The organism is Pseudoduganella sp. OTU4001 (genome assembly GCF_038440195.1).
Lineage (GTDB): Bacteria > Pseudomonadota > Gammaproteobacteria > Burkholderiales > Burkholderiaceae_D > Rugamonas.
This window is the reverse complement of sequence record NZ_JASATG010000013.1, coordinates 55353-138303: the sequence shown is the minus strand read 5'-3', so window position 1 is coordinate 138303 and position 82951 is coordinate 55353. Positions and strand designations below refer to the sequence as shown.

At 63.2% G+C, this 82951-nt stretch carries 80 protein-coding genes and 2 pseudogenes (1 of these 82 running past the window's edge); 43 read left to right on the top strand and 39 right to left on the bottom strand.

Going from position 1 to position 82951, the window contains the following annotated elements:
• The 5 genes from AAHE99_RS14270 to AAHE99_RS14250 form a co-directional block, all read left to right on the top strand.
• Positions 1-193: hypothetical protein (locus tag AAHE99_RS14270; protein WP_342118016.1), on the top strand; the 193-nt coding region annotated here is incomplete at its 5' end.
• A complete protein-coding gene (locus tag AAHE99_RS14265) occupies positions 190-633 on the top strand; it encodes a MotA/TolQ/ExbB proton channel family protein (RefSeq protein ID WP_342118015.1) in 444 nt (147 codons plus the stop codon). The genes AAHE99_RS14270 and AAHE99_RS14265, both read left to right, overlap by 4 nt.
• Positions 630-953, top strand: coding sequence for a hypothetical protein (locus tag AAHE99_RS14260; protein WP_342118014.1), 324 nt, complete (start codon positions 630-632; stop codon positions 951-953). The genes AAHE99_RS14265 and AAHE99_RS14260 overlap by 4 nt, the downstream gene beginning before the upstream one ends.
• Positions 953-3037, top strand: a complete 2085-nt coding sequence (locus AAHE99_RS14255; RefSeq protein ID WP_342118013.1) for a TonB-dependent receptor — start codon at positions 953-955, stop codon at positions 3035-3037. Before AAHE99_RS14260 ends, AAHE99_RS14255 begins: the two co-directional genes overlap by 1 nt.
• A complete protein-coding gene (locus AAHE99_RS14250) occupies positions 3025-4446 on the top strand; it encodes a PepSY domain-containing protein (RefSeq protein ID WP_342118012.1) in 1422 nt (473 codons plus the stop codon). Before AAHE99_RS14255 ends, AAHE99_RS14250 begins: the two co-directional genes overlap by 13 nt.
• A 65-nt stretch (positions 4447-4511) precedes the next feature.
• Here the strand turns inward: AAHE99_RS14250 and AAHE99_RS14245 are convergent, their stop codons facing one another.
• Complete coding sequence (locus AAHE99_RS14245) at positions 4512-4850, bottom strand: type II toxin-antitoxin system RelE/ParE family toxin (RefSeq protein ID WP_342118011.1); 339 nt, start codon at positions 4848-4850, stop codon at positions 4512-4514.
• A 213-nt stretch (positions 4851-5063) separates the two neighbouring features.
• Between AAHE99_RS14245 and AAHE99_RS14240 the strand changes: the two genes are divergently transcribed.
• The 5 genes from AAHE99_RS14240 (at position 5064) to AAHE99_RS14220 (ending at position 8595) form a co-directional block, all read left to right on the top strand.
• A complete protein-coding gene (locus AAHE99_RS14240) occupies positions 5064-5375 on the top strand; it encodes a HigA family addiction module antitoxin (protein ID WP_342118010.1) in 312 nt (103 codons plus the stop codon).
• An 86-nt stretch (positions 5376-5461) separates the two neighbouring features.
• On the top strand, positions 5462-6106 hold the full coding sequence (locus AAHE99_RS14235) for a TetR/AcrR family transcriptional regulator (protein WP_342118009.1): 645 nt from the start codon (positions 5462-5464) through the stop codon (positions 6104-6106).
• Between the two features lie 149 nt (positions 6107-6255).
• Positions 6256-6909, top strand: coding sequence for a protein-L-isoaspartate O-methyltransferase family protein (locus tag AAHE99_RS14230; protein WP_342118008.1), 654 nt, complete (start codon positions 6256-6258; stop codon positions 6907-6909).
• Positions 6910-6919: 10 nt separating this feature from the next.
• Positions 6920-7243 (top strand): rhodanese-like domain-containing protein, encoded by a 324-nt coding sequence (locus tag AAHE99_RS14225; RefSeq protein ID WP_342118007.1) that lies wholly within the window; start codon positions 6920-6922, stop codon positions 7241-7243.
• 44 nt (positions 7244-7287) lie between these two features.
• Positions 7288-8595 carry a TolC family outer membrane protein gene (locus AAHE99_RS14220; RefSeq protein ID WP_342118006.1) on the top strand — a complete coding sequence of 436 codons (1308 nt, stop codon included), beginning with the start codon at positions 7288-7290 and terminating at the stop codon, positions 8593-8595.
• Positions 8596-8625: 30 nt separating this feature from the next.
• Here the strand turns inward: AAHE99_RS14220 and AAHE99_RS14215 are convergent, their stop codons facing one another.
• From AAHE99_RS14215 to AAHE99_RS14200, 4 genes are read right to left on the bottom strand one after another with little or no spacing between them, the layout of a single operon-like run.
• Positions 8626-9237 carry a dihydrofolate reductase family protein gene (locus AAHE99_RS14215; RefSeq protein ID WP_342118005.1) on the bottom strand — a complete coding sequence of 204 codons (612 nt, stop codon included), beginning with the start codon at positions 9235-9237 and terminating at the stop codon, positions 8626-8628.
• A 10-nt stretch (positions 9238-9247) separates the two neighbouring features.
• Entirely contained in the window at positions 9248-9658 is a 411-nt protein-coding gene (gloA, locus tag AAHE99_RS14210) for a lactoylglutathione lyase (RefSeq protein ID WP_342118004.1), read from the bottom strand.
• Positions 9659-9670: 12 nt separating this feature from the next.
• Positions 9671-10981, bottom strand: a complete 1311-nt coding sequence (locus AAHE99_RS14205; RefSeq protein WP_446728925.1) for a PQQ-dependent sugar dehydrogenase — start codon at positions 10979-10981, stop codon at positions 9671-9673.
• Positions 10982-10989: 8 nt separating this feature from the next.
• Positions 10990-11265: a hypothetical protein gene (locus AAHE99_RS14200; RefSeq protein ID WP_342118003.1), complete on the bottom strand. Its 276-nt coding sequence runs from the start codon at positions 11263-11265 to the stop codon at positions 10990-10992.
• Between the two features lie 97 nt (positions 11266-11362).
• On the opposite strand from AAHE99_RS14200, the gene AAHE99_RS14195 reads away from it, so the two are divergent.
• Positions 11363-12226 (top strand): DUF3667 domain-containing protein, encoded by an 864-nt coding sequence (locus tag AAHE99_RS14195; RefSeq protein ID WP_342118002.1) that lies wholly within the window; start codon positions 11363-11365, stop codon positions 12224-12226.
• Here the strand turns inward: AAHE99_RS14195 and AAHE99_RS14190 are convergent.
• The 5 genes from AAHE99_RS14190 to AAHE99_RS14170 all read right to left on the bottom strand — a co-directional run bounded on the left by AAHE99_RS14190 (position 12223) and on the right by AAHE99_RS14170 (position 15108).
• A complete protein-coding gene (locus tag AAHE99_RS14190) occupies positions 12223-13182 on the bottom strand; it encodes an alpha/beta hydrolase (RefSeq protein WP_342118001.1) in 960 nt (319 codons plus the stop codon). The two genes, AAHE99_RS14195 and AAHE99_RS14190, sit on opposite strands and share 4 nt — an antisense overlap.
• On the bottom strand, positions 13179-13418 hold the full coding sequence (locus AAHE99_RS14185) for a hypothetical protein (protein ID WP_342118000.1): 240 nt from the start codon (positions 13416-13418) through the stop codon (positions 13179-13181). Before AAHE99_RS14185 ends, AAHE99_RS14190 begins: the two co-directional genes overlap by 4 nt.
• 64 nt (positions 13419-13482) lie before the next feature.
• Positions 13483-14193: a substrate-binding periplasmic protein gene (locus AAHE99_RS14180; protein WP_342117999.1), complete on the bottom strand. Its 711-nt coding sequence runs from the start codon at positions 14191-14193 to the stop codon at positions 13483-13485.
• Between the two features lie 32 nt (positions 14194-14225).
• Entirely contained in the window at positions 14226-14669 is a 444-nt protein-coding gene (locus AAHE99_RS14175) for a hypothetical protein (protein ID WP_342117998.1), read from the bottom strand.
• Between the two features lie 64 nt (positions 14670-14733).
• The gene (locus tag AAHE99_RS14170; RefSeq protein WP_342117997.1) at positions 14734-15108 is read right to left on the bottom strand and encodes a VOC family protein; all 375 of its coding nucleotides are present in this window, start codon (positions 15106-15108) and stop codon (positions 14734-14736) included.
• A gap of 139 nt (positions 15109-15247) precedes the next feature.
• Between AAHE99_RS14170 and AAHE99_RS14165 the strand changes: the two genes are divergently transcribed.
• Together AAHE99_RS14165 and recN are read left to right on the top strand one after the other, a co-directional pair.
• Positions 15248-16147: an NAD kinase gene (locus tag AAHE99_RS14165; RefSeq protein WP_342117996.1), complete on the top strand. Its 900-nt coding sequence runs from the start codon at positions 15248-15250 to the stop codon at positions 16145-16147.
• Positions 16147-17793: a DNA repair protein RecN gene (recN, locus tag AAHE99_RS14160; RefSeq protein ID WP_342117995.1), complete on the top strand. Its 1647-nt coding sequence runs from the start codon at positions 16147-16149 to the stop codon at positions 17791-17793. Before AAHE99_RS14165 ends, recN begins: the two co-directional genes overlap by 1 nt.
• Here recN and AAHE99_RS14155 read toward each other — a convergent pair.
• Positions 17788-19530, bottom strand: a complete 1743-nt coding sequence (locus AAHE99_RS14155; RefSeq protein WP_342117994.1) for an ABC transporter ATP-binding protein/permease — start codon at positions 19528-19530, stop codon at positions 17788-17790. The two genes, recN and AAHE99_RS14155, sit on opposite strands and share 6 nt — an antisense overlap.
• Before the next feature lie 130 nt (positions 19531-19660).
• On the opposite strand from AAHE99_RS14155, the gene AAHE99_RS14150 reads away from it, so the two are divergent.
• From AAHE99_RS14150 to AAHE99_RS14115, 8 genes are all read left to right on the top strand, one after another.
• Positions 19661-20059 (top strand): VOC family protein, encoded by a 399-nt coding sequence (locus AAHE99_RS14150; protein WP_342117993.1) that lies wholly within the window; start codon positions 19661-19663, stop codon positions 20057-20059.
• A gap of 39 nt (positions 20060-20098) precedes the next feature.
• The gene (hemH, locus tag AAHE99_RS14145; protein ID WP_342117992.1) at positions 20099-21151 is read left to right on the top strand and encodes a ferrochelatase; all 1053 of its coding nucleotides are present in this window, start codon (positions 20099-20101) and stop codon (positions 21149-21151) included.
• 376 nt (positions 21152-21527) lie between these two features.
• Positions 21528-22079: a nucleotide exchange factor GrpE gene (gene grpE / locus AAHE99_RS14140; RefSeq protein WP_342117991.1), complete on the top strand. Its 552-nt coding sequence runs from the start codon at positions 21528-21530 to the stop codon at positions 22077-22079.
• Positions 22080-22153: 74 nt separating this feature from the next.
• Positions 22154-24097, top strand: coding sequence for a molecular chaperone DnaK (gene dnaK / locus AAHE99_RS14135; RefSeq protein ID WP_342117990.1), 1944 nt, complete (start codon positions 22154-22156; stop codon positions 24095-24097).
• Between the two features lie 85 nt (positions 24098-24182).
• Positions 24183-25310: a molecular chaperone DnaJ gene (dnaJ, locus tag AAHE99_RS14130; RefSeq protein ID WP_342117989.1), complete on the top strand. Its 1128-nt coding sequence runs from the start codon at positions 24183-24185 to the stop codon at positions 25308-25310.
• A gap of 12 nt (positions 25311-25322) precedes the next feature.
• Positions 25323-25979 (top strand): carbonic anhydrase, encoded by a 657-nt coding sequence (locus tag AAHE99_RS14125; RefSeq protein ID WP_342117988.1) that lies wholly within the window; start codon positions 25323-25325, stop codon positions 25977-25979.
• A 33-nt stretch (positions 25980-26012) separates the two neighbouring features.
• Positions 26013-26792: a tetratricopeptide repeat protein gene (locus AAHE99_RS14120; RefSeq protein ID WP_342117987.1), complete on the top strand. Its 780-nt coding sequence runs from the start codon at positions 26013-26015 to the stop codon at positions 26790-26792.
• A gap of 52 nt (positions 26793-26844) precedes the next feature.
• On the top strand, positions 26845-27915 hold the full coding sequence (locus AAHE99_RS14115) for a UdgX family uracil-DNA binding protein (RefSeq protein ID WP_342117986.1): 1071 nt from the start codon (positions 26845-26847) through the stop codon (positions 27913-27915).
• Here AAHE99_RS14115 and AAHE99_RS14110 read toward each other — a convergent pair.
• Both AAHE99_RS14110 and AAHE99_RS14105 read right to left on the bottom strand, forming a co-directional pair.
• A complete protein-coding gene (locus AAHE99_RS14110; RefSeq protein WP_342117985.1) occupies positions 27912-28712 on the bottom strand; it encodes an AEC family transporter in 801 nt (266 codons plus the stop codon). The two genes, AAHE99_RS14115 and AAHE99_RS14110, sit on opposite strands and share 4 nt — an antisense overlap.
• 92 nt (positions 28713-28804) lie before the next feature.
• The gene (locus AAHE99_RS14105) at positions 28805-29416 is read right to left on the bottom strand and encodes a DUF2238 domain-containing protein (protein WP_342117984.1); all 612 of its coding nucleotides are present in this window, start codon (positions 29414-29416) and stop codon (positions 28805-28807) included.
• A 48-nt stretch (positions 29417-29464) separates the two neighbouring features.
• On the opposite strand from AAHE99_RS14105, the gene AAHE99_RS14100 reads away from it, so the two are divergent.
• The 8 genes from AAHE99_RS14100 to AAHE99_RS14065 all read left to right on the top strand — a co-directional run bounded on the left by AAHE99_RS14100 (position 29465) and on the right by AAHE99_RS14065 (position 40183).
• Positions 29465-30058, top strand: a complete 594-nt coding sequence (locus AAHE99_RS14100; protein WP_342117983.1) for an ANTAR domain-containing response regulator — start codon at positions 29465-29467, stop codon at positions 30056-30058.
• A gap of 37 nt (positions 30059-30095) precedes the next feature.
• Positions 30096-31223: a CmpA/NrtA family ABC transporter substrate-binding protein gene (locus AAHE99_RS14095; protein ID WP_342117982.1), complete on the top strand. Its 1128-nt coding sequence runs from the start codon at positions 30096-30098 to the stop codon at positions 31221-31223.
• 10 nt (positions 31224-31233) lie between these two features.
• Positions 31234-31863 carry a methyl-accepting chemotaxis protein gene (locus tag AAHE99_RS14090; protein WP_342117981.1) on the top strand — a complete coding sequence of 210 codons (630 nt, stop codon included), beginning with the start codon at positions 31234-31236 and terminating at the stop codon, positions 31861-31863.
• 244 nt (positions 31864-32107) lie between these two features.
• On the top strand, positions 32108-33406 hold the full coding sequence (locus tag AAHE99_RS14085) for an MFS transporter (RefSeq protein WP_342117980.1): 1299 nt from the start codon (positions 32108-32110) through the stop codon (positions 33404-33406).
• The gene (nirB, locus tag AAHE99_RS14080) at positions 33403-35925 is read left to right on the top strand and encodes a nitrite reductase large subunit NirB (protein ID WP_342117979.1); all 2523 of its coding nucleotides are present in this window, start codon (positions 33403-33405) and stop codon (positions 35923-35925) included. Before AAHE99_RS14085 ends, nirB begins: the two co-directional genes overlap by 4 nt.
• A gap of 11 nt (positions 35926-35936) precedes the next feature.
• A complete protein-coding gene (gene nirD / locus AAHE99_RS14075; protein ID WP_342117978.1) occupies positions 35937-36287 on the top strand; it encodes a nitrite reductase small subunit NirD in 351 nt (116 codons plus the stop codon).
• The gene (locus AAHE99_RS14070; RefSeq protein WP_342117977.1) at positions 36284-37498 is read left to right on the top strand and encodes an NAD(P)/FAD-dependent oxidoreductase; all 1215 of its coding nucleotides are present in this window, start codon (positions 36284-36286) and stop codon (positions 37496-37498) included. Before nirD ends, AAHE99_RS14070 begins: the two co-directional genes overlap by 4 nt.
• Before the next feature lie 3 nt (positions 37499-37501).
• Positions 37502-40183: a molybdopterin-dependent oxidoreductase gene (locus AAHE99_RS14065; RefSeq protein ID WP_342117976.1), complete on the top strand. Its 2682-nt coding sequence runs from the start codon at positions 37502-37504 to the stop codon at positions 40181-40183.
• On the opposite strand, the gene gabD is transcribed toward AAHE99_RS14065, so the two are convergent.
• Positions 40180-41634 carry an NADP-dependent succinate-semialdehyde dehydrogenase gene (gene gabD / locus AAHE99_RS14060; RefSeq protein ID WP_342117975.1) on the bottom strand — a complete coding sequence of 485 codons (1455 nt, stop codon included), beginning with the start codon at positions 41632-41634 and terminating at the stop codon, positions 40180-40182. The genes AAHE99_RS14065 and gabD overlap by 4 nt on opposite strands.
• A 113-nt stretch (positions 41635-41747) precedes the next feature.
• On the opposite strand from gabD, the gene AAHE99_RS14055 reads away from it, so the two are divergent.
• From AAHE99_RS14055 to AAHE99_RS14040, 4 genes are read left to right on the top strand one after another with little or no spacing between them, the layout of a single operon-like run.
• A complete protein-coding gene (locus AAHE99_RS14055) occupies positions 41748-42503 on the top strand; it encodes a gamma-glutamyl-gamma-aminobutyrate hydrolase family protein (protein ID WP_342117974.1) in 756 nt (251 codons plus the stop codon).
• Positions 42504-42552: 49 nt separating this feature from the next.
• Positions 42553-43923 carry a glutamine synthetase family protein gene (locus tag AAHE99_RS14050; protein WP_342117973.1) on the top strand — a complete coding sequence of 457 codons (1371 nt, stop codon included), beginning with the start codon at positions 42553-42555 and terminating at the stop codon, positions 43921-43923.
• Between the two features lie 10 nt (positions 43924-43933).
• On the top strand, positions 43934-45316 hold the full coding sequence (locus tag AAHE99_RS14045) for an aspartate aminotransferase family protein (RefSeq protein ID WP_342117972.1): 1383 nt from the start codon (positions 43934-43936) through the stop codon (positions 45314-45316).
• Positions 45317-45319: 3 nt separating this feature from the next.
• Positions 45320-46819, top strand: coding sequence for an aldehyde dehydrogenase (locus tag AAHE99_RS14040; RefSeq protein WP_342117971.1), 1500 nt, complete (start codon positions 45320-45322; stop codon positions 46817-46819).
• A 4-nt stretch (positions 46820-46823) separates the two neighbouring features.
• Here the strand turns inward: AAHE99_RS14040 and AAHE99_RS14035 are convergent, their stop codons facing one another.
• From AAHE99_RS14035 to AAHE99_RS14000, 8 genes are all read right to left on the bottom strand, one after another.
• On the bottom strand, positions 46824-47363 hold the full coding sequence (locus AAHE99_RS14035) for a UPF0149 family protein (RefSeq protein ID WP_342117970.1): 540 nt from the start codon (positions 47361-47363) through the stop codon (positions 46824-46826).
• 3 nt (positions 47364-47366) lie between these two features.
• The gene (panB, locus tag AAHE99_RS14030; protein ID WP_342117969.1) at positions 47367-48209 is read right to left on the bottom strand and encodes a 3-methyl-2-oxobutanoate hydroxymethyltransferase; all 843 of its coding nucleotides are present in this window, start codon (positions 48207-48209) and stop codon (positions 47367-47369) included.
• A gap of 31 nt (positions 48210-48240) precedes the next feature.
• Entirely contained in the window at positions 48241-48588 is a 348-nt protein-coding gene (locus AAHE99_RS14025) for a DMT family protein (RefSeq protein WP_342117968.1), read from the bottom strand.
• Between the two features lie 147 nt (positions 48589-48735).
• A complete protein-coding gene (gene folK / locus AAHE99_RS14020; RefSeq protein ID WP_342117967.1) occupies positions 48736-49212 on the bottom strand; it encodes a 2-amino-4-hydroxy-6-hydroxymethyldihydropteridine diphosphokinase in 477 nt (158 codons plus the stop codon).
• Positions 49212-50717 (bottom strand): polynucleotide adenylyltransferase PcnB, encoded by a 1506-nt coding sequence (gene pcnB, locus AAHE99_RS14015; protein ID WP_342117966.1) that lies wholly within the window; start codon positions 50715-50717, stop codon positions 49212-49214. The genes folK and pcnB overlap by 1 nt, the downstream gene beginning before the upstream one ends.
• Entirely contained in the window at positions 50710-51381 is a 672-nt protein-coding gene (locus AAHE99_RS14010) for a histidinol-phosphatase (RefSeq protein ID WP_342118017.1), read from the bottom strand. Before AAHE99_RS14010 ends, pcnB begins: the two co-directional genes overlap by 8 nt.
• Positions 51381-52049: a DnaA regulatory inactivator Hda gene (hda, locus tag AAHE99_RS14005; protein WP_342117965.1), complete on the bottom strand. Its 669-nt coding sequence runs from the start codon at positions 52047-52049 to the stop codon at positions 51381-51383. Before hda ends, AAHE99_RS14010 begins: the two co-directional genes overlap by 1 nt.
• 51 nt (positions 52050-52100) lie before the next feature.
• Positions 52101-53186: an AI-2E family transporter gene (locus tag AAHE99_RS14000; protein ID WP_342117964.1), complete on the bottom strand. Its 1086-nt coding sequence runs from the start codon at positions 53184-53186 to the stop codon at positions 52101-52103.
• A 97-nt stretch (positions 53187-53283) separates the two neighbouring features.
• Between AAHE99_RS14000 and purM the strand changes: the two genes are divergently transcribed.
• Positions 53284-54327 (top strand): phosphoribosylformylglycinamidine cyclo-ligase, encoded by a 1044-nt coding sequence (gene purM, locus AAHE99_RS13995; protein ID WP_342117963.1) that lies wholly within the window; start codon positions 53284-53286, stop codon positions 54325-54327.
• A gap of 30 nt (positions 54328-54357) precedes the next feature.
• On the opposite strand, the gene AAHE99_RS13990 is transcribed toward purM, so the two are convergent.
• From AAHE99_RS13990 to AAHE99_RS13940, 12 genes and pseudogenes are all read right to left on the bottom strand, one after another.
• On the bottom strand, positions 54358-56331 hold the full coding sequence (locus AAHE99_RS13990) for a S9 family peptidase (protein WP_342117962.1): 1974 nt from the start codon (positions 56329-56331) through the stop codon (positions 54358-54360).
• Positions 56332-56457: 126 nt separating this feature from the next.
• A complete protein-coding gene (locus AAHE99_RS13985) occupies positions 56458-57012 on the bottom strand; it encodes a hypothetical protein (protein ID WP_342117961.1) in 555 nt (184 codons plus the stop codon).
• A gap of 58 nt (positions 57013-57070) precedes the next feature.
• Positions 57071-58288 carry a 6-phosphofructokinase gene (locus tag AAHE99_RS13980; RefSeq protein ID WP_342117960.1) on the bottom strand — a complete coding sequence of 406 codons (1218 nt, stop codon included), beginning with the start codon at positions 58286-58288 and terminating at the stop codon, positions 57071-57073.
• Between the two features lie 40 nt (positions 58289-58328).
• On the bottom strand, positions 58329-60320 hold the full coding sequence (locus tag AAHE99_RS13975; protein WP_342117959.1) for an alpha/beta hydrolase family protein: 1992 nt from the start codon (positions 60318-60320) through the stop codon (positions 58329-58331).
• Positions 60321-60324: 4 nt separating this feature from the next.
• On the bottom strand, positions 60325-62328 hold the full coding sequence (locus AAHE99_RS13970; RefSeq protein ID WP_342117958.1) for an alpha/beta hydrolase family protein: 2004 nt from the start codon (positions 62326-62328) through the stop codon (positions 60325-60327).
• Positions 62329-62406: 78 nt separating this feature from the next.
• Entirely contained in the window at positions 62407-64392 is a 1986-nt protein-coding gene (locus AAHE99_RS13965) for an alpha/beta hydrolase family protein (RefSeq protein ID WP_342117957.1), read from the bottom strand.
• Positions 64389-66383 carry a S9 family peptidase gene (locus AAHE99_RS13960; protein WP_342117956.1) on the bottom strand — a complete coding sequence of 665 codons (1995 nt, stop codon included), beginning with the start codon at positions 66381-66383 and terminating at the stop codon, positions 64389-64391. Before AAHE99_RS13960 ends, AAHE99_RS13965 begins: the two co-directional genes overlap by 4 nt.
• A 49-nt stretch (positions 66384-66432) precedes the next feature.
• On the bottom strand, positions 66433-68469 hold the full coding sequence (locus AAHE99_RS13955; RefSeq protein WP_342117955.1) for a sodium:solute symporter family protein: 2037 nt from the start codon (positions 68467-68469) through the stop codon (positions 66433-66435).
• Positions 68466-68678 (bottom strand): DUF4212 domain-containing protein, encoded by a 213-nt coding sequence (locus tag AAHE99_RS13950; protein ID WP_446728926.1) that lies wholly within the window; start codon positions 68676-68678, stop codon positions 68466-68468. The genes AAHE99_RS13955 and AAHE99_RS13950 overlap by 4 nt, the downstream gene beginning before the upstream one ends.
• Positions 68679-68709: 31 nt before the next feature.
• Positions 68710-69039: pseudogene (locus AAHE99_RS26810) on the bottom strand (sensor histidine kinase); the annotation flags it as partial.
• 264 nt (positions 69040-69303) lie between these two features.
• A pseudogene (locus tag AAHE99_RS26805) lies at positions 69304-70098 on the bottom strand (sensor histidine kinase N-terminal domain-containing protein); the annotation flags it as partial.
• Positions 70099-70220: 122 nt separating this feature from the next.
• Positions 70221-70904, bottom strand: coding sequence for a response regulator transcription factor (locus AAHE99_RS13940; protein ID WP_342117952.1), 684 nt, complete (start codon positions 70902-70904; stop codon positions 70221-70223).
• Between the two features lie 130 nt (positions 70905-71034).
• Here AAHE99_RS13940 and recA point away from each other — a divergent pair, with 130 nt between their 5' ends.
• The 8 genes from recA (at position 71035) to AAHE99_RS13900 (ending at position 77627) form a co-directional block, all read left to right on the top strand.
• Positions 71035-72105 (top strand): recombinase RecA, encoded by a 1071-nt coding sequence (gene recA, locus AAHE99_RS13935; RefSeq protein WP_342117951.1) that lies wholly within the window; start codon positions 71035-71037, stop codon positions 72103-72105.
• A gap of 115 nt (positions 72106-72220) precedes the next feature.
• On the top strand, positions 72221-72679 hold the full coding sequence (recX, locus tag AAHE99_RS13930; protein WP_342117950.1) for a recombination regulator RecX: 459 nt from the start codon (positions 72221-72223) through the stop codon (positions 72677-72679).
• 128 nt (positions 72680-72807) lie between these two features.
• A complete protein-coding gene (locus tag AAHE99_RS13925) occupies positions 72808-73374 on the top strand; it encodes a DUF2889 domain-containing protein (RefSeq protein ID WP_342117949.1) in 567 nt (188 codons plus the stop codon).
• 53 nt (positions 73375-73427) lie between these two features.
• On the top strand, positions 73428-74594 hold the full coding sequence (gene sucC / locus AAHE99_RS13920) for an ADP-forming succinate--CoA ligase subunit beta (protein WP_342117948.1): 1167 nt from the start codon (positions 73428-73430) through the stop codon (positions 74592-74594).
• Positions 74595-74607: 13 nt separating this feature from the next.
• Positions 74608-75489 carry a succinate--CoA ligase subunit alpha gene (gene sucD, locus AAHE99_RS13915; protein WP_342117947.1) on the top strand — a complete coding sequence of 294 codons (882 nt, stop codon included), beginning with the start codon at positions 74608-74610 and terminating at the stop codon, positions 75487-75489.
• Positions 75490-75588: 99 nt separating this feature from the next.
• Positions 75589-76221: an FHA domain-containing protein gene (locus tag AAHE99_RS13910; RefSeq protein ID WP_342117946.1), complete on the top strand. Its 633-nt coding sequence runs from the start codon at positions 75589-75591 to the stop codon at positions 76219-76221.
• A 187-nt stretch (positions 76222-76408) separates the two neighbouring features.
• A complete protein-coding gene (locus AAHE99_RS13905; RefSeq protein ID WP_342117945.1) occupies positions 76409-76903 on the top strand; it encodes a pilin in 495 nt (164 codons plus the stop codon).
• Positions 76904-77123: 220 nt separating this feature from the next.
• Positions 77124-77627, top strand: coding sequence for a pilin (locus tag AAHE99_RS13900; RefSeq protein ID WP_342117944.1), 504 nt, complete (start codon positions 77124-77126; stop codon positions 77625-77627).
• Positions 77628-77686: 59 nt separating this feature from the next.
• Here the strand turns inward: AAHE99_RS13900 and AAHE99_RS13895 are convergent, their stop codons facing one another.
• From AAHE99_RS13895 to moaC, 3 genes are read right to left on the bottom strand one after another with little or no spacing between them, the layout of a single operon-like run.
• Positions 77687-78385: a flagellar brake protein gene (locus tag AAHE99_RS13895; RefSeq protein ID WP_342117943.1), complete on the bottom strand. Its 699-nt coding sequence runs from the start codon at positions 78383-78385 to the stop codon at positions 77687-77689.
• A 55-nt stretch (positions 78386-78440) separates the two neighbouring features.
• Positions 78441-79655, bottom strand: coding sequence for an AGE family epimerase/isomerase (locus tag AAHE99_RS13890; protein WP_342117942.1), 1215 nt, complete (start codon positions 79653-79655; stop codon positions 78441-78443).
• On the bottom strand, positions 79655-80131 hold the full coding sequence (gene moaC / locus AAHE99_RS13885) for a cyclic pyranopterin monophosphate synthase MoaC (protein WP_342117941.1): 477 nt from the start codon (positions 80129-80131) through the stop codon (positions 79655-79657). Before moaC ends, AAHE99_RS13890 begins: the two co-directional genes overlap by 1 nt.
• Between moaC and AAHE99_RS13880 the strand changes: the two genes are divergently transcribed.
• Positions 80111-81727 (top strand): beta-barrel assembly-enhancing protease, encoded by a 1617-nt coding sequence (locus AAHE99_RS13880; RefSeq protein WP_446728924.1) that lies wholly within the window; start codon positions 80111-80113, stop codon positions 81725-81727. The two genes, moaC and AAHE99_RS13880, sit on opposite strands and share 21 nt — an antisense overlap.
• Here AAHE99_RS13880 and AAHE99_RS13875 read toward each other — a convergent pair.
• Positions 81724-82332, bottom strand: a complete 609-nt coding sequence (locus AAHE99_RS13875) for a DUF2946 family protein (RefSeq protein ID WP_342117939.1) — start codon at positions 82330-82332, stop codon at positions 81724-81726. The two genes, AAHE99_RS13880 and AAHE99_RS13875, sit on opposite strands and share 4 nt — an antisense overlap.
• A 3-nt stretch (positions 82333-82335) precedes the next feature.
• On the bottom strand, positions 82336-82951 hold the 3' portion of the coding sequence (locus AAHE99_RS13870) for a YheT family hydrolase (protein WP_342117938.1). The gene runs 338 nt beyond the window's last position; the window shows 616 of its 954 coding nt (coding positions 339-954); its start codon lies beyond the right edge, outside the window — the gene reads right to left on this strand; its stop codon occupies positions 82336-82338.

The window sequence follows — 82951 nt, the reverse complement described above, 5'->3', positions numbered from 1 at the left end:
GGCGCCAGCCCCAGCCCCAGCCCCCCAGGCAAACGCCTACGAGCTGCGCGACCAGACCCCGACCCAATCCCCTGCCGAGCGTGCGGCAAAGCTGCTCGCCACGCTGGCCGCCGCCGCAGCGCTGCTCGCGCTGTTCGTGCTCGGCCTGCGCACCGGCACCCACCCCCCAATCCCTGAAGGAGCATACAAATGATCGAAAACCTCTCATACGCCTGGCTGCACAACGGCGTCAGCCTCCTGCTCGCCCCAGCCCTGCTGGCGCTGCTGGCCGCCTGCGGCGTGGCAGCGCTTGAAGCAGGCATCGCCGTTGGCGAACGTTTCAACGGCCTCGCCAAACTCCGCGCCGCCGGCAATGCCGCGCAGGTGCAGGCCATTGCACGCCACCGCCTCGAGCGTGCCGACCTGCTGGCCCGCATCCCCCCGATGCTCGGCCTGATGGCCACCATCATCCCCCTCGGCCCCGGCCTCGCCGCCCTCGGCCAAGGCAACCCCGCCCAACTCGCCAGCGCCGTCACGGTCGCCTTCGACGCCACGGTCCTCGGCCTGGTGGCCGGCATTGCCGGCCTGGTGATCGGCAAACTGCGCCGCCGCTGGTACGAAGAAACGCTGGACGCCATGGAGCACGCAGCATGAGGGACCAAGCCCGCAAGCGCCTGCGCCTGTACCAGCACCTCGACTCCCGCTTCGACGACAGCGACGAAGACCCGCGTTCCAGCCTGGTCAACCTGGTGGACGTGATGCTGGTCTTCGCCTGCGGCCTGATCGCCGCTATCGCCAGCGGCCAGGGCGCGCTGGCCAAACACAAACCGGTAGAGAAGGGCAAGCAGATCGAACGCCCGGCCGCCGGCGTCACCCAGGCCGGCAGCGGTTACGACCGCGTTGGCGAAGTATTCCGAGATCCAAAAACTGGCCAGCTGGTGCTGGTCGAACCTGCAAAAACTGAAGCAAAATAATGAAAGCAAAAGTAAGCACCCTCGCGGCAGCCGCCGCCATCCTCTGTCACGCATCCGCTGTGGCAGCCGAAAGCGACATCGCTTTGCCAACCGTCACCGTCAACGGCAGCGCCAATGACAGCGGCCTTGGCCTGGCACGCCAGAACGCCACCGGCAGCCGCCTTGGCCTGAGCATCGAAGAAACCCCGGCCAGCATTGAAGCGCTGGACACCGACACCATCCGCGCCCGCGGCGACCTGCGCGTGAAAGACGCCATTACCCGCACCACCGGCCTGACCGACACCAGCTCGCCCGGCAACGGCATCAGCTACTCCGCGCGCGGCTTCAATGGCAACAGCTCTGTCGCCATGCTGGAGAACGGCCAGCGCCTGCTGGTCGGTTCCGGCACCGCCACCTACCCATCCGACCCTTGGGGCTACGAATACATTGAAGTGCTGCGCGGCCCAGGCTCCATCGTGTACGGCAGCGGCACCACCGGCGCCACCATCAACGCTGTGCGCAAGGCCCCGCAGCGCGCCGCGACGTTCGAAGCGCTGGCCGGATTCGGCGGCGGCCGCGCGCTGCGCGGCGGCATTGGCGGCACCGGCGCGCTGGGTGAAAAGGGCGCCTTCCGTATCGACGCATTCGCCGACCGCAGCGATGGCTTTATCGACCGGGGCGAAGCGCGCCGCGGCAAAATCCTCGGCAGCGCCGCGTTCGAACTGGCCCCTGCGCTGGACCTCAGCCTGCAGCTCGACCACAGCGAACAGAAACCGCAGCGCTACTTCGGCACGCCGCTGGTCAACGGCCGCATCGCAGGCGAACTGCGCGGCCAGAACTACAACGTCGGCGACGCCCTGATCAAATACGTCGACGACAAGGCAGTCGCACGCCTGGACTGGCGCGCATCGCCATCGCTGGCCATCAGCAACGAACTCGCCTACCTGAAGGCTCGCCGCAACTGGCATAACGTTGAAACCTACTCATACGACCCGGCGACAGGGCTGGTCAAACGCAGCAGCTACATCGCCATCCAGCACGACCAGGAACACGCCGGCAACCGTCTCGAAGCGCGCTGGAACGGCAGCGGCCACCGCGCTGTCGCAGGCTGGGAAGTGGCCACCATCAACTTCACCCACACCAACAACTCGCCGTATGGCGGCACCTCCAGCGTAGCGTTGACCGGCTTTGCACCAGGAGTTTTCAGCAGCCCGGACCCGTTCCGTCCCAACTTCAAAACCGACACGGTCACCAATGCGCTATACGTGGAAGATGCCTATGAACTGGCCGAGCATTGGCTGCTGCTGGCCGGCCTGCGCCACGACCGCTACCGCGTAACCCGTACCAGCCTGCTGGGCGCGGCGGGCTTCACCTCCACGCTCAATTCCAATGCCGCGCGCCTGGGCCTGACGTGGAAGCTGGCGCCGGGCACCTCGCTGTATGGCCAGGTGAGCACCGGCAGCGACCCGATTGGCAGCCTGCTGTCGATGAACGTGGCCAGCAGCCAGTACAAACTGACCACCTCGCGCCAGGTCGAGGCAGGGATCAAACAATCGCTGGCGCAGGGCAAAGCTGAATGGACGGCCGCGCTGTACCGCATTAGCAAGGACGACATCCTCACCCGCGACCCAGCCAACCCGGCGCAATCGATCCAGGGCGGTTCGCAGACCTCGCAAGGCGCCGAACTGACCGCGAGCGCCGAACTGGCGCACGGCTGGCGCCTCGACGCCAATGCCGCCTATACCGACGCCGCCTTCGACCAATTGCTCGAAGCAGGCAATGTGTCGCGCGCCGGCAAGCGTCCGTCCAACGTGCCGAAGATTTCCGCCAACGCGTGGCTGGGATACCGCAGCGAAGCATGGCGCGCGGGCGCCGGCCTGCGTTATGTCGGCAAGCGCTACATCGACAACAGCAATGTGCAGGCGCTGCCAGCCTACACCACGCTGGACGCGGCGCTGGGCTGGAACGTCAACCGCAAGCTGCAAGTCCAGCTCAACCTGCGCAACCTGGCCGACAAGCTGTATGCGACCACCTCGTATGGCAGTAGCCAGTACCTGCTGGGCGATCGCCGCCACGCTGAACTGACCGCGCAATGGCAATTCTGAAGCGCCAGCTGCACCTGTGGCACCGCTGGCTGGGCATTGCGCTCGGCCTGCTGGTGCTGCTGTGGTTCGGCTCAGGCATCGTGATGATGTATGTGCCGTATCCTTCGCTCACCGAGCAGGAACGCCAGGCCTGGCTCGCGCCGCTCGAAGCGGACACGGTGCGCGTCACCGCCTGGCAGGCTTGGCAAGCGACTGGCCTCCCAGGCGCGCCACAAACGGTGCGCTTGAACAGCGTCGCCGGCCGTCCGGCCTACCACTTCCAGCCAGAAGCCAAGGCAGACGGCCTGGTCTCCGTCTGGGCCGACAGCGGGACAGTGCTGCGCGTTGACGACGCGCTGGCCGCCACCCATGCTGCCTCCTTGCGCTCGATCGAGCGCATCGAGCTTGACCAGTGGACGTTTGGCAGCATCTCCGCGCACCGCCCGCTGCATCGCGTAACGGTCGATGACGACGCCGGCACCGTGCTCTACATCTCCGGCCGCACCGGCGAGCTGGTACGCGACACCACGCGCAGCGAGCGCGCCTGGAACTGGGCCGGCTCCGTCATCCACTGGCTGTACATCACGCCGCTGCGCGAAAAAAGTGAAACGTGGCGGCAGGTTGTGATGTGGACTTCCGGCGTGGCCTTTGCGCTTGCTGTCACCGGCATGGTGCTGGGTATCCAGCGCCTGCGGCTACGCCGCCGCTACAAGGGCGGCCGGCGCTCGCCGTACAAAGGCTGGCAAGCCTGGCACCACTGGCTGGGCCTGACCGCAGGCACGCTGACCATCACCTGGCTGTTCAGCGGCTGGCTGTCGGTCACCCCCTTCGGCTGGCTGCAATCGCCCGGCATCACCGCGCAAGACCGCCTGGCCTTTGCCGGCGGCCCGCTCACGCAGGCTGACCTGGAACTGTCCGTTGTGCCTGCATTGCACGCTACGCCCGGCGTGCTGGAACTGGAATGGCGCCGCGTCGCCGGCGCGTCTTACTTCGCCACCCTGGAACGACACGGCCGGCGCCTGCTGGAGGCAGGCACGGGCAAGTCCGCCGCATTGCCCGAGGCGCTCCTGCGGCAAGCCGCGCAGACCATGCGGCCCGGTGTTCCGCTGAAATCGGCCACCATGCTCGAAAGCGAGGACAGCTACTATTACAGCCACCACAACGAGCGCAGCTTCCCGGTATTGCGCGTCAGCTTCGACACCCCTGAAGGCGCCACCTTCTATATCGACCCACTGCGCGGCCAACTGGCCGGCTACGCCGACAGCAACCGGCAATGGCGCCGCTGGCTGTTCAACGGCCTGCACCAGTTCGACTTCATCCGCCTGCGCCCTGCCTGGGACCTGCTGTTGATCACCCTAAATCTGCTTGGCGCCTTGTTGTCAGCCACAGGCGCTTATCTGGGGTGGCGGCGGCTGGTTCGGCCAATCTAGTCCCATGCGGAGATTAGCCGAAACCAGCAGTTGGAGCATCACTGACACCGTGCCCCAACTAGCTCCTAGTAGCGCTTTGCGCCGCTAGGCCGGTGAACGTCTTCAATGTTCAGCTTTACTACCTTGCCTGTACTCTTGTCTGGACAGCTGAACGTGAGCCGGTAGTTCCCGTTAATCTGCATCTCGTATCGGTCGGTCTGACCGGCCAGTGGCTTCAGCTTCTTCAGAAGCGCCAAGCCACTCTGGATATCTGCAAAACTTCGGGCTGCTGCGAGATGAGCCAGGAGCAAGCGCAATACCTTGGCGAAATTTGGCTGAATGCCCGAGTGGTCCGCGCCACCCGAAGCCCAGAAGTCATGGAGCCCCTTGTGGTCAAAACTGCTGTTGTCACTATCATCAATCATAGATTTAATACCTTTCTGAATCGCATCCGTTGAAAATCAACAGAAATTGTTGACGCTCGTGCACTGGTAGGTATAAAATCCTTGTGTTCGCAATAGATTTTTACTTTCAGCTTCAACGGAACTACACATTGTATCAGAAGCAATGTTTCATGTCAATATTTTTTTGTCTATTGCGTTGCGCGTTGCGCAACGAGCGACAGTGAGGGAGATTATATGATCACAATGCACCCAGGTGAGTATTTAGCGGCTGTCTATATAGAGGCGCTGGCGTTGTCTCAAGCGGATTTGGCTAAGCTTTTGCAGGTGTCTAAGTCTGCTGTTTCGCGGCTGGTTGCTCAGGAGTCCGACCTATCGCCGGAGATGGCAGTCCGGCTTTCATACGTTTTCGACGTTCCGGCAGAAATGTGGATGGAAATGCAGACTCAGCATAGTTTGCGTCTTGCAAGAGAGAAGCTGAAATCGAAGGATTTCGTCAAAGCGCCAAAGTTGCAGCAGGAGATGGCGCACGTCGAGTCGGAAGTTTGAGCTGTAGCATTGCAACCTTGACGCGGAAGGTGGGGCGAACTAAGATTAATGACTCCTAAGTAAGTTACCCAATTGCAACTTTTATCATGCAAGCCCCGACTGATACCAAGCCCCGCTGGGAGCGGCGCAAGGATGCGCGTCCGCAGGAATTGCTGGCGGCCGCGCTGGAGCTGTTCGTCGATCGTGGATTTGCCGCCACCCGCCTGGAAGACGTGGCGCGCGCCGCCGGCGTCTCCAAGGGCACGCTTTACCTGTATTTCGAAAACAAGCAGGAACTGTTTAAAGCCGTGGTGCGCGAAACCATCGTGCAAACCATCGGCCAGGCTGAAAGCGACGCGGCCGCCGCCGACAGCATGCCTAGCTGCGAGCTGCTGCGCCAGATGCTGCGCCGCTGGTGGACCCAGGTGGGCGCCACCAAGGCCGCCGGCCTGACCAAGCTGATGATGGCCGAATCCGGCAATTTCCCCGAACTGGCCCAATTCTATAACGAGGAAGTCATCGAGCGCGGCAGTGCGCTGCTGGCCCGCATCCTCGAACGCGGCGTGGCGCGCGGCGAGTTCCGCCCGCTGGACCCGGCCATGATGACCAACGTCCTGATCGCCCCGGTAATGACCCTGATGATGTGGAAACACAGCTTCTTCCCCTGCGATAGCCACGGTGAAATCGATGCCGATGCCTTCATGGACGCCTTCCTCGGCCTGGTGCAGCAGGGCCTGGCCCCGCAAAAATGACCTCAAATTGCCGATTTCGGTCGTTCACCCCCCCAAATCTGCAGACTGTCGCAATTTTCCGCGATCCGTTGTCTTAATCGTTAATATGCCCACCTGACCAGTTCAACGATAAAATGACGGATTATTTATCCCTCACCGAGTCAACAAAGATGAATATCGAACAAGCCCGATTCAACATGATCGAACAGCAGATCCGCCCTTGGGATGTGCTGGATGGTGACATCCTCGATCTGTTGCTGGTCGTAAAACGCGAGAATTTCGTGCCAGAAGCCTACAAGAACCTGGCTTTTGTCGACACTTTCATTCCGCTGGCGGGTGGCGAGCAAATGCTGACCCCGAAGCTGGAAGCGCGCATCGTGCAGGATGCGCAGATCAAGAAACATGAAAACGTGCTGCTGGTTGGCGCGGGTACCGGCTACCTGGCCGCCCTGCTGGCCCACCGTGCACGCCACGTGACCGCCGTGGAAATCGCGCCTGAACTGAAGGCGCTGGCGGAAAAGAACCTGGCGGATAACGGCATTACCAATGTGACCGTGGAACTGGGCAATGGCGCCCAGGGCTGGTCCAATGGCGCGCCGTTCGACGTGATCGTGTTCTCCGGCTCGCTGCCGGTACTGCCGGAAGCAGTGCTGCAGCAAGTGAAGGTGGGCGGCCGTATCGTGGCCATCATCGGCAATTCGCCGGTGATGTCCGCGCACCGCATCACCCGCACCGGCGACCACGGCTACGACACCGTCAAACTGTTTGAGACCGATGTCAAACCGCTGGACCTGGCGGTGAAACCTTCGTCGTTCACTTTCTAAGGGAACGGCAATGCAGCACATTACCGCACCGGAACTGGCTGACTGGCTGAATGATGAAAGCCGTGGCAAGCCTTTCCTGCTGGACGTGCGCGAGAACTGGGAGTTCGAGACCTGCCATATCGCAGGCTCGACCCTGATGCCGATGCAGACCATCCCGGCCCGCATCGACGATCTCGACGAGGATGCGCAGATTGTCTGCATCTGCCACCACGGGGCGCGCAGCCTCAACGTGGCAGCGTTCCTCGAGCATCATGGTTTCAGCAAGGTAAGCAATCTGACAGGCGGGATTCACGCCTGGGCTGTGCAGGTAGACAGCTCAATGCCGAAGTACTAAGGCACGAAAACTAACCCTTTTTGACGACTCCAACGGAGATGCAAATGCAGAAATCCCTTCTCGCCGTGCTGGTATCCAGCGCCTTGTTTTCGCTGAATACGCAAGCGGCTGACCTGGTCCAGGTGTACAAACAGGCGCTCGCCAACGACGCCACCTACGCCAGCGCCCGCGCCGCGCTGTCGGCCGGCCAGGAACGCACCACCCAGGGACGCGCGCTGCTGCTGCCGACCGTTGGCCTGACTGGCCAGAACCTGAAGAATGACGGCGACGCGACCGACCGCACCCTGAACCTCAAGGGCGACCGCGAAAACTACAGCAGCGTGATGCAGCTGCAACTGACCCAGCCGCTGTTCCGCTGGGCCAACTGGGAAAGCTACCAGCAGGGCAAGCTGTCCACCGCCGCTGCGGAAGCGGTGTTCGCGCAAGAGCAGCAGAACGTGATCCTGCGTGTGTCGCAGGCTTACTTCGACGTGCTGACCGCACAGGACAACCTGACCGCGACCCAGGCGCAAAAGGCTGCCACTACCGAACAGCTGGCATCGGCCAAGCGCAATTTCGAAGTGGGCACCCAGACCATCACCGACACGCATGAAGCGCAAGCGGCGTACGACCTGGTGGTGGCGCAGGAATTCGCTGCCCAGAACGACCTGGAAGTGAAGCGCACCGCGCTGCAGCAGATCATCGGCCAGGCGCCTGGCGCGCTGGCGCCGCTGCGCACCGGCGTGACCATCGCCAGCCCGCAGCCGGCCACGCTGGAACCGTGGGTTGCGGCTGCCGAAGAGCAGAATTACGGCGTCGCAGGCGCCAAGCTGAATGTGGAAATCGCCAAGCGCGAAATCAGCAAGCAGCGCGCAGGCCATATGCCGACGCTGGACCTGGTGGCGCAGAAGACCCGCAACTCCACCTCCGGCCTCTCGCTGGTCAACAACAATGCCATCGGCGTGCAATGGAGTGTGCCGATCTTCAACGGTTTCGCCGTCACCAGCAAGGTGCGCGAGTCGATCGCGCTGGAAGACAAGGCCCGCAACGACCTGGAGGCTTCGCGCCGCCTGGCCGCACAAACGGCGCGCCAGGCTTTCCTGGGCGTGAACAGCGGCCTGGCGCAGGTCAAGGCGCTGGAAGCGGCGGAAGTGTCGTCCAAGTCGGCGCTGGAGTCGAACAAGCTGGGTTACCAGGTGGGCGTGCGTATCAATATCGACGTGCTGAACGCACAGCGCCAGCTGTACACCACGCAGAAGGACCTGTCGAAGGCGCGTTACGACACCATCATGAATGGCCTGCGCCTGAAGTCCGCTGCCGGTTCGCTGAAAGAGGCTGACCTGGAGCCGATCAACGCGCTGCTGCAGCACTAAAACCGGTAGACCGGTGTCTGACCCGCGGGGTCAGACACCGATTGTTCCAAGCCGGATTTCCCCATCGGGCACGTAAGTGCTCATCACCACCCCGGTCTTGCCATGTTCGGTGCGCACCAGGCGCAGCGCGCAGGGACAGGCGTTCTCCCCGAACAGGCGCTTGCCGCGTCCCAGCACCACGGGGAAAGTCAGCACATTGTATTCATCGATCAGGTCTGCCGCTTGCAGCGACTGGATCAAGTCGCCGCTGCCGATGATTTGCAGGTCCGGGCCGGGCTGCTGCTTCAGCGCAGCGAGCGCCGACACCACATCGCCTTCCAGCTGGAGCGAGTTATTCCAGCGCAGCGCTTGCGGCGTGCGCGACGCCACGTATTTGCGGGTGCTGTTGAAAATTTTCGCCACCGGGATCTCGTCCGGCTGGTTCGGCCAGTACGCGGCGAAGATGTCGTAGGTGCGGCGCCCCAGCACCAGTTCACGGCCTTTGGCGTCGAAGCCCCAGTCCGACAGGTCGAGTTCCTCATCCAGGTAGCCGAACATCCAGCCACCGAGCGCAAAGCCGCCGGAAGGATCCTCGTCCGGCCCACCGGGCGCTTGCATGATGCCGTCAAGCGATACAAACGTCGAAGCGATGAGCCGTCTCATGGAAGTTTCCTCAGCGCAGGCCAGCCCCCTGGCCGTCGAAGCTGCGCTCGATGAGTTCAATCTTATACCCATCCGGATCGGTCACGAAGGCGATCACCGTGCTGCCGCCCTTGACCGGACCCGGCTCGCGGGTGACGTTGCCGCCGTTGGCGCGCACCGCCTCGCAGGCCGAGTAGATGTCTTCGGCGGAGATCGCGATATGGCCGTAGGCATTGCCCATATCGTACTTGTCCACGCCGTAGTTGTACGTCAGCTCCAGCTCCGCATGCTCCGGGTTGTGCCCGTAGCCGAGGAAGGCCAGCGTGTACTTGTACTCTGGATTATCGCTGGTACGCAAAAGTTGCATGCCCAGCACCTTGGTGTAGAAGTCGATGGATCGCTGCAGGTCACCAACCCGCAGCATCGTGTGTAGGATACGCATGCGTCTATTTTATCAGCGTGCCGCCGGGCTCACACGCCACACCACATTCCCCACATCGTCCGCTACCAGTAGCGCGCCTACCTTGTCCACCGCCACGCCCACCGGGCGGCCGCGGGCCTTGCCATCGCGCGACAGGAAGCCGGCCAGGAAGTCGATCGGCGGGCCGGACGGCCGCCCATCGGCGAACGGCACGAACACCACCTTGTAGCCGCTGAACTCCTTGCGGTTCCACGAGCCATGCTGGCCGATGAAGGCGCCGCCCTGCCAGCTGGCGGGGAACAATTTGGCCTCGTAGAAGGCCAGACCCAGCGAGGCGGTATGCGAGCCAAGGCCGTAATCCGGCATCACCGCCTTCTGCACCATCTCGGGCCGCGGCGGCTTGGGCCGGGCGTCCACATGCTGGCCGAAGTAGCTGTAGGGCCAGCCGTAGAATGCGCCGTCCTTCACCGAGGTCAGGTAATCCGGCACCAGGTCGTCGCCCAGCTCATCGCGTTCGTTCACCACGGTCCACAGCACCTTGGTCTTGGGCTCCCAGGCCATGCCGTTCGGATTGCGCAAGCCGGTCGCGAACAGGCGCGACTTGCCGGTGGCGCGTTCGTATTCCCAGATTGCGGCGCGGCCTTCTTCCTTGTCCATGCCGTTCTCGCCCACATTGCTGTTGGAGCCCACCGTCACGTACAGGAAGCGGCCGTCCGGGCTGGCCGTGATGTTCTTGGTCCAGTGGTGGTTCAGCGGCCCGGCCGGCAGGTCCAGCACCTTGATGCCGGCGGCGCTGATCGAGGTCGCGCCTTCGGTGTAGGGGAAGCGCACCACCGCATCGGTATTGGCCACGTACAGGTCTTTATCGACCAGCACCATGCCGATCGGGGAGTTGAGGTCCTTGAGGAAGGTGCCGCGCGTTTTCGCCACGCCGCGCTCGTCGAGATCGCGCAGCAGGGTGATGCGGTTGGCGGACGGCGTGACCGAGCCGGCCTTCTTCATCATATGCTTCATGATGGCGCCCTTGATGCCCTTGCCGTCTTCCGGCTTGGGCGGCGCGGCGGATTCGGCCACCAGCACGTCGCCATTCGGCAGCACGTACACCCAGCGCGGGTGGTCCAGGTCGCGCGCGTAGGCGGTGACGTTGAAACCGGAAGCAGGCAGGGGCTTGTCGTCGCCTTGCCAGCGTTCGACCGGCGCCACCTTGGTGGTCGGGATCAGTTTCTTGTCCGGGTCGGGCAGCACCGGGTTCGGGCCCCAGCCCATTGGATAGGTTTGCGCCAGCGCGATGCTGACGCCAACGCAGGCCAGGGCGCCCAGTGTGGCGAAGATAACGGTACGCATGGCAGGCCTCAATCGCGCTTGGTACCGGGCAGGGGATGCGCCTGCGCGCCGTCGCCGCCGGACTGGCTGCCGGGCTGCGGCTTCTGCAAGCCCGGGGTGGCGCGGCGGTCGGTATCAACCAGGCCCTGTTCGACGTCTTCCGCCGCTTGGCGCATCACGCTACGGGTGCGCTGCTGGCTTTGCCCCTGCGGCGATTCGTCGCGTTCATGGGGCAGGCGCTTGCCTCCGCTTTTCTCCACGGGCGCCTGCGTGTTGACCTTGCGGTCCTTGCTGTTCGGTTCCATGGTGTGGTCCTCCTCGAGCCATGGTAGCGAAGGGGCGTGGCGGCGGTCGCCAGCTTGACCAGGTGCAATTTTGCTAAGAAGCCGGTAGCATGGCGGGATGAGTACAGCAAGCGACCACACCTGCCGCAACTGCGGCGCCACCACCACCGGCAACTACTGCCATATGTGCGGGCAGGAGACCCACCTGCACGGCCCCAGCTTCGGCGAATTCCTGCACGAATTCGTCGGCCACTACGTTGCGCTGGAGCAGCGACTGCGCGGCACGCTGATGCGGCTGCTGTTCCGCCCCGGCTTGCTGACCAATGAATACCTGGCCGGGCGCCGCCGGCGCTACGTCGAGCCGCTGCGGCTGTACCTGTCGCTCAGCATCATCTTTTTCGCGGTGCTGAAGTTTTCTGAAACGGATATCGTCACCGCCGATCCCCAGCCGGCAGCGCCGCAGGTCGCCGTACACCCGGCAGCGCCGCCAGCGGCGCCGCCAGCGCAGCAGGGCGAGTTGTTTGAGCAGATGCTGGCGCGCGAGGCGCCGGCGATCTTCCTGCCGTTTGACCGCTTCTTCAACAAGATGACGGACGCGGAGAAGAGCGCGGTTATCCAGGCGGGCTTCTACAAGTACGCGCCGTACGCCATGTTCCTGCTGATGCCGGTCTTCGCGCTATGGCTCAAGTTGCTGTACGCCGGCGCCGGGCGCACCTATGGCGAGCATCTGCTGTTCGCGCTGCATACCAACGCCTTTGCGTTCATCATGCTTGGCGTGTTCATGTTCCTGCCGCAGGGCTTCCTGAAGTTCCTGGCGTTTTGCTGGGTGGGAGGCTACCTGCCGTGGGCCATGAAGCGGGTCTACCAGAAGAGCCGCTGGGGCACGCTGTGGCGCTGGCTGCTGCTGGCGGTGCTGCATGGCGTTTCGCTGGCGGCAGCCGTCCTCGGCGTCTTCGTGGCGGGGATCATGTCGGCGCACTAAGGCGCTGTCGGTACGATGAAATCCGCAATGGCTTTGCTGACGCCCGGTGCCAGCGGGATGCCAGGTTCGGCATAGGTGGCGAGGTTCTGCCGCCGGTCGCTCGATGGAACGGCCTTGAGCACGTGATTGACGTCGGGCAGCATGACCAGCGTCGCGTGCGGGGCGGCTTGCTTGAGCAGGGCGCCATCCCGTTCGCTGATCTGAATGTCGCGTTGGCCTTGCAGGATCAGCACCGGCTGCCGGTAGCCGGCGAGCAAGCGCGCCGGGTCATACGAGAATGCGCTGGCCAGGAAGCCTTGTACTTGCGGCGCGAACAGGCCGAGCAGGGCTGGGTGCATGCCGGCGGTATCCACCCGGCGGCCTTGTTCCAGCGCGTCGATGGCGCCCATCGCCTGCTCCAGCAAGGGGGCGTTGGCGGGATTGGCTTTGAGCTGGTCGCGCAAGACTGTCCCCAGCGGCCGGCCGGCGGCGGCCACCAGCACCAGGCCGCAGATGCTGGGGACTTCCCGCGCGGCGGCCATCGCCACCAGGCCGCCTTCGCTGTGGCCGATCAGCCATACGCATTTGGCGCTGGTGTGCTTGCGCGCGGAATCGGTCCAGGCGCGGATGTCGGTGACGTAGTCTGCGATGGTGACCGCGTTGGCATCCTTCGTCGCAGCTGCGCTGGCGAACATGCCGCGTTTGTCGATGCGTATGGTCGCCACCCCGCGCGCCGCCAGTTCCTGTGCCAACAGCATGTAGGTCGATGCGCGCACGCCCAGTGGGTTGTTGCCATTTTGGTCGGTTGGGCCGGAGCCGGGAATGATCAGCGCGACCGGGCCGGCTGGTGTGGCCGGCGCAAGCAATGTGCCTTTCAGCGGACCGAGCGGACCGGCCGCATCGACCACGCTTTCCACCGGCGCCGCGCAGGCCAGGCTTGCGGCGAATAGCGGCGCCAGCGCAAGAAGGCGCATCATGCTCCGATCAGCGCGCGTACCGCGTCCGCCTCGTTCAGTACAGCCACCATCTCGGCGTCCGTGGCGTTACCGGAAGTCTTCACGATCTGGTCGAATCTTTGGGCCAAAGCATTGCTCCGCGCCGCCAGCTCGGGCGGAATGGTGGCGGAGGTCAATGCGGCTACCGATAGGCCCATGCGGTGGAAGGCGTAGATGAAGCGCCCAACGCGCTCATAGTCAGGAGTTTGGTTTTCCATGGGTTCTGAAAATCAAAAGGGCCCCATGGTAGCAGCCGGCGCAGGCGAAAAGATGCGCGAAATGTCACCGCGGTCGCAGGCGGGCCGCGAACCATAGTTTTTCGACCGCGCCGCGATGGCGTGCGAAGTAGCCGGGGTGGACGTGCAGGTAGATCGGCGTGACCGCAAATGCCATGGGAAGCATTTCAATGCGACCCTTGAACTCGCGCTCGATGATCGGTTGCGCTTCGCCCTCCAGCGCCACCACGGCCTGCACCCGTCCGCGCGCCAGTTTTTCCAGGTTCTGTTCGATCGTCTTGGCGCCCTCGTCAACCTTGACGCCGGTTTGCCGCAAGCGCTGCGCCACCGCCAGGCCGACCTGGATGCCGACCGGGCGTTCATCCATGCCGGCAAACGTGCTGCCATCCCACTGCACGCTGCCGCCCGCCTGGCGATAGATGGCGAAGCGCACCAGGCTCACTGCGCGCGTTTCATCCGCCACGCCATTGGCCATCGGGAACACGCCGTATTCCATACGCTCGGGTAGGAAGGCCGACAGAACGGCATCGACTTCACCGGACTTGAGCCGGTTAATGCAGCGCAGGCGCGGGGCGTAGGAATTTTCGATGACCATGCCACTCGCCTTGGCGGCCTGGCGCAGCAGCGCTTGCGCCTCGCCGCTGCCGTCCGGCATGGTATAGGGAGGGAAAGGATGGTCGAGTGTGCACAGGCGCAGCTTTACGGCGTGTGCGTTGGCGCTTGTAGCCAGCAGGAGAGCTAAAAGGACGGGATGCATGCGCATCCGGTAATCCTAGCATTTACTCTTGCTCAATAATCGAATTTGTTGCTGCCTTTTTCTTTGCCGGCGCGGCGCTGGCGCGCGGCTGCGTCGCGCTGGCTGCGCGCTTCGGTTTCAGCGCGCTGGCGCTGGCGCAGTTCTTCGGCGACTTGGGCGCGCACCGCGCGTTCGGCGTAGATGGCGTCGAGGCGGCGCTGCGCTTCGTAGCGCTCGCTCATGTTCACATAGTGGAGGGCTTGCTGGACCAGGGCCACCAGCCAGGCAATCGCCAGCGCCCACAACACGAACGTGTAGACGGATTGCCAGGAACCGAACGATCCCGCCAGCAGCGGCTGCACCTGCGCCAGCGCGCTTTGGCCGACAAACGCGAGGATGGCGGCCATGATGCCCAGCAGCACGGTGCCGATCAGCTGGCGCTTGGCATGCTGGCGCATGAGCTCAAGTTCGGATTGGACTTCGGAGACGGCTTCCATGATGCAGCTGGGGAATCTTTTAATACCTTCATTTTACCCCATATTGCCGCTCGGAAAGCTGCAATTAGCCCTGCGTCGGCTCCCACAGCTCGACCTTGTTGCCATCCGGGTCGATAAACCAGCCGAACCGGCCGTAATCGAAGGATTGCACGTCGCCCACCAAGGTGCCGCCGCCGTCGGCGACTTGCTTGAGCGCGCCATCCAGGTCGTCCACCACGAAATTGATCATGAACTCGCGCTTGGACGGGGCGAAGTAGGACGTGGTGCTTTTGAAAGGGCTGAAAACGGTGGCGCCGTTCTTTGGCATCAGGGCCGGGGCGAAGGAGGCGTAGTCCTTCGATTCATCCGGCAAGCCCAGGCAGGCCTGGTACCAGGACATGAGCGCCTGCGGGTCCTTGGATTTGAAGAAGATTCCGCCTACGCCGAGTGCTTTTGCCATTCTTATTCTCCTTGTTATATACTGTGAAAATATACAGTATTTATTAGCGTACCGGCCAGCGTCGCAATGCATGGCAAGAGCAAGCATTATGGGTTACTCTGCTGCGTGTTGCTACCCCCATATTTTGACCGAGATTGATATGTCCGCTACGCATCCGATGTACAACACGATTGCCCTGGTCGTCCGGCCAAATACCACCGGCATCGAGGAACCGGTGCGCGATGTCATCAACTTCCTCAAGGATGGCGGCTACAGTGTGGTGCTGGAGGCCGATACGGCGGAACACCTGGCCATTTCCGATATCCCTTCCATGAGCGTGCAGGGCATTGGCGAGCGCGCCGATGCGGTGGTGGTGATGGGGGGCGACGGTACCATGCTGGGCATTGCGCGCCAGCTGGCCTCCTACGACACGCCGCTGATCGGCATCAACCAGGGCCGTCTCGGCTTCATGACCGACATCCGCCAGGAAGACATGCTGCCCGTGCTGGGCCGCATCCTGGGCGGCACGCATAAGGCCGAGCGCCGCACCCTGCTGGAAGGGCGCGTGATCCGCGACGGCAAGGCGATCTTCTTCGGCACCGCCGTCAACGATGTGGTGGTCTCGCGCGGCGCCGGCGCCGGCATGGTGGAACTGAGCGTCGATGTCGACAACCAGTTCATGTACAACCAGCGTTCGGACGGCTTGATCATTTCCACCCCGACCGGTTCCACGGCGTACGCGCTGTCGGCCGGCGGCCCGCTGCTGCATCCAACGCTGGGCGGCATCGCCATGGTGCCGATTGCGCCGCACGCGCTGTCCAACCGTCCGATCGTGCTGCCCGACTCCAGCGAGATCGTGATCGAGATCAAGCGCGGCCGCGACATCACCGTTAACTTTGACATGCAAACCTTCGCCAGCGCGGCTATTGGCGACCAGATCCACATCCGCCTGTCGCCGCACACCATCACCTTCCTGCACCCGGAAGGCTGGAGCTACTACAACACCCTGCGCGAAAAGCTGCACTGGAACGAATACCCTTCTACTGACGGCAAAATCTGATGCTTCGAACCCTGTCCATCCGCGATTTCGTTATTGTTGATTCGATTGAACTGGAATTTTCCTCAGGCTTCACAGTCTTCACCGGCGAAACCGGTGCCGGCAAATCCATCCTGATTGATGCACTGACGCTGGCGCTGGGGGGCCGGGGCGATGGCAGCATGGTGCGCGAAGGCGCGGCCAAGGCCGATATCACCGCCGATTTCGCATTGACGCCGCAGGCCGAGGCCTGGCTGGAAGCCAATGAGTTCGAGGTGGAGGAGGGCGGCGCCTTGCTGCGCCGGGTGATCGACAACGCGGGCCGTTCGAAAGCCTTCATCAACGGCGTGGCCGCCACGGCAGGCCAGTTGCGCGAATTGGGCGACATGCTGGTGGACATCCACGGCCAGCACGCCCACCAGTCCCTGCTCAAGACCGATGCGCAGCGCGAGCTGCTGGACAACCAGTGCGGCGCCAATGTGCGCGAGGTGGCTGCCGCCTACAAGGCCTGGCGCGCGCTGTCGAAGCAGCTGGAAGAATACGAGGCCAATGCGGCCAACCTGCAGTTCGAACGCGAGCGCCTGGAATGGCAGGTGGCGGAGCTGGACAAGCTGGCGCCGAAAAAAGGCGAGTGGGCGGAAATCGGCAACGAGCACTCACGCTTGTCGCACGCCGCCAGCCTGCTGGAAGGCGCGCAGGAGGCGCTGGGCGTGCTGTCGGAGGCCGACGAGCATCCGGTGCTGTCGCAGGTCACGACCATTTGCTCGCGCCTGGGCAAGCTGGTATCGGTCGACGCCGAACTGCAGCCGGTAGTGGAAATGCTGGAATCGGCGCGCATCCAGTTGCAGGAGTCGGTGTCCGCGCTGAACAACTACATGGACCGCGTGGAGCTCGATCCCGAGCGCCTGCGCCAGGTGGACGCGCGCATGGAAGCGCTGCATTCGGCCTCGCGCAAGTTCCGCGTACAGGCGGATGACCTGCCGGAAGAACACGAGCGCCTGTCGGAAAAGCTGGCGCAGCTGGCCGATGCGGCCGACCTGGAAGGCCTGCGCAAGCAGGAGGAAAAGCTGAAAGACGCCTATCTCGCGCTAGCGGCGCAGCTTTCCGCGGCGCGCGCAACGGGAGCAGCGGCGCTGGGCGCCGCCGTCACGCAAGGCATGCAGGAATTGAGCATGTCGGGCGGCCGCTTCGAGATCGCGCTGCGTCCGTGCGAACCTTCCGCGTATGGCGTGGAACAGGTGGAATTCATGGTGGCCGGCCACGCCGGCGTTGCGCCACGCCCCCTGGCGAAAGTGGCATCCGGCGGCGAACTGGCGCGCATCTCGCTGGCGATCTCCGTCATCACATCGCACGCCACCACCGTGCCGACGCTGATCTTCGACGAAGTCGATAGCGGCATCGGCGGCGGCGTGGCGGAAGTTGTCGGCCGCCTGCTCAAGCGCCTGGGCCAGGAGCGCCAGGTGCTGTGCGTGACGCACTTGCCGCAAGTGGCCAGCCAGGGCAACCAGCACTTCCAGGTTGCCAAAGGCGCTGCCGAAAACGGCCGCACCGCCTCCCGCATCGAGGTGCTGGACCAGAAGGCGCGTATCGAAGAAGTGGCGCGCATGCTGGGCGGGCTCGAAATCACCGCCACCACCCGCAAGCACGCCCGCGAGCTGCTGGCGTCATAAGTCGTCGAAGCGGAATTCGCTGGCTTTGTAGACTTCCCATTTGCCTTCGCCGGTGAACTGCAGCACGTGGGTGTGGTGGCGCAGCACGGCGGCGCGGTGGGCGATGCTGATCAGGGTGGTGCCGCTCTCGCGCAGCCGCGCGTAGAGCGAGGCTTCGTTGGCGCTGTCGAGGGCGCTGGTCGCCTCATCGAGGATTACGATGTTCGGCTGGTGCACCAGCACGCGGGCGAAGGCCAGGCGCTGCTGTTCGCCGACCGACAGCAGCTTCTCCCAATCCTGCACCGCGTCCAGGCCACCCACGCGCTCAGCCAGGTGCGGCAAGTGCACCTGCTCCAGGATTTCCGATAGCCGCTCGTCGCTTAGCGCAGTCCGCTCGCTGGGGTAGATGATCTGGCTACGCAAGGTACCGTGTTGCAGGTAGGGCTGCTGCGGCAGGAAGAAAAAATCTTCCATCGGCGGGTGCCGGATCACGCCGCTGCCGGTGCGCCACAAACCCGCAATCGCCCGCAGGAGCGAGCTCTTGCCGCAGCCGCTTTCGCCCGTAATCAGTAGCGCGTCGCCGGGCAGCAGGTCCAGGCTCAGGTCCTTGATCAGCACGCGATCCGAGTGCGGTGGTGATAGCGTAATGGATTCGAGGGAGAGATGCTGGCCCGGGACGCGCTGGATGAACGAGGCGTCGTGCCCGGCATCGGCACTCGGCGCGGTAGGGGGCAGCACTTTTTCCGACAAGGATTGCAGGCGGCCAACACCTGCGACAAAGCGGCTCAGGCTTTCAAAGTTCTCGACAATCACACCGACCGCGGCGAGGACAGCGGCGAAGGCCCCGGCCGCCTGCGTGGCGCGGCCCACTTCAAGTTCGCCGGACAACACACTGTTGGCCAGGAGCACGCCCGGCAGCACCAAGGTGAGCTGGCTGAAGGAGCGCTGGAATAGGTTGAGTGAGCGCTGCTTGGCGATCAGCCGCGAAAAATTCTGGATCACCTTCTCCAGCCGCGAGTTGATGTGGGCCCGCTCCTGCGCTTCGCCACGATAGAAGGCAATCGACTCGGCATTCTCGCGCAGGCGCATCAGGCTGAAGCGGAAATCCGCCTCACGGCGCAGCTGCCAGAAATTCAGGTGGATCAGCGGTTTGCCGAACACGTACAGCGCGACAACGGTACCGGCCAGCGCGTACGCCGTCAGCACGTAGACCAGCACATGCGAAATCGACCACAGCACCGCGCTGAACGCCACCAGCTGCATGATCGAGCCGAGGAAGATCAGCAGGAAGTGGGTGGAGCGGCCGGTGAAAGTGTTGATGTCCTCGCTGATACGCTGGTCCGGGTTGTCGATTTCGCCGTCCGCGCCAAGTTCGTAATACTTGCGCGCTTTCAGGTAGCCGTCGAGAAAGCGGCCGGTCAGCCAGCGCCGCCACTGGTTGGCGAACAGGTCGCGCATGTAATAGTAGAAGGCATAGACCGGCACCGCGAACCCGATTACCACCAGGCAATCGCGTACCGATTTCCGGAAGCGCTCGCCATCCCGGGCGGCCAGGGCCGAGGTCATTTCGCCGGTCTGCTCGTTCAACATGACGGCCAGTTTGGTTTCGACCAGCATCAAGACGATCAGGAGCGACAGCAGGAACCAGGCCTTGTTCCGTTCCGCCCCCAGCCAATAGGGCTTCGCCACCTTGAGGAATTGCCTCCAGGCGCCAAGCGATAAGGGAGAAGGCCGGCGGCCTTTCGCGGGGGTATTCATTTCTCTACCATATTGCCTGACTTGTAGCTGTTCAGTGCGGAAACAGACATAAAATGCCCTGGCAATGTCGATTTCTGGCAGCGTTATTCGTCGTAGGTATGCAATACCCACCCCAATGAATGGAGACGCCATGAAAAACTCGGTCATTTTTAACCTGCCGGTCAAGAGCCTGGAAAAGTCCAGGGCTTTCTTTTCTGCGCTGGGTTTTACCTTTAATGAACAATACTGCGGCCCGGAGGCGGCTTTTATGAGCATTGCCGGCGACACGGTCCAGGCCATGCTGACCACTGAACCGTTTTTCAAGTCCCTGATCAACAAGCCGGTGGTGCAGGCGAAAGAGGCGAACGAAGTCGTGATCTGCCTGATGTGCGACAGCCGCGAGGAAGTCGACAGCCTGATCGCCAAGGCCCTTGCCGCCGGCGGCACCACCCCGCACCCGCCGGAAGACCACGGTTTCATGTACGACCAGGGATTCGAGGACCTGGACGGCCATCTTTGGAACCTGGTCTGGAGCGCGCCCCAGGAATGAATTTATAATGGTTGGCTCACGAATAAGAAAAGAGCCTCCATGCCGTTCGCTAAAGAACCACCAATGCCCCAGGGCGCCGTTACCAAAACCGCCGTGGTGCTGGTCAACCTCGGCACCCCCGACGCCCCAACGCGCGGCGCAGTACGCCGCTACCTGAAGGAATTCCTGTCCGACCCGCGCGTGGTCGAAATCCCGAAGGCGATCTGGTGGTTCATCCTGAATGGCATCATCCTGCCGTTCCGCTCCGGCCAGTCGGCGCAAAAGTACGCCTCGATCTGGACCAGCGACGGCTCGCCGCTGAAATTCCACACCCAGGCCCAGGCCAAGCTGCTGCGCGGCCTGCTGGGCGAGCGTGGCCACAACGACGTGACGGTGGCCATGGCCATGCGTTACGGCTCGCCATCGCTGCCGGAAGTGCTGGCCAAGCTCAAAGCCGACGGCCACGACCGCATCCTGATCCTGCCGGCCTACCCGCAATACTCCGGCACCACCACCGCCTCCGTCAGCGACGCCGTGTTCGACCACTATAAGAAAGTGCGCAACATTCCCGAGCTGCGCTTCGTGCGCGATTACCACGACCACGAAGGCTATGTGGACGCGCTGAAAAAGACCGTGCTGGCCTACTGGGAGACCCACGGCCGCGGCGAAAAGCTGGTGATGAGCTTCCACGGCGTGCCAAAACGCACCATCGACCTGGGCGACACCTACCAGGCCGAATGCCTGGAAACCGCCCGCCTGCTGGCCGAAAAGCTGCGCCTGGGCGAGGACCAGTACCTGGTCACCTTCCAGTCACGCTTCGGCAAGGCCGAGTGGCTGCAACCCTACACCGCCCCGACCGTGGCCCAGATGGCCAAGGACGGCGTGCGCAAGCTGGATGTGATTTGTCCCGGTTTCACCAGCGACTGCCTGGAAACCCTGGAAGAGATTGCGATGGAGGTGCGGCACGACTTCCTGTCCAACGGTGGCAAGGAATTCAACTACATCCCTTGCCTGAACAGCCACCCGGCCTGGATCCAGGCGCTGACGGAAATCGCCGAGCAGCACATGATCGGCTGGCCGACCATGTCGTCGATGCGCAAGCTGCGCAAATAAGTCCTTTGTTAGCACTTGTGGGTGACGAGTGCTAACCTGCTAAAATAGCTGGTTAGGGGATGAGTTCGCTGAAGACGATCACTGCCGTAGCAAGAAAGCTCCAGGCGATGACCGATGCTGTAATAAATGGCAACTTCATGATGCGCTCCGAGGGAACGCGGCGTCCAGGCGCCGCATAGATTCATCTTAGTCAAAACCCACGGTTAACGTATCTCCAAGTTTTGTAAGATTTGTAACTCTGCTGTTACAGACTCATCCCGCCGGCGTGCGCCGGGCCTTTGCACGGAGGGGCAAAATACCCCTTGAAATGATGTGGGTAAGCCCCATTTCTTGCCGGTGCAGTAGTTATTTCAATAGATTTGTAGGAGTCTTTTAGATGCAAGACCAGGAAAACCAGCCAAGCCAGAACCCAGAAGCAGTGGAACCGGTAGAAGCCCAAGCGACTCCAGCTGACGCAGCTCCAGCCATGTCCGACCTGGAAGCACAGCTGTCCGCGACCGAGGCGAAACTGGCCGAGATGCACGATGCATTCATGCGCGCCAAGGCCGAAGGCGAAAACATCCGCCGCCGCGCCCAGGAAGACGTTGCAAAAGCACACAAATTTGCTGTTGAGAGCTTTGCCGAAGCCATGGTGCCGGTCAAAGACAGCCTGGAAATGGCCCTGAAAGTCGAAAACCCGACCCTGGAATCGCTGAAAGAGGGCGTCGAAATGACCCTGAAGCAGCTGAATTCCGCCTTCGAGCGCAACCGCCTGGTGGAAGTGATGCCGGCGGCCGGCGATAAGCTGGACCCGAACAAACACCAGGCCGTGGCCATGGTGCCTGCCGAGCAGGAAGCGAACACCGTTGTAGCAGTGCTGCAAAAGGGTTACATGATTGCGGACCGCCTGCTGCGTCCCGCCATCGTGACGGCTGCCCAGCCAAAGTAAGGCACTTGAAATCGAAACAGATTTTCCACATATAAGAAGCATTCAAAACTTAGTATTTAAAGGAAGAACAAATCATGGGCAAGATTATCGGTATTGACCTGGGCACCACCAACTCCTGCGTCGCCATCATGGAAAACGGCGCGCCGAAGGTCATCGAGAATGCGGAAGGCGCGCGTACCACCCCTTCCATCATCGCCTACCAAGACGACGGCGAAATCCTGGTTGGCGCACCTGCCAAGCGCCAGGCTGTCACCAACCCAAAGAACACCCTGTTCGCGGTAAAGCGCCTGATCGGCCGTAAGTTCCAGGAGAAGGAAGTCCAGAAGGACATCTCCCTGATGCCTTACGAAATCATGAAGGCCGACAACGGCGACGCCTGGATCGGCGTACGCGACAAGAAGCTGGCTCCTCCTCAGATCTCCGCAGAAGTGCTGCGCAAGATGAAGAAGACCGCTGAAGACTACCTGGGCGAAGAAGTGACCGAAGCGGTCATCACCGTGCCTGCGTACTTCAACGACTCGCAGCGCCAGGCAACCAAGGACGCCGGCCGTATCGCTGGCCTGGAAGTCAAGCGCATCATCAACGAACCTACCGCAGCCGCACTGGCATTCGGCCTGGACAAGTCCGACAAGGGCGACCGCAAGATCGCCGTGTATGACCTGGGTGGCGGTACTTTCGACGTGTCCATCATCGAAATCGCTGACGTGGACGGCGAAAAGCAGTTCGAAGTGCTGTCGACCAACGGCGACACCTTCCTGGGCGGCGAAGACTTCGACCAGCGCGTGATCGACTACATCATCGACGAATTCAAGAAGATCAACGGCCTGGACCTGAAGAAGGATCCAATCGCCCTGCAGCGTATCAAGGCATCGGCCGAGCGCGCGAAGATCGAACTGTCGTCCTCGCAGCAGACTGAAATCAACGAGCCTTACATCGCCATGGCGAACGGCGCGCCAGTCCACCTGAACCTGAAGATCACCCGCGCCAAGCTGGAGTCCCTGGTTGAGGAGCTGATCAACGCCACCATCGAGCCATGCCGCACCGCGATCAAGGACGCCGGCGTGAAAGTGTCCGACATCGACGACATCATCCTGGTCGGCGGTATGACCCGTATGCCTAAGGTGCAGGAAAAGGTCAAAGAGTTCTTCGGCAAGGACCCACGTAAGGACGTGAACCCTGACGAAGCCGTGGCTGTTGGCGCCGCGATCCAGGGTGCAGTCCTGTCGGGCGACCGCAAAGACCTGCTGCTGCTGGACGTGACCCCGCTGTCCCTGGGTATCGAAACCCTGGGCGGTGTGATGACCAAGATGATCCACAAGAACACCACGATTCCTACCAAGTTCTCGCAAGTGTTCTCGACCGCCGACGACAACCAGCCGGCCGTGACCATCAAGGTATACCAGGGCGAGCGTGAAATCGCAGCGGGCAACAAGGGCCTGGGCGAATTCAACCTGGAAGGCATCCCACCAGCAGCACGCGGTGTGCCGCAGATTGAAGTGACCTTCGACATCGACGCCAACGGCATCCTGCACGTGGGCGCGAAAGACAAGGCCACCGGCAAGGAAAACAAGATCACCATCAAGGCGAACTCCGGCCTGTCCGAAGAGGAAATCCAGAAGATGGTGAAGGACGCGGAACTGAACGCGGAAGAAGACAAGAAGCTGAAGGAACTGGCTGAGTCCCGCAACCAGGCTGACGCGCTGGTGCACTCCACCCGCAAGTCCCTGACCGAATACGGCGACAAGCTGGAAGGCGGCGAAAAAGAGAAGATCGAAGCAGCGATCAACGACCTGGAAGCCACCCTGAAGGACGGCGACAAGGCAGCGATCGACGCCAAAGTGGCAGCACTGTCCGAAGCTTCGCAGAAGCTGGGCGAGAAGATGTATGCTGACATGCAGGCGCAGCAAGGTGCTGCCGGTGCCGCCGGTGCTGGTGCAGCAGGTGCGGGCGCCGAGTCCAAGCCAGCCCAGGACGACGTGGTCGACGCCGACTTCAAGGAAGTCAAAGACAGCAAGTAAGCTTCAAATCCGGTCTGAGTAATGACCTGCCGAGCGACGCATCCAGACGGGGCTCGCTCGGCTTTTTCGCATAAATTGGTACACCATGGCAAAGCGTGATTTTTACGAGATCCTCGGGGTCGCTAAGAACTCGTCCGAAGACGAAATCAAAAAAGCCTATCGCAAACTCGCGATGAAATACCATCCGGACCGCAATCCGGATAACAAAGAGGCTGAGGAAAAGTTCAAAGAGGTGAAAGAGGCCTACGAGATGCTGACCAATCCGGAAAAGCGCGAAGCGTACGACCGCTATGGTCACGCTGGCGTCGATCCGAATATGGGCGGCGGCGGAGGCGGCGGCTTCGGCGGCTTTGGCGATGCGTTCGGCGACATCTTCGGCGACATCTTCGGCGGCGGTGGCCGCGGCGGCCGTTCCTCCGGCCCGCAGGTTTATCGCGGCGCAGACCTGCGCTACAACCTGGAGATCACCCTGGAGCAAGCGGCCCACGGCTTCGACACCACGATCCGCGTGCCGAGCTGGGACAAGTGCGACACCTGCCACGGTTCCGGCGCCAAGCCGGGCACCTCGCCGGTGACTTGCTCCACGTGCGGCGGCCATGGCCAGGTCCGCATGCAGCAGGGCTTCTTCAGCATCCAGCAGACCTGCCCGAAGTGCCACGGCACCGGCAAGATCATCCCTGAGCCATGCCCATCGTGCTCCGGCGCGGGCCGCATCAAGCGTAACAAGACGCTGGAAGTGAAGATCCCGGTCGGTATCGATTCCGGCATGCGTATCCGCTCCACCGGCAACGGCGAGCCGGGCACCAATGGCGGACCGCCGGGCGACCTGTATGTGGAAATCCACATCAAGCCGCACAGCGTGTTCCAGCGCGAAGGCGACGACCTGCACTGCGAAATGCCGATCAGCTTTGCGAAAGCAGCGCTGGGCGGCGAGATCGAAGTGCCGACGCTGGATGGCAAAGTTTCCTTCACCGTGCCGGAAGGCACGCAGTCCGGCAAGACCTTCCGCCTCAAGGGCAAGGGCATCAAGGGCGTTCGTTCCGGTTATCCGGGCGACCTGTTCTGCCATGTCGCCGTTGAGACGCCGGTCAAGCTGACTGACAAGCAGAAAGAACTGCTGCGTGAATTCGAGCGCTCCACTACCGAAGGTGGTGCGAAGCATAGCCCCCAGACCAAGTCCTTCATGGACAAGGTCAAAGACTTCTTCGAATAAGAGACGAGTGATATGAGTGACGACGTAATGAAGCACCTGCTGGAAAACAACCGGCAGTGGGCGGAGAAAAAAGTAGCGCAGGACCCTGACTACTTCCGCAACCTGTCCATGGTTGGCCCGGAATACCTGTGGATCGGCTGTTCCGATTCGCGCGTACCGGCAAACGAACTGCTTGGCCTGCCGCCAGGCAAAGTGTTCGTTCACCGTAACATCGCCAATGTGGTGGTGCACTCCGACCTGAATTCCCTGTCGGTGCTGCAGTTCTCCATCGAGGTGCTGAAGGTGAAGCATGTGATCATCGTCGGCCACTATGGCTGCAAGGGTGTGCACACCGCGCTGACCGGCGGCCGCGTGGGCCTGGTCGACAACTGGCTGCGCCACGTGCAGGACGTCGCCCAGAAGCACGAGCGCTACCTGGGCTCCGCGCTGAACGACGTGAGCAAGCAGAGCGAGCGCCTGTGCGAACTGAACGTGGTGGAGCAGGTGGTCAACGTCTGCCAGACCACCATCGTGCAGGACGCGTGGGACCGCGGCCAGGAGCTGACCGTGCACGGCTTCGTGTACGGCCTGAAGGACGGCCTGCTGCACGACCTGGGCATGAACATCTCCTCGCCGGCCGACCTGCAGCCTTGCATCGACGCCCGCCTGGCGGAATACGCACAGCAGTAATATCCTGCCAAAAAAGCATGTACACTTCTGTGCATGCTGAAATTCATCTCCAATCTTCTCGCTTCCCTGGGCGCCTCGCGCGCCGGGGCGGCGGCACAGTTCCAGCCTACGCCGCAGCTCGCGGTGAAGGCTGGCGATGTGCTGGTACAGCCGGCGCCCAACGACCAGGGCTGGTCCGCGCTCAAAGTCTTTGCCGTCGACGGCGCCACCGCGCACTTCCTGACCTATGAACCGGTAGCCGCCAAGCCGCGCCTGTCGTCGCTCGACGAGGCGGTGGTGCGCCTGGCCCACGCGCAGCGTGCCGCCTCCACGCTGGCGGAAGGCTGGGAGCTGCTGGGCAACCAGCCCGCCACCGAGCGCGAGCTGCAAGGCTTGAAGTACATGGATTTCGAGCTGTACGTGCGCCTGACCGGCCAGGACGTCGACACCATCATGCGCACCGCCCGCGAGCACTTTGAGCGCGCCGGCGTGCATGCCACCGAAGGCCGCCGCATTGACGCCATCAACGAATACGGCAAGGCGATCGAACTTTATCCCGCCTTCACCGAAGCGCTCGACAAGCGCGCTTTCTCCTTCATGGAGCTTGGCCTGTACGAGAAGGCCCTGCGCGACCTGGACGAATCGCTCTACCTCAACGAGGATGGCATGGCAGCCTTCTTCAGCAAAGGCGAATGCCTGATGAAGCTGGGCCACCTGGACGAAGCGGCCGCCATCTTCACCGAAGGCCAGGAACGCTTCCCCGAGCACGCCAGCCAGTTCAACGAATTCCTCAAACGCACCCGCGCCTTCGCCCTCACCGGCCGCCCGGCCTGAGCGGCTCGCTGCATCGTGCGCCGCCTGGCGTCGGGCTTCGAACAATGGGCTGATGCACGATCCGCAAACGCCCGCCTCTCTGGATGAATGCCGCCGCTGTGAGCTGTGGCGCGATGCCACACAGCCTGTCGGTGGGCAGGGGGCTCGCCGCGCCAGGTTAATGTTGGTGGGTGAGCAGCCTGGCGACCAGGAGGATATTGCTGGCAAGCCCTTCGCCGGCCCTGCCGGTGAGTTGCTGGACGATGCGCTGGCGGCGGCCGGCATCGATCGCCGCCAGGTCTACATCACCAACGCCGTCAAGCATTTCAAGTTCGAGATGCGCGGCAAGCGCCGCATGCACAAGACGCCGGCGCAGAAAGAAGTCGCCGCTTGCCACTACTGGCTCGAAGCCGAACTGGAAAGCGTTGCCCCCGATGTGATTGTCGCCCTCGGCGCCACAGCGCTGAAGTCAATCCTGCAAAGCGGCAGCGTCGCGCTGAAGGACTACATGGGCGAGGCCGTCGAGCGCAACGGCCGCTGGCTCATCGCCACCTACCACCCGGCCTACGCCCTGCGGGTCCCCAGCAGCGAAGCGCGCGCCGCCGCGCGCCGGCCATCGTTGACGCGCTGCTGGAAGCCAAGCGTTTACTCTAAAGCGTTGCTAGGGTGGTCGCTACTTGATATTGTGGCAATCATGACGAACATCTTTTCCCCACCGCATCCGCGCCCTGGACGGCGCCTTTGGTATATCGCCCTCCTGGTCCTTGCAGTGGTGCCCGCGCTCGGGTGGTACGCGAGTATGGAGCGGCCATATGCGAATACGGCAGCACGCTTTTACGCCGAGCGCATGGCAAAGCATGTCGGTGCGTACATCATCAATCATCGCCGCTTGCCTGCAACGCTGACCGAGGCAGGTGCAAACGAGGCTCCCCCCGCCGGTGTGCGCAGCATTGCGTTCAACCCGCAGACGGCGCAGATTGAAGTGTCGCTGGACGAGCAAACGTCTGCCGGCCCGGCGTTTTACCTGGCGCCCAGCTGGAGCTCCGACGGCTACGTCAATTGGCGCTGCCTGCGCGGCAGCCACCCGCTGGAGCGTCTGGCACCCGGATGCGATAAAACGGCAACTACTCCCTTCAAGATTTAGCGGAGCAGAGGGATCGTTATCGCAGCCAGCAGGGTTTGCAGCGTGATCAGGGAAGCCATCAAGCGCGCATCTCCGCCCAGCTGGCGTGCCATGATGTAGGCGTTGGGAGCAGTGGGAAGCGCGCAGTAGAAACAGGCGGCCAGGGTGACGGCTTGCGATACGCCGAGCAGTGCGCAGACTTGCGTCGCCACCAGCGGCAGCACCAGCAGCTTCAGCCCAGAGGTAAAGGCCAGCGCGGCGGGGCGCAGGCCCTCCAGCGAGAAAACCAGGCCGCTGCCGACGCACAGCAGGCCGAGGGCAAGCGCTGATTTGCCGAGGATGTCGAGCGTGTTCATGAGCGGCAGCGGCAAGGCCAGTCCACTCACGCTCGCCGCGATGCCGGCCAATGTCGCGAGGATGATGGGATTGGTGGCCAGCGTGCGCGCCACGCGGCCCGGCGCGACTCGGCTGCCGCTCCACCACGACAGCGCCAGGATCGACACCACGTTCACCACCGGCAGGCAAAGCGCCAGAGCCAGCATCACCAGCGCTGCGGTCTGCTGCGGGAAGAACAGCGTCGACACGGCGATGCCGAAATAGCTATTGGGCCGCATCGCGCCCTGGATCACTGAGGAGCGGCTGGCGTCGGGCAGCCCGCGCCAGAACAGCAGCACCAGCAGGGCGAGGCCGACAACGATCAGCGTCGGCAGCAGCGTCGCCAGCGCGAGTTCGCCGACCATCCGGCCCTGGAAGTCAAGCCGCGAAATACCGGTGAACAGCAGCGCGGGAAAGGCGATGAAGTAAGAGAACTTCTCCACCGAAGGAAAGAAATCCTCCGGCATCCAGCGCGCCTGCCGGATCGCCACGCCCAGCATAATCAGCAGGAAAACCGGAAGGATTGCGGCCAGCATCAGCGTTGGGCCAACTGCCGGTCATGCCAGCGCGAGAGCGTGAGCAGCGCCGCCGCGCCGCCCAGCAGCGCCATGAACATATCGGACTGGGTATCCCACTGGTCGCCCTGGGTGCCGAGGAATTCGTCCGCCCCCTGGCCCAGCGCCACGGCAGCAGCCCATTCGATCAATTCATAAGTCGCGCTGATCGCCAGCACAATGCAAATCACCACAAAGGCCAGCATCTTGCCGCGCGCCAGATGGCGCCCGCGCAGCAGGATCTCGCGCGCCGCCATGGCCGGGATAAAGCCCTGTGCGAAATGCCCAAGGCGGTCATACGGATTGCGCGACAAGCCAAGCCAATGCTGCAGGTCGAAGCCAAACGGCACGCGCGCATAGGTGTAGGCGCCGCCCACCATCAGGATCACGCAATGCACCGCAATCAGTGCATACAGCAGGTCCGTCAGCCGGTAGCTGCGGTAGGAATACGCCAGCAGCGGCAGTGCGATCAGCACCGGCATCACTTCCAGCCACCAGGTGGTGCGGTCGTAGGGAGCGATGCCCGACCAGGCCAGGACAACTAAAACAAGGGCGCACAGCGCCAGGTGCAGAGGGGATATGGTTCGGTTCATGCCGGAAGTTTAACGCGAAACCTGGCCCGGATCTTGCTCAATTGGGGTATGAGCCGCAACTTACGCATCGTTTTGATCCATCCCGCGCACGAAAGTGAGGCACGCGCACATGCCTTGCACAGCGGGCTGGCGGAAGCCGGCTACGACCTGCTGGCCTCCCTGCCGGCCGATTTCCATCTGCCGGAGCACATCGCCCGCCTGCAGCCGGACATGATCATCGTCGACGCCGAATCGGACGCGCGCGACGTGCTGGAACACATCGTCATCGCCACCCGCGACGAGCGCCGCCCCATCGTCATGTTCACCGAGGACGACAAGGCCTCCTCCATGGAAGCGGCCATGGCGGCGGGCGTTTCCGCCTATGTGGTGGCGGGTTTGCAGCCGGAGCGCGTGAAGCCGGTGCTGGAGGTGGCGATGGTGCGTTTCCGCCGCGAGCAGCAGCTGCTGGACGAGCTGGAAGGCACGCGCCTGAAGCTCGCCGAGCGCAAGGTGATCGACCGCGCCAAGGGCATTTTCATGGCGCGCCATGGCATGACCGAAGACCAGGCCTTCCAGAAGCTGCGCAGCATGGCCATGAACAAGAACCTGAAGCTGGCCGAATTGGCGCAGCGCATCCTGGACGCGGAGGATTTGCTGGGCTGATGCACCGTTCTGGTGCGAGCCTGGCAGGAGTAAAGGTATGCAGATTGAAAAAGACATCGTCAGGATTGGCTTCAACCCGCTGACCGATTGCGCGTCGCTGGTGATGGCGTCCGTACTGGGGCTGGACCGTAAGCACGGCATCCGCATCGTATTGAGCAAGGAAACGTCCTGGGCCGGCGTGCGCGACAAGCTGCTTACCGGCGAGCTGGACGCGGCGCATGCGCTATATGGCCTGGTGTACGGCACCCAGCTCGGCGTCGGCTCGGTGCAGCGCGATATGGCGATCCTGATGAACCTGAACCGCAACGGCCAGGCCATCACCATCTCGCGCCGTCTGGTGGACGAGGGCATCAACGATGGCGCAGGCGTGGCCGCGCTGGCGCATGAACGCCAGTTGCGCTGGGCGCAGACCTTCCCCACCGGCACCCACGCCATGTGGCTGTACTACTGGCTGGCCGCGTATGGCGTACACCCGCTGCGCGAAGCGCGCATCATCACCGTGCCGCCGTCGCAGATGGCGGCCAACCTGGCGGCAGGCCATATGGACGGCTTCTGTGCCGGCGAACCGTGGAACCATCGCGCCGTGATGGACGGCGTGGGCGTGACCATCGCCACCAGCCAGCAAATCTGGCCCGACCATCCCGAGAAGGTGCTGGCCGCCACCCAGGACTTTGTACGCCATAACCCGAACACCGCACGCGCCCTGGTCGCCGCCGTGCTGGAAGCGAGCCGTTGGATCGACGCCAGCGCCGCCAACCGCATGGCGATGGCGGAGATCATCTCCGCCGTCCAATACGTCAACACCAGCAAGGAAGTGATCTGGCAGCGCATCCTCGGCCACTACCAGGACGGCATGGGCCGCAGCTGGGAGGACGCGCACAGCATGCGCTTCCACCAGGAAGGCGCGGCCAATTTCCCTTACCTGTCGGATGGTATGTGGTTCATGACCCAGCACCGGCGCTGGGGCCTGCTCAAGACCGCACCCGACTACCTGAGCGTGGCGCTCAGGGTGCACCAGATCGCCCTCTATAAAGAGGCGGCAGAAATAACGGAGACTCCAGTACCCGCCAGTACCCTGCGCAGCTCGGTGCTCATGGACGGGACCACCTGGGATGGCAAAGATCCCGAGCGCTACGCCGCTTCCTTTGCCATCCATATGTTGTGAAGGAGAGCGCATGAAAGAGCCGGCCAGCCCCCTTTCGGGTGAAGTATTCGGAGCCTTGATCAACCTGTCCGGCCGCCGCAGGTTCACCTCGCAGCGGCTGGTGCTGTATGCGGTGCTGGCGGCGCAAGGGCAGCCGGGTGCCGCCGACATAGCGCGCGACGCGCTGGCGCTGTTCCGCGAGGCCCACCATACGCTGTTGAACGGCAGCGACGCGCTGCCAGGCATTTTCTGCCCCGAGCTGCAGGAGGCCTACCACGGCAAGCCAGGCGGCGCGCGCCAGATTGCGGAATTCATCGATGTGGCGCAGCGTGCGCTGGACAGCGGCGCGCCGGGCCACGCGCTGGACCAGCTGGTGGCCACCGCTACGCCGGTGCTGGCGGTGCTGAACCAGATCACCGCCATCTATGAAGAACAGTCCAAGAAACACGCGGTGCTGATGAAAAAGCAGCTGCGCGGCGTGATCACGGAAATCGAAACCATCGCGCGGCAAGCAAAGATGGTCACCTTCAACGCCCGCGTGGTGGCGGCACGGGCTGGCCATGCCGGGCGCGAATTCGCGGTGGTTGCCGGGGTGCTATCGAACATCACAACAGAAATCGACGACATGGTGAAGGCCGCACTTCAGGCAACGAACGCCTGAGTGCCGCCCTATTGCGGTGCACCATTCTTGGGCGCGCCGCACCGCAAGGTGGCGAAAATCGGCCCGGCGCACGTCGTGCGGGCCGTCTTCCCTAGGGAGACGCTCCTGGCACAGGTCTTGCAAAGCATAGGTCAAGGGTCGGTCTAACGGAGGATCGGCAAAACCGGACAACGGCGTCCGCGCAGCGCTGCCTTCGATTGGGCAGTGGCTGTGCGGACGCCTTTTTGTTTTCAGGGATAACACCATGGCCAAAGCGACCAGCATCAAACTGTTTTCGTTCTCAACGCCTCAAATGCGCGCCTTCCACCTCACCTGGATGGCATTCTTCGTCTGCTTCTTCGCGTGGTTCGCCTGCGCGCCACTGATGCCGGTGATTAAAGGCGAGTTCGGCCTGACCCCGGCCCAGATCGCCAACATCAATATCGCCGCCGTCGCCATCACCATCATCGTGCGGCTGATCATCGGCCCGCTGTGCGACCGCTACGGCCCGCGCAAGACCTATACCGGCTTGCTGCTGCTGGGCGCCATCCCCGTGCTGGGCGTGGCTGCGGCGCAGACTTATGAGAGCTTCCTGTTCTTCCGCCTGCTGATCGGCGCGGTGGGCGCAAGCTTCGTCATCACCCAGTACCACACCTCCGTCATGTTCGCGCCCAACGTGGTCGGCACCGCCAACGCGGCGGCAGCCGGCTGGGGCAATGCCGGCGGCGGCGTGGTGCAGTCCACCATGCCGATGATCATGGCCGCCATGGTCATGATGGGCGTCGGCGAAACCATGGGCTGGCGCGCCGCCCTGGTGGTGCCGGGTGTGCTGATGCTGGTGATGGCGGTCGTCTACTACCGCTACACCCAGGACTGCCCGGAAGGCAATTACGCTGACCTGCGCGCCGCCGGCATCGAACTGGAAGGCGGCAAGAAGGGGGGCTGGGCGAGCTTCAAGCTGGCCGCCGTCAACTACCGCGTATGGATGCTGTTCGTGACTTACGGCGCCTGCTTCGGCGTGGAGATCTTCATCCACAACATCGCCGCCACCTACTACGTGGACACCTTCAAGCTGTCGCTGGCGCAGGCCGGCATGGCGGCGGGCAGCTTCGGTCTGCTGGCGCTGTTTGCCCGTGCGCTGGGCGGCTGGCTGTCCGACAAGGCGGCCCTGCGCGGCAGCCTGAATAGCCGCGTCACCCTGTTGTTCGTGATGATGCTGGGCGAAGGCATTGGCCTGCTGTTCTTCTCCAAGGCCGACAGCGTGCTGTTCGCGGTGGTCTCGATGCTGGCGTTTGGCCTGTTCACCCACATGGCTTGCGGCGCGACCTATGCGCTGGTGCCCTTCATCGACAAGCGCGCCCTGGGCGGCGTGGCCGGCATCATCGGCGCCGGCGGCAATGTCGGCGCGGTGGCGGCGGGCTTCCTGCTCAAGGGAACCGGCAACGCACAGCAAACCCTGTGGATTCTTGGCGTGCTGGTTGCCATCTCCGCCCTGTGCGCACTGGCCGCACGATTCAGCGAATCCACCGTAGCCGAACACGCCATCGCAGGAGCCGCAGCATGAAAATCGTCGTCATTGGCCATGGCATGGTCGGCCACCAATTCCTGAAAAGCCTGCCGCGCGATAGCGGTGTACAGGTCACCGTGTTGTGCGAGGAGCCGCGTCCGGCCTACGACCGCGTGCACTTGTCGGAATTCTTCAGCGGGAAGAGTGCGGACGACCTGTCGCTGGTCGAAGAGGGCTTTTTCGAGCGCGACGACATGGCGCTGCGCCTGAATGCGCGTGCCCTGGCCATCAATACGGCGGCACGCCAGGTCACCGTCAACGACGGCAGTGTGCTCGAATACGATAAGCTGGTGATTGCCACCGGCTCCTTCCCTTTCGTGCCCCAGATCGAAGGCAAGGATCGCAAGGATTGCTTCGTCTACCGCACCATTGAAGACCTGGAAGCGATGCAGGAATGCGGCGCGCGCTCCAAGACCGGCGTCGTCATCGGCGGCGGCCTGCTTGGCCTGGAATGCGCCAAGGCGCTGCGCGATATGGGGCTGGAGACCCACGTGGTGGAATTCGCACCGCGCCTGATGGCGGTGCAGGTGGACGACGGCGGTGGCCGCGTATTGCGCCAGAAGATTGAAGACCTGGGCGTGACCGTCCATACCGGCAAGAACACCACCGCCATCGTGGCGGGCGAGGGCGGCACCCACCGCATGCAGTTCGCCGACGGCACTTCGCTGGAGACGGACATGATCGTGTTTTCCGCCGGCATCCGCCCGCGCGACTACCTGGCGCGCGAATCCGGCCTGGAAGTCGGCCCGCGCGGCGGCATCGCCATCAACAACCATTGCCAGACCAGCGACGCCAATGTGTACGCCATCGGCGAATGCGCGCTGTGGAACGGCATGGTGTATGGCCTGGTGGCGCCGGGCTACGACATGGCCCGCGTTGCTGCGCGCCATATCCTGGGCGATGCCGCCGCCGAGTTCACTGGCGCCGATATGAGCACCAAACTGAAGCTGATGGGCGTGGACGTGGCCAGCATCGGCGACCCGCACGCCAAGGCCGAAGGCGCGCGCTCCTACCAGTTCACCGACGAGCGCAAGCAGGTCTACAAGAAGATCGTCGTGTCGGACTGCGGCAAATACCTGCTGGGAGGCGTGATGGTGGGCGATGCCGGCGAATACGGCACCTTGCTGCAAATGATGCTGAACAAGATCGAGCTGCCGGAAGCGCCGGAATTCCTGATCCTGCCGCAGTCGGACGGCGCGGCCAAGCCTGGCCTGGGCGTGGACGCGCTGCCGGCCGGCGCGCAGATCTGTTCCTGCAACGACGTCTCGAAAGGCGCCATCTGCGACGCGGTCGCTGGCGGCGCCACCAGCATCGGAGCGCTGAAGAAATGCTGCGGCGCCGGTACCTCCTGCGGCGGCTGCGTGCCGTTGGTGACGCAAATCATGAAGGCCGAGATGAAAAAGCTCGGCATGGACGTCAACAACCACGTCTGCGAACACTTCGCGCACTCGCGCCAAGAGCTGTTCCACCTGATCCGTGTTGGACAGATCAAGTCATTTGACGACTTGCTGGCGCGTCACGGCAAAGGCTTGGGCTGCGATGTCTGCAAACCGCTGGCGGCCAGCATCTTCGCCACCTGCTGGAACGATTTTGTGCTGAAGAGGGAGCACGCCAGCCTGCAGGATTCGAACGACTACTTCCTGGGCAATATCCAGAAGGATGGCACCTATTCCGTAGTACCGCGCATGCCGGGCGGGGAGGTTACGCCGGAAGGCCTGATCGCGGTCGGCCAGGTCGCCAAGAAGTACGGCCTGTATACCAAGATCACCGGTGGCCAGCGCGTTGACCTGTTCGGCGCGCGCGTCGAGCAGCTGCCGCTGATCTGGGAAGAACTGATCGCGGCCGGCTTCGAAACCGGCCACGCCTACGGCAAGTCGCTGCGCACGGTGAAGTCCTGCGTCGGCTCGACCTGGTGCCGTTACGGTGTCGATGACTCGGTCGGCCTGGCGATTGAGCTGGAGAACCGCTACAAGGGCCTGCGTACGCCGCACAAGATCAAGTTCGGCGTATCCGGCTGCACCCGCGAATGCGCCGAAGCGCAGGGCAAGGACGTCGGCATCATCGCCACGGAAAAGGGCTGGAACCTGTACGTGTGCGGCAACGGCGGCATGAAGCCGCGCCACGCCGAGCTGCTGGCCTCCGACCTGGACAAGGCAACCCTGGTGGCCTATATCGACCGCTTCCTGATGTTCTACAGCCGTACCGCCGATCGCCTGCAGCGCACCAGCACCTGGCGCGAAAACCTGGAGGGCGGCCTGGATTACCTGAAGGACGTCGTCATCGGCGACAAGCTGGGTATCAACGCCGAGATGGAGCAGGACATGCAGCGCGTGGTCGATACCTACGCCTGCGAGTGGAAGGAAGCGGTCAACAATCCAGAAACGCGCGCCCGTTTCCGCCACTTCGTCAACAGCCCGGAAGCCGACAGCAACGTGGTCTTCATGGAAGAACGCGGCCAGATCCGCCCCGCCACCGTGGAAGAACGCAAACGTATCCCGATCAAAGTCGTCGCCTAAGGAGAACCGCCATGCACCGTGACCAATCCGCCGCCGCCTGGACCGCCATCTGCGCCGTGGAAGAAATCGTCCCCAACACCGGCGTCTGCGCGCTGCTGCAAGGCCAGCAGGTTGCCGTGTTCCGCATGGACGACGGCGCCGGCAGCCGCGTCTTCGCCATCGGCAACTACGACCCGAATTCGGACGCCTCCGTGCTGTCGCGCGGCCTGGTCGGCAACCTGGGCGAACGTCTGGTGGTCGCCTCGCCGATCTACAAGCACCACTTCGACCTGCAAACCGGCGAATGCCTTGAAGCGCCCGAACACTCGGTGCCTACCTGGCCGGCGCGCATCGAAGGCGGAAAGGTCTGGGTCGGCGCATGAAACCGGCCCTGGTCGTCGTTGGCAACGGCATGGCCGGCATGCGCACGGTCGAGGAGCTGCTCAAGCTCGCGCCGGACATGTACGACATCACCGTGTTCGGCGCCGAACCGCACGGCAACTACAACCGCATCCTGCTGTCGCCGGTCTTGGCGGGCGAGAAGTCGGTCGACGACATCATGCTGAATACGCGCGAGTGGTACGCGCAGAACCGCATCACCCTGCACGCCGGCGATCCGGTGGAGTATATCGACCGCAAGCGCCGCCTGGTGCGCGCCCGATCCGGGCTGGAAGTGCGTTATGACCGCCTGCTGCTGGCGACCGGCTCGCGGCCTTTCATCATTCCGGTGCCGGGCCATGAGCTGCCGGGCGTGCTGGCCTTCCGCGACATCAATGACGTCGAGCAGATGCTGGCCGCCGCGCGCGACCACCGTCACGCCGTGGTGATTGGCGGCGGCTTGCTCGGGCTGGAGGCTGCCAACGGCCTGCAGCGCCAGGGCATGCAGGTCACCGTGGTGCACGTCACCGATACGCTGATGAACCAGCAGCTCGACAAGCCAGCCGCCAAGCTGCTGCAGAAGGCCCTGGAGGCCAAAGGCCTCGCCTTCCGCATGGATGCGCAGACCAGCGAGATCGTCGGCGAGGACCGTGTGACGGCGGTGCGATTTGCCGACGGCAGCGAGATCCCGGCCGACCTGGTGGTGATGACTGCGGGTGTGCGTCCGAATATCGAACTGGCCAAGCGCAGCGGCCTGCATTGCGAGCGCGCCATCGTGGTGGACGACACGCTGCAAACTTTCGACCCGCGCGTCTACGCAGTTGGCGAATGCGTGCAGCACCGCCGTTCCACCTTCGGCCTGGTGGCGCCGATCTGGGAGCAGGCGCGCGTGTGCGCCGCCCACTTGGCTGGCGCCGGGCACCGCCGCTACGTGCAGCAAGCCACGCCGACGCGCCTGAAGGTGACCGGCGTCGAGCTGTACTCGGTCGGCGATTTCATCGGCGGCGACGGCAGCGAAGACCTGGTGCTGCGCGATCCGCGCCGTGGCGTCTACAAGCGCCTGGTGCTGGACGGCAGCCGCATCACCGGCGCGGTGCTATATGGCGACGTACAGGATGGCCCCTGGTACTTCGATTTGATCCAGAACCGCACCGACATCTCGTCGATGCGCAACCACCTTTTGTTTGGGCAGGCGCTGTGCGCGCAGGCTGCGTGAATCATGATTAAGACGACGTGCGCTTATTGCGGAGTTGGGTGCGGTGTGACGGCGACGCCGCGCGCCGAAGGCGGTTTCGATATCGCGGGCGATGCCGCGCATCCGGCCAACCAGGGGCGCTTGTGCGTGAAAGGTTCCGCGCTGGGAGAGACCATTGGCCTGGAGGGCCGCCTGCTGTACCCGATGATGCGTGAACGCGGCGGCGAACTGCAGCGCACGGCCTGGGGGGAGGCGCTCGACCACGTGGCTGGCAAATGGCGCGCCATCATCGACGAGCATGGACCGGACGCTGTGGCCTTCTACGTCTCCGGCCAACTGCTGACGGAGGACTACTACGTCGCCAATAAATTGATGAAGGGCTACATCGGCAGCGCGAATATCGACACCAACTCGCGCCTCTGCATGTCCTCCGCCGTGGCAGGCCACAAGCGCGCGTTCGGTGAGGACGTGGTGCCGGTCAACTACGACGACATCGACCACGCCGACATGGTGGTGCTGGTAGGCTCCAACCTGGCCTGGTGCCATCCCATCCTGTTCCAGCGCCTCACGCGCGCCAAGGAAGCCCGGCCTGGCATGAAGATCGTGGTCATCGATCCGCGCCGTACCGCCACCTGCGAGCAGGCCGACCTTCACCTTCCGATCAAGCCCGGCACCGATGTCTGGCTGTTCAACGGCTTGCTCAGCTACCTGTCGCGCATCGGCGCAATCGATCCAGCATTTATCGCTGCGCACACGAATGGCCTCAACGATGCGCTGGCTGCCGCCGATATTTCGCCAGCCGACGTGGCGCGCGCCTGCCGCGTGAACCTCGATGATTTGCTGGAGTTCTACGAATCCTTTGCCGCCACGGCGAAAGTGATTACCGGCTTCTCGATGGGCGTCAACCAGTCCAGCGCCGGTACCGACAAGGTCAACGCCATCATCAACTGCCACCTGATCGGCGGCCGGATCGGCAAGCAGGGCATGGGCCCGTTTTCCATCACCGGCCAGCCCAACGCCATGGGCGGCCGCGAGGTAGGCGGCCTGGCGAACATGCTGGCGGCGCACATGGACCTCGACAACCCCGCGCACCGCCACGCCGTGCAGACTTTCTGGGAGTCGCCGCGCATCGCCGCTCGTCCCGGCCTGAAAGCGGTCGACCTGTTCGAAGCCATCGAATCTGGACGCGTGAAGGCGGTGTGGGTGATCGCCACCAACCCGGTGGTCAGCCTGCCGAACGCCGACCAAGTACGGCGCGCGCTGGAACGCTGCGAGCTGGTCGTGGTCTCCGATGTGGTGCGCGATACCGACACCAATGCCTACGCCGACGTCCTGCTGCCCGCGCTCGCATGGGGCGAAAAGGACGGCACCGTGACCAATTCCGAACGCCGCATCTCCCGCCAGCGCGCCTTCCTGCCTGCACCCGGCGAAGCCAGGGCCGACTGGCTGATCCTGTCGCAGTTCGCCCTGCGCATGGGCTATGACGGCTTCGGCTACGCCAGCGCCGCCGAGATCTTCACCGAACACGCCCGCCTGAGCGCCTGGCGCAACACCCCCGCCGACCTCCCGCGGGCCTTCAACATTGCCGCCCTCGCGACGCTCAGCGACTCCGCCTTCGACGTCCTCCCACCAACCCAATGGCCCGTCCCGGCGTCTGCCTCCGCCGAAGCGAGCAGCCCATTCGCTGATGGCCGTTTTTCGCACGCCGATGGCCGCGCGCGCTTCGTGGCTACCGCCCCGCGTGCCCCGGCCAACCTGCCGGATGGCGAATTTCCCCTCACGCTCAACACCGGCCGCGTACGCGACCACTGGCACACCATGACCCGCACCGGCCGCGCCCCCAAGCTGGCCGACCACATCCCCGAATCCTTCATCGACATGCACCCGCAGGACGCACTGCTGTGCGGCGTGAAAGAAGGCGAGCTGGCGCGCGTCACCAGCCAATGGGGCAGCATGATCGCAAGAGTCCAGCACGGCGGCGGCATCGCGCGCGGCAGCACATTCGTGCCAATCCACTGGAACAACCAGACCGCCTCCGACGCCCGCATCGGCGCCGTCGTGAATCCCGCCGTCGATCCAGTTTCCGGCGAGCCGGAATTCAAGCACACCCCCGTGATGGTTGACCGCTTTCCGGTCAAATGGCACGGCTTCATCCTGAGCCGCGGCGCGCTGCAACTGGACGCAATGGCCTATTGGACCAAGGTGCAAGGCACAGACTTCCAGCGCTACGAGCTGGCCGGCCGCAACACGATTGAAGATTTCGGCGAATGGGCACGCCAGCTGCTCGGCATCAAAGACGACGATGCCGACTGGCTCGAATACGCCGACCGCAGCTCCGGCGTCTTCCGTGCCGTGCACCTTGTCGACGACCGCATCGCCCAATGCATCTTCATCTCATCAAGACCAGACCTGCCCGCCCGTCAATGGCTGGCCAGCCTGTTCGCCAAAGAGAAGCTGGAACTGACCGACCGCGCAGCCTTGTTAGCCGGCCGCCCCATTGCCGCCGGCGCCGACACCGGCCCCACGGTCTGCTCCTGTTTCGGCGTCGGCCGCAATACCATCTGCAACGCCATTCGCGAAATGAACCTGACCACGCCGGCGCAAATCACCGCCTGCGTCAAAGCCGGCGGCAACTGCGGCTCCTGCGTGCCCGAGCTGAAGAAGCTACTGAGCGAGGTGCGCGCTGAAGAGGCAGCCCAGGTTTAAACGCCACCCATGCAGATGTATTTGATGACGAGATAATCATCCATACCGTGCGTCGAGCCCTCGCGGCCCAGGCCCGATTGCTTGACGCCGCCGAATGGCGCGATCTCGGTCGAGATCAGGCCTGTGTTCACGCCCACCATGCCGCTTTCCAGTCCTTCCGCCACGCGCCAGATGCGGCCGATGTCGCATGAGTAGAAATACGCGGCGAGGCCAAATTCGGTATCGTTGGCCAAGGCCACCGCTTCCTCGTCGGTCTTGAAGCGGAACAGCGGCGCCAATGGTCCGAACGTTTCCTCGCGCGCCACCAGCATGTCGGCATTCACGTCAGCCAGCACGGTCGGCTGGAAGAAGCTGTGGCCCAGCTCATGTCGCTTGCCGCCCAGCAGCAATCGTGCGCCCTTGCCGAGCGCATCCGCGATATGCTCTTCTACCTTGACGACGGCCTTCTCTTCGATCAGCGGGCCTTGCGTCACGCCGTTATCGGCGCCGTTTCCGACCTTGAGTTTGCGCGCGGCCTCCACCAGCCTGGATGCGAAGGAATCGTAGACGCCATCCTGCACATAGATGCGGTTAGCGCAGACGCAGGTTTGGCCGGCGTTGCGGTACTTGGACGCGATAGCGCCTTCCACTGCTGCATCCAGGTCGGCATCGTCGAATACGATGAAGGGCGCATTGCCGCCAAGTTCCAGCGACAGCTTCTTGATCGTCGGCGCGCACTGCTCCATCAGCAGGCGGCCAACAGCGGTGGAGCCGGTAAAACTCAGCTTGCGCACGATCGGGTTGGAAGTCATTTCGCCGCCGATTTCGCGCGACGCACCTGTGATCACGCTGAACACGCCGGCCGGCACGCCAGCGCGCTCCGCCAGTACCGCCAGCGCGAGTGCGGAGAACGGCGTCAGTTCGGCCGGTTTGACCACCATCGGGCAGCCTGCCGCCAATGCGGGACCGGCCTTGCGCGTAATCATCGCGGAAGGGAAGTTCCATGGCGTGATCGCTGCGCTGACGCCAATCGGTTCGCGCGTGACCACGATGCGTTTGTCCGGCCACGGCGATGCGAGGGTCTCGCCAGCGATGCGCTTGGCCTCTTCGGCAAACCATTCGATAAAGGACGCTGCATAAGTGATTTCGCCCTTGGATTCGGCCAGCGGCTTGCCTTGTTCGGCCGTCATCAGCAATGCCAGGTCATCGGCATTGGCCAGGATCAGGTCATTCCATTTGCGCAGGATGGCAGCGCGCGATTTGGCCGGTGTTTTACGCCATGCCGGCCAGGCTGCATTCGCAGCCTCGATGGCGCGGCGCGTTTCGGCAGCCCCCATTTTCGGCACAGTGCCGAGATTTTCACCGGTAGCTGGATTGGTGACGGCGATCGTTGCGCCCCCATCGGCATCGCACCATTCGCCAGCAATGAAACATTGTTGGCGTAGAAGGCTGGGATCTTTCAGGGTCAGCATGATTCACCTCCAAAGTAAAAATCCAGTATACCGGGTATCACCGCGCCCAGTTGCCACATTCGCAAATTGGGAATAAGATCAAATTGCACACCAAGTTACCAAAAGAAACTGAAATGCGCCGCCCCATCGTACTGGTCCCCGCCTGCAGCCATAAAATTGGCTCACATCCCAGCTACGCCGCTCAGAACAAATACGTCGATGCGGTAGCTGTGGGAGCTCGCTGCCAACCGTTATTGGTTCCGCCGCTGGGCGATAACACGGACCTTGAAAGCCTGCTTGGCATCGCCAATGGCATCATGCTCACTGGCGCCGCCTCCAATGTACAGGCACGCCTGTATGGGCAGGACACGCTCGATCCATCGCTGCCGCAGGATATTGCGCGCGATGCCACCATGATGCCCCTGATCCGCGCCGCACTGCTGCGCGGCATACCGCTGCTGGCCATCTGCCGCGGCTTCCAGGAAGTGAATGTGGCGCTGGGCGGCACGCTGCACCAGGCGGTGCATACGGTGGCGGGCTATTTCGACCATCGCGAAGACAAGACGCAGCCGCTGGACGTGCAGTATGGCCCGGCGCACCGCATCAAACTGGAAGCGGGCGGCTTGCTGGCCCACATCCTTGATGGTGCTAGTGAGATACAAGTGAATTCCCTGCATGGGCAGGGTATTGACCGGCTCGCACCCGGCCTGCAAGTCGAAGCGCGCTCCGACGACGGCCTGGTGGAAGCCTATTCAGTAGTGGCGTCATCCGCCTTTGCACTCGGTGTGCAGTGGCACCCCGAATGGCGCATCGAAGAGAACCACGATTCCATGCGCATGTTCAGCGCATTTGGCCTTGCCTGCCGCGTGCATCGTGACCGTATCCCTTAGGTGTGCTTCCTTCAGTAGTGCCGTTATTTAAACTACCTGAGAGGAAGCTATGGCAATCCGCGAAAATTTTAGTTACACCGACATGGACGAGTGGCTCAATGAAAAACGGGTCACCGAGATCGAATGCCTGGTGCCTGACCTGACCGGCGTCGCACGCGGGAAGATTCTCCCGCGGGGTAAATTCACCCAGGAGCGCGGCATGCGCATTCCTGAAGCGGTGCTTGGCATGACCGTCACCGGCAATTATCCGACCGAGGACGATGCCTACGACCGCGCCATTTCCAGCACCGACCGCGACATGATCCTGAAAGCCGACCCCACCACCATCACCATGGTGCCATGGGCGACCGACCCGACGGCGCAAGTGATCCACGACTGTTATTTCAGCGACGGTCGCCTGGTCGACTTTGCGCCGCGCTCCGTGCTGCGGCGCGTATTGAAGCTGTTTGAGGAAAAGGGCTGGAAGCCCGTCGTTGCCCCGGAACTGGAGTTCTACCTGACCGATAAGAATTCGGATCCGGACCTGCCGCTGAAGGCGCCCGTTGGCCGCAGCGGCCGCGCCGAAACCAGCCGCCAGGTGTACAGCATCGATGCGGTGAATGAATTCGATCCGCTGTTCGAGGATATCTATGATTACTGCGACCTGATGGGCCTGGACGTGGACACCCTGATCCACGAAATCGGCGCCGGGCAAATGGAGATCAACTTCCTGCACGGCGAACCGCTTGGCTTGGCCGACAAGGTGTTCTTCTTCAAGCGCACCTTGCGCGAGGCCGCGTTAAAGCACCACATGTACGCCACCTTCATGGCCAAACCGATGGCGGGCGAACCGGGATCGGCGATGCATATCCACCAGAGCGTGGTCGATGCGCGCACCGGCTGGAATATCTTCAGCAACCAGGATGGCTCGCCGTCGCAGCTGTTCAAGGCCTATATTGGCGGCCTGCAGCGCTATATGCCGAGCGCACTGGCGATCGTTGCGCCGTATGTGAATTCCTACCGCCGCCTGGTGCGGCACACGGCGGCGCCGATCAATATCCAGTGGGGCATGGATAACCGCACGGTCGGCTTCCGCGTGCCGGAATCGGGCGTGCAGGATCGGCGCGTGGAGAACCGCATCATCGGCGCCGATGCGAACCCATATCTCGCACTGGCTGTGACGCTGGCCTGCGGCTATCTCGGCATGACCGAGGGGCTGGAGCCGACCGCACCGACCACCGGCAGCGCCTACGATATGAAGGTGGAGCTGCCGCAAGGCTTGCCGGAAGCGCTGAAGGAGCTGCGCAGCGAAGACAAGCTGCGCTTCGTACTGGGCGAGCGCTTCATCGACGTCTACGCCGCCATCAAGGACCTGGAGCATCAGGAGTTCATGACCGTCATCAGTCCGTGGGAGCGCGAGCACCTGCTGCTGCACGTTTGAGGAGGCGATCATGGACGATACCAAAACCATCCAGGCGCACGACCACGCCCATTACCTGCACCCGTTCACCGACCACAAGGCGCTCGGCGAGCGCGGTGTGCGCGTGATGGTGCGTGGCGAAGGCATCTACCTGTGGGATTCGGAAGGCAAGAAGATTTTGGACGGCATGTCCGGCCTGTGGTGCGTGAATGTCGGCTACGGGCGGCACAGCATCTCCAAGGCCGTGTTCGAGCAGATGGAGACGCTGCCTTTCTATAACAGCTTCTTCAACACCACGAATGTGCCGGCGGTGAAGCTCGCCGCCAAGTTGGCCGAGATCGCACCGCAGGGCTTCAAGCACGTGTTCTTCACCGGCTCCGGTTCGGAGGCCAACGACACCAACGTGCGCATGGTGCGCCGTTACTGGGACTTGATGGGGCAGCCGCAGCGCCACACCATCATCAGCCGCTTCAACGCCTATCACGGCAGCACAATGGCGGGCGCCTCGCTGGGCGGCATGGAGGGCATGCACGCGCAGGGCGGCTTGCCGATTCCTGGCATCGTGCATATCCGCCAGCCGAACTACCTGGAAGCAGGACGCGGCATGACGGAGGACGAATTCGGCATCGAGGCCGCCTCCTGGCTGGAGCAGAAAATTCTCGACGTCGGCGCCGAGAAGGTGGCGGCCTTCATCGGCGAGCCAATCCAGGGCGCGGGCGGCGTCGTCATCCCCCCGCGCACTTACTGGCCGGAGATCCAGCGCATCTGCGACAAATACGGCATCTTGCTGATTGCGGATGAAGTGATCACCGGCTTCGGCCGCACCGGCCGCATGTTCGCCAGCGACTACTTCGGCATCAAGCCGGACCTGATCACTTTCGCCAAGGGTGTCACCTCTGGCTACATCCCGCTGGGCGGGGTGCTGGTCGGTGAGCGCGTGGCGAATGTGCTGATCGGGCAGGGCGGCGAGTTCGCCCACGGTTTCACTTACTCCGGCCACCCGGTGGCCTGCGCGGCCGCGCTGGAGACTATCCGCATCATCGAGGATGAGAAACTGGTGCAGCGCGTGGCGGAAGATACCGGCCCATACCTGGCGCAACGCTTTGCCACGCTGGCCGACCATCCGCTGGTCGGCTACGCCAACAGCTGCGGCTTTGTCGCAGGCCTGAACCTGGTGCGGCGCAAGGGGCCCACCATCCATGGCCACGAGTACTTCGATCCAAAGCTGGAAGTGGGCATGGTGTGCCGCGGCTATATGTTCAACAACGGCATGATCATGCGCGCCGTTGGCGACCGCATGATCATTGCGCCGCCGCTGGTGATGACGCGCGAGCAGATTGACGAAATGGTGGCGCTGATCCGGCGCTGCCTGGACGATACCTATAAGGACTTACAACAAAGGGGATGGGTCTGAATCATGACGAAGACTGCGAAAGAGGCGATCAACTGGCATGACCGCGCGAAAGCGCTGACCCTGGACGGCCGCGCTTTCATCAACGGCGAGCGCACCTGGGCGCGTAGCGAGCGTAAGTTCGATAACCTGTCGCCGATCGATGGCCGCTACCTGTCGCAGACCGCGCGCTGCGACGCGGCGGATGTGGACCAGGCAGTGGCAGTGGCGCGCCGCGCCTTCGACAGTGGCCGCTGGGCGGGTCAGGCGCCGGCGCAGCGCAAGCGAGTGCTGGTGAAGTTCGCCGAGCTGATGATGCAGAACAAGGACGAACTGGCGCTGCTGGAAACGCTCGATATGGGCAAGCCGATCAAGTACAGCCAGGTGGTGGACGTTTCGCTCGCCGCCAACTGCATCCGCTGGTACGGCGAAGCAATCGACAAGGTGTACGGCGAAATCGCGCCGACGCCAGCCAACTCGCTGGCCTTGATCACGCGCGAGCCGGTGGGTGTGGTGGCGGCCATTGTGCCGTGGAATTATCCGCTGCTGATGGCCGCGTGGAAGATCGCGCCGGCACTGGCGGCGGGCAATAGCGTGGTGCTCAAGCCGTCCGAGAAATCGCCGCTGTCGGCGCTGCGCCTGGCGGAGCTGGCGGTGGAGGCGGGCATCCCACCCGGAGTGTTCAATGTGCTGCCAGGCTATGGCAATGAAGCCGGCGCCGCGCTGGCCATGCATATGGACGTGGACTGCATCGGCTTCACCGGCTCCACGCGCACGGGCAAGCAGATCATCCAGATGGCGGGCCAGTCGAACCTGAAACGCGCGTGGACGGAGCTGGGTGGCAAATCCGCCAACATCGTCTGCGCCGATTGCCCGGACCTGGATGCTGCCGTCGCGGCGGCGGTCGGCTCGATCTACTTCAACCAGGGCGAGAGCTGCAACGCGCCATCGCGCCTGTTTGTGGAGGAGTCGATCAAGGACAAGTTCCTGGAGAAGGCGCTGGCCATGATGCCGTCGTATGCGCCAGGCGATCCGCTGGACGAGAAAACCGTCATGGGCGCGATTGTCGATTCGATCCAGATGAATACCGTGATGGGCTATATCGAAGCAGGCCGCGAGGAAGGCGCCAGGCTGCTGGCCGGCGGCAAAGCGGCGCGCAAGGAAACCGGGGGCTTCTACGTTGAGCCGACCTTGTTCGACGGCGTGCAGAACACCATGAAGATCGCGCGCGAAGAGATCTTTGGCCCGGTACTGTCGGTGCTGTCCTTCAAGGACCTGGACGAAGCGGTGCGGCAGGCCAACGATACGCCGTACGGCCTGCACGCTGCGGTGTGGACCAGTGATATCTCAAAAGCGATCCGCACCTCGCGCGCGCTGAAGGCGGGCACCGTACACGTCAACCAGTACGATGGCGACGATATCACGGTGCCGTTTGGCGGCTACAAGCAGTCAGGCAATGGCCGCGACAAATCGCTGCATGCCTTCGACAAGTACACCGAGTTGAAGACCACCTGGATCCAGATCTAGGAGCTTAGGCGCCGCAGCACTTCTTGAATTTCTTGCCGCTGCCGCAAGGGCAGGGATCGTTGCGGCCAGCCTTGGCGACTTTCGGCTGCGGCGCGTGGAAGAAGGCGTTGATGTTGATCACCGCAGGTGGCACCTTGGCGGCATTGAACGGCGGCTGGAACGGCGCCAGCGAGGCTGGCTGCTGCGCGCGCAGCGGCGCCCAGGCCTCGGGCGCCAGCGCCATGCCGGCCAGGAAGCCTTCGCACCAGGCTTCGGCAGTCCAGCTGCCGCCGCATTCGTAGATCGGCTCGAAGCTGCCCGGGTCCTTCTGCATCCACACTCGCATATAGTCGTGATGGCGCAGGATCAGCGCGGCAGCTTCGTCGTTGCCGGCGCTGCCACCCCAGACGACCGGCAGCCACGTATCCTGCGCCACGTCGGCCGGCCCGACCACCAGCGCGGTCAGGAAGCCTTCCAGTTTGGCGACATCCATGGCCTGCGGGCCGATATCAGCCAGCAGGTCGTCGAGGCGATCGTACTCGTCGTCGTTAAGCGGGGCGCCCATGGCTCAGAAGCAGTGTTCCAGCGCCGGGAAGGTGCCGCCCTTCACTGCATCGACATAGGCCGTTACCGCCGCCTGGATCGAAGTCTGGCCTTCCATAAAATTCTTCACAAAGCGCGCTTTGCGTCCTGGGAACACGCCCAGCATATCGTGCATGACCAGCACCTGGCCGGAACAGTCTGGTCCCGCGCCAATGCCGATGGTCGGCATCGACAGCATATCGGTCACTTCCTTGCCCAAGGCGGTTGGAATCGCCTCCAGCACCAGCATGGCTGCGCCGGCGGCCTGCAGCTTCAGCGCATCCTGCTTCAGCAGGTCGGCGCTTTGCACGGTTTTGCCCTGCACCTTGTAGCCGCCCAGGGTATGCACCGACTGCGGGGTCAGGCCCAGGTGCGCGCACACCGGGATCGAACGCTCGACCAGGAAGCGGACGGTTTCCGCAACCCAGGCGCCGCCTTCGATCTTCACCATATGCGCGCCGGCTTGCACCAGCTGCACGGCGTTGTGGAAGGCTTGCTCTGGGGTGCCGTAGGAGCCGAACGGCATATCGGCCAGGATCAGCGCATTTTTCGCACCGCGCGCCACGGCGGCGGTGTGGTAGGCAATGTCCTGCACGGTGACCGGCAGGGTGGACTGGTGGCCATTGCACACCATGCCCAGCGAATCACCGATCAGCAGCACTTCCACGCCGCAGCCGTCCATCATGGAGGCGAAGCTGGCGTCGTAGCAGGTCAGCATGGTGATTTTCTCCCCGGCCGCCTTCAGGGCGTTGATCGATGGGATCGTGACCGCCTTGGTCGGGACTGGGCGGGTAGGGGCCGGGTAGGGGTTCTGCATGTTTCCAGACATGGCAATGTCCTTAAATTCGAAAAACGATATTCTAACTGCGGAAAATGAAGTACACAGCGCCCACCAGGCACAGGCCGGCCCAGATGAAGTCGGTTTTGAACGGCTGGTCCATGTAATACATGGCGAAGGGGACGAACACGCCGAGGGTGATCACTTCCTGCATGATCTTCAGCTGCGCCAGGCTGTAGACGCTGAAACCGATGCGGTTGGCGGGGACCTGGATCAGGTATTCGAACAGGGCGATGCCCCAACTGACCAGGGCTGCTACCAGCCAGGATTTGTTAGAGAAGTTCTTCAGGTGTCCGTACCATGCAACGGTCATGAAGATGTTCGACAGGATCAGCAGGCCGGCGGTTTGGATAAAGATTGGGATTTGCATAGTTGGGTCCTTTGCTTTTAAACCGGTAAACCGGCCGGATGGCCGTCCCGTCAGACCCGCAGGGTCAGACCCCCAACGGTCTCGCAGCCCGCGGCCCTCGTGCTGGTGGTGCCTGACCCTATGGGTCAGGGCACCGGTTTACCGGTTTTAAAGGCGGATGATACCTTGGTCGGCAACGGCCGGCGCGAAACCGGCAGCAGGACCGAGGCCGGGCAGCACCACCTCGGGCGCCAGCTCCAGCAGCGGCAGCAGCACGAATGCCCGCTGATGCATGCGCGGATGCGGCACGGTCAGCGTGGCGGTGGCGATCTGCTCATCGCCGTACAGCAGCAGGTCCAGGTCTAGCGTGCGCGGCGCGTTGTAGTAAGGCCGTTCGCGGCCGTGCGCCTGCTCGATAGCGAACAGCGCCTCCAGCAGCGCCTGCGCCGGCAGCGTGGTGCTCAGGCGGGCGACGGCATTGATATAGTCGTCGCCGGAGGAGTCGATAGGCGCGGTGCGGTACAGCGACGACACCGCTTCGAGCGAAGCGCCGGGCAGCTTGCCCAGGCGCTCAAACGCATCCAGCACATTGGCGCGGGCGTCGCCCAGGTTGGCGCCAATGCCGATGTAGGCGGTGACGGCCATCAGCCCTCGCCGCCGGGGCCCGCGTCGGCGCCACCGCCGCCGCTGCGGCCGCGGTTACGGCGTGGACGGCGGCGGCGCTTGCGTGCCGGCGCTTCGCCCTCTGGGCGCGGATTCAGGAATTCGTCGTCGTCCGACTCGTCGCCTTCATCCGCATCTTGGTTCGCGGCGGCCAGTTCGGCAGCGCCTTCGCCTGCCTCCTTGCGCGCGCGGCGTGGCGCAGGCTTTTTCTTCTTGCCGCCGCCGGACGATACAGCCGACACCAGCTCGGCGCGCACGCTTTCGTCGGCTTCGTAGAAGGCCGTCCACCAGTCGCCCAGCTCGCGGTCGATCTCGCCGGAAGCGCAGCGCAGCAGCAGGAAGTCGTAGCCGGCGCGGAAGCGCAGGTGTTCCAGCAGCTTGTACGGGTTCTTGCCGTTGCGGCGCTCAAAGCGCGGCTGCATGGCCCAGATATCGCGCATGTCGGAACCGATCTTGCGCTGGATCGCCAGCTTCTCGGTCTGCGACTCCAGCACTTCATCCGCCGCCAGGTGCAGCGCGGGGATGGTGAGCTCGCCCGCCGCCTGGTAAGCCTGCCACTTCTCCAGCACCTGGTGCCACAGCAGGGAAGCAAACAGGAAGCCCGGCGACACGGTTTTGCCGGCCATGACGCGCTTGTCGGTCGAATCCAGCGCCAGGGTCACGAATTTGGTGCCCATTGGCTGCTCCAGCACCACGTCCAGCATCGGCAGCAGGCCATGGTGCAGGCCTTCCTTGCGCAGCTGCTGCAGGCAGGCCAGGGCCTGGCCGGAAGTCAGCAGCTTGAGCATCTCGTCGAACACGCGTGCCGCCGGCACGTTGTCGATCAGCGGCGCCATCACGCCGATCGGCTCGGCGGTCGAACGCTCGATGGAGAAATTCAGCTTGGCCGCAAAGCGCACCACGCGCAACATGCGCACCGGGTCTTCGCGGTAGCGCGCTTCCGGCTGGCCGATGATGCGCAGCGTCTTGCTGCGGATATCCTCGATGCCGCCGTGGTAGTCCAGCACTTCCTGCGTGGCAGGGTTGTAGTACATGGCGTTGATGGTGAAGTCGCGGCGCTCCGCATCCTCTGCCTGCGAGCCGAAGGTGTTATCGCGCAGCACGCGGCCATGCTCGTCTTTCGGCGCGTTGTCGGTAGCGGTGCCGCGGAAGGTGGTCACTTCCAGCAGGTCCTGGCCGAACATCACGTGCACGATCTGGAAGCGGCGGCCGATGATGAAGGCGCGCCGGAACAGGCGCTTGACCTGTTCCGGCGTGGCGTTGGTGGCGACGTCAAAGTCCTTCGGCTTCACGCCCAGCAGCAGGTCGCGCACCGCGCCGCCCACCACAAAGGCCTCGAAGCCGGCTTCCTGCAGCGTGCTGGTAACGCGGATGGCGTTGTTCGACACCATGCGCGGGTCGATGCCATGCTCTTTCGGGCCTAGCACAACGAGCTCATTGCCCTTTTGCTTGACGCCCAGGATCTTGCGGATGAATTTCTTAATCATTGAACAGGTGAATTAGTGGCCAGCCTTGCGCGGTCGCATGTGCGGACAGCTTGGCGTTCGGGTTGGTCGCAATCGGATGGCTGACGATCGACAGCAGCGGCAGGTCGTTATGGGAATCGCTGTAGAAGTGGACGCTGTCGAAGCTGTCCAGCGTGTGTCCCATTTTTTCCAGCCAGGCCTTGGTGTGCACGATCTTGCCTTCGCCCTGGGTTGGCGTGCCAAGCAGTTTGCCGGTGATGCGGCCGGCGGCATCGCGCTCCGGCATCGCAGCAATCACATGCTCCACGCCGAAGGCCTTGGCAATCGGCGCCACCACAAAGTGGTTGGTCGCCGTCACGATCGCCACCAGGTCGCCGGCGTCAAGGTGCTGTTGCAGCAGCGCGCGGGCGGCAGGCAGGATGTTCGGCATCACCACTTCGGTCATGTAGCGCTGCTGCAGTTCGGCCAGTTCTTCGGGATCGAAGGCAGACAGGGTTCCGAGCGAAAATTCCAGGTATTCCACCGGGTCCAGGGTGCCCGCCTGGTATTGGTCGAAGAATTCCTCGTTGCGGCGCTTGAATTCAGCGGCGTCGACGGCGCCCACGCGGCACAGGAACTGGCCCCATTCGAAATCGGAGTCGATCGGCAGCAGCGTATGGTCAAGGTCGAACAGGGCGAGTTTCATCATTCTTTCGCTTCCTCCTGCAGCCATTCGCGCAGCAGGGGCAGGGTAATCGGGCGTTTGGTTTCCAGGGAATACTGGTCGAGCGAGTCGAGCATCGAGGACAGCGATACCATGTCGCGCTGGAAATGCGACAGCAGGTAAGGTAGCACACCCGGGGAGAGGGTCAAGCCGCGCGCTTCCGCCATTTGCGTCAGCGTCGCCAGCTTTTCATCATCCGTCAGGCCATGGATCTGGTACACCAGGCCCCAGCCCATGCGCGTGCGCAGGTCCTCGCGCACCGGCAGCACGGCCGGGGCGACCGAGCCCGCGCTCACCATATAGGCGTTGTTGGCGCGGATCTCGTTGAACAGGGCAAAAGCATCGATCTGGGCCACCGGCGACAGCTTTTCGCAGTCGTCCAGCAGGTACAGGTCCACTTCCGGCGAATACAGGAACTCGGTTTCAATCGAAAACGGCGAAATATAGCGTGCACGCTCGCTCGAGGCGAGCGCCTTCAGCAGGTGCGACTTGCCTGCGCCCGTTTCTCCCCAAAGATAGGCGAAATGCTCGCGGGAGCTGCGCTCGGCGAACTGGCGCATCAGCGCCGCCACCTCCGCATTGCGGCCCACCTCGAAGGACTCGAGGGTGCACACCGGCTCCGCGCCCAGGTCAAGCACCAGCTGTTTCATTGGACTTGCCCCGGCTTTGTGGATTTTTTGCTAACGTAATCGATCTTCACACTACGCATTATAAAAGCTGCTGCGCAGGTAGTGGCGGCGAAGGTGCCGGAAACCGACCATTAACAGGGCCGAAGCGGGCAAAGCGAGCAGCACGCCGACGAATCCGAACAGCTGGCCGAAGGCCAACAGGGCGAAAATCACCGCCAGCGGATCGAGGCCGATGCGCTCGCCCACCAGGCGCGGCGTCAGGATGAAACCTTCGATGACCTGGCCCAGGCCGTAGATGATGGCCACCGCGATCAGCCCGCTCCAGTCGGAAAACTGCAAGACCGCGGCCATCAGGGCCAGCAGCAGGCCCAGGCCGAAGCCCAGGTAGGGGATAAAGACCAGCACGCCGGACAGGATACCGACCGGCAGCGCCACGTCGAAACCGGCCATGGCCAGGGCGGTGGAATAATAAACTGACAACACCAGCATCACCAGCAGCTGGCCGCGCAGGTATTGTGCCAAAAGCTGGTCCGATTCGCGCGCCATGTCCAGGGTGGCGCCGATATAGCGGCGCGGCACGGCGCCGGCAATCCGCGCCAGCAGCTGGTGCCAGTCCAGCAGCAGGTAGAACAGCACGACCGGGATCAGGGTAATGGTCGCCAGCCAGCCCAGCACGGCGGAACCGCCGGCGCGTACCGAATTCAGCACGGCGGCCCAGATCTGGTCGCCGCTTTCGGCCATTTTCTCGGCCACCAGGGCCTTGATGGTGGCCCCGTCCAGGGTAAATTCCACGCCCAGCTGCTGCAGGCGCGGGCCCAGGGTATCGTTCAATTTGGCCAAAAAGGCTGGAATCGCCGCCTGCAGCAGCGGAATTTCCTTCTGCAGCACCGGCACCACCACCAGCATCAGGGCCAGCATGGCGGCGCCAAACAGCACGATCACGATGGAAACCGCCAGGGAACGCGGCATTTTCCAGCGCCGGAACAGGCGCATGCGGCACAGTTTGTCGACTGCCGGATTGAGGGCGTAGGCGATGATGGCTGCCGCCAAAAAGGGCGTCAGGACCGGTCCCAGCACCCACAGCAGGAAGATGAAAGCGCCCCAGACGGTCACCCAGAATAGCGTTTGTTTTTGTTCTGGAGTGAGAGGAAGTGGCATCTTTCGGGGCGGATTGGGGGTAAAAATGCTAAAATAGCGGACTTGCCGTAAAACGGCCACCGCTTTCTATTCTACCGCCTCTGTTGCGTAAAACACCATGAGCCAACCTTCGAATGTTTCCCTGTCCTACCGTGACGCAGGTGTCGATATCGACGCCGGCGACGCCCTAGTTGAAGCGATCAAGCCATTCGCCAAGCGCACCATGCGCGAAGGCGTAATGGGCGGCATCGGCGGCTTCGGCGCGCTGTTTGAGATCAGCAAGAAATACAAGGAGCCGGTGCTGGTTTCCGGTACCGACGGCGTCGGCACCAAGCTGAAGCTGGCCTTCGAGCTGAACCGCCACGACACCGTAGGTATCGACCTGGTGGCCATGAGCGTGAACGACATCCTGGTGCAGGGCGCCGAGCCGCTGTTCTTCCTCGACTACTTCGCCTGCGGCAAGCTGGACGTGCCGACCGCCACCGACGTGATCAAGGGCATCGCCCAGGGTTGCGAGCAGGCTGGCTGCGCCCTGATCGGCGGCGAAACGGCTGAAATGCCTTCCATGTACCCGGACGGCGAATACGACCTGGCCGGCTTCGCCGTTGGCGCGGTTGAAAAGTCGAAGCTGATCGACGGCTCCAAGATCGCCCCGGGCGACGTGGTGCTGGGCCTGGCCTCCTCGGGCGCCCACTCCAACGGTTACTCCCTGGTGCGCAAGATCATCGAAGTGGCCAAGCCGGACCTGGAAGCCGACTTCCACGGCCGCAAGCTGGCCGACGTGCTGATGGCCCCGACCCGCATCTACGTCAAGCCGCTGCTGGCGCTGATGGAATCGATGGAAGTCAAAGGCCTGGTGCACATCACCGGCGGCGGCCTGGTGGAAAACATCCCACGCGTGCTGGCCGACAACCTGACCGCCGAACTGGATGGCAAGTCCTGGACCATGCCTCCACTGTTCCAGTGGCTGCAACAGCACGGCGGCGTGGCCGACTCCGAAATGCACCGCGTGTTCAACTGCGGTATCGGCATGACCGTGATCGTGTCCGCTGAAAACGCCGACGCAGCGATCGCCCAGCTGACCGCAGCCGGCGAGACCGTGTCCCGCATCGGCAAGATCCGCGCCCGCGCGGAAGGCGAGCACCAGACCATCGTGGTGTAAATAAGAACGGCGCCTTCGGCGCCGTTTTTTTTAGTTCGGCGCCCCGGCGCCGATCTGCTTATCGAGGAACTTCTCGATACGCTTGTTGAAGTCGAAGCGCGTCGCCGGATTGACCCACTTCACACCTTCCTCCGCCGGATACTCAACCCACTCCACGCGCTGGTTGCCCTGCTTGACCGCTTCGTGGAACTTGCGGGCTACCTGGCGCGGTACCGAAGGATCGTCGTCACCATAAGCCAGCAGCAACGGCTGCTTGATCCGGGCCGCCTGCTGCAGCGGCGAGGTCCTCTTCAGGCGTTCCGCATCACGCGCCAGGTCGCCGATCATGACGGGCATGCCGTACCTGGCCCACGCCTCGTCCACGCCCTTGGCCGCCAGCGCGCCACCGTTCGCCATCAGCTCGAAATCCACAATGCCGGACCAGCTGATACCGCAGCGGTACACGTCGGGATCGTTCACCAGGCCCATCAAAGCCGCATAGCCGCCATAACGGCCGCCGCCGGCGATGCAGACGCGCTTCGCATCGGCGAAGCCCTGGCTGACGGCCCATTTCACGCCATCCGCATAGTCGTCCTGGCGCTTCAGGCCCCACTGTTTCAGGCCCGCGCTCCAGTGACGGTTGCCATGGCCCTTGCTGCCGCGTACTTCCGGCTGCAGCACCGCATAGCCGCGCGAAGCGAAGAACTGCGCCTGCTCGTCGAAGGCCAGGTTGCTGCCGTATTCGAACGGCGTGTCGCCGGCCAGCACGATCATCGGCAAGGCTTTGCCATGGTTCTTCGGCAGCGTCAGGAAGGCCGGAATCGTCATCCCATCGCGCGCCTGGTAGCGCACCATGCGGCGCTTGCCCAGTGCCGCCGCGTTCAGCTGCGGCTTGGTATCGCCGATCTTGGTGATCTTGTTGGCCGCATTGTCATACACCCAGTACGACGGCGGCTGCGCGTCGGAATAAGTCTTGACCATATAGTTCTGCGCCGAGGCGTAGGCCGGAATCGTCACCAGGTTTTCGGTGTTTGGCAGCAGCTTGTCCAGCTTGTCCTGCATCGCCTTCATATCCGCATCCAGCCACTGCGTACTCTCCGCATCGCCGATGTAGCGGATGCCGGCCAGGCCCTTGGCGGTGAACAGCAGCTCGCCACGGAAGTCGAAGTCCTTCTGCTGGATGACCTGCGCGCCCAGCTTATTGTTCTCCAGGTCATAGCGGTACACCGCCTCCAGGCCGTTGTCGCCAGTTGCCAGCACGTACAGGGTACCGTCCGGGCCCACGGCCAGCGGCGTGATGTCGGTCGGCTGGTTGGCGTAGCGGGTGTGCTCGAACAGTTTGCGCCAGTCGTTGCCGCGCTTCGGATCGCGGTAGTGGAATTCAACCTTGTCTTCCACTGCGGCTTCGGCAATGCGCGGCTCGCCGTCGTAGTCCAGCATGATGCGCTTGGTATTGCGCGGACCGGACAGGGTGGTCGAACGGCCGGTCCTGGTATTGATGCGCACCAGTTCAACGGTGGGGATATCGCGCTCACCGCGGCTCATGCGCGTTTCGGCGTAAATGTAATCGGTATCGAGCTTGCGGCCGGTCTGCGGCAGCATATAGGTATTCCAGGGCAGCAGCTTTTCGGCCGTCAGGACCCGCTGTGAAAGCTGGACGCGTGCCGCGAGCCGCTTGAACTCCGAGCCGTCGCGGTTGACCGCGAACAGACCGGGTTGATAGCGGATACCTTCATTACCCAGGCGGTCTTCCTCGGCGGCGTACACCAGGCGTTCATCGTTCACCCACTGGAACTCTCCGACGCTGGCATCGGCAAAGCCCTTGATTGGCGTGCCCTTGCCCGTGGCTAGTTCGAAAACCGCCAGCTCCTTATGGCCGCCGCTGCCGTCCACGCGCATCGCCACATACTTCCCGCTAGGGGAGAGTGCCGGCTTGCTGGTCGGCGGGTTGTCGAAGAACGCCTCGACCGGCGGAGCGCCGGCCACTTGCGCGAAAGCTGGTGCGAGGACGAGCAGGCCAGCCACCGCAGTGGCTATAGGTAGAAAAGTTCGGAATTTTCGCATTGTTGGTTTCGGTCTCCGTACACGGTGGCTGCGCACCGAGGCGAAAGTATAAAGCCTGCCCTTGGCTGGGACGAAAATTCACCTGGGTTAGCGTTTGCTGAACTCCATCACCCAGTTGGTTTGCCAGCTGGTGCCGTCGTCCCAGGAATAGGCTTGCTCCCAGCGCGCTTGGCGTTCGCCGGCGCGGGTCCAGGTAAAGCGCACGCGCGCCGTGCGGCCTTTATAAACCTCCTCGCCTTCGAAGCGGCCCACGCCGTCCGCGCCGAAGCGGCCGACCACCGGCGGCAGCAGCACACCGGTCGCCGGATCGAGCCCGCCATCGCGGTTGGTAAGCCAGTAGATGCTCCAGCGCCCCGTGACAGGGTCGAATACGCGCAGCGTCATCGCCACAAAGCCGGGACGCCAATCGCCCAGGGGGCGGTATTCGTCATAGTTGCCGATGCCAGCCGGTAGCGCATGCACCACGTTTGATGCGCTGAATGTTTCCCAAGGGCTGTTTGGATCGGTGTAATCGCTCTGGCGCCGGTTCTGCACCGTCCACTCCCCGTGCAGGAAGTCGAAAGCGTGCCGTGCGCGCTCAATATCGCCCGCCGCCGCGCCGCTCGCCGCCGCGAGGGCCAGCGCTCCAAGGGTTTTCTTCATGGTGGTCTCCTTGTTGAAAGAGCCACCATGCTAGGCCGTCATCAGGCGAGAACTTGCCCTATTTGGCTTTGAGGATTTTCGGCACGGCCGCGGGGCGCAGGCGGTAGGCGTCCGGCATGCCGGAGCCAAGCAGGGGGCGCAGGTACATGCGGAACGCATCCGTCACGCCGGTACCGCGCGCATCGATGAATTCATCCTCCATGACACGCGTCTTGCCCGCCACCGCTTCCAGCGGCAGCAGCTCGTAATCCACCGAATAGAAACCGGTGCGCTTGATCGCCACCGAGCCATTGCGGTCGCCCCACATGGCGAACTGCACCGCCTTCTCGCCGACTTCGCGCGCCTCGCGCTGGTCCACGTCCGACACGCAGCCGATGAAGGAGCGCTGCAGGTAGCCAAAGGTATCGCCGCGCACCCGCTTGATACCCAGCTTGTCCTTGATCTCGTCGCACAGCAGGTCCGCCAGCGCGCCGGTGCCGGACAGCTGCACATTGCCATGCGCATCGCGCTCAACCTCTTTCGCCAGCAAGGTCGCAATCGGCTCGCCGGAAGCATCGTGGATGCCTTCGGATACCGCGATCACACAGCGCCCGTAGCGTTCATACGTCTCCTTCACATCGGCCAGGAACTGCTCGATGGAGAACACGCGCTCCGGCAGATAGATCAGGTGCGGTCCATCGTCCGGGAACTTCTTGCCCAGAGCCGAAGCGGCGGTCAGGAAGCCGGCGTGGCGCCCCATCACCACGCCCACATACACGCCCGGCAGCGAAGCATTATCCAGGTTGGCGCCGGCAAAGGCCTGCGCCACAAAGCGCGCGGCCGAAGGGAACCCCGGCGTATGGTCATTGCCCACCAGGTCGTTGTCGATGGTCTTGGGAATGTGGATCGCGCGCAGCGGATAGCCCGCCGCCTGCGCCTGTTCTGCCACGATGCGCACCGTGTCCGAGGAATCGTTGCCGCCAATGTAAAAGAAATGCTCGATCTCGTGCGCCTTCAGCACCTTGAAGATCTCTTCGCAATATTTCAGGTCCGGCTTGTCGCGCGTGGAGCCGAGCGCGGAGGAGGGCGTGGCGGCGACCAGTTCCAGGTTATGGCTGGTCTCCTGCGTCAGGTCGACGAATTCCTCGTTGACGATGCCGCGTACCCCATGCAGCGCGCCATAGATCCGCGTCACATTGCGGAAGCGCCGCGCCTCCAGCACGACGCCGGCCAGCGACTGGTTGATCACGGCGGTAGGACCGCCCCCTTGTGCGACCAGGATCTTGCCAGACGACATCGCGCTGCTCCTTCAGGTAAGTGATGGACGAGCTGCCAGCTTACTCTTTTTTCGCCCCCGCGCCGATATGCTTGCCCAGGAATTTCTCGACCCGGGTCCAGAAGTCGATCCGGTTGGCGGTGGTGCTCCAGCCGTGGCCTTCGCCAATGTACTCGATATATTCCGCATCGGCCTTATTGGCTTCCAGCGCGCTGCGCAGGGAGGAATAGTGCTCGCGCGGTACGCGGCGGTCGGCGCTGCCATGCGCCAGCAGCAGCGGGCGTTTGATGCGGGCCGCCTGCTTGAGCGGTGAGGTGGCGGTGAAGCGCTCGGCGTCCTCTCGCAGGTCGCCCAGCAGCACCGGGGCGCCGTATTTGCGGTAGTCGTCGTCAACGTCGGAAATGGTGGACATGGAGCTGCCCAGCCACATCGGGATATCGGTTACCGCCGCATAGGCCACGCCGCAGCGGTACAGGTCCGGGTCCTTGACGAGCCCCATCAGCGTGGCATAGCCGCCGTAGCTGCCGCCCATGATGCAGACGCGGCCCGGGTCGGCGTACCCCTGCGCCACAGCCCATTTCACGGCATCGGCGATATCGTCCTGCATCGCCAGCCCCCACTGCTTGATGCCGGCCTTGAACAGCTTCAAGCCGTAACCGGTGCTGCCGCGGAACTCCGGCTCCAGCACGGCATAGCCGCGCGAGGCCAGGAACTGGCTGTCGGCGTCCCAGCCCCATTCGGTACCGCGCAAATAAGGGCCGCCATGCACCAGAACCACCAGCGGCAGGTTCTTGCCGCCCTGGGCCGGGAGCGTCAGCCAGGCTGGGACCTGCATGCCGTCGCGCGCCTTGATCTTGACGAAGTCCTGGCGTCCCATGTCTTTCGGGTTGATCGCCGGGTGGCTGTTGCCGACCACCTTCAGCTCGCCGGTCTTGCTGTTGTAAAGGGAGTAGAAGCGCGGCTGGCGGTCCGAGTAGCTGGCCACCAGCAGCCACGGGACTTCCGGCGCCATTGCCGGCGTGATGATGTTAATCAGGTCAGGCAGCTGCTTGTCGACGTCCGCCTGCGTGGCCTTCATGCCCGCATCGAACCAGACGGTGCCGCGCGCATCGCCGACAAAATGCAGCCCCACCATCTTCTTGTTCGAGTAAATCGGCGAGCCGCTGAAGTCGAAGTCCGCCAGTGAAACCAGGGGCTCCGCCGACACCTCGCCCGAAACCAGGTCGAGCACGTGCAGCGCCGCCATGTCGCCGTTCAGGCGAGCCTTGACCAGCAGGCGCTTGTCGTCCATGAAGCCGACTGGCGAGATACCGTCCTTGGCATGGCCATAAGCGGGAAATTTGGCCAGGGCGCGCCATTCGCCGCTTTCGGCATTCCTGAGGTGGATGGTTTCGACTCCGGCCTGCTCCGATACCATCAGGCGCGGCTGGCCCTTGTGGTCCAGCATCCAGGCGTCCGGCTGGGCCGGACGGTTGACGAAGCTTGCCTTCGCGTTGCGCGTGTTCAGCTCAACCAGTTCGGTACGCTCGATGATGTAGCTTTCCTCGCGCCAGACGGGACGCTGGACATAGATGGAATCCGAATCTTGCGCACCGGTGATGGGGCCGCGCAGCAGGTAGGTGTTCCAGGGTTCGGTATGGCGCGCAATCCGCGTGCCGGTGGTAGAGGCGCCGAAGTAGGTATGGTTCACCAGCTGGCGCTGCTCGCTGCCATCGCGGTTGATGCCGTAAAGTCCCGGGGCAAAATCGTGGTCGCCTGGCGCCAGGTGGTGGTCGACCACATTGAACACCAGGCGCATATCGTTGACCCAGCGGATATCGCCAACGTCGTAATCGCTCATGCGCACCCCGCCCACCACGGCGCGCGTGCCGGTGTCGAGGACCGCCATGGCGTCGCGCAGTCCGCTCTTGCCGATGCGCAGGGCGAGATAACGGCCGCTCGGCGACAGCTGCGCGTCCTTGAATTCGGCCGGTGCGAAGAAGTCTTTCACCGGCGGCGCGGCATGCGCCAGGCCGCCTACTGCGGCCAGGCTTACCAGAAACTGCTTGATCATGGGCTTACTGGCGCGCGGCGCCGATATGTTTATCCAGGAATTTTTCGACGCGGGCCCAGAAGTCGACGCTGCTGGCAGAACGGCTCCAGCCATGGCCTTCGCCGGTGTATTCCATGAATTCGGCATTGGCCTTGTTGGCTTCCAGCGCACTGCGCATCTTGGTGTAATGCACGCGCGGCACGCGGCGGTCATCGCTGCCGTGCGCCAGCAGCAGCGGACGCTTGATGCGCGCGGCCTGCTGCAGCGGCGAGGTGGCGGTAAACCGTTCGGCATCGTTGCTGGCATCGCCCAGTAGTACTGGCGCGCCAAACTTGCGGTACTCGTCCGGAGCGTCGGACAGCCACATCATGCCGTCCAGCATCAGCGGAATGTCGGTGACGGCGGCATAGGCCACGCCGCAGCGGTACAGGTCTGGATCTTTCACCAGCCCCATCAGCGTAGCGTAGCCGCCATAGCTTCCGCCCAGGATGCACACGCGGTCGGGATCTGCGTGGCCCTGTGCGACGGCCCACTTCACGCTGTCCGCGATATCGTCCTGCATCGACAGGCCCCACTGCTTCATGCCGGCCTTGAACAGGCCAAACCCGTAGCCGGTGCTGCCGCGGAATTCGGGCTCCAGCACCGCATAGCCGCGCGAGGCCAGGAATTGCCCGATCGGGTCCCAGCCGTAGTCGGTACCGCGCACATACGGCCCGCCATGCACGACGACCACCATGGGCAGCTTCTTCCCACCCTTGGCCGGCATGGTCAGCCATACCGGGATCTGCAGCCCGTCGCGGGCCTGGATCTTGGTCATCGACTGGCGGCCCATCATGTTCGGATTGATATGCGAGTGGGCGCTGCCGAGCAATTTGATCTGTCCGTTCTTGCTGTTATACAGCAGGTAGGTGTTGGGCTGCCGGTCGGAATAGCTGACCACCAGTATCCACGGCACTTCCGGCGCCGCCGGCGGCGTCAGGATATTGATCAGGCCCGGCAGCTTCTTGTCGACTTCGATCTGCGCCGCCTTCAGGGCAGGGTCGAACCATAGCGTGTCGCGCGCATCGCCGACATAGTGGATGCCCACGAGGCGCTTGTTCGAATACACCACGTTGCCGCTGAAATCGAAGTCGGCCAATGCCAGCAGCGGCTTTGGGTCGACCTTGCCGCTCGCCAGTTCCAGGCGGTGCAATGCCGTCTTGTCGCCGTTCAGGCGCGTTTGCACCAGCATGAACTTGTCGTCCATGAAACCAACCGGGTCGAAGCCTTCGCCTTCGAAGTTGTAGGCTTCAAACGTGGCCAGGTCGCGCCACTTGTCGGTGGCCGGGTCGTGGTAATGGATGGTGGTCCGGCCGTTGAGCAGGGAGCCCATGATGCGCGGCTCGCCCTTGTGGTCCAGCATCCAATAGTCCGGCGCAGTGGGGCGGTCGACGAAGGTGGCAATGCCGGTTGAGGTATTCAGGCGGACCAGGTTGGTGCGCTGGATGACCCGTCCGCGGTCGCCCCACACAGGCTGTTGGGCATAGATGAATTCGGAGTCCTGCGCGCCCGGGGCGTTCAGCAGGAAGGTGTTCCAGGGCTGGATTTTGCGGGCAATCTGCGTGCTGGCGCCAAAGTCGGAACGGCCCTGTTCAACCAGCTGGCGCCGATTCGAGCCATCGCGGTCAATGGCAAACATGCCGGGCGCGAACAGCATGTCGCCCGGCGCGACCTTCTTGTCATCCAGCGTGTAAACCAGGCGATTGTCGTTAACCCAGCGGAAGCTACCGATGTCCAGGCCATCCCAGCGGGCGCCGCCTGCCATGGCGCCGGTGTCGCTATCGATCACGATCATGCCGTCGCGCTCATTATTGCCGCCGACTTTCACGGCCACATAGCGGCCACTTGGCGAGATTTGCGCTTGCTTGAACTGGGCGGATTCGAAGAAGTGCTGGACCGGCGGCGGTGCAGCCTGGGCCAGACCGGCGATTGCGGCGCCCCCAACCAGCAGATAGTGCTGGCAGCGGCTGCGAAGGAATTGCTTGAGCATGGAGACTTTCGGTTTCAATGGATGCTGGGAAATTACCAGATTGAAAGCCACTTAAGTCTATCCAAATATCACAAGCCGCTAAGGGTGTTGCTGGCCGTCCGTGCCGATATGCTTGGCGAGGAATTTCTCGACCCGGGTCCAGAAGTCGATCTTGTTGGCCGGGACATTCCAGCCATGGGCCTCGAATTCGTATTCGACCCATTCCACCTGCTGGTTGCTGCGGCTGACCGCGTCGCGCATCTTGAGGCCATGCACCAGCGGTACGCGCAGGTCGGCGCCGCCGTAGGCCATCAGCAGCGGCTGCGTAATGCGGTGCGCCTGTTCGATCGGGGAAGTGGCCTTGAAGCGTTCGGCGTCTTTCACAGGGTCGCCGATCAGCTCCGGCATGCCGTACTGGCGGGCGATCGGGTTGCTGTCGTCGCGGTACAGCCAGTGGCCGGTGAACAGCAGCGTGATATCGGTGACGCCCACCCAGTCGACGCCGCAGCGGTATAGCTGCGGATCGTTGACAAGCCCCATCAGCGTTGCGTAGCCGCCGTAGCTGGCGCCGGCGATGCAGATGCGTTGCGGGTCGGCATAGCCCTGGGCGATGGCCCATTTGGTGGCGTCGGCGATATCGTCCTGCATCTTCAGGCCCCACTGTTTCCAGCCGGCGCGGAAGTGGCGGCTGCCGTAGCCGGTGCTGCCGCGGAATTCGGGCTGCAGCACCGCATAGCCGCGCGAAGCCAGGAACTGCACGTCCGGCCGCCAGCCCCAGGTGCTGCCGCGTACGTAAGGTCCGCCGTGCACCAGGACCACCAGCGGCAGCTTCTTCGGCTCCTTCACCTGCGGCAGCGTCAGCATGACCGGGATTTCCAGGCCGTCGCGCGCCTTGATGCGCACCTGCTCCTGGATCCCCATCTGCTCCGCCGCGATGCCGGGGCGGGTGTCGCCCACCTTGTTCAGGGTTTTGGTGCTGCGGTCGTAGACGTAGTAGCTGTCCGGGCGCGTGTCGGAATAGGCGCGTACCAGCACGGTTGGTGCATTCAGGTCGGACGGCAGGTCCAGCATATTCACGGTCTGCGGCAGCTTCTGGTCGATTTCCGCTTGCAGCGCCTGCAGGGCGGGATCGAACCAGAAGGAGTTTTCGCCGTCGCGCAGGTAGTGCACGCCGACCAGTTTGCCGCCGCGTATCACCAGGTTGCCTTTGAAGTCGTAGCCGTCCAGGTTGAGCAGCGGCTTGTCGTCAATCTTGCCGGTCGCCAGGTCCATGCGGTAGATCGCGGTCTTGTCGTGTCCCTGGCTCGATTCGATGTACAGCGAATTGTCCGCACCGAAAGCCAGTGGGTGCATGGCGCCTTTGCCGCCGGTGAAGGCGTTATAGCTGGTCAGCACGCGCCAGGGGCCGTCTTCGCTGTCGCGCAGGTGCATGGTGACCTGGGCCTTGTCGCGCGTCGAGGCAAGGCGCGGCAAGCCGGCTTCGTCCAGCAGCCAGGAACTCACTTCGCCGGGGCGCGCTACTGTTTGCGTGCGGCCGGTGACGGTGTTCACCCGCAGCAGGCCGACATTGCCATCCGTGTGGTCTTCCACATACACCCATTCCGAATTCTTCGGACCGGACTGGAGCCGCATGACGGTATGGAATGGCAGGATGTCGCGCTGCGCAGTCGAATTCTTGAAGCCTTTGTTCCAGCGCGATGCCAGCTGCTTGAAGTTGGCGCCGTCGCGGTCCACCGCATACAGCCCGGGTCCATAGCCGGTGTCGCCGAAGCCGGTATCGTTGTTATTGCTGTCGAACAGCAGGCGCTGGTCGTTCACCCATTGCACATGGTTGATATCGGTATCGCCGAAATGCGCGACGACCTGGATCTTCTGGGTGGCCAGCTCCACCACGGCCAGCGAATTGCGCTTGCCTTTGGTGCCGATCTTGGCGGCGATGAACCTGCCGTTGGGGGAAATCACCGCGCCGCTGAAGGCCGGGTTTTCGAAGAAGGCTTCCGCCGCCGGCGGGTTGACGACGCAGAGGGCGGCCGGCGCCGCGCCCAGGCCAAGGGCGATGGCGAGAGTAAGGGAGATGATCTTCATTGGGCTGCGCGGGCGCCCGCGCCGATATGTTTATCCAGGAATTTCTCAACCCGCGTCCAGAAATCGATGCGGTTCTTGGGGTCATGCCAGCCGTGGCCTTCGTCCGGGTAGACCACCCATTCCACGTCCTTGTTGGTACTGCGCACGGCGTCGCGGAAGCGGGTGCCATGCACCAGCGGTACACGCTGGTCCACGCCGCCGTAGGCCAGCAGCAGCGGGCGCGTGATACGGTGCGCCTGCTCGATCGGCGAGGTGGCCTTGAACTGCTCGGCATCCTTGACCGGGTCGCCCACCATGTCGGGCATGCTGTAGCGCTTGGCCTCTTCCGACAGGTCGGAGCTGTACCACCAGTGGCCGCGGTACAGCAGGCCGATGTCGGTCACGCCGAGGTAGTTCACGCCGCACTGGAACAGTTGCGGGTCGTTGACCAGTCCCATCAGGGTGGCATAGCCGCCGTAGCTGGCGCCCATGATGCACACGCGCTGCGGGTCGGCATAGCCTTTGTCGACCGCCCATTTGACGGCGTCGGCGATATCGTCCTGCATCTTCAGACCCCATTGCTTCCAGCCCGCGCGGAAATGCTTGCTGCCAAAGCCGGTGCTGCCGCGGAATTCCGGCGCCAGCACCGCGTAGCCGCGCGACGCCAGGAACTGCGCCTCCGGCTCCCAGCCCCATTCGCTGCCGCGCACGTAAGGGCCGCCATGCACCATCACCACCATCGGCAGCTTCTTGTCCTTGCTATTGCGCGGCAAGGTCAGCATGGCCGGCACTTGCAGGCCATCGCGCGCGGCGTAGAACACCTGCTCCTGCGAGCCCATGGCGGCCGGTTTGATGGCCGGACGGGTTTCGCCGACTTTCTCCAGCGTCTTGCTGCTGCGGTTGTAGATCAGGTAGATGGTGGGCTGGGTGTCGGAGAATGAGCGCACCAGCACGTTTTCCGCTTGCGGATCGCGCGGCAGCTCCACCATGTTCACCAGGCCGGGCAGGCTCTTGTCGATTTCGGCCTGCATGGCTTTCAGCGCCGGGTCCAGCCATTCGGTGCCTTCGCCGTCGCGCAAGTAGTGCACGCCCACCAGCTTGCCGCCGCGGATGACCAGGCGGCCGCGGAAGTCGTAGCCGGCCAGATCGACCATCGGCTGCTCATCCAGCTTGCCGGTCGCGCTGTCGTAGCGGTACAGCGCAGTCTTGTCCTGGCCGTGCGCGGCGCTGACGTAAAGCGTGCTGCCGGGGCCGAAGGCCAGCACCTGCATCGCCTGCAAGCCGCCTTTGTGGCTGTTGAACGATGCCACCTTGCGCCAGCTGTCTCCTTCGCGCAGGTGGATGCCGGTGGTCGCTTCGGCGTGGGTGGTGGCCAGGCGCGGCTCGCCGTCCTGGTCCAGCAGCCAGCCTTTGGCATCGCCCGGGGTGCTGACCGATTGCCAGCGGCCGTTCAGGGTATTCAGGCGCAGCAGGTTAACCTGCCGTAAATCGCCGGGCGCCCCGATCACGTAGTCCTGCACATAGACCGATTCCGAATCCTGCGCGCCATCCTGGTTCAGCATGAAGGTGTGCCAGGGCAGCATCTTGTCGGCGGCACCCGTGGTAATGAAGGATTTTCCGTAGCGCGAGGCCAGCTGGCGGAATTTGCTGCCGTCGCGGTTCACCGCATACAGCCCCGGGGCGGCATAAATCTGGCCCTGGGCGGCGCGCAGGTCGGCGATATCGAACAGCAGGCGCTCATCGTTCACCCAGCGCACATGGTTGACATCCAGGTCGTTGAAGCCGGCCACCGCTTCGGCCTTGCGCGTGGTGAGGTCGACCACCGCCAGCATGCTGCGCCCGCCCTTCTTGGCGATCTTGGCGGCCAGGTATCGGCCGCTTGGCGACAGCCTGGCGCCGGTGAAGGCGGGATTCTCAAAGAACGCCTCGATAGGCGGCAGATCGGCGGCGTATGCCGCTGGCGCTGTGGACAGGCCGAGGGAAAATGCAAGTGCAACGGGAAGTTTTTTCATGGAGCGCATGCTACCAGCGGAAGCGGTAGCAAACGCTCACCAATTGTCACTATTCAGGCGTACGGATATGCCGCACCAGCGACATGGTGCGGGCGTCGGGCTGCGGCGTCAGCAGGCTCACCACCACCAGCGCGGCCAGCCCCACCGGCACGCCGAACACGCCGGCCGAATTGGCGGCGATGCCGAACCACTGGCCGGCGACACTGCCGCCCAGTACCGGGTTCGCGTGCAGCATGTAGTACAGGCAGGTGAAGAAGCCTGCCACCATGCCGGCGATTGCGCCCTGGTGGTTGGCGCGCTGCCAGAACACGCCCGCCACCAGGGCCGGGAACAGCGTCGATGCGGCCAGCGAGAAGGCGGCGCCCACCAGCGACAGGATGTCGCCCGGTTTGGTCGATGCGGCGTAGGCCGCGATGAAGGCTACCGCCAGCAGCAGCAGCTTGGAAATCGTGACCCGCTTCTGGGTCGAGGCGGTGGGGTCGACGATCTTGTAGTACACGTCATGCGACAGGGCGTTCGAAATCGCCAGCAGCAGCCCGTCCGCTGTCGACAGCGCCGCCGCCAGGCCGCCAGCCGCCACCAGGCCGGAGATCACGTAGGGCAGGCCGGCAATCTCCGGCGTGGCCAGCACCAGCACGTCGCCATCGATCAGGATTTCCGCCAGCTGCACGATGCCGTCGCCGTTGATGTCGCTGATCGACAGCAGCGGGCTGGCCTTGTCCACATTGGCCCAGTAGGAGACCCAGGTCGGCAGGTGGGCAAAGTCGCTGCCCACCAGGGAGCTGTAGATATCGTATTTCACCAGCACCGCCAGCGCCGGGATGGTCAGGTACACCAGCAGGATGAAGAACAGGGTCCAGAACACCGACACGCGCGTCTCCCGCACCGAAGGCGTGGTGTAGGAGCGCATCAGGATGTGGGGCAGGGCCGCCGTGCCCACCATCAGGCAGAACACCAGCGCCAGGAAGTTGTTGCGCTTCTGGTTGGACTGCTGGCGGTCGGTGCCAGGGAAGGGCTCGGCGTGCTTGACCGGCGCCCGCGCCCGCGCCAGGTTCTGGTTGCGCTGCGCGGTCCAGACGGCGGCGGCGTCTTCCACCGTCTTCGGATAATTGGCCAGCGCCCGCTCGGCAGCGCGGATCTCCAGCAGCGAGCCGTTGCGCTGCTTGACCATGTCCAGGTTGTGCTGCGCCTCCAGCCGGCCCGAATCCCAGGAAGCGGGCAGCCCGTGCAGGCGTACGCTGAAATCTTCGGCACGCTGCAGGAATACCTCGCGCACCTCGGCCTCTTGCTCGTCATTCGCCAGCTGCGCCTCGCGCGCGCTGAGCTGGGGCAGCAGTTTGCCGTAGGCCACCTGCGGCACCGGATTGCCGCCATGCTTGACCGCCAGCCACATGGCCGGCATCAGGAAGGCCACCAGGATGATGATGTACTGCGCCACCTGGGTCCAGGTGATGGCGCGCATGCCGCCCAGGAAGGAGCACACCAGGATCGACGCCAGCCCGAGGAAGATGCCGACCGAGAAATCCACGCCGGTAAAGCGCGAGGCAATCAGCCCCACCGCGTAGATCTGCGCCACCACATAGGTGAAGGAGACGATGATGGTGGCGCTGACCGCCATCAGCCGCACCGCGCGGCCGTCAACCCCGCCGCCGTAGCGCGCCGCCAGGAAGTCGGGAATGGTGTACTGCCCGAACTTGCGCAGGTAAGGCCCGATCAGCAGCGCCACCAGGCAGTAGCCGCCGGTCCAGCCCATGATATAGGCCAGGCCGTCGAAGCCGTGCAGGTACAGGCCGCCCGCCAGCGAAATGAAGCTGGCCGCCGAAATCCAGTCCGCCGCCGTGGCCATGCCGTTGAACAGCGAGGGCACGCGCCGCCCCGCCACGTAATACTCCGCCACGTTCGAGGTGCGGCTGATCACGCCGATCGCCGCATACAGGATGATGGTGGCGAACATGAACAGGTAGCCGATCCACAGGCGCGGCATGCCTTCCTTTTCCAGCATCGCCAGTGCGAGCAGGAACATGCTGAAGCAGCCGGTGAAGATCAGGTAATAGCGCGACAGCTTGCGGAAGAAGCGCGTCTTCATGCCTGGTCCTCGCGACGAAAGCGCCGTTCCAGCACCCGCATGCGCCAGGCGTAAAAACCGATGATGGCCAGGTAGATCAGCGACGCACCCTGCGCCGCCAGGTAGAACGACAGCGGCCAGCCGAAGATCGACAGCCCGCTCAACTCGCGCGCAAAAAAGATGATGCAAAAAGTCGCCAGCAGCCAGATGGCCAGCAGCCAGCCGGTCATGCGGCGCACGCGGCGCCAGTGGCGTTCAAGCTTATCCAAAATGCGGTACCTCGTCTTCTTCGGGCGGAGCGTCCGGCTCGCGTAGCGGGAAGCTGACGCGGAACAGGCAGCCCGGATATTTCGGGTCGGTGGCGCGCGGGTTGGCAAACAGGTCCACCTCCGCGCCGTGCTGCTGCGCCACCTCGCGCACGATGGGCAGGCCCAGGCCCGAGCCTTCGGTATTGCTGCCCAGGATGCGGTAGAAGCGCTCGAACACCTGGGCGCGCTCGGCGGGCGGGATGCCGGGGCCGTTGTCCTCCACCTCCAGCAAGGCATGCTGGCCGGTGCGCCGCACGCGCACCGTCACGGCGCCGCCGCGCGGCGTGTAGCGCAAGGCATTGTCGATCAGGTTGGACAGCATTTCGCGCAGCATCACAGGGTTGCCGGAGATCGGCACTTCCTCGCGCGCCGGCTCGTAGCCAAGGTCGATGCCGGCGCTGAACGAGGCCTGCACCCAGTCGTGCACCGTGTCGCGCGCCAGCAGGTCCAGCTCCAGCGGCTGCATCGCGGTGCCGGCCTGCGGCTGGTTTTCCGCGCGCGCCAGCGCCAGCAGCTGGTTGACCAGGCGCGTGGCCGCCTCCGACGATTTGGCCAGCTGCTCCAGCGAGCGGTGTACTTCGGCCTGGTCGGTCTGGCGCAGCGCCAGTTCGGACTGGGTGCGCATGCCGGCCAGCGGGGTTTTCATCTGGTGCGCCGCATCGGCGATGAAGCGCTTCTGCGAATCAATCGAGAGCTTGAGGCGCTCCAGCATTTCATTGAGCGACTTGACCAGCGGCGTGATTTCTTCCGGCACCTGGCGCGGCGGGATCGGGCTCAGGTCGTCCGAAGGGCGGGCCCGGATGCGTTCCTGCAGCTCGCGCAGCGGCAGCAGCCCGCGCGACAGCGCAAACCACACCAGGGCCAGCACGATCGGCAGGATGATGAACTGCGGCAGGATCACGCCCTTGATGATGTCGTTGGCCAGCTTGGCGCGCTTGTCCAGCGTTTCGCCCACCTGCACCAGGGCCAGGCGCGGCGGCTGCGCCTTGTCCTCCTGCAGGTTGACCCAGGTATAGGCCAGGCGGATCGGCGTGCCATGCAGGGTGGCGTTGCGGAAGGTCACGCTGCCGGCACGGTAGCTCTCGCCGTCCGGCTCCATTGGCGGCGCCGGCAGGTCGCGGTCGCCGTCCACGTGGCTGCCGGCCGGGCTGCTGATCTGGTAATAGATATTGTCCACATCGTCGGCGCGCAGGATGTCGCGCGCCGCGGCCGGCAGGCGCGGGATCACGCCGCCCACCTCGCGCACCTGCTGCGTCAGCACGGTCAGGGTGTCTTCCAGCGCATGGTCGAACGGCTGGTTGGCGATGGATTTGGCCACCAGGTAGGTGATGGCGATACTCATTGGCCACAGCAGCAGCAGGGGCGCCAGCATCCAGTCCAGGATCTCGCCGAACAGCGAGTGCTGGATTTCCTGCTCCTCGGCGGCCGGGGCGTGCTCCCAGTCCGCTGCCTGCGGTTCGCTGCTCACTTGGCAGCCGGGGGATTGAACTTTTCCAGGCAATAGCCCAGGCCACGCACGGTGGCGATACGGATGCCGCCCACCTCAATCTTCTTGCGCAGGCGGTGCACATAGACTTCGATGGCGTTGTTGCTGACTTCCTCGCCCCACTCGCACAGGTGGTCCACCAGCTGCTCTTTCGAGACCAGGCGCCCGGTGCGCGCCAGCAGGATCTCCAGCAGGCCCAGTTCGCGCGCCGACAAGTCCAGCATCTGTTCATTGATATAGGCGCTGCGGCCGACCTGGTCGTAGGTCAGCGGGCCATGCTTGACGACGGTCGAGCCGCCGCCCTGGCCGCGCCGGGTCAGCGCCCGCACCCGCGCCTCCAGTTCCGACAGCGCGAACGGTTTGGCCATATAATCGTCGGCCCCCAGGTCGAGGCCGTTGACGCGCTGCTCGACCGAATCGGCCGCCGTCAGGATCAGCACCGGCAGCAGCGAGCCGCGCGAACGCAGGCGGCGCAGCACTTCCAGGCCGGACAGCTTGGGCAGGCCCAGGTCCAGGATCAGCAGGTCGAATTCCTGGGTGGACAGGGCCGTGTCGGCTTCCTGCCCGTTTTTTACGCAATCGATCGCATAACCCGACTGGCGCAGCGAGCGCGTCAGGCCGTCCGCGAGGACGCTGTCATCTTCAGCTAATAAGATACGCATAGGCCTAATGTACCCCTTGTTTGATATTTCGCAAAGATTTCAAAAAAGGGCTTGTCAAAAGCACTGTAGTTTTATACAGTACCACCTGTACCAACGTAGTGACCCACATTCAGACCCGCGAAAGAACATCATGGACGACAAAAAAACTGTAGTACCTGCATCGGAAAAAGCCAAGGCCCTGGCCGCGGCGCTGGCCCAGATTGAAAAGCAGTTTGGTAAAGGCTCCGTGATGCGCATGGACGCATCGGCCCCGATCGAGGAAGTGCAGACTGTCTCCACCGGTTCCCTGGGCCTGGATATCGCGCTGGGCGTAGGCGGCCTGCCACGCGGCCGTGTGGTGGAAATCTACGGTCCTGAATCGTCCGGCAAGACCACCCTGACCCTGCAAGCCATCGCTGAAATGCAGAAAATGGGCGGCACCTGCGCCTTCATCGACGCCGAACACGCGCTGGACGTGGTCTACGCACAGAAGCTGGGCGTCAACCTGCACGAGCTGCTGATCTCCCAGCCGGACACCGGCGAACAGGCCCTGGAAATCTGCGACGCGCTGGTGCGCTCCGGTTCCGTGGACCTGATCGTGGTCGACTCGGTTGCCGCGCTGACCCCGAAGGCTGAAATCGAAGGCGATATGGGCGACTCGCTGCCAGGCCTGCAGGCGCGCCTGATGTCCCAGGCGCTGCGCAAGCTGACCGGCACCATCAACCGCACCAATACCCTGGTGATCTTCATTAACCAGATCCGCATGAAGATCGGTGTGATGTTCGGCTCGCCGGAAACCACCACCGGCGGCAATGCGCTGAAGTTCTACGCCTCCGTGCGCCTGGACATCCGCCGTACCGGTTCGATCAAGTCGGGCGACGAGGTGATTGGTAACGAGACCAAAGTCAAGGTCGTGAAGAACAAGATCGCGCCTCCGTTCAAGGAAGCCCACTTCGACATCCTGTATGGCGAAGGCACTTCGCGTGAAGGCGAAATCATCGATCTGGGCGTGGAAGCCAAGATCGTTGAGAAGTCGGGTTCCTGGTATAGCTACGGCGGCGACCGTATCGGCCAGGGCAAGGACAATGCCCGTACCTTCCTCAAAGAGCGCCCAGCCCTGGCGCGCGAAATCGAGAACAAGGTGCGTGCGGCGTTGGGCGTGCGCGAGCTGCCAGCCGTGACCGATGGCGAAGAAGCGCCGAAGCTGCGCGCGGTTGACTGAAACCGGTAAACCAGGGTCAGACCCAAGGGTCTGACCCAGTCTATTCGACGGCCACCGGCTCAGGCACACGCCGGGTCTGACCCTTGGGTCAGACCCAGGTTTACCGGTTTAAAAGATGCCCCTCCCCAAACCCACATTAAAAGCCCGCGCCCTCCGCCTGTTAAGCCAGCGCGAGCACTCCCGCCTCGAACTCGCCCGCAAGCTTCAACGCCACGCGGAGGAGGGCGACGACGTCGAAGCCCTCCTCAACTTCCTCGAACAAAACAAATGGCTATCGGAAGAGCGCTTCTCCGAGAACCTGGTCCACCGCCGCGCCGCGCGCTACGGCAATAGCCGCATCGTCGCCGAACTGCAGCACCACGGCATCGGCGGCGAGATGCTGGCCGAAGTCAAAGAATCCCTGAAAGAAGACGAAGTCGAACGCTGCTGCGAAGTCTGGCGCCGCAAGTTCGGCGAAGTCGCCGCAGATCCCGAAGGCCGCCAGAAACAGCTGCGCTTCCTGATGTCGCGCGGCTTTTCCCAGAAAGCCATCCGCACCGCCATGAAGGGCACCATGCCCGATGAGGAATACTGAATTGGCCTGACAGGTATGCTACACTTCGAGAGTTTTATGCAGCACCGCGGGTGCGGTGGTTGTCCGTAGAAGCTGCGGCGTACTGATTAGCTGCTTATAATTTTGGCCACTTTTGTGGCATCGGTCTTATGTCCCTGTCAAATCCTGTCTCCCGACGAGCGCTGCGGCACACGCGCGCCATAGACATCCAGGCGTTCGCGCGCGAGGATGGCCTGTGGGATCTTGACGCCCATATCACGGACATCAAATCCTTCGACACCATGCTGGCATCCGGCCCGCGCAAGGGCAATGAAGCCCTGCACGACCTGTGGCTGCGCGTGACCGTCGACAAGCAGCTGACCATTGTAGATGCCGAAGCAAGTTCGGACGCTGTTCCCTATCCAGGCCATTGCGACACCATTGGCCCAGCCTATAAAGCCCTGATCGGCCTGAACCTGATGAAGGGTTTCCGCCATGCGGTCAAGGAGCGGCTGGCCGGTGTGCTTGGCTGTACCCACCTGACGGAATTGGCCCAGGTGCTGCCGACGGCAGCCATGCAAGCCTTTGCCAACGATGTGTGGCCGGTGAACGAGCGCTCCAACACTGCGACTGAGAAACCGTTCCAACTTGACAAGTGCCACGCCCTGAAGACCGATGGCGGGGCAGTTGCCGAGTTTTACCCGCGCTGGTACGTCAATAAGACGGAAGCAGCCTAGGTGCTGTAGAAAAATACTACTATTCAAACGATTCGAAAGAAGGGAAAGCCAGCATGAAAATCCATGAGTATCAAGGCAAAGAAATCCTCCGAAAATTCGGAGTGACCGTACCGCGCGGTATTCCGTGCATGTCCGTGGAAGAAGCAGTCAAAGCTGCGGAAACCCTGGGCGGCCCAGTATGGGTTGTTAAGGCACAGATCCACGCAGGTGGCCGTGGTAAAGGCGGCGGCGTGAAAGTTGCCAAATCCATGGAACAGGTGAAAGAGTACGCCGACCAGATCATGGGCATGCAGCTGGTGACCCACCAGACCGGTCCTGAAGGCCAGAAAGTACGCCGCCTGATGATCGAAGAAGGCGCCGACATCAAGAAGGAACTGTACGTTTCCCTGGTGACCGACCGCGTTTCCCAGCGCGTCGTCCTGATGGCTTCCTCCGAAGGCGGCATGGACATCGAAGAAGTCGCTGAAAAGCACCCAGAGCTGATCCACAACGTGATCATCGATCCAGCCGTCGGCCTGACCGACGCGGACGCCGCTGACGTGGCGCGCAAGATCGGCGTACCGGACGCATCCGTTGCCGACGCGGTCGCCAACCTGCAAGGCCTGTACAAAGCCTACTGGGAAACCGACGCTTCCCTGGCCGAAATCAACCCACTGATCCTGACCGGTTCCGGCAAGGTCATCGCACTGGACGCCAAGTTCAACTTCGACGCCAACGCACTGTTCCGTCACCCGGAAATCGTGGCTTACCGCGACCTGGATGAAGAAGATCCAGCGGAAGTCGAAGCTTCCAAGTTCGACCTGGCCTACATCTCCCTGGACGGCAACATCGGCTGCCTGGTGAACGGCGCCGGCCTGGCCATGGCGACCATGGACACCATTAAACTGTTCGGCGGCGAGCCTGCCAACTTCCTGGACGTGGGCGGCGGCGCCACCACCGAGAAAGTCACCGAAGCGTTCAAGCTGATGCTGAAGAACCCAGAGCTGAAAGCCATCCTGGTGAACATCTTCGGCGGCATCATGCGCTGCGACGTGATCGCCGAAGGCGTGATCGCCGGCGCCAAGGCCGTGTCCCTGTCCGTGCCGCTGGTCGTGCGCATGAAGGGCACCAACGAAGACCTGGGCAAGAAGATGCTGGCCGAATCCGGCTTGCCAATCATCGCCGCTGACACCATGGAAGAAGCAGCCAAGGCCGTTGTTGCTGCCGCTGCCGGTAAATAATTAAGGAATCGATATGTCTATCCTGATCAACAAAGACACCAAAGTCATCACCCAGGGCATCACCGGCAAGACCGGCCAGTTCCACACCCGTATGTGCCGCGAATACGCGAACGGCAAGGAAGCCTTCGTCGCTGGCGTGAACCCGAAGAAAGCCGGCGAAGATTTCGAAGGCATCCCAATCTACGCCTCCGTCAAGGAAGCAGCATCGGAAACCGGCGCCACCGTTTCCGTGATCTACGTTCCACCAGCAGGCGCAGCCGCTGCGATCTGGGAAGCCGTGGAAGCTGAACTGGACCTGGCCATCTGCATTACCGAAGGCATCCCAGTGCGCGACATGATGGAAATCAAGGACCGCATGGCCAAAGCCGGTTCCAAGACCCTGCTGCTGGGCCCAAACTGCCCAGGCCTGATTACTCCAGACGAAATCAAGATCGGCATCATGCCAGGCCACATCCACCGCAAGGGCCGTATCGGCGTGGTATCGCGCTCCGGCACCCTGACCTATGAAGCGGTTGCTCAGCTGACCGCCCTGGGCCTGGGCCAGTCTTCGGCAGTTGGTATCGGCGGTGACCCGATCAACGGCCTGAAGCACATCGACGTGATGCGCATGTTCAACGACGATCCTGACACCGACGCGGTGATCATGATCGGCGAAATCGGCGGTCCGGACGAAGCCAACGCAGCCCGTTGGATCAAGGACAACATGAAGAAGCCAGTGGTTGGCTTCATCGCCGGTGTGACCGCTCCTCCAGGCAAGCGCATGGGCCACGCCGGCGCGCTGATCTCGGGCGGCGACGACACCGCGCAAGCCAAGCTGGAAATCATGGAAGCCTGCGGTATCAAGGTTACCAAGAACCCATCCGAAATGGGCCGCCTGCTGAAGGCAATGCTGTAATATTAGCTGTATGATAAAGGGGAGCTCCGGCTCCCCTTTTTCGTTTTTGGGTCTGACCCTCGGGTCTGACCCAGGTTTACCGGTTTAAAGGAGAAAAGTTTGGCAAAACTCGTCGTCATGCGTGAAGGAATCGTAGAGCAAACGGTGCAGCTCACCAAGGAGCGCATGACCGTTGGCCGCCACAAGCATAACGACATCGTCCTGGCCCACCCGGCGGTCAGCGGCGAGCACGCCATCATCACCACCATCCTGGACGACTCCTTCCTGGAAGACCTGCAAAGCACCAACGGTACTTTCGTCAACGGCCACCGTATCGGCAAGCACTTCCTGCAGAACAAGGACGTGATCAAGATGGCCAAGTACCACCTCGAATTCATCGCCGACGGCATCCGCCCCTTGGCCGCTGCCGCCGCCACCGTCCCCGCCATGCCGGCCCCGCCGCCGGCGCCGGTTTCCGAGTCGGCCCAGCTGCCGCTCGGCCACATCGAAGTCCTGAATGGCAGCAATAGCGGCAAGACCCTCAGCCTGACCAAGGCGGTGACCAGCCTTGGCCGTCCCGGTGTCCAGGTGGTCGTGATCGCCCGCGCCGCCGACGGCTATTCCGCCGCCCATGTGGAAGGCGACAAATCCCCCCTCCTGAACGGTGCGCCACTGGCGCGCCAGCCCCAGCGCCTGAAGGCCGGCGACGTGCTCGACCTGAGCGGCATCCAGATGGCGTTTCGTCAATCTTAATTGACAATTATTGTTACTTTCAAAACAATAGTTAATGTGTTTTGACAAAGATTGTCAGTAAGAGTTGCAAAAACTGACAATAATTGTCAAAAAACAAGTTGTTTTGGGGTAAAAGTGGTTGGCACGGCAATTGCTGTTACTAAATATGTAGTAACTATTGTTAGTTATCCACTATAAGGTTGAATAGATGAAATCCCTGAAAATGATGAAAAAACAAGCCCAAGCCGGCTTCACCCTGATTGAACTGATGATCGTTGTCGCCATCATCGGCGTGCTGGCCGCAGTGGCAATCCCTGCTTACTCCGACTACACCCTGAAGTCGAAAATCAACGTGGCGCTGGACTCGGTCGACGCTGTGAAGAAAAACCTTGGCGTTTGCCTCGGCGAAAATGGCGGTGACATCGGCGCATGCGGCCTGGGCGCTGGCGTTGCAGCTTTCAATCCAACCAAAGAAGTCAAGACCGTGACCATGGATGGCTCCGGCGTCCTCACGCTGACCCTGTCGGCCTTGGGTAAAAACGTGACTGACGGCGCGACCATCACCATGACCCCTTGCGGCCTGCTGAACGGTACCCGCTCCAATGTGACCTGGTACAACACCTCCACCGTCACCGCAGCCATCCCTCTGGCCGTGATCACGAAGAACAACCCAGCAACTGCTTGCGCGGCCACCGGCTCTTAATCAGTAGCTTCCTGAAAAGACCGGGCCAGTGGCCCGGTCTTTTTTTGCCGTTTTTTGTCAGCGCTGCGACAAAAAACGTCAGCATGCATCCCAAAAGTGACAATCTGTGACAATTTTGGGGACATTTTGCTCAAATTTTAGGCAAAAAAGGCTGGCACACCGATTGCTCATACCCAAGTGTCCCACCCAATTTTAGTTTCTTACCTGAAGGAGTAGCAAAATGAAATCCATGAAAATGATTAAGCGTCAGGCTCAAGCCGGTTTTACCCTGATCGAACTGATGATCGTTGTTGCTATCATCGGTATCCTGGCCGCAGTGGCAATCCCAGCCTACTCCGACTACACCCTGAAAGCCAAGATCGGTAACGCGCTGTCCGCAGTCGACCCAGTGAAGACCGCGGTCGGCACCTGCGCACAGGAAGCTGGCGGTACTCTGACCGGTTGCGGCATCGGCGCCGGTGTGGTTCCAGCCTTCAACCCAACCAAAGAAGTGACCGCGGTTTCCTTCGACACCACCAGCGGCGTCGTGGAACTGACCTTGGCTGACCTGGGTAAAGGCGTGACCGCTGGCAAGAAGATCACCATGACCCCATGCGGCCTGACTGGCGGCAAAGCTAACGTGACCTGGTACAACACCACCGACATCACCGAAGCCGTACCAAAAGCAGCAATTGAAAAGAATAACCCAGCAACTGCTTGCGCAGCAGCTGCCTCCGGTACCTAATCGCTAGCGTATCGAATAAAAAACCGGGCTTCGGCCCGGTTTTTTTTATTGGCGGCAGCTCACACGATTTTTTGCCGGTCGGCCAGCATGGCCTCGTAGGTCAGGTTTTGCAGCAGGGTGAAGTGGGCAGGGTCGAGGTTGGTGAACTGCACGCCGTAGCTGAACACATCCTTCCCCTCCATTTTTTGCGACTGCGCCACGCTGGCATTGCGGATCAGCGCCGGCGTATGGATCACCACTTGCCGGTTATCCGGCGGCGCCAGCAGGGTAAAGTCGAGCTGCACCAGATCGCCGTCGCGGCCGACCGGCGTGGCCGACTCGACCAGGGCGCCGGAGACGCTCAGGTTGACCAGGAACACCGAAGCGTGATGGCCATCGTCGCGGATCATCTGGGCCGGAATATCGACCTTGACCCGCATCGCCGCGCGCAGGCTGGTGCCCTGGATATCGGTAGGGAAGCTCACGTGGGCATACATCAGCGGCCGCAGGAAAACGCGCTGCACCACGGTCGAGAAAGAGCACACATTGACGCCGGAGAAGACACGCACAGTCAGCTTGTCGCCTTCGCTGATCGCGATGGGCATGCCGTTTTCCTGAGGAATCTTGACGATCATATACTCGTCTTTGACCCAGCCGATCACGGTGGAGAAGTGCTGGACGGGACGTAAGGTGCGGTGCGTGATCAATTGGATGCGCCCGCCTACCTGCAGGTTCATCTGCTCAAACGCGTACTCCTGCAATTTGCTTTCGCCCGCCATTAGTTATTGTCCATTCGTAAGCAATTGCTTATTGTACAATAACGCAAGGTATCAATTATTGTTTAGTTGACAGGACTGTCCAATGCAAGCCGACCAGGTGATAAGGGTCCGGCTGAAGTTTGCTGCAATCGGCAGTGCTGCAATTCTTGCGCGCCCCGATTAGCCATCCTCCATGCTCGTGGTCCAGGAACTCCTTGTCAACAAGTTCCTGTGTTTCCTGGTACCTGCGCACCATGTCTGGCCGCTCCGGCACCGCCAGGAAGGCCCGCATCGCCTCGGCCTGGGGCCACCAGAGTTTGCGCCGGTCCACTTCGCCGTTGGCATAGACCCGGGCATAGATGCCGCCGTCCTGCTCGTCGTAGCCGTTGGCCACCGCATACTTGAGCAAGCGGTCCGCCACATCGGTATAGATCGGCGGCAAGCCGCGCCGTTCCGCCGTGCGCAGCAGGTGGCTCCATTCGAACTGGTGGCCGATGTCGATATAGCCGTTGCCGTCTTTCAATGGTTGCCAATTCCCGTCATACCACTCCGGAATATAGGCGCCACCGGTCGGCAGGCCCTGCATCAGTTTGTTCAGCACGAAGTCGCCCAGTTCGCGCGCATCGGCCACGACCGACTGGTCGCCGGTGGCTTCGATCAGGGCCAGCTGGGCCTCGAACATATGCATCAGGTGGTTCTGCGAATAGCCCTTGCTGGGGCCCGTCATGAAGTCGCGCGGCCCGCCCATGCGCAAGCCGCCGCCGGGCTCGCGCAGCTTGTCGCGGATATCGCGCCAGGCCGCCAGCGCCGCCTCCTTGTACTTCGCCTCGCCGGTCACGCGCGCCGCATGCGAAAGGGCCAGCAGCGCAAATGCATGGCCGTAAGCATTCTTGTGCGCGCCAATCACCTTGCCCGTTGCATCGACACGCTGGTAGAAGCCGCCAAATTCGCGGTCGCGGAAATGCTCGAGCATGAAATCGGTGCCGCGCCGCGCCGCCTCCAGATAGCGCTGGTCGCCGCTGGCCTCATAGCCTACCAGCATGGTGTAGACCACGCGGCTGTGCAGTGTCAGGTCGCCGGCGCCGTTGGCGGTCGGTTTCCAGTTGCGGTCGAATTCTCCCAGCATCAAGCCGGAAGGCGTCGGCGCGATCGCCTGCCAGCGCGATATCTGCGCGTTCAGGTCCTGGCGGTGCCATTCAACGTTGGCGACGCTGGCCGCACCGCCAGCGCCACCATCGTCGCAAGCGGCCAGCAGTGCCAGACAGCAGGCGAGGGCGGCGCGGCGCAGCATCAGGCTTTCCAGTCGCCCGACTTGCCGCCGGCTTTTTCCGTGACGCGGATATCGGTCATGGTCATGCCGCGGTCGACCGCTTTGCACATATCGTAGATGGTCAGCAGGCCCACCTGCACCGAAGTCAGGGCCTCCATTTCCACACCGGTCTTGCCATAGGTTTCCACCTGCGCGCGGCAATGCACCGCGCTATTGGCTTCATCAGTGGTAAAGTCCACCGCGACGCGGGTCAGGGCCAGCGGATGGCATAGCGGGATCAGGTCGGCCGTGCGCTTGGACGCCATGATGGCTGCGATGCGCGCGATGCCGAGCACATCCCCCTTCTTGGCCGTTCCCGATAGAATGAGCGCCAGCGTTTCCGGCTTCATGCGGATGCTGCCGGTGGCGACGGCAATGCGGTGGGTTTCGGCCTTGGCGCCGACATCGACCATATGGGCCTGTCCGGCAGCGTCAAAATGAGTAAGGTGTTCGGTCATCGCGAGAGTCTCTTGTTGAACGGGTATGATAGCACTGTGAATGCACTACATTTTCGCCGCCCTTTGCTGGCGGCTCTGGTATCCAGCCTGCTGATCGCCGCTCCGGCGGGGCAGGCGCAGCAGCAGCCTGACTTGCCGACCCTGGGCGACGCCTCGCGCGAGGACCTGTCGCCGGTGATGGAGAAGCGCCTGGGCGAAGAGATCATGCAGGGCCTGCGTTTCGAGCGCGATTACCTGGATGACCCGCCCATCATCGAATACCTGAATGCCTTCGGCAGCAAGCTGGTGGACGCACGGCCCGGCGCGCGCGGCGACGCCAACCTCGATTACTACTTCTTCGCGATCCGCGACAAAAACCTGAACGCCTTCGCCATGCCGGGCGGCTATATCGGCGTGCACTCCGCGCTGCTGCTGGCGGCGCAGACCGAATCCGAACTGGCCTCCGTGCTGTCGCACGAAATCGGCCACGTGGCGCAGCGCCACATCGCACGCCAGCTGGGCGCGCAAAAGAACGATGCACTGATCCCGCTGGCGGCAATGCTGCTGGCCGCACTGGCAGCCAAATCCAGTCCCGACGCCGCGATCGGCGTATTCATGGGCGGGCAGGGCCTGGCGATCCAGCGCCAGTTGAATTTCGGCCGCGACGCAGAACGCGAGGCCGACCGCGTCGGCTTCCAGATCATGAATGCGGCGGGCTATGACTCCAGCGGCATGGTGGCCTTCTTCCAGCGCATGCAGGCCAGCACGCGCCTGTACAGCGACTTGCTGCCGCCGTGGCTGATGAGCCACCCGCTGACCAGCGAACGTATCGCCGACATCCAGGCCCGCATCCGCGAACAGAATTTCCGCCCGCGCGTGGACGGCATGGACTTCCACCTGGTGCGCGCCCGTGCGCGCGTGCTGCAGGACGAAAGCAACAAAGGGCTGTCCGATGCCGAGGCCGTATTCCGCAACCAGCTCCTGCAGCCCGGGCGCCAGAATGTCGCCGCAGGGCAGTACGGTCTGGCCATGGTCGCGCTCAAGCGCAGCGAATACGCCGCTGCCCGGGAATGGCTGGACAAAGCAATCGCCACCATCGACAAGCCGCCGATCCCGGGCGCCTTCAGCACCCCGATCCCGCGCGGCACCACCGATTCGGCCCTGGCCTATATGTCGCTTGAAATCAAACTGGCGCAGGAGACCAGGCCGGAAGTGATCGCCGCCGCCATTGACGAAGCCAAGTCGGCGCAAGCCCGCTTCCCGCTATCGCGCGGCCTTGTGTGGCAGTACTCGGATGCTTTGATCAAGGGCGGAAAATACGAGGAAGCCACGCGCTTCCTGCGCGACCAGCTGCAGATGTACCGCCGCGAACCCGAGCTGCACGACTACCTGGCGCAGGCCTACGCCAAGCAAGGCAAGATCGCCCTGCAGCATATTTCGCTGGCGGAATCGTACGTCCTGCTGGGCGGCGTGCTGGCCGCGCTCGACCAGCTGGCCCTGGCCCGCAAGGCGCCGGACGCCACCTACTACGACCAGTCCGTGATCGACGCCCGCGAGCGCGAGCTGCAAGCCAAGCGCCGCGAGATGATGGGCGATAAGAAGAAGGACAAAGACTAAGCCGGCTGCGGCAGGCGCTCGAAGCGGAAGGTGGTTGCGACGCTGTCGCGCGCCATGGCCGCCAGCGGCACCGCACGATCGCCGATGCGCAGGGTCAGCGGCGACAGGCCGGCCGGATCGTTGGCCGCTGCGTCGAGCCAGGCCAGCAGCGCGTTATCGCCTACCGGGCGGCCATTCAGTTCCACCATCGGCAGCACCTGCGCGAAGTCGCGGTCATCCAACTGCGCCAGCGTAGCGCCGCTGCGCAGCAGCAGCTCGCCGGCCTCGGTCAGCCAGGCCGCATCCACCTCGCCCAGCGGCACGCCGGTATGCAGCACAAAGCCTTGCGCCGGATCGGTGCGGGCGATGAAGGGCGTCGCCTCCAGGTTAAGGTAGACTCGCTGCGGACCGTTCTGGAAATACCAGCAGCCACGTTCATCGCTTTGGTAGTTGCGCGTGATGAAGCCCACCAGCGCGGGGTTGGTGAGCTTGTCGCCCGCTTCGTTGAAATGCTGCGCGCGTTCATCGCGCATGCGCCAGTTGCCGCGCGCGTCGAGGCCCAGCCAGCCGTAACAATGCGGCACGTTGGGCCACTTGGCCATGGCCTGCTTGACGATTTCGTCCATCGCCTACACCTCCGCCATTTCAGTGGCGGTCAGGAAGTTCAGCATGCGCAGCGGCAGCCAACCCAGGCTGCCCGGCATGCGGCCGGTGGCAAAGCCCACGTGGCCGCCTTCTTCAGGATAATCCAGCACCACTTGGCGCGACGCCTTGCGCGGCAGGTAGGCGCCCGGCATGAACGGATCGTTCTTTGCGTTCAGAACCAGGGTCGGCACCGTGATATCGGTCAGCACGTGCTTGGCGCTGGCGCGGTCCCAGTAATCGTCCGCATCGCGGTAGCCGTGCAAAGGCGCCGTCACCACGTTATCGAAGGAGTGCAGGTCCTGCGCCGCCATCAGCGCATCGAGATCGAACAGGCCCGGGAACTGCTGCAGCTTGGCCACGCACTTTGGTTTCAGTGTTTGCAGGAACATGCGCGTGTACAGGCGGCTCAAGCCGCGCGACAAGGCACTGCCGCCTTGCGCCAGATCCAGCGGCGCAGATACCGCGCACGCCGCATCGACAAACTCCGCCTGGTGCTGCGATTCGCCCAGCCAGCGCAGCAGCACGTTGCCACCGAGCGACACGCCGCATGCGTAGAAGCGGCCCGTTGCACGCGGGTGCAGGCGGCGGATGATCCAATCG

Excerpts from the sequence above, each read along its gene's own strand:
- AAHE99_RS14195 (WP_342118002.1), top strand. The coding sequence starts at position 11,363 with ATGAGTACAGCAAGCGACCACACCTGCCGCAACTGCGGCGCCACCACC.
- gloA (WP_342118004.1), bottom strand. The coding sequence starts at position 9,658 with ATGCGTATCCTACACACGATGCTGCGGGTTGGTGACCTGCAGCGATCC.
- dnaJ (WP_342117989.1), top strand. The coding sequence starts at position 24,183 with ATGGCAAAGCGTGATTTTTACGAGATCCTCGGGGTCGCTAAGAACTCG.
- AAHE99_RS14260 (WP_342118014.1), top strand. The coding sequence starts at position 630 with ATGAGGGACCAAGCCCGCAAGCGCCTGCGCCTGTACCAGCACCTCGAC.
- AAHE99_RS14190 (WP_342118001.1), bottom strand. The coding sequence starts at position 13,182 with ATGATGCGCCTTCTTGCGCTGGCGCCGCTATTCGCCGCAAGCCTGGCC.
- AAHE99_RS14200 (WP_342118003.1), bottom strand. The coding sequence starts at position 11,265 with ATGGAACCGAACAGCAAGGACCGCAAGGTCAACACGCAGGCGCCCGTG.
- AAHE99_RS14035 (WP_342117970.1), bottom strand. The coding sequence starts at position 47,363 with ATGGGCGCCCCGCTTAACGACGACGAGTACGATCGCCTCGACGACCTG.
- AAHE99_RS14215 (WP_342118005.1), bottom strand. The coding sequence starts at position 9,237 with ATGAGACGGCTCATCGCTTCGACGTTTGTATCGCTTGACGGCATCATG.
- AAHE99_RS14000 (WP_342117964.1), bottom strand. The coding sequence starts at position 53,186 with ATGCCACTTCCTCTCACTCCAGAACAAAAACAAACGCTATTCTGGGTG.
- AAHE99_RS14120 (WP_342117987.1), top strand. The coding sequence starts at position 26,013 with ATGCTGAAATTCATCTCCAATCTTCTCGCTTCCCTGGGCGCCTCGCGC.
- hda (WP_342117965.1), bottom strand. The coding sequence starts at position 52,049 with ATGAAACAGCTGGTGCTTGACCTGGGCGCGGAGCCGGTGTGCACCCTC.
- pcnB (WP_342117966.1), bottom strand. The coding sequence starts at position 50,717 with ATGATTAAGAAATTCATCCGCAAGATCCTGGGCGTCAAGCAAAAGGGC.
- purM (WP_342117963.1), top strand. The coding sequence starts at position 53,284 with ATGAGCCAACCTTCGAATGTTTCCCTGTCCTACCGTGACGCAGGTGTC.
- AAHE99_RS14230 (WP_342118008.1), top strand. The coding sequence starts at position 6,256 with ATGAATATCGAACAAGCCCGATTCAACATGATCGAACAGCAGATCCGC.
- AAHE99_RS13925 (WP_342117949.1), top strand. The coding sequence starts at position 72,808 with ATGTCCCTGTCAAATCCTGTCTCCCGACGAGCGCTGCGGCACACGCGC.
- nirD (WP_342117978.1), top strand. The coding sequence starts at position 35,937 with ATGCACCGTGACCAATCCGCCGCCGCCTGGACCGCCATCTGCGCCGTG.
- AAHE99_RS14250 (WP_342118012.1), top strand. The coding sequence starts at position 3,025 with ATGGCAATTCTGAAGCGCCAGCTGCACCTGTGGCACCGCTGGCTGGGC.
- hemH (WP_342117992.1), top strand. The coding sequence starts at position 20,099 with ATGCCGTTCGCTAAAGAACCACCAATGCCCCAGGGCGCCGTTACCAAA.
- AAHE99_RS14155 (WP_342117994.1), bottom strand. The coding sequence starts at position 19,530 with ATGAATACCCCCGCGAAAGGCCGCCGGCCTTCTCCCTTATCGCTTGGC.
- AAHE99_RS13890 (WP_342117942.1), bottom strand. The coding sequence starts at position 79,655 with ATGCTGCGCCGCGCCGCCCTCGCCTGCTGTCTGGCACTGCTGGCCGCT.
- AAHE99_RS13940 (WP_342117952.1), bottom strand. The coding sequence starts at position 70,904 with ATGCGTATCTTATTAGCTGAAGATGACAGCGTCCTCGCGGACGGCCTG.
- AAHE99_RS13880 (WP_446728924.1), top strand. The coding sequence starts at position 80,111 with ATGAGTAAGGTGTTCGGTCATCGCGAGAGTCTCTTGTTGAACGGGTAT.
- moaC (WP_342117941.1), bottom strand. The coding sequence starts at position 80,131 with ATGACCGAACACCTTACTCATTTTGACGCTGCCGGACAGGCCCATATG.
- AAHE99_RS14265 (WP_342118015.1), top strand. The coding sequence starts at position 190 with ATGATCGAAAACCTCTCATACGCCTGGCTGCACAACGGCGTCAGCCTC.
- panB (WP_342117969.1), bottom strand. The coding sequence starts at position 48,209 with ATGTCTGGAAACATGCAGAACCCCTACCCGGCCCCTACCCGCCCAGTC.
- AAHE99_RS14165 (WP_342117996.1), top strand. The coding sequence starts at position 15,248 with ATGTCCGCTACGCATCCGATGTACAACACGATTGCCCTGGTCGTCCGG.
- recX (WP_342117950.1), top strand. The coding sequence starts at position 72,221 with ATGCCCCTCCCCAAACCCACATTAAAAGCCCGCGCCCTCCGCCTGTTA.
- AAHE99_RS13895 (WP_342117943.1), bottom strand. The coding sequence starts at position 78,385 with ATGGCGGGCGAAAGCAAATTGCAGGAGTACGCGTTTGAGCAGATGAAC.
- recA (WP_342117951.1), top strand. The coding sequence starts at position 71,035 with ATGGACGACAAAAAAACTGTAGTACCTGCATCGGAAAAAGCCAAGGCC.
- AAHE99_RS14040 (WP_342117971.1), top strand. The coding sequence starts at position 45,320 with ATGACGAAGACTGCGAAAGAGGCGATCAACTGGCATGACCGCGCGAAA.
- AAHE99_RS14065 (WP_342117976.1), top strand. The coding sequence starts at position 37,502 with ATGATTAAGACGACGTGCGCTTATTGCGGAGTTGGGTGCGGTGTGACG.
- AAHE99_RS14095 (WP_342117982.1), top strand. The coding sequence starts at position 30,096 with ATGCAGATTGAAAAAGACATCGTCAGGATTGGCTTCAACCCGCTGACC.
- recN (WP_342117995.1), top strand. The coding sequence starts at position 16,147 with ATGCTTCGAACCCTGTCCATCCGCGATTTCGTTATTGTTGATTCGATT.
- AAHE99_RS13905 (WP_342117945.1), top strand. The coding sequence starts at position 76,409 with ATGAAATCCCTGAAAATGATGAAAAAACAAGCCCAAGCCGGCTTCACC.
- AAHE99_RS14070 (WP_342117977.1), top strand. The coding sequence starts at position 36,284 with ATGAAACCGGCCCTGGTCGTCGTTGGCAACGGCATGGCCGGCATGCGC.
- AAHE99_RS13970 (WP_342117958.1), bottom strand. The coding sequence starts at position 62,328 with ATGCTCAAGCAATTCCTTCGCAGCCGCTGCCAGCACTATCTGCTGGTT.
- AAHE99_RS14205 (WP_446728925.1), bottom strand. The coding sequence starts at position 10,981 with ATGCGTACCGTTATCTTCGCCACACTGGGCGCCCTGGCCTGCGTTGGC.
- AAHE99_RS14240 (WP_342118010.1), top strand. The coding sequence starts at position 5,064 with ATGATCACAATGCACCCAGGTGAGTATTTAGCGGCTGTCTATATAGAG.
- AAHE99_RS13960 (WP_342117956.1), bottom strand. The coding sequence starts at position 66,383 with ATGAAAAAACTTCCCGTTGCACTTGCATTTTCCCTCGGCCTGTCCACA.
- AAHE99_RS14085 (WP_342117980.1), top strand. The coding sequence starts at position 32,108 with ATGGCCAAAGCGACCAGCATCAAACTGTTTTCGTTCTCAACGCCTCAA.
- AAHE99_RS14115 (WP_342117986.1), top strand. The coding sequence starts at position 26,845 with ATGCACGATCCGCAAACGCCCGCCTCTCTGGATGAATGCCGCCGCTGT.
- AAHE99_RS14180 (WP_342117999.1), bottom strand. The coding sequence starts at position 14,193 with ATGCATCCCGTCCTTTTAGCTCTCCTGCTGGCTACAAGCGCCAACGCA.
- AAHE99_RS14025 (WP_342117968.1), bottom strand. The coding sequence starts at position 48,588 with ATGCAAATCCCAATCTTTATCCAAACCGCCGGCCTGCTGATCCTGTCG.
- AAHE99_RS14225 (WP_342118007.1), top strand. The coding sequence starts at position 6,920 with ATGCAGCACATTACCGCACCGGAACTGGCTGACTGGCTGAATGATGAA.
- AAHE99_RS13985 (WP_342117961.1), bottom strand. The coding sequence starts at position 57,012 with ATGAAGAAAACCCTTGGAGCGCTGGCCCTCGCGGCGGCGAGCGGCGCG.
- AAHE99_RS14175 (WP_342117998.1), bottom strand. The coding sequence starts at position 14,669 with ATGGAAGCCGTCTCCGAAGTCCAATCCGAACTTGAGCTCATGCGCCAG.
- AAHE99_RS14105 (WP_342117984.1), bottom strand. The coding sequence starts at position 29,416 with ATGAACCGAACCATATCCCCTCTGCACCTGGCGCTGTGCGCCCTTGTT.
- AAHE99_RS14100 (WP_342117983.1), top strand. The coding sequence starts at position 29,465 with ATGAGCCGCAACTTACGCATCGTTTTGATCCATCCCGCGCACGAAAGT.
- AAHE99_RS14055 (WP_342117974.1), top strand. The coding sequence starts at position 41,748 with ATGCGCCGCCCCATCGTACTGGTCCCCGCCTGCAGCCATAAAATTGGC.
- sucD (WP_342117947.1), top strand. The coding sequence starts at position 74,608 with ATGTCTATCCTGATCAACAAAGACACCAAAGTCATCACCCAGGGCATC.
- sucC (WP_342117948.1), top strand. The coding sequence starts at position 73,428 with ATGAAAATCCATGAGTATCAAGGCAAAGAAATCCTCCGAAAATTCGGA.
- AAHE99_RS13980 (WP_342117960.1), bottom strand. The coding sequence starts at position 58,288 with ATGTCGTCTGGCAAGATCCTGGTCGCACAAGGGGGCGGTCCTACCGCC.
- AAHE99_RS14235 (WP_342118009.1), top strand. The coding sequence starts at position 5,462 with ATGCAAGCCCCGACTGATACCAAGCCCCGCTGGGAGCGGCGCAAGGAT.
- AAHE99_RS13965 (WP_342117957.1), bottom strand. The coding sequence starts at position 64,392 with ATGAAGATCATCTCCCTTACTCTCGCCATCGCCCTTGGCCTGGGCGCG.
- gabD (WP_342117975.1), bottom strand. The coding sequence starts at position 41,634 with ATGCTGACCCTGAAAGATCCCAGCCTTCTACGCCAACAATGTTTCATT.
- AAHE99_RS14220 (WP_342118006.1), top strand. The coding sequence starts at position 7,288 with ATGCAGAAATCCCTTCTCGCCGTGCTGGTATCCAGCGCCTTGTTTTCG.
- AAHE99_RS13950 (WP_446728926.1), bottom strand. The coding sequence starts at position 68,678 with ATGACCGGCTGGCTGCTGGCCATCTGGCTGCTGGCGACTTTTTGCATC.
- dnaK (WP_342117990.1), top strand. The coding sequence starts at position 22,154 with ATGGGCAAGATTATCGGTATTGACCTGGGCACCACCAACTCCTGCGTC.
- AAHE99_RS13875 (WP_342117939.1), bottom strand. The coding sequence starts at position 82,332 with ATGGACGAAATCGTCAAGCAGGCCATGGCCAAGTGGCCCAACGTGCCG.
- AAHE99_RS14045 (WP_342117972.1), top strand. The coding sequence starts at position 43,934 with ATGGACGATACCAAAACCATCCAGGCGCACGACCACGCCCATTACCTG.
- AAHE99_RS14185 (WP_342118000.1), bottom strand. The coding sequence starts at position 13,418 with ATGGAAAACCAAACTCCTGACTATGAGCGCGTTGGGCGCTTCATCTAC.
- AAHE99_RS13900 (WP_342117944.1), top strand. The coding sequence starts at position 77,124 with ATGAAATCCATGAAAATGATTAAGCGTCAGGCTCAAGCCGGTTTTACC.
- AAHE99_RS14050 (WP_342117973.1), top strand. The coding sequence starts at position 42,553 with ATGGCAATCCGCGAAAATTTTAGTTACACCGACATGGACGAGTGGCTC.
- folK (WP_342117967.1), bottom strand. The coding sequence starts at position 49,212 with ATGGCCGTCACCGCCTACATCGGCATTGGCGCCAACCTGGGCGACGCC.
- AAHE99_RS14255 (WP_342118013.1), top strand. The coding sequence starts at position 953 with ATGAAAGCAAAAGTAAGCACCCTCGCGGCAGCCGCCGCCATCCTCTGT.
- AAHE99_RS14010 (WP_342118017.1), bottom strand. The coding sequence starts at position 51,381 with ATGAAACTCGCCCTGTTCGACCTTGACCATACGCTGCTGCCGATCGAC.
- nirB (WP_342117979.1), top strand. The coding sequence starts at position 33,403 with ATGAAAATCGTCGTCATTGGCCATGGCATGGTCGGCCACCAATTCCTG.
- AAHE99_RS13955 (WP_342117955.1), bottom strand. The coding sequence starts at position 68,469 with ATGAAGACGCGCTTCTTCCGCAAGCTGTCGCGCTATTACCTGATCTTC.
- AAHE99_RS14125 (WP_342117988.1), top strand. The coding sequence starts at position 25,323 with ATGAGTGACGACGTAATGAAGCACCTGCTGGAAAACAACCGGCAGTGG.
- AAHE99_RS14245 (WP_342118011.1), bottom strand. The coding sequence starts at position 4,850 with ATGATTGATGATAGTGACAACAGCAGTTTTGACCACAAGGGGCTCCAT.
- AAHE99_RS14170 (WP_342117997.1), bottom strand. The coding sequence starts at position 15,108 with ATGGCAAAAGCACTCGGCGTAGGCGGAATCTTCTTCAAATCCAAGGAC.
- grpE (WP_342117991.1), top strand. The coding sequence starts at position 21,528 with ATGCAAGACCAGGAAAACCAGCCAAGCCAGAACCCAGAAGCAGTGGAA.
- AAHE99_RS14090 (WP_342117981.1), top strand. The coding sequence starts at position 31,234 with ATGAAAGAGCCGGCCAGCCCCCTTTCGGGTGAAGTATTCGGAGCCTTG.
- AAHE99_RS13975 (WP_342117959.1), bottom strand. The coding sequence starts at position 60,320 with ATGATCAAGCAGTTTCTGGTAAGCCTGGCCGCAGTAGGCGGCCTGGCG.
- AAHE99_RS14150 (WP_342117993.1), top strand. The coding sequence starts at position 19,661 with ATGAAAAACTCGGTCATTTTTAACCTGCCGGTCAAGAGCCTGGAAAAG.